General features: G+C 63.8%; 120 protein-coding genes and 2 pseudogenes (2 of these 122 cut by a window edge). 55 read left to right on the top strand and 67 right to left on the bottom strand.

Annotated elements, in window-relative coordinates; genetic code table 11:
- Positions 1-337, bottom strand: partial view of a Nif3-like dinuclear metal center hexameric protein gene (locus G471_RS0105445; protein ID WP_028994449.1) — the 5' end (the start) only. The gene continues 410 nt to the left of window position 1, outside the view; 337 of the gene's 747 nt are visible here — the first part of the coding sequence; it begins with the start codon at positions 335-337; its stop codon lies beyond the left edge, outside the window.
- A gap of 14 nt (positions 338-351) precedes the next feature.
- On the opposite strand from G471_RS0105445, the gene G471_RS0105440 reads away from it, so the two are divergent.
- Positions 352-1,500 (top strand): Do family serine endopeptidase, encoded by a 1,149-nt coding sequence (locus G471_RS0105440; protein ID WP_028994448.1) that lies wholly within the window; start codon positions 352-354, stop codon positions 1,498-1,500.
- Between the two features lie 5 nt (positions 1,501-1,505).
- Positions 1,506-2,306: a class II glutamine amidotransferase gene (locus tag G471_RS0105435; RefSeq protein WP_028994447.1), complete on the top strand. Its 801-nt coding sequence runs from the start codon at positions 1,506-1,508 to the stop codon at positions 2,304-2,306.
- On the opposite strand, the gene tatC is transcribed toward G471_RS0105435, so the two are convergent.
- The 10 genes from tatC to hisB are packed head-to-tail and all read right to left on the bottom strand — an operon-like array spanning position 2,303 to position 7,667.
- On the bottom strand, positions 2,303-3,160 hold the full coding sequence (gene tatC / locus G471_RS0105430; protein WP_028994446.1) for a twin-arginine translocase subunit TatC: 858 nt from the start codon (positions 3,158-3,160) through the stop codon (positions 2,303-2,305). The genes G471_RS0105435 and tatC overlap by 4 nt on opposite strands.
- Entirely contained in the window at positions 3,157-3,558 is a 402-nt protein-coding gene (gene tatB / locus G471_RS16770; RefSeq protein ID WP_043420913.1) for a Sec-independent protein translocase protein TatB, read from the bottom strand. The genes tatC and tatB overlap by 4 nt, the downstream gene beginning before the upstream one ends.
- 43 nt (positions 3,559-3,601) lie before the next feature.
- Positions 3,602-3,832 carry a Sec-independent protein translocase subunit TatA gene (tatA, locus tag G471_RS0105420; protein ID WP_028994445.1) on the bottom strand — a complete coding sequence of 77 codons (231 nt, stop codon included), beginning with the start codon at positions 3,830-3,832 and terminating at the stop codon, positions 3,602-3,604.
- Positions 3,833-3,844: 12 nt separating this feature from the next.
- A complete protein-coding gene (locus G471_RS0105415) occupies positions 3,845-4,195 on the bottom strand; it encodes a histidine triad nucleotide-binding protein (protein WP_028994444.1) in 351 nt (116 codons plus the stop codon).
- A complete protein-coding gene (locus tag G471_RS0105410; protein WP_028994443.1) occupies positions 4,192-4,521 on the bottom strand; it encodes a phosphoribosyl-ATP diphosphatase in 330 nt (109 codons plus the stop codon). Before G471_RS0105410 ends, G471_RS0105415 begins: the two co-directional genes overlap by 4 nt.
- The gene (hisI, locus tag G471_RS0105405) at positions 4,518-4,916 is read right to left on the bottom strand and encodes a phosphoribosyl-AMP cyclohydrolase (protein WP_028994442.1); all 399 of its coding nucleotides are present in this window, start codon (positions 4,914-4,916) and stop codon (positions 4,518-4,520) included. Before hisI ends, G471_RS0105410 begins: the two co-directional genes overlap by 4 nt.
- The gene (hisF, locus tag G471_RS0105400; protein WP_028994441.1) at positions 4,916-5,674 is read right to left on the bottom strand and encodes an imidazole glycerol phosphate synthase subunit HisF; all 759 of its coding nucleotides are present in this window, start codon (positions 5,672-5,674) and stop codon (positions 4,916-4,918) included. Before hisF ends, hisI begins: the two co-directional genes overlap by 1 nt.
- Positions 5,674-6,414 (bottom strand): 1-(5-phosphoribosyl)-5-[(5-phosphoribosylamino)methylideneamino]imidazole-4-carboxamide isomerase, encoded by a 741-nt coding sequence (gene hisA / locus G471_RS0105395; RefSeq protein ID WP_028994440.1) that lies wholly within the window; start codon positions 6,412-6,414, stop codon positions 5,674-5,676. The genes hisF and hisA overlap by 1 nt, the downstream gene beginning before the upstream one ends.
- A gap of 36 nt (positions 6,415-6,450) precedes the next feature.
- Entirely contained in the window at positions 6,451-7,083 is a 633-nt protein-coding gene (gene hisH, locus G471_RS0105390) for an imidazole glycerol phosphate synthase subunit HisH (RefSeq protein WP_281170381.1), read from the bottom strand.
- Positions 7,080-7,667 carry an imidazoleglycerol-phosphate dehydratase HisB gene (hisB, locus tag G471_RS0105385; RefSeq protein WP_028994438.1) on the bottom strand — a complete coding sequence of 196 codons (588 nt, stop codon included), beginning with the start codon at positions 7,665-7,667 and terminating at the stop codon, positions 7,080-7,082. The genes hisH and hisB overlap by 4 nt, the downstream gene beginning before the upstream one ends.
- A gap of 77 nt (positions 7,668-7,744) precedes the next feature.
- Between hisB and hisC the strand changes: the two genes are divergently transcribed.
- Positions 7,745-8,815: a histidinol-phosphate transaminase gene (gene hisC, locus G471_RS0105380; RefSeq protein WP_028994437.1), complete on the top strand. Its 1,071-nt coding sequence runs from the start codon at positions 7,745-7,747 to the stop codon at positions 8,813-8,815.
- 13 nt (positions 8,816-8,828) lie between these two features.
- On the opposite strand, the gene G471_RS0105375 is transcribed toward hisC, so the two are convergent.
- From G471_RS0105375 to G471_RS0105305, 15 genes and pseudogenes are all read right to left on the bottom strand, one after another.
- A complete protein-coding gene (locus G471_RS0105375) occupies positions 8,829-9,350 on the bottom strand; it encodes a chromate transporter (protein ID WP_028994436.1) in 522 nt (173 codons plus the stop codon).
- Positions 9,347-9,907, bottom strand: coding sequence for a chromate transporter (locus G471_RS0105370; protein ID WP_028994435.1), 561 nt, complete (start codon positions 9,905-9,907; stop codon positions 9,347-9,349). The genes G471_RS0105375 and G471_RS0105370 overlap by 4 nt, the downstream gene beginning before the upstream one ends.
- Before the next feature lie 6 nt (positions 9,908-9,913).
- Positions 9,914-11,218: a histidinol dehydrogenase gene (hisD, locus tag G471_RS0105365; RefSeq protein WP_028994434.1), complete on the bottom strand. Its 1,305-nt coding sequence runs from the start codon at positions 11,216-11,218 to the stop codon at positions 9,914-9,916.
- Positions 11,219-11,863 (bottom strand): ATP phosphoribosyltransferase, encoded by a 645-nt coding sequence (hisG, locus tag G471_RS0105360; protein ID WP_028994433.1) that lies wholly within the window; start codon positions 11,861-11,863, stop codon positions 11,219-11,221. It lies immediately after the preceding gene.
- Between the two features lie 133 nt (positions 11,864-11,996).
- On the bottom strand, positions 11,997-12,203 hold the full coding sequence (locus tag G471_RS0105355; protein WP_028994432.1) for a cold-shock protein: 207 nt from the start codon (positions 12,201-12,203) through the stop codon (positions 11,997-11,999).
- A gap of 199 nt (positions 12,204-12,402) precedes the next feature.
- Positions 12,403-13,656, bottom strand: a complete 1,254-nt coding sequence (murA, locus tag G471_RS0105350) for a UDP-N-acetylglucosamine 1-carboxyvinyltransferase (RefSeq protein WP_028994431.1) — start codon at positions 13,654-13,656, stop codon at positions 12,403-12,405.
- Positions 13,649-13,891, bottom strand: a complete 243-nt coding sequence (locus tag G471_RS0105345; RefSeq protein ID WP_028994430.1) for a BolA family protein — start codon at positions 13,889-13,891, stop codon at positions 13,649-13,651. Before G471_RS0105345 ends, murA begins: the two co-directional genes overlap by 8 nt.
- A gap of 6 nt (positions 13,892-13,897) precedes the next feature.
- Positions 13,898-14,650 (bottom strand): ABC transporter permease, encoded by a 753-nt coding sequence (locus tag G471_RS0105340; protein ID WP_028994429.1) that lies wholly within the window; start codon positions 14,648-14,650, stop codon positions 13,898-13,900.
- 29 nt (positions 14,651-14,679) lie between these two features.
- Positions 14,680-15,366: pseudogene (locus G471_RS16765) on the bottom strand (ABC transporter ATP-binding protein); the annotation flags it as partial.
- A gap of 9 nt (positions 15,367-15,375) precedes the next feature.
- Positions 15,376-15,615, bottom strand: coding sequence for an STAS domain-containing protein (locus tag G471_RS0105330; RefSeq protein ID WP_043420910.1), 240 nt, complete (start codon positions 15,613-15,615; stop codon positions 15,376-15,378).
- 41 nt (positions 15,616-15,656) lie between these two features.
- The gene (locus G471_RS0105325) at positions 15,657-16,283 is read right to left on the bottom strand and encodes an MlaC/ttg2D family ABC transporter substrate-binding protein (RefSeq protein ID WP_211226388.1); all 627 of its coding nucleotides are present in this window, start codon (positions 16,281-16,283) and stop codon (positions 15,657-15,659) included.
- Positions 16,284-16,299: 16 nt separating this feature from the next.
- Positions 16,300-17,019, bottom strand: coding sequence for an MlaA family lipoprotein (locus G471_RS0105320; protein ID WP_028994426.1), 720 nt, complete (start codon positions 17,017-17,019; stop codon positions 16,300-16,302).
- Positions 17,016-17,486, bottom strand: a complete 471-nt coding sequence (mlaD, locus tag G471_RS0105315; protein ID WP_028994425.1) for an outer membrane lipid asymmetry maintenance protein MlaD — start codon at positions 17,484-17,486, stop codon at positions 17,016-17,018. The genes G471_RS0105320 and mlaD overlap by 4 nt, the downstream gene beginning before the upstream one ends.
- A complete protein-coding gene (gene mlaE / locus G471_RS0105310) occupies positions 17,486-18,277 on the bottom strand; it encodes a lipid asymmetry maintenance ABC transporter permease subunit MlaE (RefSeq protein ID WP_028994424.1) in 792 nt (263 codons plus the stop codon). Before mlaE ends, mlaD begins: the two co-directional genes overlap by 1 nt.
- Entirely contained in the window at positions 18,261-19,082 is an 822-nt protein-coding gene (locus tag G471_RS0105305) for an ABC transporter ATP-binding protein (RefSeq protein ID WP_028994423.1), read from the bottom strand. Before G471_RS0105305 ends, mlaE begins: the two co-directional genes overlap by 17 nt.
- Positions 19,083-19,225: 143 nt before the next feature.
- Between G471_RS0105305 and G471_RS0105300 the strand changes: the two genes are divergently transcribed.
- The 15 genes from G471_RS0105300 to G471_RS0105230 all read left to right on the top strand — a co-directional run bounded on the left by G471_RS0105300 (position 19,226) and on the right by G471_RS0105230 (position 32,227).
- Positions 19,226-20,782: a type II secretion system protein GspD gene (locus tag G471_RS0105300; protein WP_043420907.1), complete on the top strand. Its 1,557-nt coding sequence runs from the start codon at positions 19,226-19,228 to the stop codon at positions 20,780-20,782.
- 2 nt (positions 20,783-20,784) lie between these two features.
- Positions 20,785-21,216 carry a hypothetical protein gene (locus tag G471_RS0105295; RefSeq protein ID WP_028994421.1) on the top strand — a complete coding sequence of 144 codons (432 nt, stop codon included), beginning with the start codon at positions 20,785-20,787 and terminating at the stop codon, positions 21,214-21,216.
- Entirely contained in the window at positions 21,213-22,868 is a 1,656-nt protein-coding gene (locus tag G471_RS0105290; protein WP_028994420.1) for a GspE/PulE family protein, read from the top strand. Before G471_RS0105295 ends, G471_RS0105290 begins: the two co-directional genes overlap by 4 nt.
- Positions 22,869-22,870: 2 nt before the next feature.
- Complete coding sequence (locus G471_RS0105285; protein WP_028994419.1) at positions 22,871-24,052, top strand: type II secretion system F family protein; 1,182 nt, start codon at positions 22,871-22,873, stop codon at positions 24,050-24,052.
- Positions 24,049-25,386 (top strand): hypothetical protein, encoded by a 1,338-nt coding sequence (locus G471_RS0105280; RefSeq protein WP_028994418.1) that lies wholly within the window; start codon positions 24,049-24,051, stop codon positions 25,384-25,386. The genes G471_RS0105285 and G471_RS0105280 overlap by 4 nt, the downstream gene beginning before the upstream one ends.
- Positions 25,383-25,853 (top strand): hypothetical protein, encoded by a 471-nt coding sequence (locus G471_RS0105275; RefSeq protein ID WP_028994417.1) that lies wholly within the window; start codon positions 25,383-25,385, stop codon positions 25,851-25,853. The genes G471_RS0105280 and G471_RS0105275 overlap by 4 nt, the downstream gene beginning before the upstream one ends.
- On the top strand, positions 25,850-26,155 hold the full coding sequence (locus tag G471_RS0105270) for a hypothetical protein (protein WP_028994416.1): 306 nt from the start codon (positions 25,850-25,852) through the stop codon (positions 26,153-26,155). The genes G471_RS0105275 and G471_RS0105270 overlap by 4 nt, the downstream gene beginning before the upstream one ends.
- Before the next feature lie 74 nt (positions 26,156-26,229).
- On the top strand, positions 26,230-27,294 hold the full coding sequence (locus tag G471_RS19455) for a hypothetical protein (RefSeq protein WP_028994415.1): 1,065 nt from the start codon (positions 26,230-26,232) through the stop codon (positions 27,292-27,294).
- On the top strand, positions 27,275-27,955 hold the full coding sequence (locus tag G471_RS0105260) for a type II secretion system protein (protein WP_028994414.1): 681 nt from the start codon (positions 27,275-27,277) through the stop codon (positions 27,953-27,955). The genes G471_RS19455 and G471_RS0105260 overlap by 20 nt, the downstream gene beginning before the upstream one ends.
- Before the next feature lie 26 nt (positions 27,956-27,981).
- Positions 27,982-28,590 carry a type II secretion system protein gene (locus G471_RS0105255; RefSeq protein WP_028994413.1) on the top strand — a complete coding sequence of 203 codons (609 nt, stop codon included), beginning with the start codon at positions 27,982-27,984 and terminating at the stop codon, positions 28,588-28,590.
- 87 nt (positions 28,591-28,677) lie between these two features.
- Positions 28,678-29,673 (top strand): KpsF/GutQ family sugar-phosphate isomerase, encoded by a 996-nt coding sequence (locus G471_RS0105250; protein ID WP_028994412.1) that lies wholly within the window; start codon positions 28,678-28,680, stop codon positions 29,671-29,673.
- A gap of 10 nt (positions 29,674-29,683) precedes the next feature.
- A complete protein-coding gene (gene lptC / locus G471_RS0105245) occupies positions 29,684-30,265 on the top strand; it encodes an LPS export ABC transporter periplasmic protein LptC (RefSeq protein WP_028994411.1) in 582 nt (193 codons plus the stop codon).
- Positions 30,262-30,855, top strand: a complete 594-nt coding sequence (gene lptA / locus G471_RS0105240) for a lipopolysaccharide transport periplasmic protein LptA (protein WP_028994410.1) — start codon at positions 30,262-30,264, stop codon at positions 30,853-30,855. The genes lptC and lptA overlap by 4 nt, the downstream gene beginning before the upstream one ends.
- A 172-nt stretch (positions 30,856-31,027) precedes the next feature.
- On the top strand, positions 31,028-31,582 hold the full coding sequence (locus G471_RS0105235) for a phasin family protein (protein WP_028994409.1): 555 nt from the start codon (positions 31,028-31,030) through the stop codon (positions 31,580-31,582).
- 78 nt (positions 31,583-31,660) lie between these two features.
- The gene (locus tag G471_RS0105230; protein WP_028994408.1) at positions 31,661-32,227 is read left to right on the top strand and encodes a phasin family protein; all 567 of its coding nucleotides are present in this window, start codon (positions 31,661-31,663) and stop codon (positions 32,225-32,227) included.
- A gap of 77 nt (positions 32,228-32,304) precedes the next feature.
- Here G471_RS0105230 and G471_RS0105225 read toward each other — a convergent pair whose 3' ends face one another.
- Together G471_RS0105225 and G471_RS0105220 are read right to left on the bottom strand one after the other, a co-directional pair.
- Positions 32,305-33,069: a competence/damage-inducible protein A gene (locus tag G471_RS0105225; RefSeq protein WP_028994407.1), complete on the bottom strand. Its 765-nt coding sequence runs from the start codon at positions 33,067-33,069 to the stop codon at positions 32,305-32,307.
- A complete protein-coding gene (locus G471_RS0105220) occupies positions 33,066-33,800 on the bottom strand; it encodes an EI24 domain-containing protein (protein ID WP_028994406.1) in 735 nt (244 codons plus the stop codon). Before G471_RS0105220 ends, G471_RS0105225 begins: the two co-directional genes overlap by 4 nt.
- Before the next feature lie 95 nt (positions 33,801-33,895).
- Between G471_RS0105220 and G471_RS0105215 the strand changes: the two genes are divergently transcribed.
- Positions 33,896-34,663 carry a hypothetical protein gene (locus G471_RS0105215; RefSeq protein WP_028994405.1) on the top strand — a complete coding sequence of 256 codons (768 nt, stop codon included), beginning with the start codon at positions 33,896-33,898 and terminating at the stop codon, positions 34,661-34,663.
- Between the two features lie 15 nt (positions 34,664-34,678).
- Here G471_RS0105215 and hrpA read toward each other — a convergent pair whose 3' ends face one another.
- Positions 34,679-38,623 (bottom strand): ATP-dependent RNA helicase HrpA, encoded by a 3,945-nt coding sequence (hrpA, locus tag G471_RS0105210; protein WP_081700110.1) that lies wholly within the window; start codon positions 38,621-38,623, stop codon positions 34,679-34,681.
- 209 nt (positions 38,624-38,832) lie between these two features.
- Between hrpA and G471_RS0105205 the strand changes: the two genes are divergently transcribed.
- The 3 genes from G471_RS0105205 to G471_RS0105195 all read left to right on the top strand — a co-directional run bounded on the left by G471_RS0105205 (position 38,833) and on the right by G471_RS0105195 (position 42,593).
- The gene (locus tag G471_RS0105205; RefSeq protein WP_169720481.1) at positions 38,833-40,425 is read left to right on the top strand and encodes a methyl-accepting chemotaxis protein; all 1,593 of its coding nucleotides are present in this window, start codon (positions 38,833-38,835) and stop codon (positions 40,423-40,425) included.
- A 203-nt stretch (positions 40,426-40,628) separates the two neighbouring features.
- The gene (locus G471_RS0105200; RefSeq protein ID WP_028994402.1) at positions 40,629-40,889 is read left to right on the top strand and encodes a hypothetical protein; all 261 of its coding nucleotides are present in this window, start codon (positions 40,629-40,631) and stop codon (positions 40,887-40,889) included.
- Between the two features lie 69 nt (positions 40,890-40,958).
- Positions 40,959-42,593: a nitroreductase family protein gene (locus G471_RS0105195; protein WP_028994401.1), complete on the top strand. Its 1,635-nt coding sequence runs from the start codon at positions 40,959-40,961 to the stop codon at positions 42,591-42,593.
- Positions 42,594-42,603: 10 nt separating this feature from the next.
- On the opposite strand, the gene crcB is transcribed toward G471_RS0105195, so the two are convergent.
- Entirely contained in the window at positions 42,604-42,993 is a 390-nt protein-coding gene (crcB, locus tag G471_RS0105190; RefSeq protein ID WP_028994400.1) for a fluoride efflux transporter CrcB, read from the bottom strand.
- 170 nt (positions 42,994-43,163) lie between these two features.
- Here crcB and G471_RS0105185 point away from each other — a divergent pair, with 170 nt between their 5' ends.
- From G471_RS0105185 to G471_RS0105150, 8 genes are all read left to right on the top strand, one after another.
- Positions 43,164-44,735 (top strand): inorganic phosphate transporter, encoded by a 1,572-nt coding sequence (locus G471_RS0105185; RefSeq protein WP_028994399.1) that lies wholly within the window; start codon positions 43,164-43,166, stop codon positions 44,733-44,735.
- A gap of 66 nt (positions 44,736-44,801) precedes the next feature.
- Positions 44,802-46,598: a glutamine--tRNA ligase/YqeY domain fusion protein gene (locus G471_RS0105180; RefSeq protein ID WP_028994398.1), complete on the top strand. Its 1,797-nt coding sequence runs from the start codon at positions 44,802-44,804 to the stop codon at positions 46,596-46,598.
- A gap of 1 nt (position 46,599) precedes the next feature.
- Positions 46,600-46,791 (top strand): hypothetical protein, encoded by a 192-nt coding sequence (locus G471_RS0105175; RefSeq protein WP_028994397.1) that lies wholly within the window; start codon positions 46,600-46,602, stop codon positions 46,789-46,791.
- Complete coding sequence (locus tag G471_RS0105170) at positions 46,788-47,273, top strand: nucleotidyl transferase AbiEii/AbiGii toxin family protein (protein WP_028994396.1); 486 nt, start codon at positions 46,788-46,790, stop codon at positions 47,271-47,273. The genes G471_RS0105175 and G471_RS0105170 overlap by 4 nt, the downstream gene beginning before the upstream one ends.
- Entirely contained in the window at positions 47,266-47,463 is a 198-nt protein-coding gene (locus G471_RS0105165; RefSeq protein ID WP_028994395.1) for a hypothetical protein, read from the top strand. The genes G471_RS0105170 and G471_RS0105165 overlap by 8 nt, the downstream gene beginning before the upstream one ends.
- Positions 47,463-48,632 (top strand): Eco57I restriction-modification methylase domain-containing protein, encoded by a 1,170-nt coding sequence (locus G471_RS0105160; RefSeq protein ID WP_028994394.1) that lies wholly within the window; start codon positions 47,463-47,465, stop codon positions 48,630-48,632. The genes G471_RS0105165 and G471_RS0105160 overlap by 1 nt, the downstream gene beginning before the upstream one ends.
- The gene (pyrF, locus tag G471_RS0105155) at positions 48,629-49,441 is read left to right on the top strand and encodes an orotidine-5'-phosphate decarboxylase (RefSeq protein ID WP_028994393.1); all 813 of its coding nucleotides are present in this window, start codon (positions 48,629-48,631) and stop codon (positions 49,439-49,441) included. Before G471_RS0105160 ends, pyrF begins: the two co-directional genes overlap by 4 nt.
- Entirely contained in the window at positions 49,441-49,974 is a 534-nt protein-coding gene (locus tag G471_RS0105150; RefSeq protein WP_028994392.1) for a protein disulfide oxidoreductase, read from the top strand. Before pyrF ends, G471_RS0105150 begins: the two co-directional genes overlap by 1 nt.
- A 3-nt stretch (positions 49,975-49,977) precedes the next feature.
- Here the strand turns inward: G471_RS0105150 and G471_RS19590 are convergent, their stop codons facing one another.
- The 6 genes from G471_RS19590 to G471_RS0105120 form a co-directional block, all read right to left on the bottom strand.
- Entirely contained in the window at positions 49,978-51,294 is a 1,317-nt protein-coding gene (locus tag G471_RS19590; protein WP_081700108.1) for an ATP-binding cassette domain-containing protein, read from the bottom strand.
- A 12-nt stretch (positions 51,295-51,306) separates the two neighbouring features.
- Entirely contained in the window at positions 51,307-52,068 is a 762-nt protein-coding gene (locus G471_RS0105140) for an ABC transporter ATP-binding protein (protein WP_028994390.1), read from the bottom strand.
- The gene (locus G471_RS0105135) at positions 52,065-53,003 is read right to left on the bottom strand and encodes a branched-chain amino acid ABC transporter permease (protein WP_028994389.1); all 939 of its coding nucleotides are present in this window, start codon (positions 53,001-53,003) and stop codon (positions 52,065-52,067) included. Before G471_RS0105135 ends, G471_RS0105140 begins: the two co-directional genes overlap by 4 nt.
- 2 nt (positions 53,004-53,005) lie before the next feature.
- Positions 53,006-53,881, bottom strand: coding sequence for a branched-chain amino acid ABC transporter permease (locus G471_RS0105130; RefSeq protein ID WP_028994388.1), 876 nt, complete (start codon positions 53,879-53,881; stop codon positions 53,006-53,008).
- A gap of 79 nt (positions 53,882-53,960) precedes the next feature.
- Positions 53,961-55,010 carry a 2Fe-2S iron-sulfur cluster-binding protein gene (locus G471_RS0105125; protein ID WP_028994387.1) on the bottom strand — a complete coding sequence of 350 codons (1,050 nt, stop codon included), beginning with the start codon at positions 55,008-55,010 and terminating at the stop codon, positions 53,961-53,963.
- 99 nt (positions 55,011-55,109) lie between these two features.
- On the bottom strand, positions 55,110-56,138 hold the full coding sequence (locus tag G471_RS0105120; RefSeq protein WP_028994386.1) for a hypothetical protein: 1,029 nt from the start codon (positions 56,136-56,138) through the stop codon (positions 55,110-55,112).
- A 354-nt stretch (positions 56,139-56,492) separates the two neighbouring features.
- Between G471_RS0105120 and paaN the strand changes: the two genes are divergently transcribed.
- The 9 genes from paaN to G471_RS0105075 all read left to right on the top strand — a co-directional run bounded on the left by paaN (position 56,493) and on the right by G471_RS0105075 (position 66,360).
- Positions 56,493-58,160: a phenylacetic acid degradation protein PaaN gene (paaN, locus tag G471_RS0105115; RefSeq protein ID WP_028994385.1), complete on the top strand. Its 1,668-nt coding sequence runs from the start codon at positions 56,493-56,495 to the stop codon at positions 58,158-58,160.
- A 9-nt stretch (positions 58,161-58,169) separates the two neighbouring features.
- Entirely contained in the window at positions 58,170-58,964 is a 795-nt protein-coding gene (paaG, locus tag G471_RS0105110; protein ID WP_028994384.1) for a 2-(1,2-epoxy-1,2-dihydrophenyl)acetyl-CoA isomerase PaaG, read from the top strand.
- Positions 58,965-58,966: 2 nt separating this feature from the next.
- Positions 58,967-60,490 carry a 3-hydroxyacyl-CoA dehydrogenase PaaH gene (gene paaH, locus G471_RS0105105; RefSeq protein WP_051295295.1) on the top strand — a complete coding sequence of 508 codons (1,524 nt, stop codon included), beginning with the start codon at positions 58,967-58,969 and terminating at the stop codon, positions 60,488-60,490.
- Entirely contained in the window at positions 60,483-60,953 is a 471-nt protein-coding gene (gene paaI / locus G471_RS0105100; protein WP_028994382.1) for a hydroxyphenylacetyl-CoA thioesterase PaaI, read from the top strand. Before paaH ends, paaI begins: the two co-directional genes overlap by 8 nt.
- 26 nt (positions 60,954-60,979) lie before the next feature.
- Positions 60,980-62,305: a phenylacetate--CoA ligase PaaK gene (gene paaK / locus G471_RS0105095; RefSeq protein ID WP_028994381.1), complete on the top strand. Its 1,326-nt coding sequence runs from the start codon at positions 60,980-60,982 to the stop codon at positions 62,303-62,305.
- A gap of 10 nt (positions 62,306-62,315) precedes the next feature.
- On the top strand, positions 62,316-63,521 hold the full coding sequence (gene pcaF / locus G471_RS0105090; protein WP_028994380.1) for a 3-oxoadipyl-CoA thiolase: 1,206 nt from the start codon (positions 62,316-62,318) through the stop codon (positions 63,519-63,521).
- A gap of 42 nt (positions 63,522-63,563) precedes the next feature.
- Positions 63,564-64,709: an ABC transporter substrate-binding protein gene (locus G471_RS0105085; protein WP_028994379.1), complete on the top strand. Its 1,146-nt coding sequence runs from the start codon at positions 63,564-63,566 to the stop codon at positions 64,707-64,709.
- Positions 64,710-64,791: 82 nt separating this feature from the next.
- The gene (locus tag G471_RS0105080; protein WP_028994378.1) at positions 64,792-65,565 is read left to right on the top strand and encodes an enoyl-CoA hydratase; all 774 of its coding nucleotides are present in this window, start codon (positions 64,792-64,794) and stop codon (positions 65,563-65,565) included.
- Between the two features lie 12 nt (positions 65,566-65,577).
- Positions 65,578-66,360: an enoyl-CoA hydratase/isomerase family protein gene (locus tag G471_RS0105075; protein ID WP_028994377.1), complete on the top strand. Its 783-nt coding sequence runs from the start codon at positions 65,578-65,580 to the stop codon at positions 66,358-66,360.
- A gap of 5 nt (positions 66,361-66,365) precedes the next feature.
- On the opposite strand, the gene G471_RS0105070 is transcribed toward G471_RS0105075, so the two are convergent.
- On the bottom strand, positions 66,366-67,166 hold the full coding sequence (locus G471_RS0105070; protein WP_028994376.1) for an IclR family transcriptional regulator: 801 nt from the start codon (positions 67,164-67,166) through the stop codon (positions 66,366-66,368).
- Between the two features lie 68 nt (positions 67,167-67,234).
- Here G471_RS0105070 and paaY point away from each other — a divergent pair, with 68 nt between their 5' ends.
- Positions 67,235-67,855, top strand: coding sequence for a phenylacetic acid degradation protein PaaY (gene paaY, locus G471_RS0105065; RefSeq protein ID WP_028994375.1), 621 nt, complete (start codon positions 67,235-67,237; stop codon positions 67,853-67,855).
- On the opposite strand, the gene paaX is transcribed toward paaY, so the two are convergent.
- Positions 67,844-68,791, bottom strand: a complete 948-nt coding sequence (gene paaX, locus G471_RS16760) for a phenylacetic acid degradation operon negative regulatory protein PaaX (RefSeq protein ID WP_081700107.1) — start codon at positions 68,789-68,791, stop codon at positions 67,844-67,846. The two genes, paaY and paaX, sit on opposite strands and share 12 nt — an antisense overlap.
- A 214-nt stretch (positions 68,792-69,005) precedes the next feature.
- On the opposite strand from paaX, the gene G471_RS0105055 reads away from it, so the two are divergent.
- Positions 69,006-69,791, top strand: coding sequence for a peptidoglycan DD-metalloendopeptidase family protein (locus G471_RS0105055; RefSeq protein ID WP_051295337.1), 786 nt, complete (start codon positions 69,006-69,008; stop codon positions 69,789-69,791).
- Positions 69,792-69,800: 9 nt separating this feature from the next.
- Here G471_RS0105055 and G471_RS0105050 read toward each other — a convergent pair whose 3' ends face one another.
- Complete coding sequence (locus tag G471_RS0105050) at positions 69,801-70,487, bottom strand: DUF3334 family protein (RefSeq protein ID WP_028994373.1); 687 nt, start codon at positions 70,485-70,487, stop codon at positions 69,801-69,803.
- A 95-nt stretch (positions 70,488-70,582) separates the two neighbouring features.
- Here G471_RS0105050 and G471_RS0105045 point away from each other — a divergent pair, with 95 nt between their 5' ends.
- Positions 70,583-70,873, top strand: coding sequence for a hypothetical protein (locus G471_RS0105045; RefSeq protein WP_028994372.1), 291 nt, complete (start codon positions 70,583-70,585; stop codon positions 70,871-70,873).
- On the opposite strand, the gene G471_RS0105040 is transcribed toward G471_RS0105045, so the two are convergent.
- On the bottom strand, positions 70,864-71,217 hold the full coding sequence (locus G471_RS0105040; protein ID WP_028994371.1) for a RidA family protein: 354 nt from the start codon (positions 71,215-71,217) through the stop codon (positions 70,864-70,866). The two genes, G471_RS0105045 and G471_RS0105040, sit on opposite strands and share 10 nt — an antisense overlap.
- Before the next feature lie 343 nt (positions 71,218-71,560).
- Between G471_RS0105040 and G471_RS0105035 the strand changes: the two genes are divergently transcribed.
- From G471_RS0105035 to G471_RS0105010, 6 genes are all read left to right on the top strand, one after another.
- Positions 71,561-72,148 (top strand): hypothetical protein, encoded by a 588-nt coding sequence (locus G471_RS0105035; protein WP_028994370.1) that lies wholly within the window; start codon positions 71,561-71,563, stop codon positions 72,146-72,148.
- An 8-nt stretch (positions 72,149-72,156) separates the two neighbouring features.
- A complete protein-coding gene (locus G471_RS0105030) occupies positions 72,157-73,293 on the top strand; it encodes an efflux RND transporter periplasmic adaptor subunit (RefSeq protein WP_028994369.1) in 1,137 nt (378 codons plus the stop codon).
- Entirely contained in the window at positions 73,294-73,986 is a 693-nt protein-coding gene (locus G471_RS0105025; RefSeq protein WP_028994368.1) for an ABC transporter ATP-binding protein, read from the top strand. It begins immediately after the preceding gene.
- Positions 73,973-75,181 carry an ABC transporter permease gene (locus G471_RS0105020; RefSeq protein ID WP_028994367.1) on the top strand — a complete coding sequence of 403 codons (1,209 nt, stop codon included), beginning with the start codon at positions 73,973-73,975 and terminating at the stop codon, positions 75,179-75,181. Before G471_RS0105025 ends, G471_RS0105020 begins: the two co-directional genes overlap by 14 nt.
- Before the next feature lie 2 nt (positions 75,182-75,183).
- Positions 75,184-76,383 (top strand): ABC transporter permease, encoded by a 1,200-nt coding sequence (locus tag G471_RS0105015; protein ID WP_028994366.1) that lies wholly within the window; start codon positions 75,184-75,186, stop codon positions 76,381-76,383.
- A gap of 74 nt (positions 76,384-76,457) precedes the next feature.
- Positions 76,458-76,895, top strand: coding sequence for a MaoC family dehydratase (locus G471_RS0105010; RefSeq protein WP_028994365.1), 438 nt, complete (start codon positions 76,458-76,460; stop codon positions 76,893-76,895).
- A gap of 78 nt (positions 76,896-76,973) precedes the next feature.
- Here the strand turns inward: G471_RS0105010 and G471_RS19440 are convergent, their stop codons facing one another.
- Together G471_RS19440 and G471_RS0105000 are read right to left on the bottom strand one after the other, a co-directional pair.
- Entirely contained in the window at positions 76,974-78,086 is a 1,113-nt protein-coding gene (locus G471_RS19440) for a pseudouridine synthase (RefSeq protein WP_081700105.1), read from the bottom strand.
- Positions 78,083-78,427, bottom strand: coding sequence for an FKBP-type peptidyl-prolyl cis-trans isomerase (locus G471_RS0105000; protein ID WP_028994363.1), 345 nt, complete (start codon positions 78,425-78,427; stop codon positions 78,083-78,085). The genes G471_RS19440 and G471_RS0105000 overlap by 4 nt, the downstream gene beginning before the upstream one ends.
- A gap of 128 nt (positions 78,428-78,555) precedes the next feature.
- Between G471_RS0105000 and rplU the strand changes: the two genes are divergently transcribed.
- The 4 genes from rplU to proB all read left to right on the top strand — a co-directional run bounded on the left by rplU (position 78,556) and on the right by proB (position 81,409).
- Positions 78,556-78,867, top strand: a complete 312-nt coding sequence (rplU, locus tag G471_RS0104995; protein WP_011289195.1) for a 50S ribosomal protein L21 — start codon at positions 78,556-78,558, stop codon at positions 78,865-78,867.
- 21 nt (positions 78,868-78,888) lie between these two features.
- Positions 78,889-79,152: a 50S ribosomal protein L27 gene (gene rpmA / locus G471_RS0104990; protein ID WP_028994362.1), complete on the top strand. Its 264-nt coding sequence runs from the start codon at positions 78,889-78,891 to the stop codon at positions 79,150-79,152.
- 68 nt (positions 79,153-79,220) lie between these two features.
- Positions 79,221-80,294, top strand: coding sequence for an Obg family GTPase CgtA (gene cgtA, locus G471_RS0104985; RefSeq protein ID WP_028994361.1), 1,074 nt, complete (start codon positions 79,221-79,223; stop codon positions 80,292-80,294).
- On the top strand, positions 80,291-81,409 hold the full coding sequence (gene proB / locus G471_RS0104980) for a glutamate 5-kinase (RefSeq protein WP_028994360.1): 1,119 nt from the start codon (positions 80,291-80,293) through the stop codon (positions 81,407-81,409). Before cgtA ends, proB begins: the two co-directional genes overlap by 4 nt.
- Positions 81,410-81,556: 147 nt before the next feature.
- Here the strand turns inward: proB and G471_RS0104975 are convergent, their stop codons facing one another.
- From G471_RS0104975 to rpe, 8 genes are all read right to left on the bottom strand, one after another.
- Positions 81,557-82,657 (bottom strand): porin, encoded by a 1,101-nt coding sequence (locus tag G471_RS0104975; RefSeq protein WP_028994359.1) that lies wholly within the window; start codon positions 82,655-82,657, stop codon positions 81,557-81,559.
- Positions 82,658-82,892: 235 nt separating this feature from the next.
- The gene (locus G471_RS0104970) at positions 82,893-83,222 is read right to left on the bottom strand and encodes a nucleotidyltransferase domain-containing protein (RefSeq protein WP_028994358.1); all 330 of its coding nucleotides are present in this window, start codon (positions 83,220-83,222) and stop codon (positions 82,893-82,895) included.
- Complete coding sequence (locus tag G471_RS16755) at positions 83,222-83,644, bottom strand: nucleotidyltransferase substrate binding protein (protein WP_043420899.1); 423 nt, start codon at positions 83,642-83,644, stop codon at positions 83,222-83,224. Before G471_RS16755 ends, G471_RS0104970 begins: the two co-directional genes overlap by 1 nt.
- 30 nt (positions 83,645-83,674) lie before the next feature.
- The gene (trpC, locus tag G471_RS0104960) at positions 83,675-84,463 is read right to left on the bottom strand and encodes an indole-3-glycerol phosphate synthase TrpC (protein WP_028994357.1); all 789 of its coding nucleotides are present in this window, start codon (positions 84,461-84,463) and stop codon (positions 83,675-83,677) included.
- The gene (gene trpD / locus G471_RS0104955) at positions 84,460-85,488 is read right to left on the bottom strand and encodes an anthranilate phosphoribosyltransferase (protein ID WP_028994356.1); all 1,029 of its coding nucleotides are present in this window, start codon (positions 85,486-85,488) and stop codon (positions 84,460-84,462) included. The genes trpC and trpD overlap by 4 nt, the downstream gene beginning before the upstream one ends.
- Positions 85,485-86,057 carry an aminodeoxychorismate/anthranilate synthase component II gene (locus G471_RS0104950; protein ID WP_028994355.1) on the bottom strand — a complete coding sequence of 191 codons (573 nt, stop codon included), beginning with the start codon at positions 86,055-86,057 and terminating at the stop codon, positions 85,485-85,487. Before G471_RS0104950 ends, trpD begins: the two co-directional genes overlap by 4 nt.
- A gap of 10 nt (positions 86,058-86,067) precedes the next feature.
- Positions 86,068-87,543, bottom strand: coding sequence for an anthranilate synthase component I (trpE, locus tag G471_RS0104945; RefSeq protein ID WP_028994354.1), 1,476 nt, complete (start codon positions 87,541-87,543; stop codon positions 86,068-86,070).
- Positions 87,544-87,771: 228 nt separating this feature from the next.
- On the bottom strand, positions 87,772-88,473 hold the full coding sequence (gene rpe, locus G471_RS0104935; protein WP_028994353.1) for a ribulose-phosphate 3-epimerase: 702 nt from the start codon (positions 88,471-88,473) through the stop codon (positions 87,772-87,774).
- 35 nt (positions 88,474-88,508) lie between these two features.
- Between rpe and apaG the strand changes: the two genes are divergently transcribed.
- Positions 88,509-88,892 carry a Co2+/Mg2+ efflux protein ApaG gene (gene apaG, locus G471_RS0104930; RefSeq protein WP_028994352.1) on the top strand — a complete coding sequence of 128 codons (384 nt, stop codon included), beginning with the start codon at positions 88,509-88,511 and terminating at the stop codon, positions 88,890-88,892.
- On the top strand, positions 88,893-89,486 hold the full coding sequence (locus G471_RS18620; RefSeq protein ID WP_081700104.1) for a class I SAM-dependent methyltransferase: 594 nt from the start codon (positions 88,893-88,895) through the stop codon (positions 89,484-89,486).
- Between the two features lie 21 nt (positions 89,487-89,507).
- Here G471_RS18620 and ydiK read toward each other — a convergent pair.
- The 4 genes and pseudogenes from ydiK to G471_RS0104905 form a co-directional block, all read right to left on the bottom strand.
- Positions 89,508-90,542: pseudogene (ydiK, locus tag G471_RS16750) on the bottom strand (AI-2E family transporter YdiK); the annotation flags it as partial.
- A gap of 3 nt (positions 90,543-90,545) precedes the next feature.
- A complete protein-coding gene (gene argJ / locus G471_RS0104915; RefSeq protein WP_028994350.1) occupies positions 90,546-91,772 on the bottom strand; it encodes a bifunctional glutamate N-acetyltransferase/amino-acid acetyltransferase ArgJ in 1,227 nt (408 codons plus the stop codon).
- 65 nt (positions 91,773-91,837) lie between these two features.
- A complete protein-coding gene (secA, locus tag G471_RS0104910) occupies positions 91,838-94,543 on the bottom strand; it encodes a preprotein translocase subunit SecA (RefSeq protein WP_028994349.1) in 2,706 nt (901 codons plus the stop codon).
- Positions 94,544-94,649: 106 nt separating this feature from the next.
- Entirely contained in the window at positions 94,650-95,573 is a 924-nt protein-coding gene (locus G471_RS0104905; protein ID WP_028994348.1) for a M23 family metallopeptidase, read from the bottom strand.
- On the opposite strand from G471_RS0104905, the gene G471_RS19015 reads away from it, so the two are divergent.
- Complete coding sequence (locus G471_RS19015; protein ID WP_342663994.1) at positions 95,521-96,018, top strand: DciA family protein; 498 nt, start codon at positions 95,521-95,523, stop codon at positions 96,016-96,018. The two genes, G471_RS0104905 and G471_RS19015, sit on opposite strands and share 53 nt — an antisense overlap.
- On the opposite strand, the gene G471_RS0104895 is transcribed toward G471_RS19015, so the two are convergent.
- The 13 genes from G471_RS0104895 to G471_RS0104835 form a co-directional block, all read right to left on the bottom strand.
- Complete coding sequence (locus G471_RS0104895; protein WP_028994346.1) at positions 96,005-96,193, bottom strand: hypothetical protein; 189 nt, start codon at positions 96,191-96,193, stop codon at positions 96,005-96,007. The genes G471_RS19015 and G471_RS0104895 overlap by 14 nt on opposite strands.
- A gap of 7 nt (positions 96,194-96,200) precedes the next feature.
- On the bottom strand, positions 96,201-97,115 hold the full coding sequence (lpxC, locus tag G471_RS0104890) for a UDP-3-O-acyl-N-acetylglucosamine deacetylase (RefSeq protein WP_028994345.1): 915 nt from the start codon (positions 97,113-97,115) through the stop codon (positions 96,201-96,203).
- Positions 97,116-97,206: 91 nt separating this feature from the next.
- Positions 97,207-98,388 carry a cell division protein FtsZ gene (gene ftsZ, locus G471_RS0104885; RefSeq protein WP_028994344.1) on the bottom strand — a complete coding sequence of 394 codons (1,182 nt, stop codon included), beginning with the start codon at positions 98,386-98,388 and terminating at the stop codon, positions 97,207-97,209.
- Positions 98,389-98,423: 35 nt separating this feature from the next.
- The gene (gene ftsA / locus G471_RS0104880; RefSeq protein WP_028994343.1) at positions 98,424-99,653 is read right to left on the bottom strand and encodes a cell division protein FtsA; all 1,230 of its coding nucleotides are present in this window, start codon (positions 99,651-99,653) and stop codon (positions 98,424-98,426) included.
- 4 nt (positions 99,654-99,657) lie between these two features.
- On the bottom strand, positions 99,658-100,398 hold the full coding sequence (locus tag G471_RS0104875) for a cell division protein FtsQ/DivIB (RefSeq protein ID WP_028994342.1): 741 nt from the start codon (positions 100,396-100,398) through the stop codon (positions 99,658-99,660).
- 8 nt (positions 100,399-100,406) lie between these two features.
- Complete coding sequence (locus G471_RS0104870; RefSeq protein WP_028994341.1) at positions 100,407-101,312, bottom strand: D-alanine--D-alanine ligase; 906 nt, start codon at positions 101,310-101,312, stop codon at positions 100,407-100,409.
- Positions 101,309-102,700, bottom strand: a complete 1,392-nt coding sequence (gene murC / locus G471_RS0104865; protein ID WP_028994340.1) for a UDP-N-acetylmuramate--L-alanine ligase — start codon at positions 102,698-102,700, stop codon at positions 101,309-101,311. The genes G471_RS0104870 and murC overlap by 4 nt, the downstream gene beginning before the upstream one ends.
- Entirely contained in the window at positions 102,697-103,755 is a 1,059-nt protein-coding gene (gene murG, locus G471_RS0104860) for an undecaprenyldiphospho-muramoylpentapeptide beta-N-acetylglucosaminyltransferase (protein ID WP_028994339.1), read from the bottom strand. The genes murC and murG overlap by 4 nt, the downstream gene beginning before the upstream one ends.
- Before the next feature lie 121 nt (positions 103,756-103,876).
- Positions 103,877-105,040, bottom strand: a complete 1,164-nt coding sequence (gene ftsW, locus G471_RS0104855) for a putative lipid II flippase FtsW (RefSeq protein WP_028994338.1) — start codon at positions 105,038-105,040, stop codon at positions 103,877-103,879.
- Positions 105,037-106,389 (bottom strand): UDP-N-acetylmuramoyl-L-alanine--D-glutamate ligase, encoded by a 1,353-nt coding sequence (gene murD / locus G471_RS0104850; RefSeq protein ID WP_028994337.1) that lies wholly within the window; start codon positions 106,387-106,389, stop codon positions 105,037-105,039. The genes ftsW and murD overlap by 4 nt, the downstream gene beginning before the upstream one ends.
- Positions 106,390-107,493 carry a phospho-N-acetylmuramoyl-pentapeptide-transferase gene (mraY, locus tag G471_RS0104845; protein WP_028994336.1) on the bottom strand — a complete coding sequence of 368 codons (1,104 nt, stop codon included), beginning with the start codon at positions 107,491-107,493 and terminating at the stop codon, positions 106,390-106,392. It abuts the gene before it with no gap.
- Positions 107,493-108,860, bottom strand: a complete 1,368-nt coding sequence (locus tag G471_RS0104840; RefSeq protein WP_028994335.1) for a UDP-N-acetylmuramoyl-tripeptide--D-alanyl-D-alanine ligase — start codon at positions 108,858-108,860, stop codon at positions 107,493-107,495. Before G471_RS0104840 ends, mraY begins: the two co-directional genes overlap by 1 nt.
- Positions 108,857-110,177, bottom strand: partial view of a UDP-N-acetylmuramoyl-L-alanyl-D-glutamate--2,6-diaminopimelate ligase gene (locus tag G471_RS0104835; RefSeq protein WP_043420895.1) — the 3' portion only. The gene runs 155 nt beyond the window's last position; 1,321 of the gene's 1,476 nt are visible here — the last part of the coding sequence; its start codon lies beyond the right edge, outside the window; the stop codon is at positions 108,857-108,859. Before G471_RS0104835 ends, G471_RS0104840 begins: the two co-directional genes overlap by 4 nt.

Genomic DNA, 110,177 nt, shown 5'->3' with positions numbered 1-110,177 from the left:
CCAGTTGTGCGTTGTTGCCCAGTTCCGGGTGTGCGTCGAGCGGCAGATGGTAGGCCAGCAGGCTGATTCCGTTGCCGAGCAGGGTCGCCAGGCGCTTGCGGCGCATGCCGGTAATGCGCCCGTCCTCGCCCTTCCAGAAATAGCCGTGATGGACCAGAACGGCCTGGGCGCCGCGTTCGACCGCCAGATCGAGCAGTTTCTGGCTGGCCGTGACCCCGGCAACGATATGCGTCACCCCGCCACAACCTTCCACTTGCAGACCGTTTGGGCAATAATCCCGGTACTTCGGCGCTTGCAGCAATTCATCGAGATACAGCGTCAATTCATCAAGTTTCATCGTCACGGACTCACATGCACAGGTTGTGGCTGATTTTTGCACAAACGGTCACCGTTGCGCTGGCCGTCGTCTTTACGGTTTCGACACTGAAGCCGGAATGGCTGCCGCGCGGCCAGCGCATCATTGCGCTGCAGGAAGCCGCACCGGTGGCCGGCGGCGAACCGCATGCACTGTCTTCCTATCGTGATGCCGCGCGCACCTCGCTACCTGCAGTGGTACATATCTACACCACGCAGCAGGTCCGCCAGCAACGTCATCCGCTGTTCGACGACCCGATCTTCCGCCACTTCTTCGGCGAACGCCCCGAGGGCCAGAGCCGGCGCAACTCCGGGCTTGGCTCGGGCGTCATTGTCAGCCAGAACGGCTACATCCTGACCAATTTCCACGTCATCGAAGGCGCCGACGACATCCAGGTTGCCCTCAACGACGGCAAGACCTACAAGGCACGGATCGTCGGCACCGACCCGGAATCCGACCTCGCCGTCCTGCGCATCGACGCCAGCGGCCTGCCGGCGATCACCTTCGGCCAGATGGACAACCTGCGCGTCGGCGATGTCGTGCTCGCCATCGGCAATCCCTTCGGCGTTGGCCAGACGGTGACCATGGGCATCGTCTCGGCGCTGGGCCGCTCGCACCTGGGCATCAACACCTTCGAGAATTTCATCCAGACCGACGCCGCCATCAACCCCGGCAACTCCGGCGGCGCCCTGGTCGACGCCCAGGGCAACCTGGTCGGCATCAACACCGCGATCTACTCGCGGACCGGCGGCAACCACGGCATCGGTTTCGCCATTCCGGTCTCGAGTGCGCGCAGCATCATGGAACAGATCATCGAAAGCGGCTCGGTGACGCGCGGCTGGATCGGTGTCGAAGCCCAGGAAATCACCGAGGAACTGGCCGAATCCTTCGGCCTGCCGGATACCGATGGCGCCCTGATCGCCGGCGTCGTGCGCGCCAGCCCGGCCGACCGCGCCGGTGTCCGCCCGGGCGACGTGCTGCTCTCGGTCAATGGCAAGGCCGTCACCGACCCGCAGGTCATGCTTGATCTGATCGCCGAACTCAAGCCCGACGAAAAAGCCGCCTTCCGCCTGCGCCGCGACCGCAGCATCCTCGAACTCCAGGTCAGGATCGGCAAGCGTCCGCCACTGCGCGCCGAGGAATAAGCCCCATGTGTCAGTTGCTTGGCATGAATTGCAACGTGCCTACGGATATCTGTTTTTCCTTTTCCGGCTTCCAGGCACGCGGCGGCGCCACTGACGTGCATTCGGATGGCTGGGGCATCGCTTTCTTCGAGGGCCGCGGCACGCGCGTCTTCCTTGATCCACAGCCCTCGGCCAGTTCGCCGGTGGCAGAACTGGTCAGCCGCTATCCGATCCGTTCGATGAATGTCATCGCGCACATCCGCAAGGCCACCCAGGGAACCGTAGCGCTGGAAAACACCCACCCCTTCATGCGCGAATTGTGGGGCCGCTACTGGATTTTCGCGCATAACGGCAACCTGCTCGATTTCCAGCCGACACTCGACGGCAGCTTCATGCCGGTCGGCAACACCGACAGCGAGCGCGCTTTCTGCTGGCTACTGCAGGAATTCCGCCGCCGTTTCGGTGAGGTCATGCCATCGGTCGACGCCTTGTTCGCGGCGCTGCACGAGCTCACCTCGGCGATTGCCGGGCATGGTGAATTCAATTTCCTGCTGTCCAACGGCGACTGCCTGTTCGCCCATGCCTCAACGCGACTCAGCTACATCGTTCGCCAGGCGCCGTTCGCCGAAGCGCATCTGAAGGATCAGGATCTGACCGTTGATTTCCGCGAAGTCACCGGCGCCCGGGATCGGGTGGCGGTGATCGCCACCCTGCCGCTGACCGACAACGAACAGTGGACAACAATGCCAGCCGGCACCCTGTGGCGCTTCATCGACGGCGCGCCGGCGGGCCAACAGGCAACCCGCCCGGGACCGCCACGCAATTAGGACTTGCCGTCGAGTTTGCGGAAGTCGGCTTCGGCCTTGTCCAACTCGGCGTCGAGGTCAAGGTCGCTGGCAGCGGACTGTTCTGCACTAGCGGCGGCGGCAGCCGCATCGGCATCGGCACGGGTCGTGGTTTTCGACACCAACGTCGCCGCCAGGATGCCGAGTTCGTAAAGCAGGCACATCGGAACCGCCAGCGCCAATTGCGAAACGACGTCGGGCGGCGTGACCACGGCAGCCACGACAAAGGCGCCGACGATGAAATAGGAGCGCCATTCGCGTAGCTTCTCGACCTTGACCACACCCAACTTGACCAGCACGACGAGCGCCACCGGCACCTCGAAGGACAGGCCAAAGGCCATGAACATGGTCATCACGAAGGACAGGTAGGCTTCGATATCCGGCGCCGGTGTGATGCTCTTGGGCGCAAAACTGGCAATGAAGTGGAAGACCTGGCCGAAGACGAAGAAGTAACAGAAGGCCATGCCCAGCACGAACAGCACCGTGCTCGAGATGATCAGCGGAATGCCCAGGCGGCGCTCGTGGGCGTATAAACCGGGCGCGACGAAGCCCCAGGCCTGGAACAGCACATAGGGCAAGGCAAGCACGAAGGCGACCATGGCGGTGACCTTGAGCGGCACCATGAACGGCGTGACGACGCCGATGGCGACCATCTTGGTCCCCTCGGGCAAGGCGCTGGTCAGCGGCGCCGCCAACAGGTCATAGATCGCCCCCGGGCCGGGATAAAGCGCCAGCCCGCCCATCACCACGGCGATGGCAATCAGGCTGCGCAAAACCCGGTCGCGCAACTCGACCAGATGCGAGACGAAGGTTTCCTGCTGCTCGGTCTCGCTCATGCCTTGCTGCCATCCTTTTCCGGTACAGCCGGCTTCGCATCGGTGCTCACCGGGCTGGCCACTGCTGCGACATCCTGTTCGATCTTGCGGGCACTTGCTTCGAGATCGGCGATTGCGTCCTGGACCGGCGAAGCGAAGGTCGTGCGCGCGGAATCATATTCCTTGCGCACCGTATCTTCGAGCGAGCGGGCCGACTCGGCCACTTGCGCCTGCAGCTTTTTCAGCTCGTCGAGCTGCATTTCGCGGTTGATGTCGGACTTGACGTCATTGACGTAACGCTGCGCGCGGCCAAGCAGATGGCCGAGCGTACGCGCCACCTTGGGCAGGCGCTCGGGACCGATGACCAGCAGCGCAACGACGCCGATCACCATCAATTCGGTAAAACCGATATCGAACATGGAATTTGATCATGAACGGGCAGGCAACAGCCTGCCCGGATTATCAGGACTTGGTCTTTTCCTGGACCTCGACGTCGATGGTCTGGCCACCGACCTGCTGGGTCGGCTGGGCGCCATCGGCCGGCTTGTCGGCATTGGCTTCCTTCATGCCGTCCTTGAAGCCCTTGACCGCACCACCGAGATCCTGACCGACGTTACGCAGTTTCTTGGTGCCAAACACGAGCAGGACGATGACCAGAACGATCAGCCAGTGCCAGATGGAAAAAGTACCCATGATGATGTCTCCTTAAATTCGCTTGAGCATGGGGCCGACCGGGTCAGGTCCGCCCACGATGTGCATGTGCAGATGGGGCACTTCCTGCTGCCCGATCTCGCCAGTATTGATGATGACACGGAAGCCGCCGGGGCTACCCTCGGCAAGCGCGATTTCGTTGGCCTTGACCAGCATGCGGCCGAGGACTTCGGCATCCGCCGGCGCAACGGTGGCCAACGACGTAATATGCTTCTTCGGGATGACGAGAATATGAACCGGCCGCTGCGGATGAATGTCGCGGAAGGCCAGGATCAGTTCATCCTCGTAAACCTTCTGCGCGGGAATCTGCCCGGCGACGATCCGGCAGAACAGGCAGTCGCTCACTTGCCGGCGCTCCGCGAGGCCTTCTCGTCGATGCCGGAAATCCCTTCGCGACGGCGCATTTCCTGCGACACATCTTCGATCGACAGTCCGTAGAAGGCGAGCAGAACCAGGATGTGATAAACGACGTCGGTCGACTCGCGGACGATGTTCAGGCGCTTGCCATCCTTGCCGGCCATGATCAGCTCGGCGCATTCCTCGCCAATCTTCTTGAGGATGGAATCCGGACCATCGGCAAACAGCTTGGCGGTGTAGGACTTTTCCGGATCGGCATGGCGGCGCGAAGCCAGGGTTTCGGACAAGCGATGCAGGATGTCGTGCGTGCTCATTGGTAGATGTCCTTCGGATCTTTCAAAACCGGATCGACGGGAACCCAGCGTTCCCCTTGCAACTCATTGAAAAAACAACTCGCGCGGCCAGTATGGCAGGCGATGCCGCCGACCTGTTCGACCGTCAGCAGAAGCACGTCGCCGTCGCAATCGGTGCGGATGGCGCTGACTTTCTGCCAGAAACCCGACTCCTCACCCTTACGCCACAGACGTGCCCGCGAACGCGACCAGTATACCGCGTTGCCGCTGCGCACCGTTTCCTGCAAGGACTCGCGATTCATATAGGCGAACATCACGATACGCCCGGCGGCATCCTGGGCAATCGCCGGGATCATGCCGTCGGCGTCCCATTTGAGTGCGTCGAGCCAGTCGAGGGCGTGATCGAGATCGGCCATTACAGTCGCACTTCGATCCCGCGCGCGGCCATGTATTCCTTGGCCTGGCGTACCGTGTATTCGCCGAAATGGAAGATGGAAGCGGCCAGCACCGCATCGGCGCGACCTTCGGAAACGCCGTCGGCCAGATGCTGCAGGTTGCCGACCCCACCCGAGGCAATCACCGGAATCCCGACCGCGTCGGATACGCCGCGCGTCAGCGGCAGATCGAAACCGTTCTTGGTGCCGTCGCGGTCCATGCTGGTCAGCAGGATTTCACCGGCGCCCAGCGCCTCGACCTTCTTCGCCCATTCGATGGCGTCGAGTCCGGTATCGTTGCGGCCGCCGTGCGTGAATACATGCCACTTGCCCGGCGCGACCTGCTTGGCGTCGATGGCAACGACGATGCACTGCGAACCGACCTTGCTCGATGCGTCGAAGACCAGGTCCGGATTCTGCACCGCGGCAGTATTCATCGACACCTTGTCGGCGCCGGCGTTGAGCAGGCGACGCACGTCTTCGACCTTGCGCACGCCACCACCGACGGTCAGCGGAATGAAGACCTGCTCGGCGCAGGCTTCGACGATGTGCAGGATGATGTCGCGCTGATCGGAGGAGGCCGTGATGTCGAGGAAGGTGACTTCGTCGGCGCCCTGCTCGTTGTAGCGGCGAGCGATCTCGATCGGATCGCCGGCATCGCGCAGGCCAACGAAATTGGTGCCCTTGACGACCCGGCCAGCGGTGACGTCGAGACAGGGGATGATGCGTTTGGCGAGCATCAGGCGCCCAGCTCGTCGGCGAGTTCCTGCGCCGCCTTGAAATCCAGCGAACCGTCGTACACGGCGCGACCGGCGATGGTGCCGACCACGCCTTCGCCTTCGACCGCGCACAGGGCGCGGATGTCGTCGAGGTTGGACAGGCCGCCGGAAGCAATCACCGGAATGGTCAGCGCCTGAGCCAGACGCACGGTGGCTTCGATGTTCAGGCCGGAGAGCATGCCGTCACGACCGATATCGGTGTAGATGATCGACTCGACGCCGTAGTCCTCGTATTTCTTGCCGAGATCGACAACGTCGTGACCGGTCAGTTTCGACCAGCCGTCGGTCGCCACCTTGCCGTCCTTGGCGTCGAGGCCGACGATGATGTGGCCGGGAAAGGCAACGCAGGCATCGTGCAGGAAGCCCGGATTCTTCACCGCGGCGGTGCCGATGATGACGTAGGACAGGCCGCCGTCGAGACAGGCTTCGATGGTGTCGAGATCACGGATGCCGCCACCGAGCTGGACCGGAATGTCGTCACCGACCTCGGCCAGGATGGCCTTGATCGCTGCGGCATTCTTCGGTTTGCCGGCAAAGGCACCGTTGAGGTCGACCAGATGCAGACGGCGCGCGCCTTGATCCAGCCAGTGCCGGGCCTGTTCGGCCGGGCTGTCTGAGAAAATGGTGGCCTCTTCCATCAGGCCCTGCTTGAGGCGGACACATTGTCCGTCCTTCAGGTCAATTGCGGGAATGATCAGCATGGGGGAATCAACGGGAAAATTTACGACAGACGCGAATCAGGGGCGCCACTCGACAAAATTCTTCAGGAGTTGCAGGCCGTCGCGAGCGCTTTTCTCGGGATGGAACTGGACCGCAAAGATATTATCCCGGCCCACTGCACAGGTAAAGGGCAGGCCGTATACGGTCGTGCCGGTGGTCAATCCAGGAGTGATGGTCTGCACGCAGTAGCTATGCACGAAATAGAAGCGCGAACCGTCGGCAATCCCCGACCACAGGGCGTGCGGCGCCTGCCGGACTTCGTTCCAGCCCATGTGCGGGACCTTCAGGCGAGCGCCGCTGGCGTCGACCATCTGCGCCTCGGGGAAGCGCCGGACGACACCGGGAAAAACGCCGAGACCAGCAACATCGCCCTCTTCGCTGCGTTCGAACAACATCTGTTCGCCGACGCAGATACCGAGAAAGGGTTTGTTCTTTGCCGCCGCCAGCACGGCTTCCCGCAGATTGCGGGCATCGAGTTCGCGCATGCAGTCGGGCATCGCCCCCTGACCGGGAAAGACCACCCGCTCGGCAGCCGCAACGACGGCCGGGTCGGCGGTGACGACCACGGCCTCGCTATCGGCGACATGCTCCAGCGCCTTCGACACCGAGCGCAGATTGCCCATGCCGTAATCGATGACGGCGATGGTCACAGCGTTCCCTTCGTCGACGGCATGCAACCGGCCATACGCGGATCAGGCGTCACCGCCATACGCAGCGCCCGGCCAAAGGCCTTGAAGATGGTCTCGGCCTGGTGATGGGCATTCTTGCCGCGCAGGTTGTCGATGTGCAGCGTCATCCCGGCATGGTTGACCAGGCCGTGGAAGAATTCAGAGACCAGGTCGACATCGAACTGGCCGATCATTGCCCGGGTGAATTCGCAATTGAGTTCCAGCCCCGGCCGCCCCGACAGGTCGATGACCACGCGCGACAGCGCTTCGTCCAGCGGCACGTAGCTGTGGCCGTAACGGGTCAGCCCCTTCTTGTCACCCCAGGCCTTGGCCAGCGCCTGACCGAAGGTGATGCCGATATCCTCGACCGTGTGATGGGCGTCGATGTGCAGATCGCCCTTGGCGTCGACATCGAGGTCGATCAAGCCGTGCCGGGCAATCTGGTCGAGCATGTGATCGAGGAAGGGAACGCCGGTGGCGAACCGGCCCTGGCCGGTACCATCAAGATTCACCTTGATGGTGATCTGGGTCTCCAGGGTATTGCGGGTAACTTCGGCTTGTCGCATGGACTTGGCGGAAAAACGTTGAAACGGAGGGGCATGATACCATTTCGTCTTACTTTTACGCCTACCGTGAAAACCCGATGAGCCGCTTCTGGAGCCAGGTCGTCCGCGACCTAACCCCCTACGTGCCGGGCGAACAGCCCAAGATCGCCAATCTGATCAAGCTGAACACCAACGAGCACCCCTGCCCGCCCTCACCCCGGGTGGTCGCCGCCATAAAGGCCGAGCTCGGCGACGACGGTGCCCGCCTGCGCCTTTACCCGGACCCCAACGCCGACCTGCTGAAGAACGCCATCGCCCGGCATCACGGCGTGAAGCCCGGCGAAGTCTTCGTCGGCAACGGTTCCGACGAGGTCCTGGCGCACATCTTCATGGCACTGCTCAAGCACGACGCGCCGATTCTCTTCCCGGACATCACCTACAGCTTCTACCCGGTCTATTGCGGCCTCTACGGCGTCGCTCACCGCACCGTGCCGCTGGCCGCCGATTTCTCCATCGACCCGGCCGACTACTGCGGCGTCGCCAACGGCGGCATCCTGATTGCCAACCCGAACGCCCCGACCGGTCGCCTGCTGCCGCTTGCTGCCATCGAGCGCATCGTCCGCGCCAACCCGGATTCGGTCGTGGTCGTTGATGAGGCCTACGTCGACTTCGGCGGCACCAGCGCCATTCCGCTGACCCAGCAGTACGACAACCTGCTGGTCGTGCACACCTTGTCCAAATCGCGCTCGCTGGCCGGTTTGCGGGTCGGCTTCGCGGTCGGTCACCCGGATCTGATCGAGGCGCTGGAGCGGGTCAAGAACAGCTTCAATTCCTACCCGCTGGACCGCCTGGCGATCGTCGGTGCCGTTGCCGCGATCGAGGACGAAGACTACTTCCGCCAATGCTGCGCCACGGTGATCGCCACCCGCGAGGCGCTGACCGCCGATCTTGCCGGACAAGGTTTCGAGGTGCTGCCGTCGGCCGCCAATTTCATCTTCGCCCGCCATCCCGGTCGCGACGCCGCCGAACTGGCCAAGGCGCTGCGCGAACGCAACATCATCGTCCGCCACTTCAAGCTGCCGCGCATCGACCAGTACCTGCGCATCACCATCGGCAGCGATGCCGACTGTCAGGCACTGAGCGTGGCGCTGCGCGAAATCCTCGGCTGAGTCGGCGACGGCCTCAAACGAGGCCGAGCAAACCGAGCAAGGCGCCGACGCCGATGAACCACAGCGGATGCAGTCTGGTCTTCAGGTTGGCCAGCACCGTGGCCACCAGCAGCAACCACGCGGCCAGCCCCAGATTGGCCGCCTGACTGATCAGGGTCGCCCCGGAAAACACCAGGCCAACCGCCAGCGGCGCCACGCCGATGCTGATCGCCCGCTGCCAGCGTTTGCCGGCAAAGCTTTCCCAGCGGTCGATCAGCAGGTAGATGAGCACGCTCATCGGCAGGCACATCGCCAGCGTTGCAGCCAACGCGCCGCCCAGGCCGCCGACGTGCCAGCCGATCAGGGTCACCACCAGCACGTTCGGGCCCGGCGCGGCCTGGGCGATGGCGTACAAATGAGTGAAGGTTGTGTCGTCCAGCCACTGGTGATTTTCGACGACGACGCGATGCATCTCCGGCAACAGCGCGGTCGCGCCACCAAAGGCGACGAAGGACAGGATCGCGAATTCGCGGAACAGGTCGACGATCAGGCTCATCGCCGCCCCAACCGCCAGTAGGCCAGACCGCCGGAGAGCAGCAGGCCGGCCAGCATCACCCACAGCATCGGCCAGCGCAGCCAGGCAATCCCGAAGACAACCAACGCGGCAAAAGGCAGGAAAGCCGCCTTGTCACGAATCGCCATGCCCATGCGCCAAGCCATGGCGAACAACAGACCGGCGCCGACCGCAGCCACGCCGCGCAGCATCGACTGGGCGACCGGCAGACTGCCGTAAGCATCGTAGAGCATGGCCAGCAGCAGGACGATGGCAATCGGCCCGGCCAGCAGGCCGACCGGGGCGACAATGGCCCCCGCCAAGCCGCGGTAACGCTTGCCGACCAGCACCGCCAGATTGACCACATTCGGCCCCGGCAGGAACTGGCAGAGCCCGAGCTGGGCGTTGAATTCCTCAGCGCTCATCCAGCCGCGCTGGTCGACCAGCATGCGCCGGGCAAAGGGCAGCACGCCCCCAAAACCGGACAGGCCGACCGACGAAAAGCCCAAAAAAAGCGCCCGGAGATCCGGGCGCACTTGATTCGGCTGATGCTGGTTCATGAAAGCTCAGTCTTCCAGCCGGAATTCCGCCGATTTCGCATGTGCCGGCAGGCCCTCGCCGTGCGCCAGCGTAGACGCGACCCGGCCCAGCGTCTGCGCGCCGGCCTTCGACACCTTGATCAGGCTGGTCCGCTTCTGGAAATCGTAGACCCCGAGCGGCGACGAGAAACGCGCCGAGCCTGAGGTCGGCAGCACGTGGTTCGGCCCGGCACAGTAATCGCCGAGCGATTCCGAGGTGTAGTGGCCGATGAAGATGGCGCCGGCGTGGTGAATCTTTTCCACCCACGGGTCGGGATTGTCGAGGGCCAGTTCAAGGTGCTCGGGCGCGACGCGGTTGGCGATGGCGATTGCCTCGTCCATGTCGCGAACCTGGATGAAGGCGCCGCGATTGGTCAACGAGGTGCGGATTGTCTCCTGGCGCGGCATCGTCGGCAGCAGCTTGTCGATGCTGACCTGGACGCGTTCGATGAAAGCGGCGTCCGGACAGATCAGGATCGATTGCGCCAGTTCGTCGTGCTCGGCCTGCGAGAACAGGTCCATCGCCACCCAGTCGGGATTGCCCGAGCCGTCCGAAACGACCAGGATTTCCGACGGACCGGCGACCATGTCGATGCCGACGATGCCGAACACGCGGCGCTTGGCCGTGGCCACGTAGGCGTTACCGGGTCCGACGATCTTGTCCACCTGCGGCACGCTCTCGGTACCGTAAGCCAGCGCGCCGACCGCCTGTGCGCCGCCGATGGTGAACACCCGGTCGACGCCGGCCAGGCAGGCCGCCGCCAGCACCAGTTGGTTGCGCTCGCCGCCCGGCGTCGGCACGACCATGATCAGTTCCTTGACGCCGGCGACCTTGGCCGGAATCGCGTTCATCAGCACCGACGACGGATAGGCCGCCTTGCCGCCCGGCACGTAGAGGCCGACGCGGTCGAGCGGGGTGATCATCTGGCCGAGCAGCGTGCCATCGGCTTCGGTATAGGACCAGCCGTCGAGCTTCTGCTTCTCGTGGTAGGCACGCACACGCTGGGCGGCGACTTCGAGGGCAGCACGACGGTCGGCCGGCAAGCCGGCGAGTGCCTTTTCGAGTTCGTCGCGCGACAGTTCGAGATCGGCCATCGTTGCGACTGTCAGGCGGTCGAAACGGTTGCTGTAGTCGACCACGGCAGCATCGCCACGCGTCTTGACGTCGGCGAGGATGCCGGCGACGGTGCGCTCGATGCCCTCATCCGCCGCCGCCTCGAAGGCGAGCAGTTCCTTCAGCCTGGCCGCGAAATCGGCGGCTACCGTGGACAGGCGCTTGATCGCGACAGTCATTTACTTCTCCACCGCCTGGGCAAAGGCGTCGATGATCGGTTGCAGGGTCTCGCGCTTGACCTTGAGTGCCGCCTGATTGACGACCAGGCGCGAGGAAATGTCCATGATGTGCTCGCAGGCGACCAGCTTGTTGGCCTTGAGCGTGCCGCCGGTCGACACCAGGTCGACGATGGCGTCGGCCAGGCCGGCCAGCGGCGCCAGTTCCATCGAACCGTAGAGCTTGATCAGGTCGACGTGCACGCCCTTGGCGGCAAAATGTTCGCGCGCCGTCTTGATGTACTTGGACGCCACCTTCAGGCGGTTGCCCTGGCGCACGGCGTTCTGGTAGTCGAAACCTTCGGGGATGGCGACCATCATCCGGCACTTGGCGATCTTCAGGTCGAGCGGTGCGTACAGGCCTTCGCCGCCGTGCTCGATCAGCACATCCTTGCCGGCCACGCCGATGTCGGCCGCGCCGTACTGGACATAGGTCGGTACGTCGGTGGCGCGGACGATGACGACGCGCACGTCCGGCTGATTGGTCTCGATGATCAGCTTGCGCGAGGTTTCCGGATTCTCGGCCGGCACGATGCCGGCTGCGGCCAGCAGCGGAAGGGTTTCGTCGAAGATGCGACCCTTGGACAGGGCAATGGTGATACCGGTCACGGGGAGTGTCTCGTGGGTAAAGCGGTGATTTTACCGCAAAGCGGCATGGCCGCCGAAATCGCCGCCAATGGCGGCGACCCAAAAGCAAAAAGCCCGGCAAGCCGGGCTTTTCGATACAGGCGTATCCGGTAGCTTATTCAGCCGGGCGGATGTTGGCAGCCTGCTTGCCCTTCGGGCCATTGACGACGTCGAAGGTCACCTTCTGGTTTTCGGCCAGGGTCTTGAAACCGTTGCCTTGAATTGCAGAGAAGTGAGCGAAGAGGTCTTCACCACCTTCGGACGGGGAGATGAAACCAAAACCCTTGGAGTCGTTGAACCACTTGACGGTACCAGTTGCCATGATAGCTTCCTTGGAAAATATTAAAAAAATCGAGAATCAAGACCGAGGAGCTGACAAACCGAAATCGGTGCAGGAACAACACACTGCCTGGAAATCCCGTGCCGGCGAGTATGGGGCAGAGACGGAATAAAGCAAAGCATTTTTCAAACTTTTTTGCACCCCGGGCCAAAAAAGCCCGGGTTTCATGCCAAAAACAACATCAGCGGACCCGTTCGACGCTGGCGCCGAGGGCAGCCAGTTTCTGCTCGATGCGCTCGTAACCACGATCCAGATGGTAGATGCGATCGATCAGGGTCTCGCCGCTGGCCACCAGGCCGGCAATGATCAGCGACGCCGAAGCGCGTAGGTCGGTGGCCATGACTGTCGCACCCTCAAGGCGATCGACCCCGCGAACGATCGCGTTATTGCCTTCGATCTGGATGTTGGCGCCGAGGCGCATCAACTCGCTGACGTGCATGAAGCGGTTTTCGAAAATCGTCTCGCGGATCGTCGCCACCCCGTCGGCGACACAGTTCATGGCCATGAACTGGGCCTGCATGTCGGTCGGGAACGCCGGGTAAGGCGCCGTGCGCAGGCTGACCGATTTCAGCTTGGCCGGTGCCGTCAGGCGGATCGCGTCGCGTTCGACGACGATTTCGCAACCGGCGTCCATCAGCTTGTCGACGACCGAATCGAGGTAGGCAGCCGAGGTCCGGGTCAGGCGGATATCGCCGCCGGTGACGGCAGCCGCGCACAGATAGGTGCCGGTCTCGATGCGGTCGGGCATGATCGAATGGCGGGCGCCGTGCAGTTTTTCGACGCCCTGGATGCGGATGATGTCGGTGCCGGCGCCGGAAATCCGGGCGCCCATCGCCACCAGGCAGTTGGCCAGGTCAACGACTTCGGGTTCGCGGGCGGCGTTCTCGATGATCGTTTCGCCGTCGGCCAGGCAGGCCGCCATCATCAGGTTTTCGGTACCGGTGACGGTGACCATGTCGGTACAGATGCGCGCGCCCTTGAGGCGGCTGGCACGGGCATGGACATAGCCCTGCTCGACGGTGACTTCGGCACCCATCGCCTGCAGCCCCTTGATGTGCTGATCGACCGGCCGGGCACCGATGGCGCAACCGCCGGGCAGCGACACGCGTGCTTCGCCACAACGGGCAAGCAGCGGACCGAGCACCAGGATGGAGGCGCGCATGGTCTTGACCATCTCGTAGGAGGCCACCGGGTTGTTCAGACCGCTGCCGTCGAGCGTCAGCCCGTCGTCACCCTCATGGCGCACGCCGATACCCATGTCGCCCAGCAGGCGCAGCATGGTCGAGATATCGTTGAGTTGCGGCACATTGCCCAGTTCGAGCGGATCGGCCGAGAGCAGCGAGGCACAGAGAATCGGCAGCGCCGCGTTCTTGGCCCCGGACATGGCGACTTCGCCCTTGAGGACGCTACCGCCCCGGATCAACAGTTTATCCACGCTGGGCACTCCATTCTTCGGGGGTCAGGGTCTTGAAAGACAGGGCGTGCAGTTCGCCGGTCGCCAGTTTTTCCTTGAGCGTCTGATAGACGCGCTGCTGGCGCTGGACGCGATTCTTGCCGGCAAATTCGGCACTGACGACGAGGGCCTCGAAATGCTGGCCGTCGCCATCGAGTTCGAGATGATCGCAGGCCATGCCGGCGAGGATGAGTTGCTTGATCTGGTCGGGATGCATGCGGATTCAGGTTCTCAGTTTCCAGCCCCGCTTGAGCAGGGCCAGTGTCAACAGGCTGGTCAGGGCAAAACAGCTGGCGACCACGGCCAGACTGTGCACCGGCGACACGTCCGAAACGCCGAAAAAGCCGTAACGGAAGCCGTCGATCATGTAAAAGACAGGATTGTAATGGGACAGTCGTTGCCAGAATGTCGGCAAAGTGTAAATCGAGTAGAAGACGCCGGAGAGCATAGTCAGCGGCATGATCAAAAAGTTCTGAAAAGCGGCCAGTTGATCGAACTTCTCGACCCAGATACCGGCAATCATCCCCAGCGCGCCAAACAGGGCGCCGCTGAGCACGGCGAACAGCAGCACCCAGCCCGGCGCCACCACCTGCAGATCGACGAACCACACTGTAACCAGCAATACGCCGACGCCGACCATGATCCCGCGCAGCATGGCGGCCAATACGTAAGCGATGAAGAAGCTGCTGTACGGCAAGGGTGGCAGCAAGACGAAGACAATGGAACCGGTGATCTTGGCCTGGATCAGGCTGGACGAGGAATTGGCGAAGGCATTCTGCAGCACCTGCATCATCACCAGCCCGGGAATCAGGAAACTGGTGTAGCCGATGCCATGCACCCGCACATGATCCTCCAGCACATGACCGAAGATCATCAGGTAGAGCATGGCCGTCAGCACCGGCGCCGCCACGGTCTGGAAGGCGACCTTCCAGAACCGCAACACTTCCTTGTAGAACAGGGTCCAGAAACCGATCATCGCTGCATCGTCCGCAGAAAAACCTCTTCCAGCGACGCCCCCGGGTGCGCCGCCATCAGGTTGACGGTACTGTCGAGCGCCAGCAACTGCCCCTGCTTCATCAGCGCGATGCGGTTGCACAGGGCTTCCGCCTCTTCGAGGTAATGCGTGGTCAGGATGATGGTGTGACCCTCGCCGTTGAGCCGACGAACAAACTGCCACAGCCCCTGGCGCAACTCGACATCGACACCGGCCGTCGGCTCGTCGAGGACGATCACCGGCGGCTTGTGCACCAGCGCCTGGGCGACCAGCACCCGGCGCTTCATACCGCCAGAAAGCCGGCGCATGTTGGCATCGGCCTTACTGGTCAGGTCAAGGTGATGGAGGATTTCGTCGATCCAGTCGTCGTTGCGACGGATGCCGAAGTAACCGGACTGAATGCGCAGGGTCTCGCGCACACTGAAGAAGGGATCGAAGACCAGCTCCTGCGGCACTACGCCGAGCAGACGGCGGGCCTGGCGAAAATCGCGGACGACATCGTGACCGAGCACCCGGATACAGCCCGAATCCAGACGCGCCAGTCCAGCCAGGGCAGAAATCAAGGTCGTTTTGCCGGCACCGTTCGGCCCGAGCAGGCCGAAGAACTCGCCTTGCTGGATGTCCAGGGAAAGGCCGTCCAGCGCCCTCAGTGAGCCAAAGGTCTTGACGACATCGACGATGGAAACGGCGGGGATCATGAACGGCCGTCAGGCCAGGGGCAGAAGGTCGGAAACACCGTAGAGTTCAGCCAGCGAAGCCACCCCGACCGGCACGCCGGCAAAGCGGATCACCGCACCGGTCAACGCAGCATGGCGCAACCAGCCAAGCATGACTGCCACCGCCGAGGAATCGGCGTCGCCAACCCCGGACAGATCGATGACCTGCTCACCGGGAACGATCAAGTCACGACCACGCTCAAGCAGCTCCCGAGCCTGATCGGTGGTCATTGCACAGCCGACACAGAGCCGGCCGTTTATGCTTTCAATCATCAACGAGCAGCCCGGTTGTTGGCAGTAACTTCCAGCGACTTGTTCTTGGCCGCCAGGCTGGCGATCAAACCGTCAATACCGCCGTCGCGGACTTCACGGGCAAACTGCTCACGATAATTGGTCACCAGACTGATGCCGGCGACGACAACATCAAACACCTTCCACTGACCATCCGCCAGTTCCAGCCAGTAATCGATCTGCACCGGTTGGGCACCGGGCTGGACAACTTCCGAGCGGACCAGCACTTCCGTCTCGCCATCGCGCATGCGGAAAGGGCGGAAAACGATGCGCTGATTGCTGTAACTGGTCAGTGCATTGGCGTAGGTACGCACCAGCAGCATCTTGAATTCAGCCTGCAACCGGGTCTTCTGGGCAGTACTCGCGCTACGCCAGTCACGACCAACCGCCAGCGCCGTCATGCGCTGGAAATTGAAATGCGGCAGAACCTTGGCATCAACCAGAGCGGCAATCTTTTGAATGTCGCCGTTACGGACATCCTTGTCCTGACGCACGATTTCCAGGACCTCTTCCGATACCCGCTTGATCAATACGTCCGGGGCATCACCCGCGACAGCAGAGAAGGAAAGCAGCGCGGCAATCAGGGTAACAAACAGTTTTTTCATCATTGTCTGGCTATCAGCTTCAGTCATCCATCCTTGGCGGGCGACCGTCGTAAATCAAATTGCGGCGACGCTGCAGATAGGCATCGCGAACATAGGAATATTTGTCGAGAGCAGCCTCTTCCACCAGTCGATCAGCAGGCAACAGGCCCGCCCGGATATCGACAAAGCGTACCACCGTCGCGCTCAGGCGCTCGTTGCTCGAGCGAATGGAGCGCACCGGATCAGCATAGGTATCGACCGCCCAACCAGCGAAGTCACGTGAAGTGCGCGGCCCGATCACCGGCAGGAACAGGTAGGGGCCATCGCTGACGCCCCACACCGCGAGTGTCTGCCCGAAGTCTTCGTTGTAACGCTCCAGACCCATTTCACTGGCCACATCGAACAGGCCGAGAATGCCCACCGTCGAATTGATCAACAAGCGCGCCAAAGTGATGCCCGCGTCACCGCCCTTGCCCTGAAGCGCACTGTTTGCACCAACCCAGACTTCACCGACATTGCCAAACACGTTCCCGACACTGGCCTTGACCGGCAGCGGCACAGCAGCATCATAGGCCTGAGCGACCGGACGCGCGGCATACTGATCGAGGACCTCGTTGACCGAGTACATGGTCCGATTGAAACCCTCGAACGGATCACGCTGCTTGTCCTGTGCGCCGACTTGCGCCGCGACGAGCAGCGCACCGCCCAGAACCAGCAGGCGCTTCAGCCGTCGAATCGAATCCCCTGCCTGTAACGTCATTTACTTTCCTGCCCCTCAGCTGCCTTGTTGAAGAGAAACTGACCAAGCAGTTTCTCAAGGACAACGGCCGACTGTGTCATTCTCACCATGTCGCCCGCCTGCAACATCTTGTCATCGCCACCAACATCCAGCCCGATGTATTGCTCACCCAGCAAGCCGGCCGTATAGATCGAAGCAAAGGTATCCCGCGGAAAACGGTAACGCCCGTCTATATTCATGGTGACAACAGCCTGGTAGCTCTCCGGGTCGAAACCGATATCCGCAATCCGTCCGACGAGCACGCCAGCGCTTCTCACCGGCCCGCGCACTTTCAGGCCGCCGATGTTATCAAACCTGGCTTGCAGCACATAGGTATCGGACAGGTGCGCCGAGGAAAGATTCCCCACTTTCAGCGCCAAAAACAACACCGCGGCCAGGCCGAGTGCAACGAAGAAGCCGACCCACAGGTCGAGAACGGTACGGTTCATCAATTACCCCGGAACATGAACGAAGTGAGAATGAAATCCAGCGCCAGTATGGTCATCGCCGACGTTACCACGGTGCGCGTAATGGCTCGCGACACGCCTTCGGCCGTCGGCGCGGAGTCGTAACCTTCGAATACGGCAATCAGCGAAACGGCAAAACCGAAGACCACACTCTTGATGACGCCGTTCATGATGTCATAGCGAAAATCAACACTTGACTGCATCTGCGACCAGAATGCGCCGTCATCGACACCGATAAAGACGACACCGATCAGCCAGCCGCCAAACACCCCCATGGCAGAGAACATCGCTGCCAGCAGCGGCATCGAGATGACCCCCCCCCAGAAGCGTGGCGCCACCACCCGGGCGATTGGATTGACCGCCATCATGTCCATCGCCTTCAATTGTTCCGTCGTCTTCATCAGACCGATCTCGGCAGTGATCGACGAACCCGCCCGGGAAGCGAACAGCAGGCCAGCCACCACCGGCCCGAGCTCACGCACCAGCGAAAGCGAAACCAGGACACCCAAAGCTTCGGTCGAACCGAAACGCTGCAGCGTCTCGTAACCTTGCAAGCCAAGAACCAGACCAACAAACAGACCCGAAACGATGATGATCAGTAGCGACAGTACACCACTGAAGTAAATTTCGCGCAGAGTCAGCGACAGCCGACGCAATGCCGTTCCCGAATGCAACAGAATCGCAAAAAAGAAGCGCGTGGCAAAACCCAGTCGCCAGACACGATCAACAACCGAACTGCCGAGACGGCGCACCAACTCAAGCGGCCCTGGCATGCGCCCCTCCCGGCAAGAAATCCTGGAGCACGGTGGGCGCCGGATAATCGAAATGCACCGGACCATCAGGCTCAGCATGGACAAACTGGTACACAAAAGGATCAGAGGAAGCACGAATTTCGTCGGGTGCCCCCTGCGCGACCACCTTGCCGCCATTCAGGAAATAGATGTAGTCGACGATCAGCAACGATTCCTGAATGTCGTGGGTAACCATGATCGAAGTTGCCCCCAAGGCGTCGTTCAACGAACGGATCAGTCGCCCGATCACCCCCAGCGCGATCGGATCGAGACCGGTAAACGGCTCGTCGTACATGATCAACGTGGGATCAAGCGCAACCGCCCGGGCCAGGGCAACACGCCGTGCCATGCCACCTGACAGCGAGGCCGGCATCAGGGCATGGGCGCCACGCAAACCAACGGCCTCAAGCTTCATCAAGACCAGGTCGCGAATCATTTCTTCGGACAGATCGGTGTGCTCGCGCAAAGGAAAAGCCACGTTATCGAAAACCGACAGGTCGGTAAACAAGGCACCGAACTGGAAGAGCATACCCATCCGGCGGCGCAGCCGATACAACTCGGCCTCCGACATCTTGCAGACTTGGTGATTCTCCAGACGAACACTGCCGCCGGTTGGCTTCAGCTGCCCCCCGATACAACGCAGCAAGGTGGTCTTGCCACATCCTGACCCCCCCATGATGGCGACCACCTTGCCGCGCGGAATCTTCATATCGATCCCCTGCAGCACCGGCCGCCCGTCATAGTGAAAGTGTAGGTCTCGAATATCGACCAGTGAGTCGTCTGCCAACGTCAGTTTCCTTTTAAAGCCAGGCCGCATTCTATCAGAACTGCCTATTCTCACTTCATCGGAGACAGGGGGAACACCAGAAAGAATGACAATAGAATATTTTGCATATAGCATATCCGCTTGTTCCAAATATTCGCATCTCCATGTACCAAGCCATGATGATCCTGCCACTCATGCTGATCGCCGTAGCCTGCAGCACGGCCACGCCGACGAGCACGCGCCAAGGACATCTTCGCCTGACTCATCCGGCCGGCCCGATTCCGGAAATTGTCGACCATCCGGCACCGACTATCGAACCTGCAGTCGATGCCGTTTACAGCGTCACAGTCAGCGACGTCCCGGTGCGCGACCTGCTGTTTGCCCTGGCCCGCGACGCTGACATCGACATCGATATCGCCCCGGAAATTGCCGGCAAGATCACGCTCAAGGCCAGCCGGCAGCCGCTACCCGTCCTGCTTGATCGTATCTCGCGACAGGTTCCGCTACGGTTCGACTTCACCGCAGGCGGGCTCCTGATCCTTCCGGACACGCCCTACTTCGCTCACTACCCGGTGGATTACGTAAATTTGGGACGCACCGTCAGCAGCACGGTCGCCAACAAGATGCAGATAGGTGACGCCGGCGAGGGAGGCAGCGGCGGCAGCCTGTCCAACACCCGCATCGAAAATGTCGGCGCACATCGATTCTGGGATGGCCTGGAAAAGAACCTCGACCGCTTGATGAAAACAAGCGCTGCACAGATAAACAAGACTGCGCCGCCACGCCTGATCGTCGATGCAGAAGCCGGGCTCATCACGGCTTACGCAACCCAGGCGGAGCACCGCCAGATCCGCCGCTTTGTCGACCGGGTGATCAAGGCTGCCCGCCGCCAGGTCATGATCGAGGCGACCATCGTCGAAGTGACGCTGAGCGACGGCTATCAGCAAGGCATAGACTGGAGCGGGCTGGTCCGTGGCGGCGTATTTTCGCTGGCCGGCAATGCGCTCAAAGGCAGCGTCAACCTGAGCTACAACCGGGACGACAACCCGCGCGCGCTGATCAGCCTGCTCGAGCGCTTCGGCACCAGCCGGGTACTTTCCAGCCCGCGCCTGTCGGTGCTCAACAACCAGGCTGCCTTGTTGCGCGTCGTCGAAAACTACGTTTACTTCCAGGTCAAGGCCGACACAACCACCACCGCCAATGTCGGCACGACCACCACTTATACGACCACGCCGCAAACCGTCTCGGTCGGCCTGGTCATGGGTGTGACGCCGCAGATCGCCAGCGACGACTCGATCCTGCTCAACATTCGCCCGAGCATCACCAGCATCGACCGCGAAGTCCCGGACCCGAATCCTGACCTGCGCCGCAACGGCATCGAGAATCTCGTACCGATGATCCGCACCCGGGAAATCGAGTCGGTCATGCGCATCGCCAACGGACAAACCGCAGTACTGGGCGGCCTGATGGAAGATAGAGCCGATTACCAGAGCCAGCGCGTGCCTATCCTCAGCGACATTCCGCTGGCCGGCGAAGCCTTCAATAACCGCAACAACCGGACACGCAAAACCGAACTGGTCATTTTCCTGCGCCCGGTAGTGATCCGCGACCCCGGACTGCGCGGCGATTACGCAGCACTGGCCGACCGTCTCCCGGGAGATGATTTCTTCGCCCCGCCGGCACATGCCCGACCTTTCAAGCCACTGTCCATCACGGAGTAAGCATGCAGCGCGCTATCCCACTCTGCCTTTGTCTGGCGCTATCGAGCACCACCGCTGTTGCTGATGGTGCCGCCCCTTTCATTCACTCCGCCCTCAGCCTTGCGGTAGCCGACGACGATCAGGAAAGCCAGCTACGCGAGTTGATAGCGACGCACCCCGGGAACGCCGAACTGCAATTCCGTCTCGGCAGCCTGCTCAGCCGTGAACAGCGCTGGGCCGAAGCCCGCCAGGCCTACGCCAGCGCCAACGCCCTGGCACCAGAACAAGCCGACACCCTGTACAACCTGGCCGTCTGCCTCGACCACCTGGAGCAGACCGTTGCCGCCAGCCATTACTACCAGGGCGCGCTTGAACTGGCGGCGGAACAAGCCCACAACTTCCGGCAGGCAGCGGCACACCAGCGCCTGACGCAACTGCGGGCGGCGCTGCCATGAACAACAAGCTGCTGGGCCAACACCTGCTCGAAGCCGGCCTGATCGACGAGGATCAGTTGCGTATCGCCCTGGTCGAACAACAGAAGAACCGCCAGCCACTCGGCATCTTGGTACACGCCCTGGGTTTTGCCGACGAGCCCGGGGTCAGCGACGTCCTTTCCCGGCAACTCGGCCTGGAACGCTTCGACCCGTCGCGCCACGACATCGCCCCCGAAGCCATCCGGCTCCTGCCGGCCGAAACCGCCCGCCGCCATCGCATCCTGCCGATCGCCATCAATCCCGGACGCCGTCGCTGGCGCCTGGCCATGTCATCACCCCGCGACCACCAGGCGCTGGCCAGCCTGCACGCGCACACCCCCGCCGGCATGGACACCGAAATCCTGCTGGCCGCCCCCGGCGAAATCGAGCAAGCCATCGACCTGCATTACGGCTGCGCGCTGGCCATCGACGGCATTCTCGACGAGTTCGAAGGCAAAGGTCCGCTGAATTCGCTCTCGGGCGATTCGCCGGCCGTCCGCCTGGTTGATGCGCTGCTCGCCGACGCTGTCAGGCGCCAAGCCTCCGACTTGCACTTCGAGCCGGAAGCGGCCAGCCTGCGCATCCGCTACCGGATCGACGGCCTGCTGGAAACCATCCGCATCCTGCACCGTTCGACCTGGGCACCACTGGCGAGCCGGATCAAGGTCATTTCCGGCATGAACATCGCGGAAAATCGGCTACCGCAGGATGGTCATCTCGGCCGACGCATCGGTGGCCGCGACATCGATTTCCGGGTTGCCAGCCAACCCGGCATCCACGGCGAAAGCATCGTGCTGCGCGTACTCGACCGACAAAAGGGCATCGTCCCGCTGGAGTCGCTGGGCATCGGCAACGCGCACCAAGCCTTGCTCGAACGCATGCTGTCTCGCCCCGAAGGGCTTTTCCTGGTCACCGGGCCGACCGGCAGCGGCAAGACGACCACCCTCTACTCGCTGCTCAACCGGCTCAGGAACGACAGCGTCAACATCATGACCCTGGAAGACCCGGTCGAATACCCGTTACCGCTGTTGCGCCAGACCTCGCTCTCCGACAAGGTCAAGATGGATTTCGCCGACGGCGTCCGCTCGATGCTCCGTCAGGACCCCGACACCATGCTCATCGGCGAGATCCGCGATGGCGAAACTGCGGCAATGACCCTGCGCGCCGCGCTGACCGGCCACCAGGTGTTCGCCACCCTGCACGCCGGCAGCACCATCGCCGCCCTGTCACGACTGGCCGAGCTCGGCATCAGCCCGCGCATGCTGCACGGCAACCTGACCGGCATCGTCGCCCAACGCCTGGTACGCCGCCTGTGTCCGAACTGCCGCGGCGAGCGTCCGGCCACGCCAGCGGAATCGGCACTACTGGGCACAACAACGCTGCCATCGGCTGGCGCCTGCCCAGCCTGTCGCCAGCGCGGCTATCGCGGTCGCCTGGTGTTGATGGAAATCCTGCGCATCGACAAGGCACTCGACCTCCTGCTCGCCGATGCAGCTTCGCCCCCCGAACTGTTTGCCCAGGCCAGGAAGCGCGGTTTCACCACCCTGGCCGACAACGCGCTGGAAGCCGTACGCCGGGGCGATACCACGCTCGAAGAAGTCAGCCGGGCCGTCGATCTGAGCGATTGGTTGTAAACATGCACTTTCGCTACCTGGCACTCGACCGCCAACAGCAACGTGTTTCCGGCGAACGGGAAGCCTGCTCGCGGACGCACCTGGAAGCGGAATTGCTGCAGCTCGGCCTGGAATTGATCAACGCCAAACCTCGACGTCTGCGCCGGCCGGCCCGAATGTCACGCGCCGAGCTGGCCGACTTCTGCCTGCAGGTCGAACAACTCCTCGCCGCCGGCATCCCCCTGACCGAGGCGCTCCACGATCTTGGCGCCAGCGCCGAGGGCACGCGCCTGCCGGCCTTGTGTCGGCGCCTGGGCGAGCGACTCGTCGCCGGCCAGTCATTGTCGCAAGCCCTGGCGGAAGAAAAGCTGCCCCCCGACTGCGTCGGCATCATCCACGCCGGTGAATACAGCGGCCGGCTGGCAGACAGCCTGCGCCGCCTGGGCAACAGTCTGCAGCAGAGCGAAGCGCAAGCCAGGACCACGAAAAAGCTCCTGCTGCAACCGCTGCTCGCCGGTCTGATGGTCCTCGCTGCCGGCTTGTTCCTGATGTTCTACCTGGTGCCGCAGATTCGCAATTTCCTGACCGACAGCAGCCAGTCGCTGCCGCTGGCCAGTACCCTGCTATTCGCGACGGCCGATTTTCTGCAGCACCACTGGCCCTGGCTGGGACTGCCACCGGTCGTGCTGCTTGTCTCGGCCAGCGGCCTGCGACGGCATCCGGCGCTGGCGCCGGAGATCGATCGCCTGAGCCTGCTCATCCCGCTCATCGGCCAGATCCGGCGCCGACTCCTGACCGCGCGACTGGCCGAACTGCTCGCCCTGCTCTACAGCAGCGGCATTCCGCTACTGGAAGCACTCAGGAGCATTCCGGCAGCCATCGACAACCGTTTCGCCGGCAACATCGTTGGCCAGATCGCCGATGACGTCGAACAGGGAAGCGCCCTGGCCGAAGCCTTCTCACGCCACGACTTTTTCCCCCCGCTACTGATCCGCATCCTGCACGCCGGCGAACGCAGTGGCACGCTGGAGCAGGCACTTGAGCACATCGTCAGGCGCTGCGAACGCGAAGCCGGCGACGCCATGGCCACCCTGCAAAGTCTGACCGGCCCGGCGCTGACACTGCTGATCGGCCTGCTGCTGGGCTGGATCATGCTGGCAACCATCCAGCCGCTCTATGGAATGATCGACGGAGGAATCCCATGACGCAGGCCATTCGCCTTTACCTCGACGAAAACGGCATGTCCGCCTGGGAAAGGCGTAACGGGCAGACGGAGAGAATTGCCGACTTCCCGGAAAACCCGGACGGCTTAGACGCTTTCAGTCATTTCCTGACGATGGCCGACAAAAGGAATTTCCTGCTGCTGATCAACCGGCACGAGGAGCGTTATCTCGGTGAGGCCATGCCCTCACTACCGCAACGCGAGCGCCGCCAACTCGCAGAAACCCGAAGTCGCCGCGCTTTCCCCGACACCCCGTGGCGATGTGTCGGCTTGAACAAGGGCCGACGAGAGGAAAACACGCGAATCTCGCTCATGGCCGTGAGCAACAGTAGTGCCTTCGACGGCTGGACACAACGACTGCGCAGCGTCGCCTTGAGCGGCGTCTACACCTTGCCCCAGTTACTGACGCCATTGCTCGGCAAAGTACCCGACGCCCCCGCCCAACTCGTCGTTCTGAGCAAACACTGCCACGCCTGCCGGCTCACGCTGCTCGAACACGGCCTGCCTTGTGCCGTGCAATGGACGACAAACGATGACGATACCGCCATCGACGACGCCTGGCGGCGACTGCTCATGCAAGGCGGCGCCGCAGAGATTCCGCCCACGCTGTGCCTCATCGGACCACCCGATTGGCACCCGCCGCTACCGGCCAGCGCCACAATCAGGCATCTACCGACGAACGAGGATGCGGCACAACTCATTCTCGCGCTCGCCGACAAACATTGGCCCGACTGGCAGTTTGCACCGCCCTCGGCCAGAGCAATCGCACGCCAACGGCAGTACGGGCGCTGGTGCTGGTATCTGGGCATGCTGGCACTGGGTGCCGGCCTGAGCATGTCAGTTGAACGTTGGATCGAATTCAATACCTTGCACCGGCAGGCTAGCACGGCACAACAGCATCTCGCACACGCCCAACAGGCTGTCGCCACCGCGATGGCCGAGCTTGACCGCGACGGAATGACGCCGGCCCAACGGCAACAATTTATCCAGGAACACCGGCAACTGCTTCAGCAACGCAGCGCTTTCGCCGACGACTTGGTTGCGCTGAGCCGAGCGCTAGACCAACGTCCCGAGATTCAACTCGACAGCATCGACTGGCGTATCCCCACCGAACAGGCGCTGACCAATGCTCACCCCCAACTGCAACTGGAAGGCAGCATCCAGGCCGCCGACGAGAAACAGGCCGGAGAACTCCTACAGAGTTTGCGCCAGCCTGGCCATCAAGCAGCCCGACTTGTCACCCGTCCGCAAGCGATCAGCCCCGGCGAATTCCGCTTTTCGCTACAACTGCTCAGGACGCCGCTGGGAGCAACATGAGATTCGACCTTCCGCGCCCCCTGCGTACCCCACTGCTTTTTTGCACACTCTGCTGGCTGTTCAGCGCTGGCCTGGCGCTCTGGTCGTGGCAGCGGGCGGCGCAAGCAGCCAGCCAACTTGACGGACTGCGCAAGGAAATATCTGCAAGTGAGCGCCAGCTCAGCGAGCTAAGACAGGCGTTGCAGAGTGCCGAGCAGGCGCAGCGATTGCTGGCCGACATTCAGATGCTTGAGGTAACCCAGCCGAGCCAGCCGGCAGCGCCTCACGCCACGGCGGAGGCTCGCTGGCGTGAGTATCCGGCACCGCTGGAAAGCACCTTCGTACACGAGGAAGCTCTGCTCTCCAGAATCGCCGATTGGCAGGCGCGTTCGCCAATTCAGCACCAATTGCGCGGTTGCCGCTTGACCCGCGCTGAAGACGGCATGTTCGCCAGTTGCCAGCTGGTCGCGCTGGAAATGCAGCAATGAACACCGCCAAGCACTCCTTTCTGCCCCTGCTGGTCGGTTCGCTGACCAGCTTCACCTGCCCGGCGGAAACGCTGGGCAGGCTTTTTTTCACCCCGGAACAACGACGCCTGCTCGAAGACTCCCGACAGGCGCCGGAACGTAACGACGGCTTCCTGAAATCCCCGAACGGACGCGAAATTCAATGGATCGATGGCAAGGCACAAGACGCTACGCGCTCCACCACGCCCATCGGCGACAGCCGACAAACCCCGTTGCTGCCGAGCGGCAGCGTGTTGCGCCACCCAGCACCGGAGAAACGATGAAAACGACAAGCAGGCATCAAAGCGGCGCAGTACTGTATGCCCTACTGCTCAGCCTGCTCGGATTTGCGGGATACATGGCCTACGCCCAAGGCTCGGCCAACCAAGCACGTCTGGAAAGCACGCGCGCCCAACAGGCGGCAATGGCACTGGCACGTGAAGCCTTGATCGCCCGCGCCGCCAACGATACCAATCGCCCCGGCAGCCTGCCCTGCCCGGCGCAATGGAAACCCACCACCCCCGGCGACGGCAGAGCCGATTTGCTGGCCGGCCAGCACTGCCCCAGCCTGATCGGTCGCCTGCCGTGGAGCACCCTGGACATTCCTCAACCGGTCGACGACAACCAGAATACGCTCTGGTACGTCATCGCACCGGGGCTGCGCGACCATCAGAGTGCCCACCCGATCAACAGCGATAGCGCGACCGGACTTTCCCTGAACGGCAAGGGCGATATCGCCGCCTTGATCATTCGCCCCGGCGCACCATTGCCTGGACAGAAAAGGCCATCGAACAACCCGGCGGATTACCTCGAAGCCAGCCTGAGCCAGAACAACCCACGGGATTTCAAGACGGCGCCGGAGAGTAACGACAGCATCCTCAGCATCACCCGCGGCAGCCTGATGGCAGCGGTCGAACTGCGCATCGCGCACAAACTGCGCGACTGCCTGAGCGCATACGCCCGGCAAACCGGCCGCTACCCCTGGCCCGCCCCACTCTCGTCAAACTTCGGCGAAGGACGCAGCGGCAGTCGGTTCGGCCGGGTGCCACTGAGCCAGCCAGCCAACGATGGCGAAGGAGAGCACCAGCCCATGGCCTGGACATCAGCGAGCTGCAACTTTCTCGCCGAGCCGAATAGCTGGTGGTATGAGGGCAAATGGTCGGACAGCGTCTTCTACCAGTTTGGCGACGCCTTGGAACCCGAACAGGCCAGCCTGCAGATTCCCGGCCAGCCGGCTCGTCCGCTGCTGGTCATTGCTGCCGGCGCCAGAATCAACGGCCAGCAACGTCCCGGCAAGGATGTCGCCGACTACCTCGAAGGCAGGAATGCCGCTCCTTCGCGCAACGGCGATGCGGAAATGCCGGACAACACCTTCGACGCCCGGCAACGGCGCCCCGACCACAATGACCAGATCGCCCACTGAGCGCGGCTTCTCGCTGATCGAGCTGAGCATCGCCCTGATCATCATTGGCCTGCTCGCCGGCAGCCTGCTCGGCCAGACCACGGGACAACGTCGCCTGCACACCGAACAACGCGCCCGCGCCCAACTCGAACTGAGCCTGGAAGCCCTGTATGGATTCGCAATCACCCATGGCCGCCTGCCCTGCGCCGCCGATCCGTTGCTTGCCAGCTCCGCCGACAAGGCCGGCGAAGAAGACTGCGTACGCGGAAAAAGCGGGGTACTGCCCTGGCGCACGCTCGGGCTGCCAGAGACCGACCCGTGGGGGCAGCGCCTGACTTACTACCCACATGATGCTTTCACTGCAGAGCCCGCAAACGATGCCCGAGCTGGGTTCAGCTTCGAAAGCATGGGAACGCTAGCGGTCCGCCCTGCTGCCAACAACAGTCAGACGGTCGCCAATGGACTGCCGGCGGTCATTGTCAGCCATGGCCGTAATGGCCTGGGCGGCTACCGCGGCAATGGCCAACTCACTCCAGCCAGCTCCCCCGACGAAGCGGAAAACGCCAACACTGACCGCATCTTCGTCAACCGTCCTCCGGACGCCCAATACGACGATCTGGTCGCCTGGATCGTACCTACCGTACTCAACACCCGGATGCTCACCGCCGGGCGCCTGCCCTGATTTTTCACCCACCAAAGGAGCGCATCATGCAACACAGGCAACAAGGTTTCACCCTGATCGAAATCGCCATCGTGCTGGTCATCATCGGCGTCCTGCTGGGCGGCATCCTGAAAGGCCAGGAAATGCTGACCCAGAGCAAGATCCGCGCAATCGAGAAGGAACTCGACGGCGTCGCCATCGCCATTCTGGGCTACCGGGATCGCTACAAAGCACTGCCGGGAGATGACTCGCAGGCAAATGCACGCTGGACCGATGCTACTTCTGGCAACGGAACAGGCACCATCGAAGGAGAGTTCAACACATCGGACGGCACCAAGGCCAGCCTACGTGCCTGGCAACATTTGCGTTTCGCCGGACTGATCAGCGGTGATGCCGAGGGCGGCAAACAACCAACCAATGCCGCCGGCGGCATCACCGGAATAGCCAGCAACACGGCGGGTAACCTTATTGTCTGCACGACCAATCTGCCAGCAAAAATCGCCAACGCCATTGACACCAACCAGGACGACGGCTTGCCGGAAAAGGGCAGTATCCAGGCCTACGAGCAAACGGCCCACAACACACCACAAACCGACCTAGCCACCGCCTACAAGGACGATGGCAGTACGCAATACACCATCTGTCGCAAGGTCTGAGCCGTCGACACCCTGGCCCGTCCGGGGTCCCCCGCAGGCAGATTGGCGAAGTCGGGTATACTTCCCGGCCAAGACCATCTGCCTGCCATGAATACAACGATATCTCCCCCCTTCTCGCCTGAACGCGCCTTGAATCTCGGTCGCCAGACACTGGCCATCGAAGCAGCGGCTGTTGACGCGCTGAGAAGCAGGCTGGACGGAGAATTTGCCGAGGCCGTTCAGTTGATCCTGAACTGCAGCGGACGCTTGATCGTCAGTGGTATGGGCAAGTCCGGACACATCGCGCGCAAAATCGCCGCGACCATGGCCAGCACCGGCACCCCCGCCTATTTTGTCCATCCGGCCGAGGCCAGCCATGGCGATCTGGGCATGATCACCCGCCAGGACATCCTGCTTGCGCTGTCCAATTCGGGCGAATCCGAGGAACTGCTGCGCATCGTTCCGACAATCAAGCGCCAGGGAGCCCGCTTGATCGCCATGACCGGCGCCCCCGGCTCGACACTGGCCCGAGAAGCCGACGTTCATCTCGATGCCGGCGTTGCCCAAGAGGCCTGCCCGCACAATCTGGCGCCGACCGCCAGCACCACTGCCGCACTGGCGCTCGGCGATGCCCTCGCCGTTGCCCTGCTTGATGCCCGGGGATTCGGGCCAGAGGACTTTGCCCGTTCGCACCCCGGCGGCTCGCTCGGTCGCCGTCTGCTGACGCATGTCCGCGACGTCATGCGCCCGGCCGACCTGGTTCCGGTCGTCACGCCTGACACCCCGCTTGGCGACGCCATCGTCACCATGTCCCGCGGCGGACTCGGTCTGGTTGCGATTACCGACACCACAGGTCGTGCCATCGGCATCTTTACGGACGGCGATTTGCGACGCGCCTTTGAACGGCGACTCGATCTTCATCACGGCGCAATCTCAGAATTCATGAACCAGGCGCCACATTTCATCGCACCAGATCAACTGGCTGTTGAAGCGGTGGAAATGATGGAGCGACTTCGCATCAATGGCTTGCTGGTCGCGCTCGACAACGGCCCCTTGCTTGGCGCGCTGAACATGCATGATCTGTTCTCGGCCAGGGTCATCTGAGGGCCGCCCCATGAAGAACTGGTCAGGCCAAATCTTCCCGATCACCTTGCTGGCCTTGATCGCCGGCTTGAGTTTCTGGCTCCAGGCCAGCCAGGCCCCCATCGAAGCCGCTGGCTCAGGCAGTGACGACAAGACGCCGGACGCCTACGCAGAAAACTTTCAGATACGTCGACACGACGATAATGGGCAACTGAAATACCGCCTGAGCGCCCCCCATTTACAACACTTCCCTCACGATGACAGCTCCGAAATCCGCAATCCTGAATTGATTGCGTACCGCAAGGACATGCCCCCAGTCATCGTTACCGCAGGCCAGGCCAAGGTGACTGCTCAAGGGGAGAAAATCCTGCTGAGCGAGTCGGTCCGCATTGTTCGCGCAGGAAGCGCCGACCAACCAGCACTCATCGCCGAGACCAGCCGGCTTGATGTCAATCCGGAAGCCGGGCTAGCCGATACCGAGCAAGCAGTACACATCACCCAGGGTGCCTTCTGGATATCCGGTGTCGGCGCCCATATCGACAACAACGCGTCGACCTTCGAACTGAAATCGCAAGTTCGCGGCCAGTACCTTGCCCCCCGAGCCCAACCATGATCCTGCGCCTAGCCACGCTCGCCCTCGCCCTGGCAGTCAGCCAGCCAGCCGTTGCCGAAAAAGCCGACCGCGACAAGCCGATGCTGCTCGAAGCCAACCGCATCTCCATCGACGACACAAAGAAGCAGCAGATTCTCGAAGGTGATGTGATCATTACCAAGGGCACACTGGTTCTCAAGGCCGAACGCATCATCATCAGCGAAGACCAGCAAGGTTTCCAGAAAGGCACCGCCTTTGCCGCTCCCGGCAGCAAGGCCACTTTCCGCCAGAAGCGGGAAGGCCGGGACGACTATGTTGAAGGCGAGGCCGAGCGCATCGAGTACAACAGCAATACCGAGATCGCCGAACTCTTTCACCGGGCAAAAGTCCGCAGCGGTGAAGATGAAGTTCGTGGCGACTACATCTGGTACGACGCGGTCAGCGAAAAATTCCTCGCCAGTGCGGCAGAAGCACGCGACCCAAAGAGTATCACGCCGCGCGTCCGGGCCGTCATCCAGCCGCGCAACAAGGGCAGCGAGCCCGCCCGCCCGGCAAGCCGCGGCGAATCACTTGAACTACGCGGCGCGGACACCCTGACGCCAACCGAATGATGTAATTAGTTGATTAAAAACAATTTCGCAGAATGCTGCAGTGCACAAGATAATTGTTGACAAGTCGACAAGCTGATCTATAATCAGGGACATGGTGCGGTGCAGCATCGGATAATCTAAGGCACCGCGACGGAATTCTTTTTCTGTACGACCTTTCCTTCAGGAGATATCCATGTTCAAGACCCCCGAGCAATTTGCTGCCGCCAACAAAGCCACCGTCGATTCCCTGCTGTCGCTGGCCAATACCGCGCTGGCTTCCGCCGAGCGCATCGCCGCCCTGAACCTGAACACCGCCCGCTCGCTGATGGAAGACTCCGTCTCCGGCGCCAAGGCCCTGATGGGTGCCAAGGACGTTCAGGAAGCCCTGTCGATCCAGGCTTCGCTGGCCCAGCCGAACGTCGAGAAGGCCGTTGCCTACTCGCGTAGCGTCTACGAAATCTCTGCCCAGACCCAGGAAGAACTGTCGAAGATGGTCGAAGCCCAGTTCGGCGACTTCCAGAAGACCGTTGCCGGTCTGCTCGACCAGGCTGCCAAGTCGGCTCCGGCCGGTTCCGACGTTGCCGTTGCCGCCGTCAAGAGCGCCATCGCTGCTGCCAACTCCGCTTTCGACAACATGAACAAGGCCGCCAAGCAGGTTGCCGAGATCGCCGAAGCCAACGTTGCCGCTGCGACCAACGCCACCGTCAAGGCCGTCGGCGCCACCGCTGCCGCGTCCAAGAAGAAGTAATTCGCTGTATTCCGGCCTCCGCCTTCGGGCGGAGGCTTTGTTTCATCCGTACCACCAAAAACCACACTGGAGATGATGATGAGCAACCCGAATATCGAACAACTGACTGCCGCCCAGAAAGCCAACGCTGAAGTCATGACGGCGCTGATGCGTACTGCCTTCAACGGCCTGGAGCGCCTGACTGCGCTGAACATGGCTGCCTCCCGCGAGTTCTTCAACGCCACGGTCGCCAACACCCAGCAACTGCTGGCTGCCAAGGACGCCAACGCCGTCGCCAAGCTGAACAGCGAACTGGCTCAGCCGAACGTCGAAAAGCTGATGGAATACTCGCGCAGCGTGTATGACCTGGTGTCCGAGATGCAGAAGGAAGTGACCACGGTCATGGAAAGCCAGTACAGCAGCTTCCAGAAGAACGCTGCCAGCGCCGTCGAAAAGGCCAAGGCCTCGGCCCCGGTCGGTGGTGACGTCTTCGCCGCCACCATGCAATCCATGCTCGGCGCCTCGACCAAGGCCTTCGACCAGATGACCTCGATGGCCAAGCAACTCTCGGACATCGCCGAAGCCAACATGCAGGTTGCCACCAAGGCGGCCGCACCGGCCAAGAGCAGCGCCACCGCTGCTGCCCGCAAGTCTGCCGCCAAGTAAGTCACAGCCTTCATCGGCAAGCAAAAGAGCCCGCGATTCAGATCGCGGGCTCTTTCACGTCCAGGCCAAGCGTTGGTTCAGGGACGCCAGACCCAGGCAATGCCGCGTCTTTCGATCTCGACGCGGATTTCCTCCATCGCCTGATCAACCAGAGCCGGCGCCCCTTCGACGCCCAGTTCAAGATGCTTGCGCTCCTGACCAACCAACGAAGGCAGGGAAAACAGGCGTAACGCCGGATAGCCGGCGACGATCCTCTCCATCAGGTCGAGCAGCGCGCTCTCGTAGGCGTTCGGCCCAGTCAACAGAAAAGCCTTCTCGACCTTGTCGCCGACCGGCTTGAATTCATCCCGGTAGAAGGTATCGAGCGCCCAGGCTATCATGGGATGCGCCATCTGCGGAAAACCAGGAACAAAGTAATGGTCGTTGGCCATGAAGCCGGGGATGCGATTGAAGGGATTGGGCACGATGTTGACGCCGCGCGGAAAGGTCACCAGCAGCTTGCGCTTGTCGGTGATTTCCTCGTTGGCAAAACGGACCTTGAGCTCCTCGAAACCTTGCGGATGCAGTTCGAGCTCGACGCCGAGCGCCGCCGCCACCGCCTGCCGGGTGTGGTCGTCGGGTGTGTTGCCGATGCCACCACAGGAGAAGACGACATCACCGGCAGCCATCGTGCGCTTGAACGTCTCGGTAAGGCGTTGCCGGTAATCGCCGAGGTACTCGACCCAAGACAATTGCAGGCCGCGTGCGCCGAGCATCTCGGCAATTTTCGCAAAATGCTTGTCCTGGCGTTTGCCGGACAGAATTTCATCGCCGATGATGACAGCGCCAAAAGTACGACTCATGAACGTTCTCCCTGAATGCTGACGATGGCGCCGCCACGTTGGCGACGCAGGGCTTCCAGCCCGAAGTGGACGAATGATAGCGCGGCCAGCGTGGGCACCAGCAGGCCAATGATCGGCACATGCGCGAGCAGCGCCATGACCAGGCCGAGCATGAACAAAGGCCAGCGGTATTGCGCCCGCAGACTGGCCCACTCGGCGTCGGTCGCATGCATCGCCAGGGCGTCGTAAGCGAAGGTACGGCGATTGAGCCAGGCCATCAGCAGCAGCGGAACAAGCAGCGACATCCCGGGAATCAGCCACAACGGAATTGTCACCAGCCAGGCAATGATGAACAGCATTGCTGCACCCAGGCTGTTGACCGTGGCCGCGACAAAGCTGTCGCGGCCCATCGCAGCCAGGTCGCGATATTCGCCTTCGGCCAGATGCTTGAGCAGCAAGGGCATGATGAAGACGGCGGCGATCAACATTGCACACAGGTAGGCCAAGGCAAATAGCGCCATCCAGCCACCGAGCCAGGCCAGCAACTGAGCCAGCCAGACCAGCCCCCAGGCCACCAGCAGCGTCATCGGCGGCAGTTCGAGCAACTGTGCGATCAGCCAGCCGAGCGCCGAGAAGCCGAGCACCACCGCCAGCAACAAGGCGGCCAGCGCCGGCAGCAACAAGTACAACCAGACCCGACCGACGCGCAGGTCAGCCAGCGAGCGGCCCAGGGCCAGAACCACGATATCCATCACAGCACCTTCCGGAAAGCGGACGCAACCGGCATTTTAAAGTTTTTGCCGGCATCGCCGTAAAACAGCAATCGCCTCGAGCAATCCAGCCCCCGATGAATCTGCCGCCAGTCAGTACCAGCAACACAAGCGCTCAGGCCTCGCCCAGTGCCCGCGAAGTCTGGGAAAAGCGCCAGGAAAAGCAATCGCAGAACATGCAGGAAGGCCTGCAGCGCCTGCGCGCCATGCCCAGTCCGAAGGAAGCCGCAAAGGCGCGTGCCGAAGCCCGGGTCGAACAACTGAAGGAGCGCATCAAGCAGCTGCGGGCAATGCTGATCGGCCTGTCGCCGGAGCAGGCCAAGGCCATACTTCGCCAGATCGGGGCGATTGCCAAGGAGCTTGCCGGCATGGCCAAGGCAGCCGGCGGCGACAGCGGCGGAAGTGCTAGCGCCGTGTCGGTCCAGGTCCAGCAGGGCAGTACCGCCAGTTCGGCTGCCTCGGCCGGGACTACGGCAAGCACCGCCGCAGCCAGCGGTGAAGCTGCCGCCACCGATGGCAAGACAGGCACGGACAGCGCGCAGGCCGATTCGGCGACCGCGCCTGCGGAAAAAAACACCGGCAACGCCAAGTCGCTACGTGACAAGCTTCAGGAAGCGGCCAAGCAACTCAAAGCCCTGCTCGAACTGGTCAAGGCCAAGATGCGCGAAGCCCACCAGCAGGAACAGGACGAAGTCAGACAGGTAGAAAGCGCACTGCGCCAGGTGGACAGTGCCCTCGACGGCGGCGGCAATCTCTACAGCGGACTCAGCGCCGCCGCCGGGATCACCCCGACGCTGACGATGGCAAGCGTTGCAAGCGTCGGCAACATCAGCGTCCAGGCCTGACTCAGCACAGCCGACTCAGCGCCCAATTCCTTCCCACTGTTTCTGCAGTCGCTTCACCGACACCGGTACCGGCGTACGCAACTCCTGCGCGTAGAGGCCGACGCGCAACTCTTCCAGCAGCCAGCGGAACTGCTCGACCTGCGGATCGACCGCGCCCATCTTCGCCAGCTGGATCGCGCGGCGTTCGTAATTGGTCCACAACGGCGCGTACTCGGCCATCAACTGGGCGTCACGCGCCGGATTGGCCTTGAGCTTGTCGAGCCGCACACCGATCGCCTTGAAATAGCGCGGGTAATGCTGCAGACGCTCGAACGGCGTATCGACGACGAAGGTCTTGCCGATCAGCCGCTTCAGTTGCGCTTCGATGTCGGCGACGACCGCCGCCTGCGCCTTGAACGCCGGCAACTTCTTGACCACTGCCTGCCATTCGGTCAGCACGGTGCCAACCAGGCGGCAGACTTCCTGCATGATCAGCCCAAGCCGCGCCTTGGCCTCGGCACAACGCGCCTTGAAGGCCTCCGGCGTGGTCGGCAGCGGTTCGGTCAGGCAGGCGCGCTCGAAGGTCAGGTCGACGATCTGCCGCTTCAGGTCGTCGCTGCTGCCCAGCGCCATGAACTGCATCGCCATCTGGGTCAGGCCGGGGACGTTCTTGTCGAAGTACTTCACCTGCTCCTTGAACTGCAGCATGAACAGGCGCGACAGGCCCTTGCGGTGTGCGTCGGCGGCTTCCTCGGCGGAATCGAAGACCTTCAGGCTGACCGTTTCGCCGTCGTCGATCAGCGCCGGGTAGCCGATCACCGTCTGTTTCCCGACCGGCACTTCCATCAGCTCCGGCAGTTCGCCGAAGGTCCAGTCGGTCAGTTGGGTGTATTCGGACGGCGTTTCGTGCAGGTCGGCGAATTCCTCCTTGGCTTCCTTGCCCCATTCGCCGCGCAACGCGACCAGGCTGCGGTTCATGTCGAGCTGCCGGCCGTGTTCGTCGATCAGCTTGTAGTTCATCGAGAAGTGCGGCAGCAGCGCGTCGGGGCGGAAGGCGTCGGGCGTCACCGCCCAGCCGCGCGCGTTGAGCCCGCGCGCTTCGAGAATGAATTCGATCAGCGGGTTGATGATGCCCTGGTTGAGCTTGCGGTCGTTGCCTTCGACAGCGGCGAGGAATTCCTCGACGAATTCCGGCACCGGCACCAGCTTGGCGCGGATTTTCTGCGGCAGCGTCTTGATCAACTGCACCAGCTTTTCCTTGATCAGCCCCGGCACCAGCCATTCCATGCGCGCCGCCGGAATCTGGTTGAGTTGCGCCAGCGGCAGCGTCAGCGTCACGCCGTCCCTCGGCGAGCCCGGCTCGAAGTGATAAGTGAGCGCGTACTCCATACCGCCGGCCTTGAGCTTGTGGGGGAAGGCCTCGGTGGTGACGCCGGCCGCCGAGTGGCGCATCAGGTCGTCCTTGGCCAGGAAGAGCAGCTTGGCGTTTTCCTGCTCGGCGGTCTTGCGCCAGTGGTCGAAGGTGGCGCCGTTGTGGATGTCTTCCGGAATGAGATGATCGTAGAAGGCGAAGATCAGTTCGTCGTCGACCAGCACGTCCTGGCGGCGCTGCTTGTGCTCGATCTTCTCGATCTCGCGAATCTGCTTCTGGTTGTGCTGGAAGAAGGGCCATCTTTTCGCGAAGGACTCGTCAATCTCCTCGGCAACCAGCCCCTGGCGAATGAAGATGTCGCGCGCCTCGGCCGGCGCCAGCGGGCCGTAATGGATGCGCCGCTTCGGGTTGATGACGATCCCGTAGAGCGTCGTCCGTTCCCAGCCGGCCACCTGCATGGCCTTCTTTTCCCAGTGCGGGTCGAAGTACTGGCGCTTGATCAAGTGAGCGCCCACTTTCTCGATCCAGGCATCCTCGATGCGCGCCACGCAACGCCCGAACAAGCGGGTCGTCTCGGTGATCTCAGCGGCCATGATCCACTTGCCGGCCTTCTTCTGCAGCGGCGACGAGGGATGAATCAGGAAACGGATGCCGCGCGCGCCAAGGTAGTAACCGGATTCGTCCGACTTGCAGCCGATGTTGCCGAGCAGGCCGGAGAGCAGCGCCATGTGGATGGCGTCGTAAGTGCCGGGGATGTCGTTTTCCTTCCAGCCGAGTTCGGCGACCATCGCGTGCAACTGGCCGTGCACCTCGCGCCATTCGCGCAGGCGCAGGTAGGAGAGGAAATGCGCGTGGCAGGTATCGACCAGCGACTTGTTCGATTTCTTGTGCTCGACGGCGTTCTGGAACCACTGCCAGAGTTTGACCCAACTCAGGAACTCCGACTTCTCGTCGGCGAACAGCTTGTGCTTTTCGTCCGCCGCCTGCTGCCGCTCCTGCGGCCGCTCGCGCGGATCCTGCGTGGACAGCCCGGCGGCGATGACCAGCACTTCGCTCAGACAACCGAGATCGCGCGCGGCGACCAGCATGCGGCCGATGCGCGGATCGAGCGGCAGTTTCGCCAACGCTTCGCCGACCTTGGTCAGCTTGTTATCGTCGTCGAGCGCGCCGAGTTCCTGCAACAGCGCGTAACCATCGCTGATCGCCTTGGCCGGCGGCGGCTCGATGAAGGGGAAGCTCTCGACATCGGTCAGGCGCAGCGACTTCATGCGCAGGATGACGCCGGCCAACGAGGAACGCAGGATTTCCGGGTCGGTGAACGGCGGCCGGGCGTTGAAATCGGCCTCGTCATACAAACGGATGCACACGCCGGCGGCGACGCGGCCGCAGCGGCCGGCGCGCTGGCGGGCCGCCGCCTGCGAAATCTTCTCGACCTGCAACTGCTCGACCTTGTTGCGGTAGGAATAGCGCTTGACCCGCGCCAGGCCGGTGTCGATGACGTAGCGGATGCCCGGCACGGTCAGCGAGGTTTCGGCGACGTTGGTGGCCAGCACGATGCGCCGCTGGCCACCCGAGGGCTTGAAGATGCGGTCCTGCTCGGAAGCGGAAAGTCGCGAGAACAGCGGCAGGATTTCCGGCGCGTGCGCGGTGCTCAAGCCCGGACGAGCCAGGGCATGCTTGCGCAAGGCCTCTGCCGCCTCGCGGATTTCGCGCTCACCAGGCAGGAAGACGAGGATGTCGCCGGAACCCAGGCGGGCCAGTTCGTCGGCGGCATCGACAATGGCATCGTAGAGATCGCGCTCGTCGTCCTTCTTGTCGATGTCCTCGACCGGACGATGACGCACCTCGACCGGGTACAGGCGGCCGGATACCTCGATCACCGGCGCGCCGTTGAAATGCTGCGAGAAGCGCTCGGCATCAATGGTCGCCGAGGTGATGATCAGCTTCAGGTCCGGCCGGCGCGGCAGCAACTGCTTCAGGTAGCCGAGCAGGAAGTCGATGTTCAGGCTGCGCTCGTGCGCCTCGTCGATGATGATCGCCTCGTAGGCGTTCAGGTACGGGTCGCTTTGTGATTCGGCGAGCAGGATGCCGTCGGTCATCAGCTTGACCCAGCTCTCCGGCGTCGATTTATCGTGGAAGCGGATTTTCACGCCGACGCCAGCGCCAACCTGGGTCTTCAGTTCCTGCGCCAGGCGCGTCGCCACCGAACGGGCAGCCAGCCGGCGCGGCTGCGTGTGACCGATCAGGCCGCGGGCGCCGATGCCAAGGTCGAGGCAGATCTTCGGCAACTGCGTCGTCTTGCCCGAGCCGGTTTCGCCACAGACGATGACTACCTGATGCTTGGCGATCAAGCGAGCAATCTCGTCGCGCCGTTCGTTGACTGGCAGATCAGGCTGGAATTCGGGCTTCGGCAGCTTGCCGCGCCGTTCGGCGACGGCGGCCTGCGAGGCGGCGAGCAGTTTTTCCAGGTCGGCCTGCAGTTTTTGCCGCTTGTCGCCGGCCGAGCGTGGCAGTTCGCGCTGCAAGGCCCGCAGGCGGCGTGCATCGGCGCTCAGGGTGGTCAGGGAGACGTCGTCGCGCGAGGCGGGCTTGCGGGTGTGAGCAGACATGGGGACGGATTATATTCGTCTGGCGGTGGTGACTTGCCGAAACGAGTCAAGCCTGTAGCCAGACACATTGGCATTTAAGTAACACGCGTCTCGACAACGCTGCCACTATGTCATATTCTTGCCTTCAAAAAATGCAAAACTACCGAAATTGGCAACCATTTGGAGACATAACCGTGAGTATATTCAGCTTTTCCAGCATGAAGGGGCGCTTGACCCTGTCCGTCTTGGTCGCCCTGCTTGGCCTGATCCTGCTCGGCACCTTCCAAATCCTGCACCTACGCGCACAATTGCTCGAGGACCGCAAAGCCACGCTGAACGCTGCCGTCGACATCGCGACAAGCACGATCAAGGCATTCCACGAACAGGAGACCAAGGGGGAGCTCAGCCGCGAACAGGCGCAAAAGCACGCTACCGATGCGCTGCGTGGCATGCGCTACCTCGGGCCAGAATATTTCTACGTCTACGACAGCAAGGGGATGGGCGTGATGCACCCGATCCGTCCCGAGTACGTTGGCAAAAGCCACTGGGATCGCCAGGACAAGCAGGGCAACTACACGGTCCGGGATCTGGTCAAAACCGCACTCGACAAGACCGGGTTCACGGAAACACAAACTGCCAAGCCCGGAAGCGAAGCACTGGTTCCAAAATTGCAGCGAGTGGAGCATTTCGCCCCATGGGACTGGGTCGTGGGTACCGGCTTGTACATTGACGACCTTGATGCATTGTTTTACCAACAGTTGCGCAACGCCGGCATCGTCATTGGCCTGATTCTGTTGCTCGTCGGCGGCATCACCTGGTGGGTTGCTCGCTCGCTGCTTGCTCAGATCGGCGGCGAGCCGGCGCTGGCAGTGGCAACGATGAGCAAAGTTGCCGCCGGCGACCTGACCGTCACGATTGACCGAACAATCCCAGGCAGCCTGCTTGGCGAACTCAACCAATTGGTCGAGGCTTTACGCCGGATGATGGCCAATATTTCCCAGAATGCCTCCCAGGTCGCAGCAGCTGCCCAGGAAATTTCCGACACATCCGCCCGCGTTGCCGACGCCGCTTCGGCCCAGACCGACGCAACGCAGACAATGGCAGCTGCCATGGAAGAACTCACCGTTTCGATCACTCACGTTTCCAGCAACGCTGGCGAAACAGAAGAACACGCCAGCAGCGCTGCCGAGCTCGCCGATCAGGGCGAACGCAGCGTCGAAACAGTCGCCGCCAATATCGCGACCATGGCCGGGACCGTCGGCGAAGCCGCCGAAAAGGTACGCACACTCTCAGCCAATGCACAGGAGGTCGCGCGTATCGCCTCGGTGATCAAGGATATTGCTGGACAAACCAATCTGCTCGCCCTGAACGCTGCCATTGAAGCTGCCCGAGCAGGCGAACAGGGACGCGGCTTTGCCGTCGTTGCCGACGAAGTACGGGTACTTGCCGAGCGCACCGAAAAAGCAACGCTGGAAATTTCCGGTGTCGTAGACCGGATCCAGAGAGAAACGCTGAATGCAGCCCGGGTGATGGATACCGCCTTGCCAGAAGCGGAACAGGCACGCACGACCGCTGGCGAGACGACTGAACTACTGCATCGTATTGCCGAAGGCTCACGTGCCGCCCAAAGCCTGGTCCGCGATGTTGCAGCCTCCACCCGAGAACAAAGCGAAGCGAGCACTTCGCTGGCTCAGCAGGTCGAACGCATCGCCAACCAAGTCGAAGACACGGGAGAGAGCATGCGCACAACAGCACAAGCTGCCCAATCGTTACTTGATACTGCCCGCAACCTGAGCGCTGAAACGGCACGCTTCAAAGTCTGAGGCCCGCAAGGTTATGGTTTTCCCTTCGTTACCAAGTGCTTCCACAACAAGGCGGAAAACAATGTCCGGGTGATCCTGCAGGCGGTACCGACGCTGACGCTGGCGGAACGGCTTCCCCGGCTGGCACGCCGATTGCACGCACCGGTAAATGTCCCTGCCGGCGTCGAATTTGCGACACACCGCCCACCCCACTGGAGCCAGCCATGCCCGCCACCACCCTCGATTGCAAGGGCCTCACCGTCGCCAACGGCGACTGTGTCCGCATTCTCTCCATCACCCCCGACCCGGATCTCGATGAGGACGAGCTTGATCTGTTCATGAACATGATCGGATCAAGCTGCGAGGTCGAGCGGATCGACGCCGATGGCGCCGCTTGGGTCGTCGTCTGGTGGAGTTGCAGCGATGGCAGCGTGACAACCCAGGTCGGCCTCTACCCGCACCAGATGGAAAAGGTCACCCGCTAGGCCGGCACGCGATGGCAAACGGGCCCGCGCCTTCGCCAAGGGCAATCTAACAAGGAAAGAAGCTGCGTCGTGTCGGATACCCCACAAAACCCCTTGCGTGCCTATCACGCGCGGACCAAACATCGTTACGATGCTTACGCTGAAGGTCCTGGCCAGCTGGACTGGGATGCCCAGCCGGCGCCCTTCCGCCATTACCCCGGGGCGCCACGGCTTGAACTGCCGCTGACAGCCGAACGTTTTGATCGCCCTTACGGCCAGTTGCCGGAAAAACCGAAAAACCCGGTTGCTGCCGACCTCGTCAGCCTGGGGGCACTTCTCGAACTGTCTCTGGCCATTTCCGCCTGGAAAAGCTGGGGGCCGAACCGCTGGGCACTGCGCTGCAATCCCTCGTCGGGCAACCTGCATCCGGTCGAAGCCTGGGTACTGACCGGCGGACTGCCCGGCGTGGCAGACGGCGTGCATCACTACGACCCCGAGCAGCATGCGCTGGAAGGCCGGGCCTTGACCGCGCCGAGCGGCGAAGGCCCCTGGCTGGCGGTCGCACTGAGCAGCGCCATGTGGCGCGAGGCGTGGAAATACGGTGAGCGCGCTTTCCGCTATTGCCAACTCGATGTCGGTCATGCCGTCGGCGCCCTCGCCTACGCCGCGGCGCTGCTCGGCTGGGAGGCGCGTCCACGGGCAATCACCGGCGACGACCTCGGGCACTTGCTCGGCCTGGATCGCCCCGACGATTTCCCCCCTTCGCGCTACAGCTTCACCGAGACCGAGGAGGCGGAAATCCTGCTGACCCTCCACGGGCCCGGCCTGAACACCGTACCACCGGTCGCGCACTTGCGTCGCCATCTGACCGGCGTCATCTGGCAAGGGAGTCCAAGCCGGATTGACCCATCACCTGGCTACCGCTGGCCAGTCATCGACCAGGCGGCCGCTTTCAGCCGTTTCTTGCGGTCGAGCGCAGAAAAACCGCACTTTTCGCCGCTACCGCCACTCGCCCCACACCCGACATCTGCGAGCACGGCGCAACTGATCCGGCAAAGACGCAGCGGCCAGCGCTTCAACCCGAACAGCAGTCTGCCCAGCGCCAGTTTCTACCGGATGCTCGACGCCCTGCTACCGCGCCCGCAAGCACCGTTCACCGCGCAGGAAGCCTGTCCACGCATCCACCTGCTGCTGTTTGTGCTGCGCGTCGACGATTTGTCGCCCGGTCTCTACCTGCTGCCGCGCACCCCCGCTGCCGCCAGCGAGCTGCCTGCAGCCATGCGCCCCCATTTTCCCGAACTGCGCCGGGTCGAGCACGCCCCGCCGCAGCTCGGCCTGATCCAGCTCGCCGAATATGGCCTGCAAGCCTTGCAGCGCCTCGCCCGCAGCCTCTCCTGCCACCAGGACATCGCCTCGAACAGCGCGTTCTCGCTCGGCATGCTGGGTGAATTCGACGAGGCGACCCGTGACGGTTACGGCTACCGTGAATTGCTACGCGAAGCCGGTCTGGTCGGTCAGAGCCTTTACCTCGAAGCCGAAGCAGCCGGTGTACGCGGCACCGGCATTGGCTGCTTCTTCGACGACCCGGTTCACGAAGCCTGCGGCCTCGCCGGCACGCGCTGGCAAAGCGTTTATCACTTCACTGTCGGCACGCCGATCACTGACTCACGCATCGAAACCGCGCCGCCCTACCCACAACGCCGGCAGGAACCGAAACTTCGCTGAGGAACGCGGCTTACGACCAGATCCGCGTCGCCCCAACCGTCATCAGCCCCAGCCAGGTCGCAGTCAGCGAGCCGGCCAGGTGGATCGAGGCCAGGCCCAGGGCCAGCATCGGCTGATTCGACAGCAGCCGCTCGACCACTTCGGCAGAAAAGGTCGAGAAGGTCGTCATGCCCCCGAGGAAGCCGGTGATGATGAACAGCTTCAGGGCCAGCGGCAAACCGGAATTGAGATGAAAGACACCGACGGCGATACCAACCAGGTAACCGCCGGCCACGTTGGCCGCCAGCGTTCCCAGTGGCAGGGACAGGAATAGCGGATTGAGCGCCAGGCCAAGACCCCAGCGCACCCAGGCACCCAGCGCGGCACCCGCACCCACGGCGGCAAATCCGATTGCATTCATGGATGCATTCTAGCGCGACGGAAGGCCGGGCGACAGCCGGCGCCGTAATAACAAAAACGAAACAAAGCTGTCACAATAGCGCCTTTTTGCAACACCGAGCATCGTCGCGCCCAGAAAACGATGCCATTGAACGCTTGGTCGCGCCCGCAGCAAGGGCCAGGGAGAAATGCATGGAACTGAAGGACTTCAACGATATCGAGAAAGCCACCAAGCGTGGCCGGCGTGAGTTTTCCCGTCTTGGCATCGGCCTGCTCTTCGTCGTCTGCATCATGATCTACACCGCCCTCGGCGTCGGCGTCACCGGCACCCAGGGCATCATGCTGGTGGTGGCCGCGATGATCGGCGGCTACATGGCAATGAACATCGGCGCCAACGACGTCGCCAACAACGTCGGTCCGGCGGTCGGCTCGCGTGCCATCACGATGACCGGCGCCATCATCATTGCCGCCATCTTCGAAGTCATGGGCGCACTGATCGCCGGTGGTGACGTGGTATCGACCATCCGTGGTGGAATCATCAATCCGGCCGCAATCTCCGACAGCAACCGCTTCATCTGGATGATGACCGCCGCCCTGCTGGCCGGTGCACTGTGGCTGAACTTCGCCACGGCCGTCGGCGCCCCGGTGTCGACCACCCATTCCATTGTCGGCGCCGTCCTCGGCGCCGGTGTTGCCGCTGGCGGCATGGAAGCCGCCAACTGGGGCACGATGGGCAGCATTGCTGCCAGCTGGGTCATTTCGCCGGTGCTCGGCGGTGCCGTCGCGGCAGCCTTCCTGTTCTGGATCAAGCGTTCGATCACCTACAAACCGGACATGGTCGAAGCGGCAAAGAAAACCGTGCCTGTCCTCATCGGCCTGATGGCATTTGCCTTCAGCACCTACCTGATCCTCAAGGGCCTGAACAAGATCTGGAAAGTCGACTTCTGGACCGCCTGCGCCATCGGCGCCGGCATCGGGCTGCTGACCTGGTTCCTGATGGGCATCTCGGTCAAGGGTCGGGCCGCCAGCCTGAGCAATTGCAAGGCCAGTATCAACTCGTTGTTCACCATGCCCCTGATTTTCGCTGCCGCCTTGCTCAGCTTCGCCCACGGCGCCAACGACGTTGCCAACGCCATCGGCCCGCTGGCTGCGATTGCCGACACCGTCGCCCACGGAGAGGTTCATGGCAAGGCCGGCATTCCGCTGTGGATCATGCTGGTCGGTGCCATCGGCCTGGCCGTCGGTCTGGCACTGTACGGCCCCAAGCTGATCCGTACCGTCGGCAGCGAGATCACCGAACTCGACCAGATGCGCGCTTTCTGCATCGCCATGGCCGCCGCCCTGACGGTCATCATCGCGTCGCAGCTCGGCCTGCCGGTCAGCTCGACGCATATCGCGCTGGGCGGCGTCTTCGGGGTCGGTTTCCTGCGCGAATTCATCAAGAGCAATTACTCGCAGATGATCGACGAGATCAAGGAACATCACCTCGGCACCGACAAGGAAGTCGTCGAAACCTTCCTCAACCGTTTCGCCAAGGCCAGCATCAAGGACAAGCAGGAAATGCTCGACCAGCTGAAGGCCCGCACGGCCCAGGCTGACCTGTCGAAGTACGAGCGCAAGCAGATGCGCAAGGTCTATCGCCACGAACTGGTCAAGCGCTCTGCAGCATTCAAGATCGCCGCCGCCTGGATCATCACCGTGCCGGCATCGGCACTGATGGCAGCGATGATCTACTTCATGATTTTCGGCATCGTACACGCCTGATCCGGGGCCGGCGGCTGGTAAAATCGGGGCTTTGTGGCTCAACACATCGCCCCCGAACAGCACCTCATGTCAAAAGAAACCTCTGCGCCAGTCGCCGCCGCCAATTTCATCAAGAACATCGTCGAGGCCGACCTCGCTGCCGGCAAGCACGCCCAGCGCCGTTGGGCCGGCGGCCCCGGTCTCGCCGCTGACCATGCAGCGGCACCGCTCGACGCGGCGAAGATCCGCACCCGTTTCCCGCCCGAACCGAACGGCTACCTGCATTTCGGCCACGCCAAGTCGATCCTGCTCAACTTCGGCCTCGCCCGCGAATTCGGCGGCCGCTGCCACATGCGCTTCGACGACACCAACCCGGAGAAGGAAGAGCAGGAATACGTCGATTCCATCCTCGACGCCGTCAAATGGCTGGGCTGCTCGTGGGCCGACGACGCCGAGGACAACCTCTACTACGCGTCGAACTACTTCGACTGGATGGTCCAGTTCGCCGAATACCTGATCTCCGCCGGCCACGCCTATGTCGACAGCCAGTCGGCCGAGGAAATGCGCGCCAACCGCGGCACGCTGACCCAGGCCGGCAAGGATTCACCGTTCCGCAACCGTTCAGTCGCCGAGAGCATGGACCTGTTCAAGCGCATGCAGGCCGGCGAGTTTGCCGACGGCACCCACATCCTGCGCGCCAGGATCGACATGGCCTCGGCCAACATCAACCTGCGCGACCCGGCCATCTACCGCATCCGCCACGCCACCCACCACAACACCGGTGACAAGTGGTGCGTGTATCCGATGTACACCTTCGCCCACCCGATCGAGGATGCGCTCGAGTGCATCACCCACTCGATCTGCACGCTCGAGTTCGAGGACCAGCGCCCGTTCTACGACTGGCTGCTCGAACGGCTGGCCGAAGGCGGCCTGCTGCAACGGCCGCTGCCGCAACAGATCGAATTTTCGCGCCTGAATCTGACCTATGTCGTCCTGTCCAAGCGCAAACTGATCCAGCTGGTCGAGGAAAAACACGTCGACGGCTGGGACGACCCGCGTATGCCAACGCTGGTCGGCGCCCGCCGCCGCGGCTATTCGCCCGAGGGCTTCCGCCTCTTCGCCGAACGCATCGGCGTCTCCAAGCACGACTCGCTGATCGACTACGTCGTCTTCGAGGACGCCATGCGCGAAGTCATGAACGAGGCCGACGAACGCCGCGTTGCCGTACTCGATCCGCTCAAGCTGATCATCGACAACTATCCCGAGGGCCAGTTCGAGGACTGCCACGCGCCCAACCATCCGCTCAAGCCGGAACTCGGCCAGCGCACCATGCCTTTCGGCCGCGAATTGTGGATCGAGGGCGAGGACTTCCAGGAAGTCCCGGAAAAGGGCTTCCGCCGCCTTTTCCCGGGCAACAAGGCGCGTCTCAAGTACGGCTACATCGTCGAATGCACCGGCTGCGACAAGGACGAGAACGGCAAGGTGATCGCCGTGCATTGCACCTACCTGCCGGAAACCAAGTCGGGCACCCCCGGTGCCGACAGCATCAAGGTCAAGGGCAACCTGCACTGGATTTCGGCGGCACATGCCTGCCCGGCCGAAATCCGCCTCTACGACCGCCTGTTCTCGGTGCCCGCACCGGGCAGCCGACGCGAAGGCGACGCCCCCGACCTCGAACGCAACTTCCTCGACGATCTCAATCCGGATTCGCGCAAGATCATCACCGCCATGCTCGAACCCTCGCTCAAGAACGTCCAGCCCGAACAGCGCTTCCAGTTCGAACGCCACGGCTACTTCGTCGCCGACCGCATCGACTCGCAACCGGGCGCGCCGGTCTTCAACCGCGCCGTGACGCTCAAGGACTCGTGGGGCAAGGGTAGCTGAGATGGCGGGAAGCTGGGGTTGTCCGCACGAGGTCGCTGACCGCTGCACGAAGATCAACAATCTGCCGTGCAACCCCGGCATGAAGGGCTGCGAACTCGCCGGCCGTTACCGCTTCGTCGACGAGAGCAAGAACGAGCGCTACTGGGAAAAGAAGGCGCGCGAACAGGCCGGCGCCGAAAGCTCAAAACAATGATCTACCTTGACCTTTTCCGTGCGCTGGAGAAACACCAGGTTCGTTATCTGCTGGTTGGTGGTTTGGCAATGAACCTGCACGGCGTCCCGCGGATGACGATGGATGTCGATCTCGTGCTGGCAATGGACGAAGACAACCTGGATCGTTTCATCGCCTGTGCCGGCGAACTCAATCTCACGCCCAGCGCCCCCGTACCGCTCAACGACCTGAAAAAACCTGAGCAACGCAGACTCTGGCACGAACACAAGCGGATGATCGCCTTCGGCCTGCAAAACCCCCTGGCCCGCATTCCAACCATGGTCGACGTCCTGATCGCTCCTTGCATCGATATTGGCCTGGCGATGCAACGTGCGGTCGTTCGCGATCTGGACGGCACGCCAGTGACCCTGGCCAGCATCGACGACATGATCGCGCTAAAAAAGGGAACAGGGCGAGCGCAGGACGAAAGTGACATCGAGCACTTGGAGCGTACGCGTGGCTGAACGGCAGGACTCCCCCCAAGGCGGTTACCGTTACTTCGTCAGCGATGAGCAACTCGCCGCCTTCGCCCGGCTGACGCCCCTGCAGCGCCTGGAATGGGTCGAGGCCGCACGGGAATTTACCTGGCTCGGCCAGACCACAGAAACCCGCGCACGACACGAACGCCTCCGTCAGGGAAAGCCCATCGCCTGATGCCGCTCGACGTCGAACGCCTCGGCCAGGTCTTCACCCCGCCCAGCGTGGTGGAGTTCATGCTCGGCCTGTGCCGCAACCGTGGGCGAGTGCTCGAACCGTCGGCCGGCGACGGTGCGTTCTACCATGCGCTGCAGGCGCGCGGCGCCGAGCTCACCGGGGTCGAGATCGACCGCCGCGTGGCCCCGGCCGGTGCCCGCGTCATGGATTTCTTCGCGCTGCCGGAAAGCGAGCGCTTCGCCACCATCGTCGGCAATCCGCCCTATGTCCGCTACCAGGACATCGCCGCACGTACCCGCAAGAAACTGAAATCGCCGCTGTTCGACAAGCGCAGCAACCTGTTCCTGTTCTTCATCGAGAAGTGCATCCGCCACCTCGAGCCGGGCGGCGAACTGGTCTTCATCGTGCCGCGCGAATTCATCAAGCTGACCTCGGCCCGAAAGCTCAACGCCTGGCTGTTCGCCCAGGGCAGCATCACGCATTTCTTCGAGACCGGCGATGTCCGCGTCTTCGCCGGGGCGACGCCGAACTGCTGCATTTTCCGCTTCGAGAAGGGCCGTTTCGACCGGCGCATGGACGACGGCCGGACCTTCACCGAAGTGGACGGCCAGTTGATGTTCCTGCGCGAAAACCACGGCGTGCGCCTGTCCGACCTGTTCGACGTGCGCGTCGGCGGCGTTTCCGGTGCCGACCCGGTATTCCGGCACGCCGAGGGAAACCTCGATTTCGTCTGCTCGAAGACCGCCGACACCGGCGAGACGCGGCGCATGATCTACGGCATCGAACACCCCGCCCTGCTGCCGCACAAGCAACGCCTGCTCGCCCGCCGCGTGCGCAAGTTCGACGATAGCAACTGGTGGCACTGGGGCCGCCATTTCCCGATCAACGACGATCCGCGCATCTACGTCAACGGCCGCACACGCAAGCCGACGCCGTTCTTCCTGCACGACTGCCCGAATTTCGACGGCTCGGTGCTGGCACTGTTCCCGAAAAACCGCCGGATGCGTCGCCGCGACCTGATCGAGTGCACGATGATGCTCAACCACGAAGTCGACTGGCAGCAACTCGGCTTCGTCTGCGACGGCCGCTTCCTGTTCACCCAGCGCAGCCTGCAGACCTGCCTGCTGCCAGACAAGTTTTCCCGCTATCTGCCAAAGGACGAAACATGACCTTTACCGAACAACTCGCCGCCGCCTGGCAAAAGAACGACTCGCAGCTCTGCGTCGGCCTCGATCCCGATCCGGCCAAGTTCCCGGCACACCTGAAGGGTCGCGATGACGCCATCTTCGAATTCTGCAAGACCATCGTCGACGCCACGGCCGACCTCGTCTGTTCGTTCAAGCCGCAGATCGCCTACTTCGCCGCCCGCCGCGCCGAAGACCAGCTGGAAGCGCTGATCGCCCACATCCACGAGCGGCATCCCGGCATCCCGGTGATCCTCGACGCCAAGCGCGGCGACATCGGTTCGACCGCCGAGCAGTACGCAGTCGAGGCCTTCGAGCGTTTCAAGGCCGATGCCGTCACGGTCAATCCCTACATGGGCCGCGATTCGGTCGAGCCCTACCTGGCCTTCCCGGACAAGGGCGTGATCCTGCTCTGCCGGACCTCGAACGCCGGCGGTTCCGACCTGCAGTTCCTCGATGTCGGCGGCGAAAAGCTGTACGAACGCGTCGCCCGCCTGGCCGCCGAACAATGGAACACGACCGGCCAGATCGGCCTGGTGGTAGGCGCCACCTTCCCCGCCGAAATCGCCCGCGTGCGCGCAATCGTCGGCGAGATGCCGCTGCTGGTGCCCGGCATCGGTGCCCAGGGCGGCGACATCGAGGCCACCGTCAAGGCCGGCCGCACTGCGGCGGGTACCGGCCTGATGATCAATTCCTCGCGCGCCATCCTCTACGCCGGTAAAGGTGAGGATTACGCCAGCGCCGCGCGTCTTGCCGCGCGCGAAACGCGCGACGCGATCAACGCCCACCGCTGATGCCGGAAAACGCCGGGAAAAAACCGCGCTGGCGCCGCTGGGCGCTGGAAATCGCCCTCTTCGTCGCCGCCTTCCTCGCCTTCCAGGCCTGGCAGTTGCGCGACACGGCGCGCGGCCCGGCACCGCAGTTCGCCGGCGTGCACACCGATGGCCAGGCTTTCGACCTCGCCGCCTGGCGTGCTGCGCATCCCGGCCAGCCGCTGCTGATCTATTTCTGGGCCGAATGGTGCCCGATCTGCAAGACCACCGCCGGCAGCGTCGAAAACATCGCCGCTGATCGTCCGGTGATCACCGTCGCCACACAGAGCGGCGACGCTGCGGCAGTCGCGCGTTTCATGGCGGCCAACGGCTACCGCTTCCCGGCCCTGCCCGACCCCGCCGGGGCGATCATGAAAAGCTACCGCCTGCCCGGCACGCCTGGCTTCGTCGTACTGGCGCCGGACGGCCAGATCCGCTTCGTCTCGGTCGGCTACACAAGCGAGATCGGCCTGCGCCTGCGCCTGCGGTGGGCCGGCCTCGGCGCCACCACCTGAACGCTACATGCCGAGGTAAGCGGCGCGCACCTGTTCGTTGGCGATCAGTGCCTGGCCGCTGTCGGTCAGCGTCACCGCGCCGGTTTCCAGCACATAGCCGCGGTCGGCGATGGCCAGCGCGGCAAAGGCGTTCTGCTCGACGAGCAGGATGGTCATGCCCTGTGCCTTCAGCGACTTGACGACGTTGAACACCTCCTCGACCAGCAGCGGCGCCAGGCCCATCGACGGTTCGTCGAGCAGCAGCATCTTCGGCCGCCCCATCAACGCCCGGCCGATGGCCAGCATCTGCTGCTGGCCGCCGGACAGCGTACCGGCCGGCAGGTGGCGCTTTTCCTTGAGGATCGGGAACATCGCGAAGACCTTTTCCAGTTCCGCCTCGACCCCGGCCTTCGGCTGGGTGTAGGCGCCCAGGCGCAGGTTGTCCTCGATCGACAGCGGACCGAACACCTGCCGCCCTTCCGGGCTCTGGCAAATGCCGCGGCGCACGCGCTGGTCGGCACGTAGGCCGCTGATGTCCTCGCCGTCGAAGAAGATGCGCCCGCCGCTCATCGGCTGCACGCCCGACAGGGTGCGCAGGAAGGTCGTCTTGCCGGCGCCGTTGGCGCCGACCAGAGCGACCAGCTCGCCCTTGCGCACTTCGAGGTCGATGCCCTTCAAGGCCTTGATCCGGCCGTAGCAGCTTTCCAGGGCGCTGACGTGGAGCAGGATGTCGCCGGCCGCGTAGTGGCCGCCGGGTTCCAGCTCGCCGCCGCTGTGCGCGCCGAGGCCCACCGATTCCGGCGCCAGGCTGGCGATGCGGTGGTAGAGCTGGCGGTACTCGACCCGCGCCTGCTCGCCGAACAGCGGATCGTCGTTATCGGCAAAAGCCCGGTCGATGCTCTCCCAGTCCTCGGCGGTCAGCACCTCGCGGGCCAGCGGCATGGCGTCCTTTTCCTCGGTCCGGATGTGCGCCTTCAGGCTCTGCGTGTAGATGCGCAAGGCGCCGATGAACTCGGCGTTGCCCAGCGTCCCGGCTGCCGTCGCCGCCAGTTGCGCGCGCAACGAACGCAGCACTTCGGGACCGTTACGATGTTCGGCCTGCAGGCGGTCGAGGACGGCTGCCGCTTCCGGGCTGCGCAAACGCATGGCCGGGAACAGGTGATCGTCTTCCTTGGCGTGATGACAGGCATCCATGAACTGCTCGATGTAGTCGAAAACCGAGCTGAAGAAAGCCGGATCGACCGGCTCGCCGGCTTCCATTTCCAGCGCCACGGCGTCGAGCGTGATCGCGATGCGCCAGAGATTCTGGTGTTCTTCGGTAATGATGGTCAGTGTTTTCATGTCTCGTCCCTGTCAGGCGTGGGTGCCGAGGTAGGCGGCGATCACATCGGGATTGGCGCGCACTTCCTGGCCGGTCCCTTCGGCCAGACGACGGCCGTAATCGAGCACCAGGATGCGGTCGGAGAGGTTCATCACCATCTTCATGTCGTGTTCGACGAGAACGACGGTGATGCCCGAATCGGCAACCTTGCGCACCAGATGGTCGACTTCCTGGGTTTCCTTGGGGTTGAGGCCGGCGGCCGGCTCGTCGAGGAAGATCAGACGCGGCTTCATCGCCAGCGCACGGGCGATTTCCAGGCGCTTGAGCGCGCCGTAGGACATGGCGTCGGCGCGCGCGCCGACATATTCGCCGAGACCGACGAATTCCATCAATCCGGCAGCCTCTTCACGCAGCGCCTCGTCGCGCCGCTTGAGCGCGGGCAGGCGCAGCATCGCCTTGAACAGGTTGCGATCCAGCCGCAGATGGGCGCCGACCATGACGTTCTCGATGGCGCTCATGTTCATGCAGATCTGCAGGTTCTGGAAGGTCCGCGCCATACCCCGCCGTGCCAGCTCATCCGGCGATTTGCCCTGGATGATTTCGCCGTCGAGACGGATTTCCCCGCTGGTCGGCGTATACACGCCGGTGATCAGGTTGAACAGCGTCGTCTTGCCGGCACCGTTGGGGCCGATCACCGAATAGACGATGCCGGAATCGATGCTGAAGCTGACATTCTGGACGGCCTTGACGCCGCCGAAATGAATCGACAGATCCTTGACTTCGAGCAGGCTCATTTGTCGTCCCCCTTGCTGAAGCGTGCCGCCAGCGTCGGCACCAGGCCGCGCGGCATGAAGATCATGCACAGCATCAGGATGGCGCCGAAGGCGACCGTTTCCCAGCCCTCGAAGGTCGCCAGCGCCTGCGGCAGCGCCGTCAGCAGCACGGCGCCGACGATCGAGCCGTAGACCGAGGCCATGCCGCCGATGACGACCATGGTGACCAGTTCGATGGAATGGAAGAAGTCGGCGAAGTTGGGGCTGATGAAACCGATGTAATGCGCCGAGATGCTGCCCATGATGCTGGCCGAGAAGGCCGACAGGACAAAGATCGACACCTTGTAGCGGGCGACGTTGACGCCGACCACCTGCGATGCCACCTCGGAACCGTGGAGCGCCCGCAGCGCCCGCCCGAAGGGCGAGTCGATCAGGTTCAGCGAGCCCCACACGGTCAGCACCAGCAGCGCTGCCACCACCCAGTACCACTGGCGGTCGGAGCCGATCTCGAAACCGAACAAGGCCATCGGCATCACCGGCATGCCGTCGGGACCGCCGGTCCACTGGGCTTCATTGCGCAACGCGATGTTGATGATGATGCCCAGGCCGAGCGTCGCCATCGCCAGGTAATGCCCCTTCAGTTTGAAGATCGGCTTGGCCACCAGCGCCGCCAGCAGGGCCGAGGCCAGGGCCCCGGTGAGCATGGCGGTCACCGGGTGCCAGCCGAAATGCATCGGCAGCACCGCCGAGGCATAGGCACCGATGCCCAGGAAACCGGCGTGACCGAGGCTGATCTGGCCGGCAAAGCCGATCAGCAGGTTGAGCCCGATGACGATGATGGCGTTGATCGCCATGCGCACCGCGAGGTCGAGGTAGAAATTGTTGGGCACGACGAAGGGCAGCACCAGCAAGATCACGATCAGGCCGTAGAGGCCGTAGTAAATGCGCTTGTTCATGCTTACACCCGATCCGTCGATTTACCGCCGAACAGGCCGCGCGGCATGAAGAAGAGAATCAGCAGGATGAGCACGAAGGGAATCGCGTCCTTGTACGCCGACGAGATGTAACCGGCGCCCATCGCTTCGAGGATGCCGACCAACAGACCGCCGACCACCGCGCCCAGACCGTTGCCCAGACCGCCGACGACAGCGGCGACGAAGCCCTTGAGACCGAGCATGATGCCGACATCGTAGGAAGTCATGGTGATCGGCGTGATCAGGATGCCGCCAAGCGCACCGAGCGCAGCCGACATGGCGAAGCTCATGAACAGCACCCAGCTGGTGTTGATGCCGACCAGTTCGGCGGCCAGCCGGTTGACCGAGGTCGCCAGCATGGCCTTGCCCTGCAAGGTGCGGTTGAAGAAGTACCAGAGCGCGACCACGACCAGGGCAGTGATGCCGAGCACCCACAGGCTCTGCGGCAGCAAGGTGGCGCCGAGGACGTGGATCGGTTCGTCACCCGAGAAAGCCGGCAGGCTGAAGGTGTTCTTGCCCAGCCAGACTTGGATCAGACCGCGGATGACCAGCGAGGCACCGATGGTGATGATGATCAGGGTCACTGTCTCGGCGCCCTTGACCGGTTCGATCGCCAGTTTCTCGACCAGCACGCCGACGATTGCCGGCACCAGGATGGCCAGCAGCAACACCGCCGGCAGCGGCAGGCCCATCTGGGCAAACAGCACGGCCAGCATGCCGCCGAGCATGATGAATTCGCCCTGGGCGAAGTTGATCACGTGGCTGGCGTTGTAGATCAGCGTGAAGCCGAGCGCCGCCAGCGCATAAGTGGCACCGACGGTGATGCCGGAAAACAGGAATTGCAGGAACTCAGCCAGCATGGTGGCTCCCTGCCCGTTGACGGGTCGTTGTCATATTGTCTCCTCCGTGTGTTTATCGCGCATTGTCCCGTTCGGGCGACTAGCTTGGCAACAGGTGATCGCTGTCGGGAACCTCGGGCTGTTGCTGCGAGAAGAAGCCTTCGGTGTGGATCAGCTCGGGTTTGGCGCCCAATTGCTTGACGACCTGAACACAGGCGTCGACGAACTCCGGACTGCCGGCGGCGAAAATGGTGTGCCTGGACAGATCGGTAAACATCTTCGGCAGGACCGCGTCTACCCGCCCGTTCAGATAGCCCTCGCGCTGCTCGCGGGTGAGCGTGACCTTGTAATCGAAATTGCGGTGCTTGGTCCGCCACCAGGCCATCAGGCCCTCGGCATAGACGTCTTCGCGGCTGCGCGCCGAAAACAGCATCGTCACCGGTCGCCGGAAACCGCGGCGCAGGGCGGCCTCGGCCAGTGCCAGCACGGGTGCCAGACCGGTGCCGGCAGCCAGGCAGAGAACCGGCGTATCGACTGAAGGATCGCCGATGAAGGTGCCGTAGGCGCCGGAAACCTTGACGCTCTCGCCGATACCCAGTTGCTCATGCACCCAGTTGCTGGTGACGCCGCCTTCCTGGCGGGCAATCTGCAGCACCAATTCGCCATCCGGGCGCGGCGCGTTGGAAATCGAATAGGCCCGCGCCGGCACATCGGCCCGCGGATTGCCCAGGGTGACGTACTGGCCGGGCCAGTAACGGATCGGCTGGCCGACCGGGCGCAGCCTCAGTTCAACCACACGGGCAGCAATCGAGCGCTTGTCGACGACGACGAAGAGCGCATCCTCACGCGGCGGGAAAAGTTTCGGTTTGGCATCCTCGGTGCCCCACTCGATGGTGATTTCCTCGGAAATCGGCTTGGCCATGCACATCAGGCCGTAGCCCTGTTTGCGCTCGTCCTGGGAGAGCGCCATGTCGAGGACCATGCCCTGGTCGAACTGACCCTGCGTGACCTTGACCTTGCATTCGCCGCAGGCACCGGCGCGGCAGTTGTTGGGCAGCGCGTAGCCGGCCTTCTCCAGCGCCATCAGAACGGTATCGCCATAATTGCATTCGACCGATTTACCGGACGGCTGCATGATGATACGAGCCATTTGTCTTCCCCTTGTTATCCTGTGTTCTCTGTTGTGGCAAAGCCGGCGCCCCGTCAGGGGCACCGGCTGTCGATCAGACTGACGGGCGGATGAGGCGCATCAGAAGACCGGGATGATGTCGTCCAGGTCGACGTCGCTGACTTCCTGGCCGGTGATGCCGACTTCCGGGATCGCCGGGAACGGGATGTTGTAACGGTCAAGAACGCCCTTGAGGTTGATCATCGCGTTGCGCCAGTTTTCCTTCTTCGCCTCGTAGCTGGGGATGCCGAAGCCGGCACCGCGGGCCACTTCCTCGGCCTCGCGCTGGTTGTCGATGAAGTCGGCCGGCAGGTCCCAGAACTCCATCGGCGGCTCGAACAGCACGGCCGACAGGAACAGGTAACCGGCGCGGATCTGCTTGGTGACGACGGCCTTGGTTTCTTCCTTGAGGCCCGGGTAATCGCGCTCCATGACCGCCATGCAGATGGCCATGTGACGACCTTCGTCGCGGCCAATGTTCTTGAAGCCTTCCTTGAAGACGGCCTCGCGGGAGTTGTCGTACATCTGCTTGAAGATGGTGGCGGCAGCGATCTCGCCCATCAGGAAGGACGAGAACAGCACGGCCAGGTCGTACTTGGGCACCGCCTGCTTGTAGCCGTTCCAGTAGCGGGCACCGTTGAAGTACAGCCACTGCACGTTCTTCTGCAGACGCTTGCCGAGTTCGGTCTTCGGCTGGTAAGTGATCGGATCGGGATGACCGAGCAGCTTGGTGATGGCCAGGCCGCACATGATCTCGTGGTTCTGCTCGTCGCGGGTAACCGAGAAGAAGCACTTGCGCACCGGATCTTCCTCATGCACTTCATAGGTCTTGATCAGCGCTTCGGCGAAGACCGGCGGGGCGGAGGCGTCGAACACCGACAACAGGCTCCACCAGTAAGCGATCGATTCACGCTCTTCCCAGGTATAGCTTTCCAGGTCCAGCGTGTCCCACGGCAACTTCTCGGGATCCCAGTCCTCGCGCCGCGCCGCTTCCCACACTTCCTGCAACTTCTTGGTCTTGCTGTTCCAGGACAGCGGATAGACGTTGGGTTGCTGGATTTCCGGCGGGAATTCCATCTTGTCCGAAAAACGCTCCTTGTTGGCAGCCATAGCTCCTCCTTCAATCGAAATATCGTGGTCGTTTTGGGCACCGCACCGGTTTGGCGAGGCGACGGAGAAATAATGATACACACTGACAAGCCATGTCAACGATTTTTGTATCGAAATATGAAAAATTACACACGAAACAACTTACGCAATCCAGAACACGAAGAAACAACAATCGCAATTTTAATCACAACATGTTGTTTTTTATTGATTAACCATATCACAAGTAATCGATTTTGCTAAACATAACCAAAAAATCATCGCAAAAAAACGATACCTTTATTTGACTTTATTAAAACAACTTCGTATCGTTGCAACAAAGAAGCACGACAGAAACCGTCACCCAGGAGACACCCCATGCCCCAGCAACTATTGAACAAGCACCGCGCCACGCTCGACGGCGCCCTGGAAGCCATCCGCACCCGCGGCTACTGGTCCGCCTATAACGAAATGCCAAGCCCCAAGACGTATGGTGAAACCGCCGCCGACGATGGCAAGGCGGCGTTTGCCGCCCACCTCGGCCAGGCCTTCGAGCTCGACCAGCCGGGCAGCACGGGCTGGCATGGCGGCGAACGCTCGCCTTACGGCATAGCACTGAACGTCAGCTACCCGGTGTGCGATCCGGAAGTGCTGATCGCCGCCGGCCGGAAGGCCATGGACGGCTGGCAGAAGGCCGGCGTGGACGGGCGCACCGGCGTCTGCCTGGAAATCCTCGATCGCCTGAACAAGCAGAGCTTCGAAATTGCCCACGCGGTGATGATGACCACCGGCCAGGGCTGGATGATGGCCTTCCAGGCCGGCGCCCCGCACGCCCAGGACCGCGGCCTGGAAGCCGTCGCCTATGCCTGGCGCGAACAGAGCTTCGTGCCGACCGAAACGGTCTGGGACAAGCCGCAGGGCAAAAACCCGCCGCTGGTCATGAAGAAACACTTCGAGATCGTCGGCCAGGGCGTCGGCGTCGTCGTCGGCTGCGGCACATTCCCCACCTGGAATACCTATCCTGGCCTGTTCGCGGCGCTTGCCACCGGCAACGCGATGATCGTCAAGCCGCACAGCAACGCCATCCTGCCGGCGGCAATCACCGTGCGCACGATCCGCGCCGTGCTCGCCGAAAACGGCATCGATCCCAACTTGGTCACCCTGTGCGTCGCCAACGAACGCAGCGCGACGCAGAAGCTGGTCACGCATCCGGCCGTGAAATCGGTCGACTTCACCGGCGGCAACGCCTTCGGCCAGTGGCTGGTCGACAACGCCCGCCAGGCCCGCGTCTATGCCGAACTGGCCGGCGTCAACAACATCGTCATCGACTCCACCAACGCCTACAAGGCGATGCTGCGCAACCTCGCGTTCACGCTCTCGCTCTATTCCGGCCAGATGTGCACCACCTCGCAGGCGATCTTCGTCCCGGCCGCCGGCATCGATACCGAAGACGGCCACAAGTCCTACGACGAAGTGTGCGCCGACCTGGCCAAGGCCGTCTCCGGTTTCCTGAGCAAACCGGAAGTCGCCCTCGCCGTGCTCGGCGCCGTGCAGTCGGCCGACACCTTGCAGCGCATCAAGGACGCCGACAGCGGCGCCCTCGGCCGCGTCGTGCTCGCCTCCAGCAAGCTGGACAACCCGGAATTCCCGGCCGCCGAAGTGCGCACCCCGGTCCTGCTCGCCTGCGACGCCGCCGACGAAGCCGCCTACATGGAAGAACGCTTCGGGCCGATCAGCTTCATCGTCAAGGTCGCCGACACGCCGGCCGCCATCGCCCTGTCCGAACGCATCGTGTCGACGCATGGCGCGCTGACCGCCGGCATCTACTCGACCCGCCCGGAAATCATCGACGCGATGACCGCCGCCACGATGCGCGCCAAGGTCGCCCTGTCGATCAACCTGACCGGCGGCGTCTTCGTGAACCAGTCGGCAGCCTATTCCGACTACCACGGCACCGGCGGCAACCCGGCAGCGAACGCGTCCTACGCCGACGCCGCCTTCGTCGCCAACCGGTTTGTCGTCGTCCAGCGTCGTTACCATATCTGAGGGGGCCGCATGGAATTCGCCACCATCCGTTTTGAAGTCAGCAACGGCATCGCCCGCCTGACCCTGAACCGCCCCGACAAGCTGAACAGCTTCACCGGCGAGATGCACGCCGAACTGCGCGTCGCCCTCGACCGCGTCCAGGCCGACCGCAGCATCCGCGTGCTGGTGCTCAGCGGCGCCGGCCGCGCCTTCAGCGCCGGCCAGGACCTGGCCGACCCCGACATGCAGGCCATAGCCGGCCACCAGCCGGACATCGGCAACATCGTCGAGAAGAACTACAAGCCGCTGGTGCTGCGCCTGCAGAACCTGCGCGTGCCGACCCTGGCCGCGGTCAACGGTATCGCCGCCGGCGCCGGCGCCTCGGTGGCGCTGGCCTGCGATCTGGTCGTCGCCACACAGTCGGCCTCCTTCCTGCAGGCCTTCTCGAAGATCGGCCTGATTCCCGACACCGGCGGCACCTGGTTCCTGCCGCAACGCGTCGGCATGGCGCGCGCCATGGGCCTGGCCCTGCTCGCCGACAAGCTGCCGGCAGCGAAGGCTGCCGAATGGGGGCTGATCTGGGAATGCGTCGCCGACGACGCCTTCGCCGCCCGCATCGACGCGCTCGCCGCCCAGCTCGCCAGCCTGCCGACCAAGGCGCTGGTGCGCACCCGCCAGGCGATGCACGCCGCCCCCGGCCACACGCTGGAGCAGCAGCTCTCCTATGAGGGCGGCTTCATGCGCGAACTCGGCTGGAGCGCCGACTACGCTGAAGGCGTCGCTGCCTTCATGGAAAAACGCGCACCGAAGTTCACCGGGGACTGACGATGGCCGCCCTTCATCAAACCGCGGTCGTCGCCGTGGTCGGCGCCGGCGCCATGGGCGCCGGCATCGCCCAGGTCGCGGCGCAAGCCGGCCACCCGGTGCGCCTGCTCGACAACCGGCCGGGCGCCGCAGCCGCCGCCATCGAAAATATCCGCGGCCAGTTCGCCAAGCTGGCCGACAAGGGCAAGCTCAGCGCCGCCGACGCTGCCGCCGCCGGTGCTCGCCTGCAACCAGCAGACAGCCTGGCCGACCTGGCCGGCTGCGCGCTGGTGGTCGAAGCCATTGTCGAGAACCTGGAAGCCAAGCAGAAGCTGTACGCCGACCTCGAAGCCATCGTCGGCGACGACTGCCTGTTCGGCACCAACACCTCGTCGATCTCGGTCACCGCCATCGGCAGCGCGCTCAAGCGCCCGCAGCGGCTGGCCGGGCTGCACTTCTTCAATCCGGCGCCGCTGATGGCGCTTGTCGAGATCGTCTCCGGCCTGGCCACCGACGGCGCCGTCGCCGACACGCTGTACGCCACCGCCGCTGCCTGGGGCAAGACGCCGGTGCATGCCAAATCGACCCCCGGCTTCATCGTCAACCGCGTCGCCCGCCCCTATTACGCCGAGGCGTTGCGCCTGCTGCAGGAAGGCGCCGCCGACCCGGCGACGCTCGACGCCGTGCTGCGCGAAGCCGGCGGTTTCCGCATGGGCCCGTTCGAGTTGATGGACCTGATCGGCCACGACGTCAATTTCGCCGTCACCAACTCGGTCTGGCGCGCCTTCTACCACGACCCGCGCTTCCTGCCCTCGCTGATCCAGCAGGAACTGGTCGACGCCGGCTTCTACGGCCGCAAGAGCGGGCGCGGTTTCTTCGATTATTCCGCCGACGCCACCCGCCCGGCGCCACAGACCGAAGCGCCGCGCACGCCGGCCGGCAAGATCGTCGTCTGCGGTGAATCGCCGCTCGCCGAAGCCCTCGTCGAGCGCCTGCAACACGGCAAGCTGTCGTTCAGCCGGGCACCGTCCAGCGACGGTCGCGTCGCCGAAATCGGCCGCGCCGCGCTTTTCCAGACCGACGGCCGCTCGGCCACCGAGCGTGCCGCCAGCGACGGCGTCGCCAACTGCGTGCTGGTCGACCTGGCGCTCGATTACGAAACCGCCGGCCGCCTCGCCGTCGCCGTCGCCGCGCAGTGCGAACCGGCCGCCGCCGAAGCCGCCGTCGGTCTGCTGCAGGCCGCCGGCTACGCCGTCTCGCGGCTGGCCGACGTGCCCGGCCTGGCGGTCATGCGCACTGTCGCCATGCTCGCCAACGAGGCCGCCGACGCGGTCAACCAGGGTGTCTGCGCCGCCACCGCCGCCGACGCGGCGATGCGCCTGGGCGTCAATTACCCGCGCGGCCCGCTGGCCTGGGCCGACCAGGTCGGCGTCGCCACCATCCGCAACGTACTCGCCAACCTTGGCGCCAGCTACGGCGAAGACCGCTACCGCGTCTCGCCGCTGATCCGTCGCGCCGTCTTTGCCGGAAAGAATCTCCATGACTGAACCCCAACTCGGCGCCAGCGAAGCGCAAGCACTCGCCGAAGCCACCGCCCAGGCCATGTACGCCCGCGACCGGGCGGCGCAGGCCTTCGGCATCAAGATCCTCAGCGTCGCCCCCGGCCAGTCCCTGCTCACCATGCGCGTGCGCTCGGACATGGTCAACGGCCACCACATCTGCCACGGCGGCATGATCTTCACGCTGGCCGACACCGCCTTCGCCTACGCCTGCAACAGCTACAACCGCAATACCGTGGCCTCGGCCTGCCACATCGATTTTCTCGCCCCCGCCCGCGAGGACGAGATTCTCCAGGCCGAGGCGACGGAACGCTCGGCAGCCGGCCGCACCGGCGTCTACGACATCACCGTGCGCAACCAGCACGGCACCACCATCGCCCTGTTCCGGGGCAAGAGTTACCGCATTGCCGGCGAAGTCATCGCCGGGCTGCAACAGGCCGACCGAGCCTGACGCCAATCAACACGGAGGAGACAAACATGACTGCCAGAAAACCCCAACCGGGCGAACTCGAAGCCATCGAAACGGCCAGCCGCGACGAAATTTCGGCGCTCCAGCTTGAACGCCTGAAGTGGTCGGTGCGCCACACCTACGACAACGTCGCCCCGTACCGCGCCAAGTGCGAGGCCAAGGGCGTCCATCCGGACGACCTGAAGTGCCTGGCCGACCTGGCCAAGTTCCCGTTCATGACCAAGCTCGACCTGCGCGACAACTATCCCTTCGGCCTGTTCGCCGTGCCGCGCGACAAGGTCGCCCGCCTGCACGCCTCGTCGGGCACGACCGGCAAGCCCATCGTCGTCGGCTACACCCAGCAGGACATCGACAACTGGGCCAACCTGGTCGCCCGTTCGATCCGCGCCGCCGGCGGCCGCGCCGGCGACATGGTCCATGTCGCCTACGGCTACGGGATGTTCACCGGCGGCCTCGGCGCTCACTACGGCGCCGAGCGCCTCGGCTGCACTGCCGTGCCGATGTCCGGCGGGCAGACCGAGAAGCAGGTCCAGCAGATCATGGATTTCAGGCCGGACATCATCATGGTCACGCCCTCCTACTCGCTGGTCATCGCCGAGGAATTCGAGCGCCTGGGCATCAAGCCGGATGAGATTTCGCTCAAGGTCGGCATCTTTGGCGCCGAGCCCTGGGGCGAAGGCATGCGTGCCGAAATCGAGAAGAAGCTCGGCCTTGACGCCATCGACATCTACGGCCTGACCGAAGTCATGGGCCCGGGCGTCGCCTGCGAATGCATCGAGACCAAGGACGGTCCGGTAATCTGGGAAGACCACTTCTACCCCGAGATCATCGACCCGGAAACCGGCGAAGTCCTGCCCGACGGTTCGGAAGGCGAACTGGTGTTCACCTCGCTGACCAAACAGGCCTTCCCGGTCATCCGCTACCGCACCCGCGACCTGACCCGCCTGCTGCCGCCGACCGCCCGCTCCTTCCGCCGCATCGGCAAGATCACCGGCCGTTCCGACGACATGCTGATCATCCGTGGCGTCAACGTCTTCCCCACCCAGATCGAGGAACAGATCCTGCGCGATGCCCGCCTAGCCGGCAATTACCAGGTCGTGGTCACCCGCGACGGCCACATGGACAACCTCGAAGTGCGTTGCGAAGTCCAGCGCGAGCTGTCCGGAAAACTCGGCCCGGCCGACATCCAGCAGATCGGCAAGGAACTGCAGCACCGCATCAAGACCAACATCGGCGTATCGACCAAGATCACCGTCATGGAATTCGACGCCATCCCGCGCACCCAGGTCGGCAAGGCCAAGCGCGTGCTCGACGAACGCCCGAAGCAGAACTGAGGAAAGCACCATGACCCAAGCCTTCATCTGCGACGCCATCCGCACTCCCATCGGCCGCTACGGCGGCGCCCTCAGCAGCGTGCGCGCCGACGACCTCGGCGCCATCCCGCTCAAGGCGCTGATGGAACGCAACCCACAGGTCGACTGGCGCACGGTCGACGACATCATCTACGGCTGCGCCAACCAGGCCGGCGAAGACAATCGCAACGTCGCGCGCATGTCCGGCCTGTTGGCCGGTCTGCCGGTCGAAGTGCCGGGGACCACGGTCAACCGCCTGTGCGGTTCCGGCATGGACGCGGTCGGCCTCGCCGCGCGCTCGATCAAGGCCGGCGAAGCCGCCCTGATGATCGCCGGCGGCGTCGAGAGCATGTCGCGCGCGCCCTTCGTCATGGGCAAGGCGGAATCGGCCTTCTCGCGCAACGCGGCGATCTTCGACACGACCATCGGCTGGCGCTTCGTCAATCCGGCAATGAAGAAGCTGTACGAGACGCACTCGATGCCGCAGACCGCCGACAACGTGGCGGAAGACTTCAAGATCAGCCGCGCCGACCAGGACGCCTTCGCCATCCGCTCGCAGCAGCGCTGGGGCGCCGCCCACGCCGCCGGCCGTTTTGCCGACGAGCTGGTGCCGGTGGTGATCCCGCAGAAGAAGGGCGACGCCAAAGTGGTCGATACCGACGAGCACCCGCGCCCCGAAACCACGCTCGAACAACTGGCCAAACTGAAGGGCGTAAACGGCCCCGACCTGACCGTCACCGCCGGCAATGCCTCCGGCGTCAATGACGGTGCCTGCGCGCTGCTGCTTGCTTCCGAAGCCACCGCCGGCCGTTACGGCCTGACGCCGCTGGCCCGCGTCGTCGGCATGGCGACCGCCGGCCTGGCGCCGCGGATCATGGGTTTCGGCCCGGCCCCGGCGGTGCGCAAGGTGCTCGCGCAAACCGGGCTGAGCCTGGCGCAAATGGATGTGATCGAACTCAACGAAGCCTTCGCCGCCCAGGCGCTGGCCGTGCTGCGCGACCTCGGCCTGGCCGACGACGCGGCACACGTTAACCCCAATGGCGGCGCGATCGCGCTCGGCCATCCGCTCGGCATGAGCGGTGCCAGACTGGTGACGACAGCGGCCTACGAGCTGAAAAGGCGCAAGGGCCGCTTCGCACTGTGTACCATGTGCATCGGAGTCGGACAGGGCATTGCCCTGATCATCGAACGTGTCTGATTCTGCTGTACTCGACAACAACCTCAAGGAGGAGACAAATCCATGAATGCAAGCTTGAAGAAAATCGTCGCCGGCGCCGCCCTGGCCTTCGGTGCCCTCGGTGCCTTCGCCGCTGAACCGATCAAGATCGGTTCGGTGCTGTCGGTCACCGGCCCGGCCGCCTTTCTCGGCGATCCGGAACTGAAGACGCTGCAACTCTACGTCGCCGACATCAACAAGAAGGGCGGCGTCCTCGGTCGCCAGCTGCAACTCGTGCATTACGACGACGGTAGCGACGCCGGCAAGGCCAACGGCTTCACCAAGCGCCTGATCGACGACGACAAGGTCGACATCCTGGTCGGCGGCACCACCACCGGCGCCACCATGTCGGCCGTCCCGCTGGTCGAACGTGCCGGCATCCCCTTCATCTCGCTGGCCGGTGCCGTGGTCATCATCGAGCCGGTCAAGAAGTGGGTGTTCAAGACGCCGCATACCGACCGCATGGCCGCCGAAAAGGTTTTCGAGGACATGAAGAAGCGCGGCATCAGCAAGGTTGCCCTGTTCTCCGAAACCTCCGGCTTCGGCGCTTCCGGCAAGAAGGAAACGGAAGCCGTCGCCGCCAAGTACGGGATCACCCTGGTCGCCAATGAAACCTACGGCCCCAAGGATACCGACATGAGCCCGCAGCTGACCAAGATCCGCAACACCGCCGGCGTCCAGGCCGTGTTCGTGTTCGGTCTCGGCCAGGGCCCGGCCATCGTCACCAAGAACTACAAGCAACTGGGCATCAACCTGCCGCTTTACCAGTCGCACGGCGTCGCATCCGACGAGTTCCTGACGCTGGCCGGACCGGCTGCCGAAGGCGTCCGCCTGCCGTCGCCGGCGCAGTTGATCCCGGAACAGCTGCCGGCCAACGATCCGCAGAAGGCTGTGGTCACGGCTTATGCTGAAGCCTACAAAGCGGCCTACAAGACCGACGTGTCGACCTTCGGTGGCTATGCCTACGACGGCCTGATGCTGGCGGTCGACGCGATCAAGCGCGCTGGCGGCACCGACAAGGCCAAGGTCCGCGACGCCCTCGAAGCGACCAAGGGCTTCGTCGGCACCAGCGGCACCTTCAACATGTCGCCGACCGACCACATGGGCCTCGACCTGTCGGCCTTCCGCATGCTTGAAGTCAAGAACGGCAACTGGACCATCGTCCAGTAAGCCGGAACCGACGCACGCTTAAAAGACAACTGCACTTCGGGCCGCCCGGGGTAGGGCGGCCTTTTTTTTGGAGATTTTTGCCATGAGCACCACGGTTCTCAGTGAAATCCACGGCAAGGTGGGCCTGATCCGCATCAACCGGCCGGAGGCGATGAACGCGCTGAACAACGAGGTGGTCGACGGCATCGCCGCCGCCATCGACGCCTTCGAAGCCGACGAGAACATCGGCTGCATCATCCTCACCGGCAACGAGAAGGCCTTCGCCGCCGGCGCCGACATCGGCTTCATGAAGGACTTCGACTACATGCACGCCTATAAAACGGACTTCATCACCCGCAACTGGGAGCGCATCAAGACGACCCGGAAACCGGTGATCGCCGCCGTTTCGGGCTTTGCCCTCGGCGGCGGCTGCGAGATGGCGATGATGTGCGACATGATCTTCGCCGCCGATACGGCCAAGTTTGGCCAGCCGGAAATCCGCCTCGGCACCATGCCCGGCGCCGGCGGCACCCAGCGCCTGCCGCGCGCCGTCGGCAAGGCCAAGGCGATGGACCTGTGCCTGACCGCGCGCATGATGGACGCCGCCGAAGCCGAGAAAGCCGGCCTGGTCGCCCGGGTGATTCCCGCCGATCAGTTGCTCGACGAGACGCTGAAGGCCGCCACGACCATCGCCGGCTATTCGCTGCCGGTGATCATGATGATCAAGGAGTCGGTCAACCGCGCTTTCGAGTCCTCGCTCAACGAGGGCCTCTTGTTCGAGCGCCGCGTCTTCCACTCGGCCTTCGCGCTCGAAGACCAGAAGGAAGGCATGGCCGCCTTCGTCGACAAACGCAAGCCGGCGTTCAAGAACCGCTGACGGAGAACGAGCATGTACGACACCCTGGAAATCGAACGCAAAGGGCCGGTGGCGACGATCTGGATGAACCGTCCGGCCGTCTTCAACGCCTTCGACGAAACGCTGATCGGCGAACTGGCCGCCGCCTGCCGCGAGCTGGAGGCCGATGCTGGCGTGCGCATCGTCGTCCTCGGCGGGCGCGGCCGGCATTTCTCGGCCGGCGCCGACCTCAACTGGATGAAACGGGCGGCGCAATTCGGCGCCGAGCAGAACCTCGCCGATGCCCGCAATTTCGCCGCCATGCTGCATACCCTGGCCAGCCTGCGCAAGCCGACCGTCGCCCGCGTCCAGGGCGCCGCGCTGGGCGGCGGCACCGGCCTGACCGCCGCCTGCGACATGGCGATTGCCGCCAGCGACGCCAGTTTCTCGACCTCGGAAGTGAAGTTCGGGATCATCCCGGCAGTGATCAGCCCCTACGTGCTGCGCGCCATCGGCCCGCGCCACGCGCTGCGCTATTTCCAGAGCGGCGAAAAGATCGGCGCCGAACGCGCACTGGCGATTGGTCTGGTCGGCGAGGTGGTCGCCCCCGAGGCGCTCGACGCCGCCATCGACCAACTGACTTCCGCACTGCTGCAGGGCGGGCCATTGGCCCAGAACGCCGCCAAGGACCTGATCGCTGCCGTTGCCGGGCGCCCCATCGACGCCGCCCTGGGCGAGGAAACGGCGGGCCGCATCGCCCGCCAGCGAGCGACCGACGAGGCCCGCGACGGCATCGCCGCCTTCCTCGACAAGCGGCCGCCGGCCTGGCTCGCCTGAGCCCGCTATTGCGGCGGCTTTGGCTCGCCGGTGGCGCCCAGGCGCAGCGACAGGGCCTCGGCGTGCCGGCGCAGATGGCTGACTTCGAGACCGTCGGCGCTGGTGTCGAGCATGCCCTGAACGCCGACGGCGAGCAGGGCCATGGTGATTTCGTTGCGGAAGTTGAACACCGGCACCGCCGCTGCCGTCACCCCCGGCACCTTGTGGAAGCCGTCGGTGGTGGCAAAGCCCCTGGCCCTGACGTCGGCCAGCAGGGCTTCAACACCGGCCTTGCTCTTCAGTTCCGGCGGCAGGTCCGGCGCCTTCATCTCGGCAGCGAGCAACGGCGCGACGACCTTGCGCGGCATCCACGCGGCGAACACCCGGCCGGTGGCCGACGACAGCAGTTCGAGCACGGTGCCGGTGATGACATTGACCGTGATCGGCCGGCGCGGCCTTTCCCAGCGCACCACCACCGGACCGCGGTCGCCCCAGACGGCGAGTGCGGTGGTCTGGTTGATCTCGTCGCGCAGTTCGGCGATGGCATTGAGCCCGAGGCGTACGCGGTCGAGGCGGTCGAGGGCGACCAGGCCGACGTTGAGCGCAAACGGCCCGAGGTCGTAACGCGAACTCATCGGGTCCTGTTCGACCAGGCCGGCACGGATCAGGCTGACCAGGTAGCGGTGCGCTTTCGACGCCGGCATCCCGGCCGCCGCCGCAATGTCCTTGAGCATCATCGAGCGCTGCCCGTCGACCATGGCCCGCAGGATGCTCATGCCGACCTCCATCGACTGCACGCCGTGCTTGCCGTCAGTATCCTCGCTCATCGCCAAAAATTCCTCATTACAAAACAGGTTCTATAATAATGCACTTCGACAGCCAAGCGACAAGCCCCATGAACTCCCTGCGCGTCTATGCCATCGACGGCATCACCCCGGTGGTTGACCCGACCGCCTACGTCCATCCCAGCGCCGTCCTGATCGGCGACGTGATCGTCGGCCCGGGCTGTTACGTCGGCCCCTGCGCCAGCCTGCGCGGCGATTTCGGCCGGCTGATCCTGGAGCGCGGCGCCAACCTGCAGGACACCTGCGTCATGCACGGCTTCCCCGGCACCGATACCGTGGTCGAGGAAGACGGGCACATCGGCCACGGCGCCGTGCTGCACGGTTGCCGCATCGGGCGCAACGCGCTGGTCGGCATGAACGCGGTGATCATGGACAACGCCGTGATCGGCGCCAACAGCATCGTCGCCGCCTCCAGCTTCATCAAGGCCGGCCAGGAAATTCCCGACGGCGTGCTGGTCGCCGGCCTGCCCGGCCGCGTCGTCCGCCCGCTGAGCGACGAGGAAATCGCCTGGAAGGGCGAAGGCACGAAAACCTATCAGGAGTTGACCCGGCGTTGCCTGGCCACGATGGTCGAAACGGCACCGCTGACGGAAGTCGAAGCCGACCGTCGGCGTATCGAGATCGCCGGCGTGATCCCGCTGGTCGACCTGAAGAAGGAATCAGCGGCTTAAGGGATCGTCCTGGCTGAAGCGGTTGGCCAGGGTCGCGTCCTCGACCGGTGTGCTGCCGTCGGCCACGCACAGCATGGTGTCGAGATGGCGCGACGAGGCCGTCTCCAGCCGCCGGTAAATCTCCTTGCACAGCAGGCGCGCCTGCTGGCCGGGCCACTGCGCGGGCAACAGGACTTCGGGCAGTTCCGGGTCGCGCAGCAGCATGCGCCGGTAATCGTGGATCAGCAGGATGCGCAGCAGGAAGGCATCCTGATCGCTCAGGGCTAGGCGCTGATCGCGCTGCAGTTCGTCGAGCACCGGCTGGTAGCGGCTGACGAAATGCCCGTAGGCTTCGGCCAGCGCCGGCAGGTTCCAGGCGCGGCTGACCAGGTCGGCGTCACTGGCCGACATGGCCGAACGCGAATCGGCGGCAAAAAGCGGCAGCAGGGCAGACAAGGCCGAAGACAGGCCTTCGGCAACCAGGGCATCGAGCACCACCGACAGGTCGGCGCCCGGGTGCACGAAGCATTCGCCGCCGAGCATGCCGAACCCCTGCCAGGCGAGCGCGCTGCGCACCTGCTCGCGGGTCTTCTGGGGCAGTTCGCCAACCAGGAGGATCAGGCGCCAGCGATGGTCCCACAAGGGCGCCCGCGACGCGTAAATGTGCCGGGCGGCTTCTTCGAAACGTCGCCGACCGGCAGCGGTCAGGGCATAATCGGCGCGACGGCCGATGGTTTCGGTACACAGCCATTCTTCCTTGACCAGGCGGAAGACCGAGGTCCGGATCAGGCGCTCGTTGAGGTCCAGCGGTTCCAGCAGGCGGATCAGGCTGCCCAGCCAGATCTTGCCGCCACGGGGCAGAATGGCGTCGCCAAAGACGGTAATGATCAGCGAACCGGCCTGTACCCGGCGTTTCTGCCGAAATGCGCTGAGACGCTGCTGTATTTCACTATTCACGGAATCACGACCCCGGACACTTACCGATCAGGAAAAATCGAATTAAATCATTTACCAGCATAATTTAAAAGACTTTTTCATGAAAACCGCAGAAACAACCCAAAGCAACGCGACACAGATTTCAAATGTTTTTATTTTTATATGTAACATTTTCAGAAATCCAGCAAACCCCAGCTCGCGCGCCCGCCTGATCGCCGCCTTGCTGCTCGGCGGCATGCTGTCGTTCGCCCCCGCCTACGCTGCACTGCCACGGCATCTGGCGGTTCCGGGCGGTGTTGCCGTGATCGATCTGGGGCCCGACAGCCGCCCCCGCCCGCAGGCCTTCCACGACACCAGCCCGCTCGCCGTTGTCGCTCACGCCGGACGCTGGCACGCCCTGCTTGGCATTCCCCTCGATGCCCTGCCGGTACCGCTGGAAGTCACTGTCGCCGAAGCAGCGTCGTCGAGGACGATCAGCGTTCCGGTCGGCACGAAGAACTATCCGGAACAGCGCCTGACCATCAAGGAAACACGCAAGGTCGAACCTTCGCCGGAAGACCTCGCACGCATCGAACGCGAGCAGGCGCACACCGCCGAACTGAAACGCCGCTTCAGCGCCGGCAACCCCGACACCGGTTTCTCACGACCCGCCGACGGCCGCCTGTCGTCGCGTTTCGGCCTGCGCCGCTTTTTCAACGGCCTGCCGCGCAACCCGCACAACGGGCTCGATTTCGCCGCCCCCAGCGGCGCGCAGGTCAGCGCCCCGGCTGCCGGCACGGTGATCGACACTGGCGATTATTTCTTCAACGGTAACAGCGTCTTCCTTGATCACGGCCAGGGCCTGATCAGCATCTACATGCACCTGTCGCGCATCGATGTGCAGGTGGGTCAACGCCTTGCCCGCGGCGAACGCCTGGGGGCCGTCGGCGCCACCGGCCGCTCGACCGGCCCGCACCTGCACTGGACGGTCATCCTCAACGATACGCCGGTCGATCCGGAACTGTTTCTTGCCCGCCCCTGAGGGGCGCACTTACATGCCGAGGGAGTTGAGCAGATCGTCGTGGTCGTTGGCCGGCGCCTGCACGGGGGCCGGTTTGGCCTTGGCGGAAGCCGCCTGGGCGATCAGTTCGTCGGGGTCGGCGACTTCCTGGGCATCGAAGTCGAACAGCTTGATGAACTCGGTGCGGTCGATCGCCAGTTCGAGATAGAAGATGTTGTTGCGGCTGGTATAGAAGGTGACCCGACGCGCTTCCGGCTTGTCCAGGTTGGTATCGACGCTGAGCATGACCTGCTTGTTGAGCACCAGCATCTTCGGCTGATTCTGGGTGATGTGCGTCTGCAATTCACGCCCGACCTTGCCGGTGAAATTGCCGACAATCTGGTTCATCAGTTCGCCCATCACGTTGCTGACTTCATCGGCGGTGTGCGAACTGGCCAGCTCCTCCTTCGCCATGCCCATGCTCAGCAAATAGGTCTCGTACAACTCCATCGCTGCCGAGGCGGAAAAATTGATCACGACCAGACCGGAAAAACCGCCGTCGAACAACACGAAACAACCGATATCCGGTTTCAGGCAGGTCTTGGTGATGCGCTGGACCATGCCGGAATAACGGATCTGGCTCTGGGTGGCGACATTGAGGACATCGGTCACCGAGTTGCACAGGCTCATCAGGATGTCTTCGGTGCCAAAGACGACAGGTTTGTCTTGTTCGATCATGATTCGGCAAAGTCTCGGTGAATTAACAATATCCGCATATATAGCACAGTCACGGACGACTTGCCGGCCTTCACCTTGATGCCGCATCATGCGCCGTGCGCGAAATCATCCTGGAACTGCATCGCGAGGCCCCTGCCAAGCCCGCCGAAGGCCAGCCCTGCAATGGCTGCGGGGTTTGCTGCGCACTCGAAACCTGCCCACTCGGCCGCTTGCGCTTCCTGCAGCGGCGCGGCCCGTGCCCGGCGCTGACCTGGTCGGCGGATGCGCAGCGCTATCACTGCGGACTGCTGCTGGCCCCCGGCGCCGACAGCTTGCTCGGCCGACTCTGCGCCCGCTGGATATCGGCCGGCAGCGGCTGCGACTGCAGCGCCGAAGTTCAGCCCTGAGCGATGGCGGCGGTCAGCGCAATTTCGACACGGTATTCCGGTTTCGCCAGTCTGGCCTGGACGCAGGCGCGGGACGGCGCACAACCTTCAGGCACCCAGGCATCCCAGACGGCGTTCATGGCATCGTAGTCGGCCATGTCGGCCAGATAGATCGTCGCCATCAGCAAATGGCGCTTGTCGCTGCCAAGTTGCGCCAGCAAACGCTCGACGCTGGCCAGCATGTCGGCGGTCTGCTCGGCGACGCCGGCATCGGCCAGCGCAGAAACTTCGACGAGGTAGACGGTGCCGTTGTGCACCACGGCATCGGAATAGCGGCGCGTCGTGCCGTAACGTTGAATCGACATTTCCCGTTCCTGAAAACGTGAAGCCCATGCGGTTGAGGCATGGGCTTCGTTTGCTGCAACCCCGACACACCCGGTCGGGGCAATCGGCATTACGCCGTATGGGGAGTACTACACGGTAATCTCAAGAAATGCTTCCTTTGACAACTGCCATAGAATCTCCTGCAACGCAGCATTGACTGCCACTGCATGTCGGGCTTGCTGCACACTCGACACAGCTTCAGCTTACCACTCTGAAAATAAAAAACCAGCCTGTTTTTTTCTCCAGCAAATTCCCTTGCGCCATGTTTGGTCAATCCCGTGCAATCGGCGAGAATGGCAGGATTCGCACCACGCCAACGGGATCATGGACAACCTGATCAAGGACACTGCAACGCTGGAGCTTTTCTGCTGGCTCGACGCAGGCGCCGACCTGCCCGGCTGGGACATCCTCAAGGGCAGCCCCTTCGGCGCCACACTGGCCGCGCCGCAGGGTGGTGCACCGAGCGCCGGCGACCAATTGCTGTCGGTGCAGAATTATTTCGCCGAGTACCACCTCGAATATTTCCGGCAACGGCGCTACAACCATTTCCCCAGCCGCCTGCATGCCCTGCTGCAGTTCGCCACCCGTACCGACGCGATGACCTTCCGCCACAAGCATCCGGATCGCGTCTTCGGCAAGAACCTCTCCTGCTCGCGGACCAAGGGCGCCTACATCTGCTCCTTTCACGATGCCAGCTGGCTCGATTATTTACGCCTGCCGCACAGCCTGTCGCTCGAAGCCCTCGACGAAGTCGCCGAGCACTACTGGTCGGGCCGCACCGTCGAGGAAGTCGGCCTGACCTTCATGAACGAACCCTGGCAGGAGCCGCCGGTGATCGAGGCGCTATACCAGGGCAGCCTCGAACCGGTGTGGGGCCACGAACAATCCGGCTGGCTGCCCGGCTTCAGATAGGAAATCCCATGCGTCGCCTCGTCACCATTCTGATCATCGTCGTCATCCTGGCCGCTGCGGCTTTCTGGCTAACTCGCCCCAAGCCGATCGCCGTCACCGTCGCCAGCGTCGGCACCGGCACCGTCGAGGCCACACTAGCCAATACCCGCGCCGGCACAGTCGAGGCGTGCCAGCGCACCAAACTGTCGACCATCGTCGGCGGGCGCATCGAATACCTCGGCGTCAAGGAAGGCGACAAGGTCGAGAAGGGCCAATTGCTGCTCAAGCTGTGGAACGACGACCAGCAAGCCAGTTCGACGCTGGCCGCCGCCCAGGTGACGCTGGCGGCGAAGCGCGCCGAGGAAGTGTGCATTGCTGCGGTCAACGCCGAAAAAGAGGCAAAAAGGCAAGCCGAACTGCGCGCCCGCGGCTTCGTCTCGCCCAGCCGCGAGGAAAGCGCCCGCACCGACGCCGAGGTCCGCCGGGCTGCCTGCGCCACAGCGCGCGCCGACATCGCCCAGGCCGAAGCGCGGCTCAAATCGACCCGCGTCGACCAGGGCCGGGTGGCCTTGTACGCGCCCTTTGCCGGCACGGTAGCCAAGATCGTCGGCGAACTGGGCGAATACTCGACACCGTCACCGCCGGGCGTGCCGACACCGCCGGCAATCGACCTGTTCGACGCCTCCTGCCTCTACGTCAAGGCGCCGATGGACGAAGTCGATGCACCCAAGATCGCGGTCGGACAACCCGTGCGCATTACCCTCGATGCGCTGCCCGGCAAGGTGCTGACCGGGACCGTCCGCCGTGTTGCCCCCTACGTCTCGGCCGTGGAAAAGCAGGCGCGCACCGTCGATATCGAAGTCGATTTCGCCAAGCCGGACGAAGCCGCCGGCCTGCTGGTCGGCTACAGCGCCGATGTCGAGATCATCCTGGCGACCCGGGAAAACGTCCTGCGCATTCCGACTGCGGCCATCCTCGAAGGCGGCAAGGTGCTGCTGCTGGAAGACGGCAAGCTGGTCGAACGCAGCATCAAGGCCGGGCTCGCCAACTGGGAACACACCGAGATCAGCGAAGGCCTGCAGGCCGGCGAACGCATCGTCACCTCGCTCGAACGCACGGGCGTCGTCGCCGGCGCCAAGGCGACGGAAGAACAAGCGGCACGCTGAATGGCGCTGATCGAACTGTCCGGGATCGAACGCCGGTTCCAGCTCGGCGACACCACGGTACGAGCGCTGGCCGGCCTCGACCTGAGCATCTCGGCCGGCGAATACGTCGCCGTGATGGGTCCGTCCGGCTCGGGCAAATCGACGCTGCTCAACCTGCTCGGCCTGCTCGACCGCCCCAATGCCGGCAGCTACCGGCTGGAAGGGCGCGACGTGACGACCCTGAGCGCCGACGAACAGGCGCAGGTGCGCAGTACGCGCATCGGCTTCGTCTTCCAGAGTTTTCATCTGGTGCCACGCCTGACCGCCGCCGAAAACATCGCCCTGCCGATGATGCTGGCCGGCATCGCACGCAGCGAGCGCGACCGCCGGGTCACCGAGGCACTGAAGAACTTCGGCCTGGACCAGCGCGCCGACCACAAACCCGACCAACTCTCCGGCGGCCAGCGTCAGCGCGTCGCCATCGCCCGGGCGACGATCATGCAGCCGGCGCTGATCCTCGCCGACGAACCGACCGGCAACCTCGACCGGCACACCGGCGAGGAAGTGGTCAATCTGCTCGAAGCCCTGAACGCCAGCGGCGTCACCCTGGTCGTCGTGACCCACGACCCGCAGATGGGCGAACGCGCCCGCCGCCAGCTGGTCATGGAAGACGGGCGCCTCAAGCACGACAGCGCCGCGCATGCGCCTGCCTGACATCCTGCGTTTCGCCCGCGACGCCGCCACCGGCTACCCGGTGCGCACGGCGCTGTCGGTGCTGGCGATGGCCATCGGCGTCGCCGCCGTGGTGCTGCTGACGGCACTCGGCGACGGTGCCCGACGTTACGTCGTCGGCCAGTTCTCGTCGCTCGGCAGCAACCTCGTCATCGTCCTACCCGGGCGCACCGGCACCGGCGGCTTCAACCCGGCGACGGCGATCACCAATACGCCACGCGACCTGACCATTGACGACGCCGGTGCCCTCCGCCGCGCGCCGGCCGTGCACCGCGTCGCCCCGCTCGCCGTCGGCACCTCGGAAATCAACTTCGGCGGCCGGCTGCGCGAAGTCATGGTCGCCGGCACCACGCGCGACTATTTCGCCATCCGCGATTTCGACCTCGCCCAGGGTGACGCGCTGCCCGAGGAAGACTGGAACCGCGGCTCGGCGGTCGCGGTGATCGGCGCCACCATCCGCGCCGAACTGTTCGGCAGCGCGCCGGCGGTCGGCCAGTTGGTGCGCATCGGCGACCGGCGCGTGCGCATCGTCGGCGTCCTCAAGTCGACCGGCCAGGGGCTGGGCATGAATACCGACGAACTGGTCATCGTCCCGGTCGCCTTCGCCCAGGCAATGTTCAACAGCAACACGCTGTTCCGCGTACTGGTCGAGGCGCGCAGCCGCGACGCCATTCCGCAGGCGCGCGACCAGACACTGACGATCCTGACCCAGCGCCATCGCGGCGAGGAAGATGTCACGGTGATCACCCAGGATGCCGTCCTGGCCACCTTCGACAAGCTGCTCGGCGCGCTGACGCTGGCCGTCGCCGGCATTGCCGCGATCAGCCTGGCGGTGGCCGGCATTCTGGTGATGAACGTGATGCTCGTCGCGGTGACACAGCGCACCGGCGAAATCGGCCTGCTCAAGGCGCTCGGCGCGCCGGCGCGAACCATCCGCCTGGCTTTCCTGACTGAAGCGGCGATGCTGTCGGCGGTCGGCGCCCTCCTTGGTTATTTGCTCGGCCAGCTAGGCGCCTTTGCCCTGCGTCAGATCTTCCCGATCTTTCCCGCCTACCCGCCCGACTGGGCGGTGATCGCCGGCCTGTCCACCGCCATCGGCACCGGCCTGCTGTTCGGCTTCCTGCCAGCCCGCCGCGCCGCCCGGCTCGATCCGGTGCAGGCGCTGATGAAGCACTGAGCATGGATCTCCGCGACGCCATCCGCCTTGCCGCCCGCGCCGTCACTGCGCAGCGGCTGCGCAGCTTCCTGACGCTGCTCGGCATCGCCGTCGGCATTGCCTCGGTGATCCTGCTCACCTCGATCGGCGAGGGCATCCACCGCTATGTGCTGGGCGAATTCAGCCAGTTCGGCACCAACGTCGTGACCATCGCGCCGGGCAAGACGAAAACCGGCGGCGCCCCCTCCGGCCTGCCGTCGAGCGCCCGCCCGCTGACGCTGGAGGATGCGCAGTCGCTGGCCCGCCTGCCGCATGTCGTCGCGGTGACGCCGAACATCAAGGGCAACGCCGAAATCCAGGGCAACGGACGCACCCGACGCACGCTGGTCTCCGGCGTCAGCGCCGATTCTGCCGCCGTTTTCCGCCTGGCTGCGCGCAGCGGCCAGTACCTGCCCGCCGACGATGCCGGCAATGCACGCGCCTTCGTCGTCCTCGGCGCCAAGCTGAAGGAAGAACTGTTCGGCGCCGACAATGCACTCGGCCAGCGCATTCGCATCGGCGGCCTGCAGTTCCGCGTGATCGGCATCATGGAAGCCAAGGGCCAGTTCCTCGGCATCGACCTCGACGACACTGCCTTCATCCCCGCTGCCCGCGCCCAGGAACTGTTCAATCGCGAGGGCGTGGACGAAATCAATGTCGCCGTCGCCGAGAATGCCCCGTCGGCAGCGGTCGCCAGCCAGATTCGCCGGCACCTGATCGAACGCCACGGCCGCGAGGATTTCACCATCGTCACCCAGGAAGAGATGCTGAAGACGCTGTCCAACATCCTCAACGTGCTGACCCTGGCCGTCGGCGCGCTCGGCGGCATTTCGCTGCTGGTCGGCGGCGTCGGCATCGTCACCATCATGACCATCGCCGTCACCGAGCGCACCGGCGAAATCGGCCTGCTGGTCGCCCTCGGCGCCCGCCGGCGCACCATCCTCGGGCTGTTTCTCGGCGAAGCCATCGCCCTCTCGGCGCTGGGCGGGGCGCTCGGCTTGCTACTCGGCATCGGGCTGGCGCAACTGATCCACCTGCTGGTACCGGCGCTGCCAGTACATACGCCGCTCAGTTTCGTGCTGCTCGCCGAGGGCATCGCCATCGCCATCGGCCTCGCCGCCGGCGTACTGCCCGCCCGGCGCGCGGCCAGACTCGATCCGGTCGAAGCCCTGCGCACCGAATGACAGCCATACGCTGACGTATGTTAGAGTTTATTTTTCTGCCGCAACCACTTCGATAAAGAATCAGGAGTCACAGCATGACCTATCACATCGACCAACTGCACCCCGGTATGTCCGCAAGCACTTCCAAGACCGTGACCGAAGCCGACATCATCCTGTTCGCCGGCATCTCGACCGACGTCAATCCGGCCCACCTCGACGAGGAATACTGCAAGGGCACGATGTTCGGCACCCGCATCGCCCATGGCATGCTGTCGGCCGGCTTCATCTCCGCCACCCTGGCCAACAAGCTGCCCGGGCCCGGCACCATCTACCTGTCGCAGACGCTGAAGTTCAAGGCCCCGGTCAAGCCGGGCGACACCGTCACCGCCACGGTCACCGTGCGGGAAGTCAACACCGCCAAGAACCGCGTCATCCTCGACACCGTGTGCACAGTTGCCGGCAAGACCGTGATCGAAGGCGAATGCCTGATGATGCCGCCGGTGCGTAGCGCCGCACCGACCGGCACCGTCTGAGCTGGCAGCCGACTCGTTCAAAAAAAACGCCGGCAATTTGCCGGCGTTTTCGTTGCTGTGCCTTATGTGCTGAAAAGCTTAAAACGCTTCGTCGGCACGCAGGAAACGCCACTGCCCCATGGGCAGGTCGCCGAGGCGGATGCGGCCGATGCGCACACGCTTCAGGCCGACCACCTTGAGACCGACCAGTTCGCACATGCGGCGGATCTGCCGCTTCTTGCCTTCCTTGAGGATGAAGTGCAGCTGGTCCTCGTTCAACTGTTTGACCCAGGCCGGCTTCAAGGCCTTGCCGTCAAGTTCCAGGCCATGGCGCAGCAGTTCCAGGCCGCCCTTGATCATCTCGCCGGAGACACGCACCAGATATTCCTTCTCGGCATCGCTGTCCTCGCCGATCAGACGCTTGGCGACACGACCGTCGCTGGTCAGCACCAGCAGGCCGGTCGAATCGACATCGAGCCGACCGGCCGGCGCCAGGCCGCGCAGCATCCACGGCTTGAACTCGGGACCGCCCGATTGCGGCACCTGGTTTTCTGCGGTGATCAGCGTCACCGCCGGAATGCAGCCCGGCTCAGGCTGACCGGAAACGTAACCGATCGGCTTGTGCAGCAGGATGGTGACCGCTTTGGCCTGATCCTTCTTGGCCTCGGTCGAGACTTCGATGCGCGCATCCGGATCAATCCGCGAACCGAGTTCGCTGACCTGCTCGCCATTGACGAACACCCAGCCGCGTTCGATCCACAGATCGGCCTCGCGCCGCGAGCACATGCCACGTTCGGACATCACCTTGGACAGCCGCGTCCCTTCGGGTGGCGGGCCGGAGCGAACGACCGGCGCCGCCTTTTTCGCCGGCCGGGCCGCCGGACGCTCAAGTGGCGCCGCAGCTGTCATCGGCTTGCGTACCGGCGAGCCGCCGCGCAAGGGCGTGCGCTTGCCGGGCGCTTCCGAACGCAGACCGGCTTTCACGCCCAGCGTGCCGGCCGGCTTGGTTTTCACCTCGGCGGTGACCTCCAGGTCGGCCGCAGCCTCATCCGCTGGCCGCTTGTCGGCCACCGGGCGTTCCGGCGCTTTGGCCGGCCGTGCTCGCGCCGGGGCGGATTTTTCCGCGACAGGCGGTTCCGCTTTCTCGGCGGCAGGCACGGCCGAACCGGCCGGCTGGCGCCACTTGGCCCAGGGATCGTCAGCCTGGGTCATTGCAGATCGAGGAGTTCGACCTCGAAGACCAGCGTTGCATTCGGCGGGATGACGCCGCCAGCGCCACGGGCGCCGTAACCGAGGTGAGCCGGAATGGTCAGCTTGCGGGTGCCGCCGATCTTCATGCCCTGGACGCCTTCGTCCCAGCCCTTGATGACATGGCCCTGGCCGAGCGGAAACTGGAAGGGATCGTTGCGATCCTTGCTCGAATCGAACTTGCTGCCGTCGGTCAGCCAGCCGGTGTAGTGCACGGTGACGAAAGCGCCGGCGGCGGCGACAGCGCCGCTGCCTTCAACGGTGTCTTCGTAGATCAGGCCGGAGGCCGTGGTGATTTCAGCCATGAGATGCTCCTTTGCGAAAGGCCGAAATTCTAGCACAAGCCCTTGAAAGGCTTTGACTTTCATAAACTTCTACGTATAATGCGCGGTTCTTTGTAGCACCCTTTAGATTTATTTTCGGAGTCCAACCCATGTATGCGGTCATAAAAACCGGCGGCAAGCAGTATCGCGTTTCCGCTGGCCAAAAACTCAAAGTAGAACAGATACCGGCAGACGTTGGCGCAGAAGTTACCCTTGACCAGATCCTCATGGTAGGCGAAGGCGAGTCGGTAAAGATCGGCGCCCCCTTCCTTGCTGGCGCCACCGTCAAGTGCACCGTGGTTTCCCACGGCCGCCACGACAAGGTCAAGATCTTCAAGATGCGCCGTCGCAAGCACTACCAGAAGCGTCAGGGCCATCGTCAGAACTATACCGAACTGCGCATCGACACGATCGCTGCCTGAGTTCAGAGAAGGAGCTAGCAAATGGCACACAAAAAAGCAGGCGGCAGTTCGCGTAACGGCCGCGACTCACAGGCACAACGACTCGGCGTCAAGCGCTACGGCGGTCAATTCGTTCTCGCCGGCAACATCATCGTTCGCCAGCGCGGTACCGAATTCCACCCGGGCGAAAACGTCGGCATGGGCAAGGACCACACCCTGTTCGCGCTGAAGGATGGCACCATCCAGTTCGCCATCAAGGGCGAAAAGAAGCGCCGCACGGTCACCATCGTTCCGGCTGCCGAATAATTCGGACCGGCGGAACCCAGAAGCCCTATCCGCCGGATAGGGCTTTTTAATTTTCAGAGGCGGAAAGCATGAAGTTCATTGACGAAGCAAAGATCTACGTTAAAGCCGGCGACGGCGGCAACGGCATCGCCACCTTCCGCCGCGAAAAATACATCCCGATGGGTGGCCCCAACGGCGGCGACGGCGGTCGTGGCGGCAGCGTGTACGTGATTGCCGACCGCAACATCAACACCCTGGTCGATTACCGCTACACCCGCAAGTTCCTCGGCCAGCGCGGCGAGAACGGCGGCAGCGCCGACTGCTACGGCAAGGGCGGCGATGACATCTTCCTGCGCATGCCGGTCGGCACCGTGGTCACCGACCTCAACACCGGCGAAATCCTCGCCGACCTCGACGTGCACGACAAGAAGGTCCTGCTCGCCAAGGGCGGCAAGGGCGGCCTCGGCAACACCCATTTCAAGTCGTCGACCAACCGCGCGCCGCGCCAATGCACCAAGGGCGACCCCGGCGAGGAATTCGAGGTCAGCCTGGAACTGCGCGTGCTCGCCGACGTCGGCCTGCTCGGCCTGCCCAACGCCGGCAAGAGCACGCTGATCCGGGCCGTCTCGTCGGCCCGGCCGAAGGTCGCCGACTACCCGTTCACCACGCTGCACCCCAACCTCGGCGTGGTCCGCGTCGGCGCCGAGAAGAGCTTCGTCATGGCCGACGTGCCCGGACTCATCGAAGGCGCCGCCGACGGTGCCGGCCTCGGCATCCGCTTCCTCAAGCACCTGCAGCGCACGCGCATCCTGCTGCACCTGGTCGACATTGCACCGATCGATCCCGATGCCGACCCGGTCAAGGACGCCAAGGCCATCGTCGGCGAACTGGTCAAGCACGACCCGGCGCTGGCCGACAAGCCGCGCTGGCTGGTCCTCAACAAGCTCGACCTGATTCCCGAGGAAGACCGCGAAAAGGCGGTCAAGGATTTCCTCAAGGCCTACAAGAAGGCCACCAAGTACGACGGCCCGGTGTTCCCGATCACTGCCATCACCGGCGACGGCACCAAGCCGCTGATCTACGCGATCCAGGAAGCCCTCGAACAGATGGCCCGCCCGGAAATCGCCGACGACGACGAAGACACGCCCGCCGAGGAACAATGAGCCGCAGCCGCCTCGCTTCCGCCAAACGCCTGGTCGTCAAGGTTGGCTCGGCGCTCGTCACCAGTAACGGCAACGGCCTCGACCTCGCCGCCATCGACAGTTGGGCGCGCCAGATCGCCGCGCTGCGCGAACAAGGACGCGAGGTCATCCTCGTCTCCTCCGGCGCCGTCGCCTGCGGTGTCCAGCGCCTGGGCTGGGGCCGCCGGCCGAAGACCGTGCATGAAAAACAGGCCGCTGCCGCCGTCGGCCAGGCCGGTCTGGTCGAAGTTTACGAAGCCGCGTTCAGCAAGCACGGCCTGCACACCGCGCAGATCCTGCTCACCCACGACGACCTCGCCGACCGCAAGCGCTACCTGAACGCCCGTGCCACGCTGAACACCCTGCTCGGCCTGGGCGTCATCCCGATCATCAACGAAAACGACACGGTGATCACCGACGAAATCAAGTTCGGCGACAACGATACGCTGGGCGCCCTGGTCGCCAACCTGCTCGAAGCCGACGCCCTGATCATCCTCACCGACCAGAAGGGCCTGTACACGGCCGACCCGCGCAAGGATCCGGCGGCGACGCTGATTCAGGAGGCCAGCGCCGGCGACCCCACGCTCGAAGCCATGGCCGGTGGCGCCGGTAGCCGCGTCGGCACCGGCGGCATGATCACCAAGGTCATCGCCGCCAAGCGCGCGGCGCGCAGCGGCGCCGACACCGTGATCGCCAGCGGCCACGAAAACGATCCCATCTTGCGCCTGGCTGCCGGTGAAGCACTGGGCACCCTGCTCGTCGCCCAGACGCCGCCCCTGGCCGCACGCAAGCAATGGCTGGCCGACCACCTGCAACTAGCCGGCCGCCTCGTACTCGACGACGGCGCCGTCAAGGCCCTGAAATCCGGAAAAAGCCTGCTGCCGGTCGGCGTCTCGGCCGTTGAGGGCGATTTCGAGCGCGGCGCAGCGGTTGCCTGCATCGCCCCCGACGGCCACGAAATCGCCCGCGGCCTGGCCAATTACGGCAGCGGCGAAGCCCGCCTGATCGCCCGCAAGGCGACCCACGAAATCGAAGGCATCCTCGGCTACATCGACGAGCCGGAAATGATCCATCGCGACAATCTGATCCTGGTTTGAAATCGGGCTGACAACAAAAAACCACGCCAACATGAGCGTGGTTTTTTTATTGTCCCGTTTCCAGGGCCGAAGCTTTCATGAACCCCAATAGAAAACGGCCACTCCGAAGAGTGACCGTTTCAGTTTTCTAAAACCAGCTAGGCTAGATTAGAAGGAGTGACGCAGACCAACCATGAAGCCGGTGTAGTCACGACCAGCAGCGGCCGGAGCAGCAGCAGCAACCGGGTTGTTGTAGAAGCGATAATCAGCACCAGCGTTGTTCGACAGCTTGCTGTAACGGGCGTGAGCGGTGGTGCGCTTGCTCAGGCTGTAGGTACCGACCAGGGTCCAGATGTTGGCGCTGGAATCAGCAACCGTACCGGTTTGGGTCTTGATCTTGTTGGACTTGGCCCACTCCAGACCAACGGCAGCTTGGCCGAAGGACTGCAGAACACCCAGCGAGTAGGCAGCGCGCTTGAAGTAAGCACCAGCCACGTCGGTTTCAGCCTTGGTGTTGTCGTACAGGGCGGTAACCTTGGTGTTGGTCGGGAAGCTGTAGGTAGCAGCCAGACGCCAGACAGCGGCATCAGCTTCAACGTTACCAGCGGTACCAACCGGGGAACCGTTCTGGACCTTGTGGTAGCCAGCGCCGACGTACAGCGGGCCGTCTTCGTACTGACCGGCAACTTGCCACTGACGGGCTTCGCCTTGACCAGCACCGTTCGGGTTCACTTCGCCGTTGACGTAAGCAACGGTAGCGTTGAAACCACCGAACTTCGGCGAAACATAGGCCAGGGCATTTTGAGCACGCTCATCAGCACCGGTCTTGGTGGTGCCGATAGCGCCGGTGATCGAGCCGACGGTACCGAAACCAGCGGCGCCCGGAAGGATTTCAACCTTGGAGCCCATGGCACGCAGCGGGTGCGTCAGGTTACCGGCAACGAAGGTACCGAAACCGCCGGTCAGGCCGATGTAGGTGTCACGACCACCACCCCAACCGCCGTTGGTGTCGGTGTTGATACCAGCTTCGAACTGGAACAGAGCCTTCAGGCCGTTGCCCAGGTCTTCCGTGCCACGGAAGCCGATGTTGGAAGAGTTGTTGTCAAGACGGCCAACATTCTTTTGACCTTGAGCACCAGCGGCGCTGTCATTGGACTTGACCCAGGCCTGGCCCAGATCGACCGTACCGTAAACGGTAACGTTGGACTGCGCGAAGGCAGCGGAAGAAGCCAGAGCGGCAACGGCCAGAGCAATAATCTTCTTTTGCATCAGAAAATCTCCTTAGTGGTTAGTTTTTAGCCGACTCCAAGGAGCCGGCTAAGCTTTACCTCTCGGATCGAGAAGTTGAGAAGCATTGTGCAAGCCCGACTGCCAAGGGGCAAGGCTTAATCCCGGACCTTTCCTGATCAAGCTGACATCTGTTGCATCAATGCAACAAGATCATGCAAAAAGTCTGAAAAACCGAAAAACCGGGGTCAGACCGCGGTTTTACGCAGTTTCGGTTTTACGCGGTTTTCTGACCGAACAAGGTAATACCCACGCGCGCCACATGCGCCAGCAGCTCGGGGTTATCAACCTCGTGTGCCATCACGACATCGATCTTCCAGGGCAGGAGCAGATCATCGAGTCGGGTTTCCAGGCCAAGTCGCCGCCCCGGATTCAGCGTTGGCGCTTCGATGAAGAGATCGATATCCGAACCTGGGCGTTGATTTCCCTTGGCTCGCGAACCGAAGAGTTGCACACGCTCCACTTCCGGATACATAGCCAGCACGCCCACGATGGCTGCCAGCGCATATCCGGGCAACCCGGCGGCGGGCGCTTCGCGGGATTTCATCAGGTCGGCACCCGTTGCTGCATGCTTGTTTGCAGCGCCAGCAACAAGGGGTGATAGCTCGCGATAATCGCATCGGCAATGGTGTTGGCAACCTGCTGGTTGTAGGTATGCGACGACTGATTACGGCTTCGTATCATCGCCATCCAGGCTTCGCCATCGTCGATCAAGCCAGCGGCAAATGCTTCCCGGGTGGCATCGCGCGAACCGGTGATGCCGGAAGTGCCTTGCCAGTAGAAATAGTCCTTGAGAAGATTCCAGGCCAGTTCATGAGTGAACTCGAACGCCTGAATCAACCCCTGCTGCTCCAGGGAAGATAGCGTGCGCTGCCCTGCCAGCTCAACTGCCTCTGAGAGACGGCAGAGCGCCAGCGTGTAGTTGGAAAGACGCTGCACCCAGCGAACATCTGCATCCGATCCAGTCATGACTTCCTCCCAAAACCAATCCGGATGTTATCAGGCAAACAATCTGGCCAGCTCTTCCCCCGGCTCGTCCGCGCGCATGAAAGCCTCGCCCACCAGGAAGGCGTTGACCGCGTGTTCGCGCATCAGGGCGACGTCTTCCGGCTTCAGGATGCCGCTTTCGGTGACCACGATGCGCTCCTGCGGAATCCTTGCCAGCAGGCCGAGGGTGGTGTCGAGGGTGACGTCGAAGGTGCGCAGGTTGCGGTTGTTGATGCCGAGCAGCGGCGTCTGCAACTGCAACGCGGCATCGAGTTCCTCGCCGTTATGGACTTCGACCAGCACCGCCATGCCGTAGTCCATGGCCTGGCGCTCCAGTGCCTGCATTTCCGCCAGACTGAGCGCGGCGGCGATGAGCAGGATGGCGTCGGCGCCCATGGCGCGGGCTTCGGCGACCTGGTAGGCATCGACGATGAAGTCCTTGCGCAGTACCGGCAGGTTGCAGGCGGCGCGGGCGGCCTGAAGGTATTCTGGCGCGCCCTGGAAATACTGGCGGTCGGTCAGCACCGACAGGCAGGCGGCGCCGTGAGCGGCGTAGCTGCGGGCGATGTCGGCCGGGCGGAAGTCGGCACGAATGATCCCCTTGGACGGACTGGCCTTCTTGATTTCGGCGATCACTGCGGGCTGAGCGGCGGCGATTTTGGCGCGGATGGCGCCGACGAAGTCGCGCGGGGCGGCTTGTTGCGCGGCTTCGGCATCAAGTGCGGCGAGCGGCTTGAGCGCCAGACCGGCAGCGATTTCCTCGTGCTTGGTGGCGATGATCTTGTTCAGGATGTCGCTCATGCGGCCCCCAGGCGTTGCGTGGATTCGACGAACTGCGCCAGCTTGGCCCGGGCGGCGCCGCTGGCGATGGCTTCGCGCGCCTTGGCGATGCCGTCGGCGATGCTGTCGGCGACGTTGGCGACGTAGAGCGCAGCGCCGGCATTCAGGCAGACGATTTCGCGGGCAGCACCCGGCTGATTGTCCAGGGCGGCAAGCATCATCGCCTTCGACTCGTCGGCGCTGCCGACGCGCAGGTTCCTGAGCGACATCATCTGCAGACCGAAGTCTTCCGGGTGCACTTCGTATTCGCGAACTTCGCCATCTTTCAGCTCACCGATCAGCGTCGTCGCGCCGAGCGAGATTTCGTCGAGGTTGTCCTTGCCGTGCACGACCAGCACGCGCTCGGCGCCGAGGCGCTGCATGACGCGCACCTGGATGCCGACCAGGTCCGGGTGGAAGACACCCATCAGCGTATTCGGCGCGGCCGCCGGGTTGGTCAGCGGACCGAGGATGTTGAAGATGGTGCGCACGCCCATTTCGCGGCGCACCGGCGCGACGTGCTTCATCGCGCTGTGGTGGTTGGGCGCGAACATGAAGCCGATGCCGCACTGTTCGATGCACTCGGCGACCTTTTCCGGCGACAGGTTGATGTTGGCACCGAGCGCTTCGAGCACGTCGGCGCTGCCCGAGCGCGACGAGACGCTGCGCCCGCCATGCTTGGCGACCTTGGCGCCGGCGGCGGCGGCAACGAAGATCGAGGTGGTGGAAATATTGAAGCTGTGGGCGGCGTCGCCGCCGGTGCCGACGATATCGACGAAGTGCTTGTCGTAGGGCACCTTGACCGGCGTCGCCAGCTCGCGCATGACGCTGGCGGCGGCGGCGATCTCGCCGATGGTTTCCTTCTTGACGCGCAGTCCGGTGACGATGGCGGCGATCATCACCGGCGAGACTTCGCCGCTCATGATCTGGCGCATCAGCGAAACCATTTCGTCGTGGAAGATTTCGCGATGCTCGATGACGCGCTGGAGGGCGGCTTGCGGGGTCATGGCTGGTGCTCCTCGAGGAAGTTGTTGAGCAGGTCGTGACCGCGTTCGGTCAGAATCGATTCCGGGTGGAACTGGACACCTTCGACGGCCAGCGTCTTGTGGCGCACGCCCATGATCTCGCCGTCCTCGGTCCACGCGGTGATGTCGAGACAATCGGGCAGGCTGGCGCGCTCGATGGCCAGCGAATGGTAACGGGTGCAGGTCAGCGGATTGGGCAGGTTGCGGAAGACGCCCTCGTTCTTGTGGTGCACCGGCGACACCTTGCCGTGCATCAATGTCTTGGCGTGCACGATGCGCCCGCCGAAGGCTTCGCCAATCGACTGGTGGCCGAGGCAGACGCCGAGCAGCGGAATCTTGCCGGCGAACTCCTTGATCGCCGCCAGCGACACCCCGGCCTGCGCCGGCGCGCAAGGGCCGGGCGAAATGACCAGGTAGTCGGGCTTGAGACGGGCGATCTCGGCCAGCGTGATGGCGTCGTTGCGGAAGACTTTCACCTCTTGCCCGAGTTCGCCGAAATACTGGACCAGGTTGTAGGTGAAGCTGTCGTAGTTGTCGATCATCAATAACATGGTGCGCCCCTCAATCCATCCGCGTGTTCAGGCCCTGCTCGGCCAGTTCGGCGGCGCGCAGCACGGCACGCGCCTTGTTCCGGGTTTCTTCCCATTCGGAATGCGGATCGGAGTCGGCGACGATGCCGGCGCCGGCCTGGACGTGCAGCTTGCCATCCTTGACCACGGCGGTGCGGATGGCGATGGCCAGGTCCATGTCGCCGTTGAAGCCGAGGTAGCCGACCGAACCGGCGTAGACACCGCGCTTGACCGGTTCCAGTTCGTCGATGATCTCCATCGCCCGCACCTTGGGCGCGCCGGAGACGGTACCGGCCGGGAAAGTTGCCTTCAGTACGTCGACCGCATCGAGGCCCTTCTCCAGCCGACCTTCGACGTTGGAGACAATATGCATCACGTGCGAATAGCGTTCGATGACCATGCGCTCGGTCAACTTGACGCTGCCGATCCTGGCGACGCGACCGCAGTCGTTGCGGCCGAGGTCAAGCAACTGGGTGTGCTCGGCCAGTTCCTTGGCGTCCGACAGCAGGTCTTCGGCCAGCGCAGCATCTTCTTCCGGCGAGGCGCCACGCTTGCGGGTGCCGGCAATCGGACGCACGGTGACGCGGTCGCCTTCCAGCCGCACCAGGATTTCCGGCGAGGCGCCGACGACGTGGTAGTCCTCGAAGTCGAAATAGAACATGTAGGGCGACGGGTTGAGGCTGCGCAGTGTCCGGTACAGCGCCAGCGGGCTGGCGTGGAAGGGTTTGGTCATGCGCTGCGACAGCACCACCTGCATGATGTCGCCGTCGGTGATGTAGTCCTTGGCCTTCTTCACCGCCTGCTTGAACGCCGCCTCGCCAAATACCGACACCGCCGGCTCCGAATGCGCCGGCTTTTCGGCGGGAATGGTCACCGGCTGGCGCAGCCTGGCCAGCAATTCCTTGAGCCGGGCGCGCGCCTTCTGGTAGGCGCCGGGGAAACCGGGTTCGGCATAGACGATCAGCGTCAGCTTGCCGGACAGGTTGTCGACGACGGCGATTTCCTCGGACAGCAACAGCTGGATGTCGGGCGTGCCGATTTCATCCGGGCGCTGGGTCTTGGTCAGCTTGGTCTCGATGTAGCGGATCGTGTCGTAGCCGAAGCAGCCGACCAGTCCGCCGAGGAAGCGCGGCAGGCCGGTCGCCTCGGGCGCCCGGAAGCGCTTCATGTAGCTGTCGATGAAGTCGAGCGGGTTGGCGTCGTGTTCGCGCTCGGCGATGCGGTTGCCGGTCAGCACCAGCACCTCGTGGCCCTGGACGACGATGCGCGTCGACGCGGCCAGGCCGATGATGGAATAGCGGCCGAAGCGTTCGCCGCCCTGCACCGATTCGAGCAGGTAAGTGAACGGCCCGTTGGCGAGCTTCAGGTAGATCGACAGCGGCGTGTCGAGATCGGCAAACGTTTCCAGCGTGACGGGAATACGGTTGTAGCCTTGCGCGGCGAGCGCGTTGAATTCGGTTTCGGTCATGGAATACCTCGGGTACGACAAGGATGACGGGGTGCTGCAACTGGGTGCGCCGACAGACTCGGCGCCAGACGGGCGAGAGTTTATGGACGCCAGGGGCGCCAACGAAGCTCGATGATCCAGTTGCGGGAGGCAGTCATTTGTCGTGAGGTGTAGAGAAGGCCCGGCCGAAGGCGACGGGTGGAGCGCAGTCTAGCGCATGCGCTTTGCCGCTGTCCACCCGGTAGCGCCTCAGACTTTGGCCAGTTCGCTGCGCAGGGCGCCGATGATCGAGTCGTAACGGTGCGCATCGCTGTCCTTGCCGGCGCCATAGACGGCCGAACCGGCGACGAAGGCATCGACCCCGGAACGGGCGATTTCGGCGATGTTGCCGGTATTGACCCCACCGTCGATCTCGAGGCGGATGCGCCGGCCGCTGTCGCGTTCGTAGGCATCGAGCTTGGCCCGGGCTGCACGCGCCTTGGCCAGCGTGCCGGGGATGAACTTCTGACCGCCGAAGCCGGGGTTGACGCTCATCAGCAGGACGACGTCCAGCTTGTCCATGACGTAGTCCATGTAATCGAGCGGCGTCGCCGGGTTGAAGACCAGGCCAGCCTGGCAGCCGGCATCACGAATCAGCGACAGCGTGCGGTCGATGTGCTCGGAGGCTTCCGGGTGGAAGGTGATGATGTTGGCGCCGGCCTTGGCGAAATCGGGAACGATGCGATCGACCGGCTTGACCATCAGGTGCACGTCGATCGGCGCATCGGTGCACGGGCGGATCGCTTCGCAGACCAGTGGTCCGATGGTCAGGTTGGGAACATAATGGTTGTCCATCACGTCGAAGTGAATCCAGTCGGCGCCGGAGGCGATGACGTTGGCCACTTCCTCGCCCAGTTTGGCGAAATTGGCGGACAGAATGCTCGGCGCGATGACAAAATCCCTGGCTGACATGATGGTTTTCCGAAAACAAGAGGCGAAATTATCCCATGACCGACCCCGACAAGTACCAGATTGAAATCATCCCGACCCCGCAATTCATCCCGGAACAATCCGACCCGGAAGAAAACCGCTACGTCTTCGCTTACACGATATCGATCCGCAACACCGGCAGCGTGCCGGCGCAACTGGTGTCGCGGCACTGGATCATCACCGACGCCAACAACCAGGTTCAGGAAGTCCGTGGCCTGGGTGTCATCGGCAAACAACCGCTACTGCAACCGGGCGAGCGTTTCGAGTACACCAGCGGCTCGTCGTTGACCACGCCGGTCGGGACGATGCGCGGCACCTACCAGATGGTCGCCGAGGACGGCACGCACTTCAATGCAGAAATCCCGGAATTTGTTCTAGCCATCCCGCGTGCCCTGCACTGAATGGGACTGCAGCACAGTTACCGGCTGATTGCGCCGTTCTACGACCTGGCCATCGAACGGACGACACGCTCGCCGCGCCAGCGCAGCCTGGCCGCGCTGCCTGCGACACCGGGCCGGATTCTGCTGGCGGGCGTCGGCACCGGCCTCGATCTGCCGCACCTGCCGACACAGCACCGCTACGTCGGCGTCGACCTGACCGGCGCCATGCTCAGACGCAGCCTGCCGCGCGCCCGGCACCTGGATTTCAAGGCGGTACAGGGCGACATGCATTGTCTGCCATTTGCCGATGCCAGTTTCGATGCCGTGATCGCCCACCTGATCTTGGCGGTCGTGCCGCAGCCGGCGCTATGCCTGGCGGAAATTTCACGAGTTCTGAAACCCGGCGGCGAGGCCCTGATCCTCGACAAGTTCCTGCGCCGGCAGCAGAAAGCGCCGTTACGGCGCCTGCTCAACCCCCTGGCGCGGCGTATCGCCACCCGGCTCGACGTGGTTTTCGAGGACCTGCTCGACGGCGAGTCCGGCCTCGCCCTGCGCGAGGACAGCCCGGCCCTCGCCGGCGGCTGGTTCCGACGGATCCGCCTGGTCCGGCGCTGAATCGTCGCCGAGGGCATCGGCGATCCAGGCCTGGAGCAAGGTCCAGGTAATCGCCAGGACGACCGGGCCGACGAAGATGCCGATCAGGCCGAAGCCAAGCATGCCGCCGATGACACCGGCGAAAATCAGCAGCAACGGCAGGTCGGCGCCGCGACGGATGAGCATCGGGCGCAGGAAGTTGTCGAGGCTGCCGACGATCACGCTCCATACGACGAGGAAGATCGCCCAGCCGGTATCACCCGTCCAGAACAGCCAGCCGGCGGCCGGCAACAGGATCAGCACCGGCCCGATCTGGGCGATGCACAGCATCAGCATCAGGGCCGACAGCAAGGCGGCGAACGGCACGCCGGCCACCGCCAGACCCAATCCGCCGAGCACCGTCTGCACCAGCGCGGTCACGCCGACGCCGAGCGCCACCCCACGGATCGCCTGAGCGGCCAGGATCACCGAGTTCTCGCCGCGCACACCGGCCAGGCGACGGCCAAAACGGCGCACCAGCCGGGCGGCCGGCTCGCCACCGGAATACATGATGGCGGCAATGGTGACGATCAGCAGAAACTGCACCAGCATGCCGCCCAGACCACCGACCTGAGCGAGCGCCCACTTGCCGGTGTCGGCAGCATAGGGCGTGACCTGGGCGATCAGACCATCGGTGCCGCCAGCAGCCAATTGCGCCCACAGCGCCGCCAAGGTGCCGCCGATCAGCGGCAGTTCGGCCAGCCAGTTCGGCAGCGGCGGCAGGCCGTTGGCGATCAGGTAATCGGCCGCTGCGCTCAAGGCATCGACATTGCCGGCGATGGTGTCGATCGCCAGCCACAGCGGCAAGACCAGCAACAACAGCATGGCCAGCGTCATCAGGGCGATGGCCGGCAGGCGCCGGCCGCCGAGACGCGCTTCAAGCGCCAAAAAGGCCGGCCAGGTGGCAACGACGATCATCGCCGCCCACACGCCGGCGGCCAGGAAAGGCCGCAGCACCCACAGCGACAGTCCGGCCAGCCCGACGACAAAGAAGATTGCCAGGGTGTTGCGGGTCAGGTCGCGGTGGATGTCGCGCATGGCTTACGAGCGGTAGTCGGCGTTGATCTTGACGTAGTCGTACGAGAAATCGCAGGTGTAAACCTTGGCCGCCGCGTTGCCGCGACCGAGCGCGACGCGCACGGTGATCTCGGCCTGCGCCATCACCCGGGCGCCATCGGCTTCCTGGTAGGCAGCGGCGCGGCCGCCGTTCTCGGCAACCAGCACCTCGTCGAGCCAGACCTTGACGCCATCGACGTCGAGATCGGCAATGCCGGCGTAACCGACGGCGGCGAGGATGCGGCCGAGGTTGGGGTCGGAGGCGAAGAAGGCGGTCTTGACCAGCGGCGAATGACCGATGGCGTAGCCGACCTGGCGGCATTCCTCGATCGACTTGCCCCCCTCGACGGCAACAGTGATGAACTTGGTCGCGCCTTCGCCGTCGCGGACGATGGCCTGCGCCAGTTCGACCGACACGGCAATGATCGCGGCCTTGACCTCAGCCCAGCCGGCGTCGCTTGCCGCGGCGAAGCTGGCGCCCGACTGGCCGGTGGCGATCATCACGTAGGAGTCGTTGGTCGAGGTATCGCCATCGACGGTAATGCAGTTGAACGAGGCGTCGGCAGCTTCCTTGACCAGCTGGTCGAGCAGCGGCTGGGCGATGCCGGCGTCGGTGGCGAGGAAGCCGAGCATGGTCGCCATGTTCGGCTTGATCATGCCGGCGCCCTTGGAAATGCCGGAAATCGTGACTTTCTTGCCGTTGACCTCAACCACGCGCGAAGCCGCCTTGGCCACCGTGTCGGTGGTCATGATGCCGTGCGCGGCGGCATGCCAGTTGTCGCCCTTGAGATCGGCGAAGACGGCCGGCAGGCCAGCCTTGATGCGCTCGACCGGCAACGGTTCGAGAATAACGCCGGTGGAGAACGGCAGCACCTGCTCCGCCGCGACGCCGAGCAGTTCGCCGACCGCTTCGCAGGTCTGGCGGGCGGTCTGGCGACCGGGTTCGCCGGTGCCGGCGTTGGCGATGCCGGTGTTGATCACCAGGGCGCGGATTTCCTGACCGCTGGCCAGATGCTGGCGGCACAGCTGGACCGGTGCCGCGCAGAAGCGGTTCTGGGTGAACACCCCGGCCACCGTGCAGCCGGCGTCGAGGGCGACCAGCGTCAGGTCGCGGCGGTTCTTCTTGCGGATTTCAGCTTCGGCGACGCCGAGACGGACGCCGGCCACGGCGAACAGTTGATCGGCGGTCGGGGTAGCGTAGTTGACGGGCATGGTAAGAGCTCCAACAGCATCAAGGCACCGCTTAGGGTGCCTTGAATCGGGGGGTTATCGAATGATCAGGAAAGCTTGCCGTGACACTGTTTGTACTTCTTGCCGGAACCGCAGGGGCAGGGATCGTTGCGCCCGACCTTGGGGCCGTTGTGCTGCGGTTGCGCCGGTTTTTCCTCTTCGTCGGCCAGCGCCTCGTCGTAGCCGGCATGCTGGTACTTGACGTTGCTGACGTCGGCGTGCGGTGCGGTTTCCTCGACATCTTCGGGCGAACGGATCTGCACGGTGAAGACGATGCGGGTGACTTCGCGGCGCACGGCGTCGAGCATGGCCTCGAACAGTTCGAAGGCTTCGCGCTTGTATTCCTGCTTCGGGTTCTTCTGCGCGTAGCCGCGCAGGTGGATGCCCTGACGCAAGTGATCGAGCGCCGCCAGATGTTCCCGCCAGTGCATGTCCAGGCTCTGCAACATGACATTGCGTTCGAACTGGTGGAAGTTCTCGGCCCCGACCAGTTCGACCTTGGCCGCATAGGCTTCGTCAGCGCCGCGAATGATGCGCTCGAGGATTTCCTCGTCGGACAGGGTCGGCTCGTCCTTGAACCATTGCGCAACCGGCGCACCGATCTGCATGTCGGCAGCCAGCGCACGTTCCAGGCCTTCCATGTCCCATTGCTCTTCGACCGATTCCTCGGGCACGTAGAGCCGGAAGATTTCACGCAGCACGCTGTGGCGCATGGCGCCGACGGTCTCGGAAATGTCGTCGGTTTCCAGCAGTTCGTTGCGCTGCTGGTAGATGACCTTGCGCTGATCGTTGGCGACGTCGTCGTATTCGAGCAGTTGCTTGCGAATGTCGAAGTTGCGGGCTTCGACCTTGCGCTGCGCCGATTCCAGCGAACGGGTGACGAGTGGGTGCTCGATCGCCTCGCCTTCCGGCATCTTCAGCTTGTCCATGATGCTGCGCAGACGCTCGCCGGCGAAGATGCGCAACAGCGGATCGTCCAGGCACAGGTAGAAGCGCGACGAACCGGCATCGCCCTGACGACCGGCGCGACCGCGCAACTGGTTGTCGATGCGGCGCGATTCATGGCGTTCGGAACCGATGATGTGCAGACCGCCGGCAGCCAGCACCGCCTCATGCACCTGCTGCCACTCGGCCTTCATTTCGGCGAGCTTGGCGTCGCGGGCCTCCGCCGTCAGCGATTCGTCGTTGCGCACAGCGTCGAGCTGCTTTTCGACATTGCCACCGAGGACGATATCGGTACCGCGACCGGCCATGTTGGTGGCGATGGTGATCATGCCCGGACGACCGGCCTGGGCGACGATCTCGGCTTCGCGGGCGTGCTGCTTGGCGTTGAGCACCTGGTGCGACAGCTTTTCCTTGTCGAGCAGGGCCGACAGAAGCTCCGACGACTCGATCGAGGTCGTACCGACCAGCACCGGCTGGCCGCGCTTGGCGCAGTCGCGGATGTCGGCGACGATGGCCGCGTTCTTCTCGTCCATGGTCTTGTAGACCAGGTCGTTCATGTCCTTGCGCGCCATCGGCCGGTTGGTCGGAATGACCACCGTTTCCAGCGCGTAGATCTGCTGGAATTCGTAGGCTTCGGTATCAGCCGTGCCGGTCATGCCGGCGAGCTTGCCGTACATGCGGAAGTAGTTCTGGAAAGTGATCGAGGCCAGCGTCTGGTTCTCGGCCTGGATCTGCACGCCTTCCTTGGCTTCGACTGCCTGGTGCAGACCGTCCGACCAGCGGCGACCGGCCATCAGGCGACCGGTGAATTCGTCGACGATGATGACTTCGCCGTTCTGGACGACGTAGTGCTGATCCTTGTTGAACAGGGTCAGCGCGCGCAGTGCCGCATTCAGGTGGTGCATCAGCGTGATGTTGGCGGCGTCGTACAGGCTGCTGCCCTCGGCCAGCATGCCGGCCTGGGCCAGCAGAACTTCGGCGCGCTCGTAACCGGATTCGTTGAGGTGCACCTGGTGCGCCTTCTCGTCCACCCAGTAGTCGCCCTCGCCCTTTTCTTCCATCGCCCGCGTCAGTTGCGGGACGATGTCCTTCATGCGCAGATAGAGGTCGGTGTGGTCGTCGGCCTGGCCGGAAATGATCAGCGGCGTCCGCGCCTCGTCGATCAGGATCGAGTCCACTTCGTCGACGATGGCGTAATTCAGGCCGCGCTGGACACGTTGTCCGGCGGCATAGACCATGTTGTCACGCAGGTAGTCGAAGCCGAATTCGTTGTTGGTGCCGTAGGTGATGTCGGCAGCGTAAGCCGCCTGCTTGGCCTCGTGATCCATCTGCGACAGGTTGATGCCGACCGAGAGCCCGAGGAAACGGTGCAGCCGGCCCATCCATTCCGCGTCGCGGCTGGCCAGGTAATCGTTGACCGTGATGACATGCACACCCTTGCCGGAAATCGCGTTCAGGTAGGACGGCAGCGTGGCAACCAGGGTCTTGCCTTCGCCGGTGCGCATTTCGGCGATCTTGCCGTAGTGCAGGACCATGCCGCCAATCAACTGGACATCGAAATGGCGCATGCCAAGTGCCCGCTTGCTCGCCTCGCGAACCACGGCAAAGGCTTCGGGCAGCAGGTCGTCAAGGGTCTCGCCATCGGCATGGCGCTTTCTGAATTCGTCGGTCTTGGCCTTGAGCTGGGTGTCATCCAGCGCCGCCATCTGCGGCTCGAGCGCATTGATGCGCTTGACGGTCAGGGAATACTGCTTGATCAGCCGATCGTTGCGGCTGCCGAAAATCTTTTTGAGTAGGCCGGATATCATCGCGATGGAATAGGTTTATTGCACAGACGTGAGCAATGGAGCCGGGATTCTAGCATGCCCGACCGAGGTGTCGGGGGCGCTTGCCGGCCATGGCCGGCAAGCCGGGTCAGCGACGTTGCAAGCGGGCGAAGTCCTCGCCCCGCTTGAGGAAGGTGGCCGGATTCTGCGGCACACCGAGCATACGCACTTCGAAATGCAGATGCGGCCCGGTCGACCGACCGGTGGTCCCGACTGCACCAATCTTTTCCCCGCGCCGCACGATCTGCGACTCGACAACATCCATGGCCGACAGGTGAGCGTAGCGGGAAATCAGACCGTCGCCATGATCGACGTCGATCATGTTGCCGAATTCCTGGTGATATGAAGCCGTCAGCACCACGCCGTCGGCAGCAGCCACCACCGGCGTTCCCGTCGGCGCCGAGAAGTCCAGCCCGTCATGACGCGAGCGCAGACCCGAAAACGGATCGTTGCGATAGCCGAAACTCGATCCGAAGACCGCATTCCTGACCGGCAAGGTGGTCGGCATCAGGCGCTCTTCAACGCGCTTTTCCAGCAACTTGAATTCCATGAAGGCAAGATCGTCGGCCTGGCGATCAACCGCCGTGGCCAGGCGCTCGATTTCCTGCTGCAACTCAGTCGCCGACAACGGCGCCGGCAGGAAAGGCCCACCCTGACCGGGCTTCTCGGCGGCTTCGGCAGCCGGCTTGGACTTGATGCCAGCCAGATCGGAAACGCGATCGCCCAGGGTATCGAGTTGCAGCAGACGCCCCTGCAATTCCCCCAGGCGGGTTGCCATCAGATTGAGGTTGTTGGTGATGTAATCGCGGGTCTGGCGGGTTTCCTGCTGCTGCACGGAAAGCAGGATGTTCTCGACAATCGGCAAACGGAAATGCAGGGAAATGAACGAGAAGAACGCCGACGACAGGAACACCAGGACAAAGAAAACTGCGAGCGCCCCGAGCACGTGCCGGGGCATAATGGTGATCGTACGCGCCGACTTGAGATGGCGTGAAACAACGATAATCTGCACGGATCCTCCTATGTACAAAGCGCCAGCGCATTACCTCGACGCCGATGCCGCAGTTGGCCGGGTCATGGCCCATGCCAGGCTGCTGATGAAGCTCTCCAGCCGATTCGACGAGCTTGCCCCCGGTGCGCTGCGCCATGCTGCGCATGTCGCCAACTACAAGTCGGGGAAAATCGTTATCCACGCCGAAAATGGCGCGGTCGCCGCAAAATTGCGCCAGATGAGCCGGCGACTTTGTGGCGAATTATCTATAGAAGGCGCCGAGTGTAACGACATCGAAGTAAAAGTTCAACCTCGACAATCCTCATATCGATCAACGACTTCCACGAGCAAGCCGATTTCCGGGCGCGCCGCGGACAGTTTACGGGCCGCTGCCGAAGCCATGCCGCCGGGCAAATTGCGCCAGGCAATCGACACATTGTTGCAGCGTTCGATCAGAGCGGAATGATCGCCAGGCGCTCGACGAACATCAGCGCGAAGACCAGCAGGGCGAAGACCAGGCCGTAGCGGAACAGGCGCCAACTGAACGAGAGATAGGCCCGGTTACCGGTGAATACATAGAGCAGGATGCCGGCGCCGACGGCGATGACCAGGATGACCGCGAGCAGGCGCAGCATCCACATGGCGGAATCAGGCGGCCTGGGCCAGCCAGCGGGTGACGCCCTGCGGGGCCAGGGCGGATTCGGCGAAGCTGACCAGCTCCCAGGCGTCCTGCTGTTGCAGCAAGGCGCGCGCCAGCTGATTGTTCAGCGCATGACCGCCCTTGTGCGACGAATACGCGGCGAGCAGCGGGTGGCCGAGCAGGTAGAGGTCGCCGACCGCGTCGAGAATCTTGTGCTTGACGAACTCGTCGCCGTAACGCAATCCGTCCTGGTTGAGGACGCGGAATTCGTCGAGGACGATCGCGTTCTCGAGACCACCACCCAGCGCCAGACCGTTCTCGCGCAGGTATTCGACTTCCTGCATGAAGCCGAAGGTGCGCGCCCGCGACACTTCACGGACGTAGGAGTGCTCGGCAAAATCAACCACCGCCTGCTGTGCCGACTTGTCGATGGCCGGGTGATTGAAGACGATGGAAAAGCTCAGGCGATAGCCGTCATAGGGCTCGAAACGCGCCCACTTGTCGCCGTCATTGACCTCGATCGGACGGGTGACGCGGATGAATTTCTTGGCGGCATTCTGTTCTTCGATGCCAGCCGACTGGATCAGGAACACGAAGGGCGCCGCCGAGCCATCAAGAATGGGCACTTCCGGGGCGTCGATGTCGATCCAGGCATTGTCGATGCCGAGGCCACAGAGCGCCGACATCAGGTGTTCGATGGTGCCGACCTTGACCCCGTCGCGCTCCAGGCAGGAACACATGCGGGTGTCGCCGATCAGGACCGCTTGCGCGGGAATATCGACAGGTTCGGGCAGGTCAACGCGACGGAAGACGATACCGGTATCCGGTGCGGCCGGCCGCAAGGTCAGATTGACCTTGACGCCGCCATGCAGACCGACGCCCGAGGCGTGGATCACAGTCTTCAGCGTACGTTGCTTGAGCATTATTGTTTTAAGTCTTTGAATGATTGGGGAAGGCGGCGCATTTTAACACAATGCGCCGCCGCCCTTTTTCAGAGAGAGTTTTTGTTACAGATCAATCGGCCTGCTTTCTCAGGAAAGCCGGGATGTCGTAACGATCAACACCGCTATTGGCCAGCGCTTCGACGGTGACGTTGCGCTTGCGCACCACGGCCGGAACGTCGGCAATCTGGTTGTAGTCGATGGCCGGACCGCTGTTGAAGGCGACGGCATCGTGGGTACCGGTGGCCACCGCTTCGACCATCGGCGTGTTGATGACTTCGAAGGTCTGACGCTTGGCGGCTGCCTGGCCGAGACCGGTGGCGACCACGGTGACGCGCAGCGCATCGCCCATCAGTTCGTCGTACACCGCGCCGAAGATGATGTGTGCGTCGTCGGCAGCGAAGGCCTTGACGGTGTTCATCACTTCGTTGACTTCCTTCATCTTCAGGTTGCCCTTGGCGGCGGTGATATTCACCAGCACGCCGCGCGCACCGGACAGATTCACGCCTTCGAGCAGCGGCGAAGCAACCGCCTGTTCAGCGGCGATGCGAGCGCGATCAACGCCGGCAGCAGCAGCCGAACCCATCATCGCGCGACCCATTTCACCCATGACCGTGCGCACGTCTTCGAAGTCGACGTTGACCAGGCCCGGGTAGGTAATGATTTCGGCAATACCGCCAACCGCGTTGCGGAGCACGTCATCGGCGGCCTTGAAGCAGTCGTCGACATCGGCGTCGTCGCCCATGACTTCCATCAGCTTGTCGTTGAGGATGACGATCAGCGAATCGACATGCTTGGAAAACTCGATGATGCCGGCTTCGGCCGACTTCATCCGCTTGCCGCCTTCGAAGCTGAACGGCTTGGTCACCACGCCGACGGTCAGGATGCCCATTTCACGGGCGATCTCGGCGACCACCGGCGCGGCGCCGGTACCCGTGCCGCCGCCCATGCCGGCGGTGATGAAGGCCATGTGCGAGCCTTCCAGCGCCGCGCGGATCTCGTCACGGTGCGCATCGGCGGCCATCTTGCCGGCCTCCGGCTTGGCTCCGGCACCGAGGCCGGTCTTGCCCAGCGACAGCTTGGACGACGCAGCATTGCGCGCCAGCGCCTGGGCGTCGGTATTGGCGGCGATGAATTCGACGCCGTTCACCCCTTCGCGGATCATGTGCTCGATGGCATTGCCGCCGGCACCGCCCACCCCGAACACCTTGATGATGGTGCCGAGCTCTTCTTCCTTCTCGATGATTTCAAACATGACGACCTCCTCTGAAAAAACTGTTCAATGACAAATCAAAAATTCTTGGAAAACCATTGCTTCATGCTGGAGAAGACATCCTTGATGCCCTGCTTCTCCTGAATCTTCTGCCCCCGCTTGCGCTGCGCCTGCGCTTCCAGCAGCAGGCCGTAGGCGGTCGAGAAGCGCGGGTTCTGGACGACGTCAGACAGGCTGCCGTCGTACTTGGGATTACCCAGACGCACCGGCATGTGGAAGATTTCCTCGCCCAGTTCGACCATGCCCGGCATGGCGCTGGCACCGCCGGTGAGGACGATGCCGGACGACAGGACCTCCTCGAAGCCGGCGCGGCGCAGTTCGTGCTGGATCAGCTCGAACAGTTCCTCGACCCGCGGCTGGATTACGTCGGCCAGCGCCCGCCGGCTCAACTTGCGGCTGGGCCGGTCATCGACGCCAGCGACATCGAGGTTTTCCGAAATCTCGGCCAGTTGCGCCAGGGCGCAACCGTACTTGCACTTGATGTCCTCGGCTTCACGCGTCGGCGTGCGCAGCGCCATGGCGATGTCGTTGGTGATCTGGTCGCCGGCAATCGGAATCACCGAGGTGTGGCGAATCGCGCCCTGCGTCCACACGGCGATGTCGGTGGTACCGCCACCGATGTCGATCAGGCAGACGCCGAGGTCCTTCTCGTCCTCGGACAGCGTCGCATAGCTCGAAGCCAGTGGCTGCAGCACCAGGTCATTGACCTCCAGGCCGCAGCGGCGCACGCACTTGACGATGTTCTGCGCGGCCGACACGGCGCCGGTGACGATGTGCGTCTTCACTTCCAGGCGCATGCCGCTCATGCCGATCGGCTCGCGGATACCGTCCTGGCCGTCGATGACGAATTCCTGGGTAAGGATGTGCAGGATTTCCTGCTCGGCCGGAATCGGCATCGCGCGCGCCGTCTCGATCACGCGCTCGACGTCGGCCTGGGTGACTTCCTTGTCCTTGATCGCCACCATGCCGTTCGAGTTGAAACTCTTGATGTGGCTGCCAGCAATCCCCGTGTACACATGGCTGACCTTGCAGTCGGCCATCAGCTCGACTTCCTGGATGACGCGGCTGATCGTGTGCACCGTTTCCTCGATGTTGACCACGACCCCCTTCTTCAGCCCGCGCGAATCCTGCGAACCCATGCCGATCACGCTCAGCCGTCCTTCGTGGTCGAGATCGGCGACCAGCGCGACGATCTTCGACGTTCCGATATCCAGGCCAACCACCAGATCCTTGTTGTCCCTGCTCATAGTCTTACTTTCCCTTCCCCTCGCCCGCGACCTTCATCGCGAAACCGTTCGGATACCTCAAATCCACGACCGTCGGCAGCACCGGCAAACCGGCCACCATCGACGGATACACCGCCACGAAACGCTCCAGGCGCGGCCCGACCGGCGACTTCGGATGCTCCCGCCCGATTTCCACCCGCATGCCGTTTTCCAGCTTCAACTGCCAGGCCAGACGCGGCGACAGCGACAACTGGACAGCCCGCTCGCCCACCCCGGCCAGCGCCTCGTTGAATGCGGCAAAGCGCTCCAGCACTTCCCGCCCCGTCCCCGGTGGGCCGGACAGCAAGGGCAAGGCGCGCATCTCGCTTTCCGGCAGCAGGGCGGCAAAAACCTCGCCATGGCTGTTCACCATTTCCGCGTAGCCCTCGCCCCAGCGCGCCACCGCCTTGTGCTCCTCGACCGCCACTTCGACCGTCGCCGGCCACACCCGGCGTACCTGTGCCCGCCGCACCCAGGGCAGCTGCTCCAGCGCCAGGCGCACCGACTCCAGATCGAGGCTGAAGAAATTGCCGCGCAGCGCCGACGGCAAAACCTGCTCGATCTCGCCGCGGCGCACATGCTCCAGCGGCGCCACGAACACCACCTGCTTGACCGGCAGCGACGGCACGCGCACCAGCCAGACCGCCCCGGCGGCCAGCAAGGCGGCGGCGGCGACCAGCATCAGCAGGTCGGCCAGCGCGGTCAGCAGTTGGGGTTTGTGCCACATTCATCGTCTCAGTCGTTGGCCGCCAGTTCGAGGACGCGACGCACCAGTGCCGGGTAGTCCATGCCGGCCGCCCGGGCGCCCATCGGCACCAGCGAGTGATCGGTCATGCCCGGCGCGGTGTTCACTTCCAGGAAGTAGTGATTGCCGTCCTCGTCCATCAGAAAATCGACGCGCCCCCAGCCGCGGCCGCCCAGCATGCGGAACGCTTCCAGCGCCTGGGCGCGGATCTGCATTTCCTTGGCTTCCGGCAGGCCACAGGGGCACAGGTATTGGGTGTCGTCGCGGTTGTACTTGGCTTCGTAGTCGTACCACTCGGTGGCCGGCTCGATCTTGATGATCGGCAGCACTTCGTCGCCGACGATGCCGACCGTGTATTCGCCGCCCATCACGCCCTTTTCGGCGATCACCAGCGGATCGTGGCGGGCCGCTTCTTCGTAGGCGGCCTTCAGCGCGCCCGGCGTCTTGACCTTGGTCACGCCGATCGACGAACCTTCGCGCGCCGGCTTGACGAACAGCGGCAGGCCGAGCTCTTCCTCGATGTCGGCGAAATCGGAGTCGGCTTTGAGCAGTGCGTATTCCGGAATCGGCAGACCGGCGGCCTGCCACATCAGCTTGGTGCGGAACTTGTCCATGGCCAGCGCCGAGGCGAGCACGCCGGAGCCGGTATAGGGAATGTGCATGACTTCGAGCGCGCCCTGGATCGTGCCGTCCTCACCGTGGCGGCCGTGCAGCGCGATGAAGGCGCGGTCATAGCCCTTCAGTGCATCAAGCGGCTGCTCGGCCGGATCGAAGGCGTGGGCGTCGATGCCCTGGCCCAGCAGGGCGGCCAGCACGCGCGAACCGCTGTTCAGGGAAACCTCGCGTTCGGCGGAAGTTCCGCCGAAGAGGACTGCGACCTTGCCGAAACCGCTCATTTGCCTTCCACCAGTTTGCCGGGCACCGCACCGATGGAACCGGCGCCCATGGTCAGTACCACGTCGCCATCGCGGGCGACATCCATGATCGTTTGCGGCATCGCCGCGATATCTTCAACAAACACCGGCTCGACCTTGCCGGCAACGCGCAGGGCGCGCGCCAGCGAACGGCCGTCGGCGGCGACGATGGGCGCTTCGCCGGCGGCGTAGATTTCAGCCAGGCACAAGGCATCGACCGTCGACAACACTTTGACGAAATCCTCGAAGCAGTCGCGGGTGCGCGTGTAGCGGTGCGGCTGGAAAGCCAGCAGCAGGCGGCGACCGGGGAAGGCGCCGCGAGCGGCGGCTAGCGTCGCCGCCATCTCGACCGGGTGGTGGCCGTAGTCGTCGACCAGCGTGAAGCTGCCACCGGCCGGCAAGGCGACCTCACCGTAACGCTGGAAGCGCCGGCCGACGCCCTTGAACTCGGCCAGCGCCTTGACGATGGCCGCATCGGCGACGCCGACTTCGGTAGCGACGGCAATCGCCGCCAGCGCATTGAGCACGTTGTGCATGCCCGGCGTGTTCAGCGTGATCTCGAGACGCGAGGTCGTGCCATTGACGCGGACGCAGGTGAAGCGCATCTGGCCGCCGTCGGCGACGACGTTCTCGGCGTAGAAATTGGATTCCGGGGTCAGCCCGTAGGTGACGATCTGCTTGGCCACCTGCGGCATGATCGCGCGCACGTTGGCGTCGTCGCCGCAGAGCACGGCGACGCCGTAGAACGGCAGGCGGTTGAGGAAATCGACGAAGGCGCCCTTGAGCCGCTCGAAATCGTGGCCGTAGGTCTCCATGTGATCGGCGTCGATGTTGGTGACCACCGAAATCACCGGCGACAGAAAGAGGAAGGAGGCGTCCGACTCATCGGCCTCGGCCACCAGGAAATCGCCGCTGCCCAGGCGGGCGTTGGCGCCGGCAGCATTCAGGCGGCCACCGATGACGAAGGTCGGATCGATACCGCCTTCGGCCAGGATGCTGGTGACCAGGCTGGTCGTCGTCGTCTTGCCGTGGGTGCCGGCGATGGCGATGCCGCGCTTCAGCCGCATCAGTTCGGCCAGCATCTGGGCGCGCGGGACGACCGGAATCTTTTTCTCACGGGCGGCAACGACTTCCGGATTGTCTTCCTTGACCGCCGTCGACACGACCACGGCATCGGCGCCGGCAATGTTCGCTTCGGCATGGCCGATGGTCACGCGCACGCCCTCGCCTTCGAGGCGGCGCGTCGTCGCGCTGGCGGCGATATCGGAGCCCGTCACCGTGTAGTCGAGGTGGGCGAGCACTTCGGCGATGCCGCTCATGCCCGAACCGCCGACGCCGACGAAGTGGATGTGTTTGACCTTGTGCTTCATTTCGCAATTTCCGTGCAGAGATTGACCACGTCCAGCGTGGCCTCCGGTTTGGCCAGGCTGCGGGCCTTTTCCGCCATTTCCTGAAGCTGACCGCGCGAGTAGTTGCGGATCAGGGCGATGGCTTCCGGCGTCAGTTCGCTTTGCGGCAGCAGGAAGGCGCCGCCGATATTGACCAGGAACCGGGCATTGCCGGTCTGGTGATCGTCAACCGCATGCGGGAAGGGCACCAGAATGCTGGCCACGCCGACTGCCGCCAGTTCCGCCACGGTCAGTGCCCCGGCCCGGCAGATGACCAGATCGGCCCATTCGTAGGCGCCGGCCATGTCCTCGATGAACGGCACGCAGTGCGCCTGCACCCCGGCCGCCGCGTAGGCCGCCTTGAGCGCGTCGATATGCTTCTCGCCGGCCTGGTGGACGATCTGTGGCAACTGGTCGGCCGCCAGCAGCGCCATGCCCTTGGGCACCGCTTCGTTGAGCGCCTGCGCGCCCAGACTGCCGCCGATGATCAGCACACGCAGCGCGCCCTCGCGCTCGGCAAAGCGCTCGGCTGGCGGTTTCACGGCGGAGATTTCCGGACGCACCGGATTGCCCAGCCAGATGCCCTTCTTCAGTACCTCCGGGAAACCGGTGGCGATGCGCTCGGCAACACCGGCGAGCACCTTGTTGGCCAGCCCGGCGACCGAGTTCTGTTCGTGCAGCACCAGCGGCACGCCCGCGAGCGCCGCCATCATGCCGCCCGGGAAGGTGATGTAGCCGCCCATGCCGAGCACCACATCCGGCCTGACCTGGCGGATCGCCTGCCAGCCCTGCCAGAAGCCGCGCAACAGGTTGACCGGCAGCAGCAGCTTGCGCAGCAGGCCCTTGCCGCGCAGGGCGGAGAACTTGACCCAGACCATCTCGAAACCATGCTGCGGCACCAGGCGGGCCTCCATGCCCTCCGGGTTGCCCAGCCAGACGACCCGCCAGCCGGCTTCGCGCATCTTGTGGGCAACGGCCAGCGCCGGGAAGATGTGGCCGCCGGTCCCGCCGGCCATGATCATGATGGTTTTGCTCATAGTTTTCCTCCCCGCATGAGTTGCCGGTTTTGTCTACGGCCGCGCTGCGCGCTTAACACCGGCTGCGCCGGGTTAGCCTGCGACGAAATCGCCAAGTGATGCGTATGAAGCTGGTGCGCCGTCATAGCTTGCCTCCGCGCATCAATTGGCGATTTTCCCAGTCCACCCGCAGGAGAATGGCCAGCGCCACGCAGTTGGCGAGGATGCCCGAGCCGCCGAAGCTCATCAGCGGCAGTGTGAGGCCCTTGGTCGGCAGCAAGCCGACGTTGACGCCCATGTTGATGAAGGACTGCACGCCCAGCCAGATGCCGATGCCCATGGCGACCAGGGCCGGGTACAGGCGGTCGAGTTGCACGCACTGACGACCGATGGCGAAGGCGCGCTGGACCAGCACAGCGAACAAGGCGATCACGGTCAGGACGCCGACGAAGCCCAGTTCCTCGCCGATCACGGCAAGCAGGAAGTCGGTATGCGCTTCCGGCAGGTAGAACAGTTTCTCGACACTGGCGCCGAGTCCAACGCCGAACAGTTCGCCGCGACCGAAGGCGATCAGCGAATGCGACAGCTGGTAGCCGCGACCGAAGGCATCGGCCCACGGGTCCATGAAGCCGAAGATGCGGTCGCGCCGGTAGGGCGAGACGATGATCATGATCGCGAAGGCGATCAGCAGGCCGACGATCAGCAGCGCGAACATGCGTGCCTTCAACCCGCCGAGGAAGAGGATGCCCATGGCGATCGAGATGATCACGACGAAGGCACCGAAATCCGGCTCCTTGAGCAGCAGGATGCCGACCAGCGCCATCGCGCCGAACATCGGCAGGAAAGCCTGCTTCAGGTCGTGCATGACGTTGATCTTGCGGATCGTGTAGTCGGCCGCGTAGAGCACGGCGAACAGTTTCATCAACTCGGACGGTTGCAGGTTGGCGAAGCCGAGCGGCAACCAGCGGCGGGCGCCATTGACGTCCTTGCCGATGCCGGGAATGAGCACGATCGCCAGCAGCACGACGCCGATCATGAACAGCACCGGCGCATATTTCTGCCACACCGTCAGCGGCAACTGGAAGGCGACCGCGCCGGCGACCAGGCCGATGCACAGGAAAATCGTGTGCCGGATCAGGTAATAGGCCGGCTGGTTGTTGGTGAAGCGGCCGGCCTCGGCAATCGCGATTGATGCCGAATAGACCATCACCAGCCCGCCGAGCAGGAGCAGCAGTGCCGACCACAGCAGGGCGTGGTCGATTTCGGCCAGTTGCTGGCGCGGCGAGTCGAGCGCGGACAGCATCATGGCTTCAGCCCTCCGACCGCATCGATGAAGGCTTGCGCGCGGTGCGCGTAGTTGCGGTACATGTCGAGGCTGGCGCAGGCCGGCGACAGCAGCACGCAATCGCCGGATTCGGCGCGGGCGGTCAGCCAGCGCACGGCGGCTTCCATGTCGCCGACGATGCAGGTCGGCACGCCGCAACCTTCGATGGCCATGCCGATCGCGGCGGCGTCGCGGCCGATCAGCGCGACCGCGCGGCCGTGCTCGGCCAGTGCCGCCTTGAGCGGCGAGAAATCCTGGCCTTTTCCGTCGCCGCCGAGGACGATGGCGACCTTGCGCCCCATGCCCTCGATCGCCGCCAGCGTGGCACCGACGTTGGTGCCCTTGGAATCGTCGACATACAGCACGCCGCCGATCTCGGCGACGGTTTCAACCCGGTGCGGCAGGCCGCGGAATGCCTTCAGCGGTTCGATCAGGCGCTGCGGCACGACACCGACAGCCTCGCACAAGGCCAGTGCGGCCATCGCGTTGGCAGCGTTGTGCAGACCGCTCAGTTGCAGGTCGGCGAGCGCGACCAGCGCCTCGCCGCCGCGCACGATACTGCCGTTGGCCAGTCCGAAATCGGTCCCGCGCGGCGCCGCATTGAGGCCGAAAGTGATCATCGTGCGACCGCAGCGACCGTTGGCCATCGACCAGTCGTCGTCGCGGTTGAGGATCATCGTGCCCTTGCCCTGGAAGACGCGCGACTTGGCCGCCGCGTACTCGGCCAGGCTGCCGTTGTAACGATCGAGATGATCTTCCGAGAGGTTGAGCACGGTTGCCGCGGCGGCATTCAGGTGATGCGTCGTTTCCAGCTGGAAGCTCGACAGTTCGACCACCCAGACCGCAGGCAGATTGCCGGCGTCCTGCGCATCCATCAGCGCGTCGAGCGCCGAAGGCGAGATGTTGCCGCAAGCGATGGCCGGCACACCGGCGCCATTGAGCAGGTGGGCGGTCAGCGCGGTGGTCGTGGTCTTGCCGTTGCTGCCGGTGATGGCGACGATCTGCGAGCCTGCCACCTGCTCGCGCACACCGGCGGCAAACAATTCGATTTCCGAGATCAGCGGCAGGCCGCAGCCGGCTATCGCCGGCGTCGCCTTGGCCACGCCCGGCGACAGGGCGACGACTTCGCAGCCGGCGAAGGTGGCAGCTGAGAAAGCGCCGGCGAGCAGCTCGGCGCCCGGGGCGACGGCCTGCAGCGCATCGACGTTGGGCGGGTTGTCGCGTGAGTCGGCGACCCGGACGCACGCGCCCTGGCGATGCAGCCATTTGGCCATCGCCAGTCCGGACTCACCGAGCCCGATCACCAGAACGCGTTTGCCCTTGAGTTCCATTTAGCGCAGCTTCAAGGTCGCCAGCCCGATCAGGACCAGCATGATGGTGATGATCCAGAAGCGGACGACAACCTGCGTCTCCTTCCAGCCCGTTTGTTCAAAGTGGTGGTGCAGCGGCGCCATGCGCAGTATTCGCCGGCCCTCGCCGAAACGTTTCTTGGTGTACTTGAACCACGACACCTGCAGCATCACCGACAGCGTCTCGACGACGAAGACGCCGCCCATGATCAGCAGCACGATTTCCTGGCGGACGATGACGGCGACGGTACCGAGCGCAGCGCCGAGCGCCAGCGCGCCGACGTCGCCCATGAAGACTTCGGCCGGGTAGGCGTTGAACCACAGGAAACCGAGGCCGGCGCCGGCAATCGCGCCGAGCAGGATGCATAGTTCGCCAGCGCCCGGCACATAGGGAATCAGCAGGTACTTGGCATACACCGCGTTGCCGGTCACGTAGGCAAAGATCGCCAGCGCGGCGGCGATCATCACTGTCGGCATGATCGCCAGACCGTCCAGCCCGTCGGTCAGGTTCACCGCGTTGCTGGTGCCGACGATGACGAAATAGGTCAGGGTGATGAAGCCGACGATACCGAGCGGATAGGCGATACTCTTGAAGAAGGGCACGATCAGTTCGGTCTGCGCCGTCGAGGTCGCCGAGAAGGCCAGGAACAGGGCCGCGCCGGCGCCGAGCACCGACTGCCAGAAAAACTTCCAGCGGCTGGCCAGACCGTTCGGATCACGGTAAACGACCTTCTTCCAGTCGTCGTACCAGCCGATGATGCCGAAGCCGAGCGTGACGACCAGTACGGTCCACACATACTTGTTGGACAGGTCGCCCCACAGCAGCGTGGTGATGCCGATGGCGATCAGGATCAGCACGCCGCCCATGGTCGGCGTCCCGGACTTGACCAGGTGCGTCTGCGGGCCGTCGGTGCGCACCGCCTGGCCGATCTTCTTGGCGGCCAGCCAGCGGATCACCCGCGGACCGGCAACGAAGGAAATGAGCAGCGCGGTCATCGTCGCCAGCACGGTACGCAGCGTGATGTAGTTGAAGACATTGAAAAAACGAATGTCCTGCGCGAGCCATTGAGCCAGTTCCAGAAGCATCAGCGGTCCTCCCCGGAAGCGACGGTCAGCGCATCGGCCACCCGTTCCATTTTCATGAAGCGCGAGCCCTTGACCAGCACGGTGGTGTCCGGACCCAGTTCCTTGTCGACCGCGCCGATCAGCTTGTCGACATTGCAGAAGTGACGGGCACCGTCGCCGAAGTTGCGCACCGCCTGCTGGCTGGCGTCGCCGAGCGCGAACAGACGGTCGATGCCCTGGCTCTTGGCGTAGCCGCCGATCTCGTCGTGGTACTGGCCGCTGGCCTCGCCGATTTCGCCCATGTCGCCGAGCACCAGCACCTTGCGGCCGATGGTCGCGGCGAGCACGTCGATACCGGCGCGCACCGAATCCGGATTGGCGTTGTAGGTGTCGTCGAGGATCTGCGCGCCGTTACGGCCCTGGCGCAATTGCAGCCGCCCCTTGACGCCAGCGAAGGCGGCCAGGCCTTCGGCCACCGCCGACAGCGGCAGGCCGGCGGCGAGACAGGCGGCAGCGGCAGCAAGCGCGTTGCAGGCATTGTGGCGACCGGGAATGGCCAGCGTGAATTTGACCTCACCTTCCGCCGCATTCAGCGTCACTGCGGTTTCCAGGCCGTGCTGGCGCACGCTGGCGCGGACGTCGGCCGGCTGGTCGATGCCGAAGCTGTGCACCGGCTGCTCACCGACCTGCTCGCGCCAGAAGCCGGCATAGGCGTCGTCAGCGTTGATCACCGCAACACCGTCGGCCGGCAGGCCGGCAAAGATCGTACCCTTCTCGCGGGCCACCTCGTCAAGGCCGCCCATGCCTTCGAGGTGGGCACGCTGGGCGTTGGTCACCAGCGCCACCGTCGGTGCGCCGATGCGCGTCAGGTACCCGATCTCGCCGGGATGGTTCATGCCCATCTCGATCACCGCGGCGCGATGCGTGGCGTCGAGACCGAGCAAGGTCAGCGGCAAGCCGATGTCGTTGTTGAAATTTCCGCGCGTGGCCAGCACCGCATCACCGAATGCCGCCTTGAGGACGGCGGCGATCATTTCCTTGGTCGTGGTCTTGCCGTTCGAACCGGTCACCGCGATCACCGGCAGCGAAAACTGACTGCGCCAGGCCGCCGCCAGGCGACCAAGCGCCAGCCGGGTGTCGTCGACAAGCACGGCCGATGCGCCGGCCGGAACACGAGCAGCATCGGCAACGAGCAGCGCGGCGGCGCCCGCAGTCACAGCTGTCTCCAGAAAATCGTGGGCGTCGAAACGCTCGCCACGCAAGGCGATGAACAGTTGACCGGGCGCCACCGCCCGGGTGTCGGTGGAAACGCCGGCGATCCGGCGATCGGCACCGAGCAGACGACCGCCGACGGCAGCGGCGACTTGCGAGAGTTGCCAGGCGATCATGCGGCCACCTCAGTTCCTTGGCGACGCAGGTTCAATGCCGCCTGCGCTTCGGCCATGTCGGAGAATGGCAGGCGCTGACCGCCGACCTCCTGATAGTCCTCATGCCCTTTACCGGCCAGCAGGATCACGTCGGCATCGGCAGCTTCGCCGATGGCGCGGCGGATCGCCTGCGCGCGGTCGGGCTCGACCTCGGCGTGTACCATGCCGCCCAGGATGGCTTCGATGATTTCTGCCGGCGATTCGCTGCGCGGGTTGTCGCTGGTAACCATGACGCGATCAGCACCGGCTTCGGCGACACCACCCATCTGCGGGCGCTTGCCCTTGTCGCGATCGCCACCACAACCGAAAACCACCGCCAGCTTGCCACCGCGCACGTCAGCCAGCGGCCGCAGCGCCCCCAGTGCATTGGCCAGGGCATCTGGCGTGTGCGCGTAATCGACGACCACCAGCGGCTCACCGACACCGCCCAGACGCTCCATGCGCCCCGGCGGCGGCGTCAGCTCGGACAGACGGCGACCGATCTCGGCCGGCATCACGCCGGCGTCGTGCAGCACGGCGGCGCAGGCGAGCAGGTTGGAGACGTTGTAGCGACCGACCAGCGCCGTATCGACCATGGCCCGGCCGTTCGGCAGCACGATCTCGAAACGCTGGCCGAAAGGCGTATCGACAATGTTCTCGGCCCGCACCAGCGCCGGAAAATCGCGACGCGGCGGCTGCGCCGAATAACCGATGGCGCGCATGGCCGTCGTTTCACGCATCAGATGCACGCCGAAATCGTCGTCCAGGTTGATCACTGCGGTACGCAGACGCGGCCACAAAAAGAGCTTTTCCTTGGCGGCGGCATAGGCTTCCATGCTGCCGTGGTAATCGAGGTGATCGCGGGTCAGGTTGGTAAACACCGCGACATCGACACGCAGACCGTTCATCCGCCCTTCCTCCATGCCGATCGAACTCGCTTCAAGCGCGCAGGCTGCGGCCTTGCGGGCGCGGAAATCGGCCAGGTAACGCATCAGCGTCGTCGCTTCCGGGGTGGTGAAACCGGTCGTCGTCAATTCCTCCGGGAAACCCGCACCCAGCGTGCCGATCACCGCGCAGGGACGCGGATAAACTCGACCAAGGCACTGGCTGACCGTGGTCTTGCCATTGGTGCCGGTAATCGCGATCAGCGACATGCCCTCGCTCGGGTGCGCGTAGATCGCGTGCGCCAGCGGACCGGCCAATGGCCGCAGGGCCTCGGCGGCAAAGTTGGGCACCGCCCACGCCGGATTCCAGACGAATTCGCCGCCCGGCTGCCAGACCACGGCCCGCGCCCCGCGC

Origin of the sequence: Azonexus hydrophilus DSM 23864, assembly GCF_000429605.1 — a bacterium.
Lineage (GTDB): Bacteria > Pseudomonadota > Gammaproteobacteria > Burkholderiales > Rhodocyclaceae > Azonexus > Azonexus hydrophilus.
The sequence above is the reverse complement of the archived record's forward strand: the minus strand, read 5'-3'. Positions and strand labels throughout refer to the sequence as shown.

Excerpts from the sequence above, each read along its gene's own strand:
- G471_RS0105440 (WP_028994448.1), top strand. The coding sequence starts at position 352 with ATGCACAGGTTGTGGCTGATTTTTGCACAAACGGTCACCGTTGCGCTG.
- G471_RS0105435 (WP_028994447.1), top strand. The coding sequence starts at position 1,506 with ATGTGTCAGTTGCTTGGCATGAATTGCAACGTGCCTACGGATATCTGT.
- tatC (WP_028994446.1), bottom strand. The coding sequence starts at position 3,160 with ATGAGCGAGACCGAGCAGCAGGAAACCTTCGTCTCGCATCTGGTCGAG.
- tatB (WP_043420913.1), bottom strand. The coding sequence starts at position 3,558 with ATGTTCGATATCGGTTTTACCGAATTGATGGTGATCGGCGTCGTTGCG.
- tatA (WP_028994445.1), bottom strand. The coding sequence starts at position 3,832 with ATGGGTACTTTTTCCATCTGGCACTGGCTGATCGTTCTGGTCATCGTC.
- G471_RS0105410 (WP_028994443.1), bottom strand. The coding sequence starts at position 4,521 with ATGAGCACGCACGACATCCTGCATCGCTTGTCCGAAACCCTGGCTTCG.
- hisI (WP_028994442.1), bottom strand. The coding sequence starts at position 4,916 with ATGGCCGATCTCGATCACGCCCTCGACTGGCTCGACGCACTCAAATGG.
- hisF (WP_028994441.1), bottom strand. The coding sequence starts at position 5,674 with ATGCTCGCCAAACGCATCATCCCCTGTCTCGACGTCACCGCTGGCCGG.
- hisA (WP_028994440.1), bottom strand. The coding sequence starts at position 6,414 with ATGCTGATCATTCCCGCAATTGACCTGAAGGACGGACAATGTGTCCGC.
- hisB (WP_028994438.1), bottom strand. The coding sequence starts at position 7,667 with ATGCGACAAGCCGAAGTTACCCGCAATACCCTGGAGACCCAGATCACC.
- hisC (WP_028994437.1), top strand. The coding sequence starts at position 7,745 with ATGAGCCGCTTCTGGAGCCAGGTCGTCCGCGACCTAACCCCCTACGTG.
- G471_RS0105375 (WP_028994436.1), bottom strand. The coding sequence starts at position 9,350 with ATGAGCCTGATCGTCGACCTGTTCCGCGAATTCGCGATCCTGTCCTTC.
- G471_RS0105370 (WP_028994435.1), bottom strand. The coding sequence starts at position 9,907 with ATGAACCAGCATCAGCCGAATCAAGTGCGCCCGGATCTCCGGGCGCTT.
- hisD (WP_028994434.1), bottom strand. The coding sequence starts at position 11,218 with ATGACTGTCGCGATCAAGCGCCTGTCCACGGTAGCCGCCGATTTCGCG.
- G471_RS0105355 (WP_028994432.1), bottom strand. The coding sequence starts at position 12,203 with ATGGCAACTGGTACCGTCAAGTGGTTCAACGACTCCAAGGGTTTTGGT.
- G471_RS0105345 (WP_028994430.1), bottom strand. The coding sequence starts at position 13,891 with ATGCATCCCGACCAGATCAAGCAACTCATCCTCGCCGGCATGGCCTGC.
- G471_RS0105340 (WP_028994429.1), bottom strand. The coding sequence starts at position 14,650 with ATGATCGGTTTCTGGACCCTGTTCTACAAGGAAGTGTTGCGGTTCTGG.
- G471_RS0105330 (WP_043420910.1), bottom strand. The coding sequence starts at position 15,615 with ATGACCACCGATCAGGCTCGGGAGCTGCTTGAGCGTGGTCGTGACTTG.
- G471_RS0105325 (WP_211226388.1), bottom strand. The coding sequence starts at position 16,283 with ATGATGAAAAAACTGTTTGTTACCCTGATTGCCGCGCTGCTTTCCTTC.
- G471_RS0105320 (WP_028994426.1), bottom strand. The coding sequence starts at position 17,019 with ATGACGTTACAGGCAGGGGATTCGATTCGACGGCTGAAGCGCCTGCTG.
- mlaD (WP_028994425.1), bottom strand. The coding sequence starts at position 17,486 with ATGAACCGTACCGTTCTCGACCTGTGGGTCGGCTTCTTCGTTGCACTC.
- mlaE (WP_028994424.1), bottom strand. The coding sequence starts at position 18,277 with ATGCCAGGGCCGCTTGAGTTGGTGCGCCGTCTCGGCAGTTCGGTTGTT.
- G471_RS0105300 (WP_043420907.1), top strand. The coding sequence starts at position 19,226 with ATGTACCAAGCCATGATGATCCTGCCACTCATGCTGATCGCCGTAGCC.
- G471_RS0105295 (WP_028994421.1), top strand. The coding sequence starts at position 20,785 with ATGCAGCGCGCTATCCCACTCTGCCTTTGTCTGGCGCTATCGAGCACC.
- G471_RS0105290 (WP_028994420.1), top strand. The coding sequence starts at position 21,213 with ATGAACAACAAGCTGCTGGGCCAACACCTGCTCGAAGCCGGCCTGATC.
- G471_RS0105285 (WP_028994419.1), top strand. The coding sequence starts at position 22,871 with ATGCACTTTCGCTACCTGGCACTCGACCGCCAACAGCAACGTGTTTCC.
- G471_RS0105280 (WP_028994418.1), top strand. The coding sequence starts at position 24,049 with ATGACGCAGGCCATTCGCCTTTACCTCGACGAAAACGGCATGTCCGCC.
- G471_RS0105275 (WP_028994417.1), top strand. The coding sequence starts at position 25,383 with ATGAGATTCGACCTTCCGCGCCCCCTGCGTACCCCACTGCTTTTTTGC.
- G471_RS0105270 (WP_028994416.1), top strand. The coding sequence starts at position 25,850 with ATGAACACCGCCAAGCACTCCTTTCTGCCCCTGCTGGTCGGTTCGCTG.
- G471_RS19455 (WP_028994415.1), top strand. The coding sequence starts at position 26,230 with ATGGCCTACGCCCAAGGCTCGGCCAACCAAGCACGTCTGGAAAGCACG.
- G471_RS0105260 (WP_028994414.1), top strand. The coding sequence starts at position 27,275 with ATGACCAGATCGCCCACTGAGCGCGGCTTCTCGCTGATCGAGCTGAGC.
- G471_RS0105255 (WP_028994413.1), top strand. The coding sequence starts at position 27,982 with ATGCAACACAGGCAACAAGGTTTCACCCTGATCGAAATCGCCATCGTG.
- G471_RS0105250 (WP_028994412.1), top strand. The coding sequence starts at position 28,678 with ATGAATACAACGATATCTCCCCCCTTCTCGCCTGAACGCGCCTTGAAT.
- lptC (WP_028994411.1), top strand. The coding sequence starts at position 29,684 with ATGAAGAACTGGTCAGGCCAAATCTTCCCGATCACCTTGCTGGCCTTG.
- lptA (WP_028994410.1), top strand. The coding sequence starts at position 30,262 with ATGATCCTGCGCCTAGCCACGCTCGCCCTCGCCCTGGCAGTCAGCCAG.
- G471_RS0105235 (WP_028994409.1), top strand. The coding sequence starts at position 31,028 with ATGTTCAAGACCCCCGAGCAATTTGCTGCCGCCAACAAAGCCACCGTC.
- G471_RS0105230 (WP_028994408.1), top strand. The coding sequence starts at position 31,661 with ATGAGCAACCCGAATATCGAACAACTGACTGCCGCCCAGAAAGCCAAC.
- G471_RS0105225 (WP_028994407.1), bottom strand. The coding sequence starts at position 33,069 with ATGAGTCGTACTTTTGGCGCTGTCATCATCGGCGATGAAATTCTGTCC.
- G471_RS0105220 (WP_028994406.1), bottom strand. The coding sequence starts at position 33,800 with ATGGATATCGTGGTTCTGGCCCTGGGCCGCTCGCTGGCTGACCTGCGC.
- G471_RS0105215 (WP_028994405.1), top strand. The coding sequence starts at position 33,896 with ATGAATCTGCCGCCAGTCAGTACCAGCAACACAAGCGCTCAGGCCTCG.
- hrpA (WP_081700110.1), bottom strand. The coding sequence starts at position 38,623 with ATGTCTGCTCACACCCGCAAGCCCGCCTCGCGCGACGACGTCTCCCTG.
- G471_RS0105200 (WP_028994402.1), top strand. The coding sequence starts at position 40,629 with ATGCCCGCCACCACCCTCGATTGCAAGGGCCTCACCGTCGCCAACGGC.
- crcB (WP_028994400.1), bottom strand. The coding sequence starts at position 42,993 with ATGAATGCAATCGGATTTGCCGCCGTGGGTGCGGGTGCCGCGCTGGGT.
- G471_RS0105185 (WP_028994399.1), top strand. The coding sequence starts at position 43,164 with ATGGAACTGAAGGACTTCAACGATATCGAGAAAGCCACCAAGCGTGGC.
- G471_RS0105180 (WP_028994398.1), top strand. The coding sequence starts at position 44,802 with ATGTCAAAAGAAACCTCTGCGCCAGTCGCCGCCGCCAATTTCATCAAG.
- G471_RS0105175 (WP_028994397.1), top strand. The coding sequence starts at position 46,600 with ATGGCGGGAAGCTGGGGTTGTCCGCACGAGGTCGCTGACCGCTGCACG.
- G471_RS0105170 (WP_028994396.1), top strand. The coding sequence starts at position 46,788 with ATGATCTACCTTGACCTTTTCCGTGCGCTGGAGAAACACCAGGTTCGT.
- G471_RS0105160 (WP_028994394.1), top strand. The coding sequence starts at position 47,463 with ATGCCGCTCGACGTCGAACGCCTCGGCCAGGTCTTCACCCCGCCCAGC.
- pyrF (WP_028994393.1), top strand. The coding sequence starts at position 48,629 with ATGACCTTTACCGAACAACTCGCCGCCGCCTGGCAAAAGAACGACTCG.
- G471_RS0105150 (WP_028994392.1), top strand. The coding sequence starts at position 49,441 with ATGCCGGAAAACGCCGGGAAAAAACCGCGCTGGCGCCGCTGGGCGCTG.
- G471_RS19590 (WP_081700108.1), bottom strand. The coding sequence starts at position 51,294 with ATGAAAACACTGACCATCATTACCGAAGAACACCAGAATCTCTGGCGC.
- G471_RS0105140 (WP_028994390.1), bottom strand. The coding sequence starts at position 52,068 with ATGAGCCTGCTCGAAGTCAAGGATCTGTCGATTCATTTCGGCGGCGTC.
- G471_RS0105135 (WP_028994389.1), bottom strand. The coding sequence starts at position 53,003 with ATGAACAAGCGCATTTACTACGGCCTCTACGGCCTGATCGTGATCTTG.
- G471_RS0105130 (WP_028994388.1), bottom strand. The coding sequence starts at position 53,881 with ATGCTGGCTGAGTTCCTGCAATTCCTGTTTTCCGGCATCACCGTCGGT.
- G471_RS0105125 (WP_028994387.1), bottom strand. The coding sequence starts at position 55,010 with ATGGCTCGTATCATCATGCAGCCGTCCGGTAAATCGGTCGAATGCAAT.
- G471_RS0105120 (WP_028994386.1), bottom strand. The coding sequence starts at position 56,138 with ATGGCTGCCAACAAGGAGCGTTTTTCGGACAAGATGGAATTCCCGCCG.
- paaN (WP_028994385.1), top strand. The coding sequence starts at position 56,493 with ATGCCCCAGCAACTATTGAACAAGCACCGCGCCACGCTCGACGGCGCC.
- paaG (WP_028994384.1), top strand. The coding sequence starts at position 58,170 with ATGGAATTCGCCACCATCCGTTTTGAAGTCAGCAACGGCATCGCCCGC.
- paaH (WP_051295295.1), top strand. The coding sequence starts at position 58,967 with ATGGCCGCCCTTCATCAAACCGCGGTCGTCGCCGTGGTCGGCGCCGGC.
- paaI (WP_028994382.1), top strand. The coding sequence starts at position 60,483 with ATGACTGAACCCCAACTCGGCGCCAGCGAAGCGCAAGCACTCGCCGAA.
- paaK (WP_028994381.1), top strand. The coding sequence starts at position 60,980 with ATGACTGCCAGAAAACCCCAACCGGGCGAACTCGAAGCCATCGAAACG.
- pcaF (WP_028994380.1), top strand. The coding sequence starts at position 62,316 with ATGACCCAAGCCTTCATCTGCGACGCCATCCGCACTCCCATCGGCCGC.
- G471_RS0105085 (WP_028994379.1), top strand. The coding sequence starts at position 63,564 with ATGAATGCAAGCTTGAAGAAAATCGTCGCCGGCGCCGCCCTGGCCTTC.
- G471_RS0105080 (WP_028994378.1), top strand. The coding sequence starts at position 64,792 with ATGAGCACCACGGTTCTCAGTGAAATCCACGGCAAGGTGGGCCTGATC.
- G471_RS0105075 (WP_028994377.1), top strand. The coding sequence starts at position 65,578 with ATGTACGACACCCTGGAAATCGAACGCAAAGGGCCGGTGGCGACGATC.
- G471_RS0105070 (WP_028994376.1), bottom strand. The coding sequence starts at position 67,166 with ATGAGCGAGGATACTGACGGCAAGCACGGCGTGCAGTCGATGGAGGTC.
- paaY (WP_028994375.1), top strand. The coding sequence starts at position 67,235 with ATGAACTCCCTGCGCGTCTATGCCATCGACGGCATCACCCCGGTGGTT.
- G471_RS0105055 (WP_051295337.1), top strand. The coding sequence starts at position 69,006 with ATGCTGTCGTTCGCCCCCGCCTACGCTGCACTGCCACGGCATCTGGCG.
- G471_RS0105050 (WP_028994373.1), bottom strand. The coding sequence starts at position 70,487 with ATGATCGAACAAGACAAACCTGTCGTCTTTGGCACCGAAGACATCCTG.
- G471_RS0105040 (WP_028994371.1), bottom strand. The coding sequence starts at position 71,217 with ATGTCGATTCAACGTTACGGCACGACGCGCCGCTATTCCGATGCCGTG.
- G471_RS0105035 (WP_028994370.1), top strand. The coding sequence starts at position 71,561 with ATGGACAACCTGATCAAGGACACTGCAACGCTGGAGCTTTTCTGCTGG.
- G471_RS0105030 (WP_028994369.1), top strand. The coding sequence starts at position 72,157 with ATGCGTCGCCTCGTCACCATTCTGATCATCGTCGTCATCCTGGCCGCT.
- G471_RS0105025 (WP_028994368.1), top strand. The coding sequence starts at position 73,294 with ATGGCGCTGATCGAACTGTCCGGGATCGAACGCCGGTTCCAGCTCGGC.
- G471_RS0105020 (WP_028994367.1), top strand. The coding sequence starts at position 73,973 with ATGCGCCTGCCTGACATCCTGCGTTTCGCCCGCGACGCCGCCACCGGC.
- G471_RS0105015 (WP_028994366.1), top strand. The coding sequence starts at position 75,184 with ATGGATCTCCGCGACGCCATCCGCCTTGCCGCCCGCGCCGTCACTGCG.
- G471_RS0105010 (WP_028994365.1), top strand. The coding sequence starts at position 76,458 with ATGACCTATCACATCGACCAACTGCACCCCGGTATGTCCGCAAGCACT.
- G471_RS19440 (WP_081700105.1), bottom strand. The coding sequence starts at position 78,086 with ATGACCCAGGCTGACGATCCCTGGGCCAAGTGGCGCCAGCCGGCCGGT.
- G471_RS0105000 (WP_028994363.1), bottom strand. The coding sequence starts at position 78,427 with ATGGCTGAAATCACCACGGCCTCCGGCCTGATCTACGAAGACACCGTT.
- rplU (WP_011289195.1), top strand. The coding sequence starts at position 78,556 with ATGTATGCGGTCATAAAAACCGGCGGCAAGCAGTATCGCGTTTCCGCT.
- rpmA (WP_028994362.1), top strand. The coding sequence starts at position 78,889 with ATGGCACACAAAAAAGCAGGCGGCAGTTCGCGTAACGGCCGCGACTCA.
- cgtA (WP_028994361.1), top strand. The coding sequence starts at position 79,221 with ATGAAGTTCATTGACGAAGCAAAGATCTACGTTAAAGCCGGCGACGGC.
- proB (WP_028994360.1), top strand. The coding sequence starts at position 80,291 with ATGAGCCGCAGCCGCCTCGCTTCCGCCAAACGCCTGGTCGTCAAGGTT.
- G471_RS0104975 (WP_028994359.1), bottom strand. The coding sequence starts at position 82,657 with ATGCAAAAGAAGATTATTGCTCTGGCCGTTGCCGCTCTGGCTTCTTCC.
- G471_RS0104970 (WP_028994358.1), bottom strand. The coding sequence starts at position 83,222 with ATGAAATCCCGCGAAGCGCCCGCCGCCGGGTTGCCCGGATATGCGCTG.
- G471_RS16755 (WP_043420899.1), bottom strand. The coding sequence starts at position 83,644 with ATGACTGGATCGGATGCAGATGTTCGCTGGGTGCAGCGTCTTTCCAAC.
- trpC (WP_028994357.1), bottom strand. The coding sequence starts at position 84,463 with ATGAGCGACATCCTGAACAAGATCATCGCCACCAAGCACGAGGAAATC.
- trpD (WP_028994356.1), bottom strand. The coding sequence starts at position 85,488 with ATGACCCCGCAAGCCGCCCTCCAGCGCGTCATCGAGCATCGCGAAATC.
- G471_RS0104950 (WP_028994355.1), bottom strand. The coding sequence starts at position 86,057 with ATGTTATTGATGATCGACAACTACGACAGCTTCACCTACAACCTGGTC.
- trpE (WP_028994354.1), bottom strand. The coding sequence starts at position 87,543 with ATGACCGAAACCGAATTCAACGCGCTCGCCGCGCAAGGCTACAACCGT.
- rpe (WP_028994353.1), bottom strand. The coding sequence starts at position 88,473 with ATGTCAGCCAGGGATTTTGTCATCGCGCCGAGCATTCTGTCCGCCAAT.
- apaG (WP_028994352.1), top strand. The coding sequence starts at position 88,509 with ATGACCGACCCCGACAAGTACCAGATTGAAATCATCCCGACCCCGCAA.
- G471_RS18620 (WP_081700104.1), top strand. The coding sequence starts at position 88,893 with ATGGGACTGCAGCACAGTTACCGGCTGATTGCGCCGTTCTACGACCTG.
- argJ (WP_028994350.1), bottom strand. The coding sequence starts at position 91,772 with ATGCCCGTCAACTACGCTACCCCGACCGCCGATCAACTGTTCGCCGTG.
- secA (WP_028994349.1), bottom strand. The coding sequence starts at position 94,543 with ATGATATCCGGCCTACTCAAAAAGATTTTCGGCAGCCGCAACGATCGG.
- G471_RS19015 (WP_342663994.1), top strand. The coding sequence starts at position 95,521 with ATGGTGATCGTACGCGCCGACTTGAGATGGCGTGAAACAACGATAATC.
- G471_RS0104895 (WP_028994346.1), bottom strand. The coding sequence starts at position 96,193 with ATGTGGATGCTGCGCCTGCTCGCGGTCATCCTGGTCATCGCCGTCGGC.
- lpxC (WP_028994345.1), bottom strand. The coding sequence starts at position 97,115 with ATGCTCAAGCAACGTACGCTGAAGACTGTGATCCACGCCTCGGGCGTC.
- ftsZ (WP_028994344.1), bottom strand. The coding sequence starts at position 98,388 with ATGTTTGAAATCATCGAGAAGGAAGAAGAGCTCGGCACCATCATCAAG.
- ftsA (WP_028994343.1), bottom strand. The coding sequence starts at position 99,653 with ATGAGCAGGGACAACAAGGATCTGGTGGTTGGCCTGGATATCGGAACG.
- G471_RS0104875 (WP_028994342.1), bottom strand. The coding sequence starts at position 100,398 with ATGTGGCACAAACCCCAACTGCTGACCGCGCTGGCCGACCTGCTGATG.
- G471_RS0104870 (WP_028994341.1), bottom strand. The coding sequence starts at position 101,312 with ATGAGCGGTTTCGGCAAGGTCGCAGTCCTCTTCGGCGGAACTTCCGCC.
- murC (WP_028994340.1), bottom strand. The coding sequence starts at position 102,700 with ATGAAGCACAAGGTCAAACACATCCACTTCGTCGGCGTCGGCGGTTCG.
- murG (WP_028994339.1), bottom strand. The coding sequence starts at position 103,755 with ATGAGCAAAACCATCATGATCATGGCCGGCGGGACCGGCGGCCACATC.
- ftsW (WP_028994338.1), bottom strand. The coding sequence starts at position 105,040 with ATGATGCTGTCCGCGCTCGACTCGCCGCGCCAGCAACTGGCCGAAATC.
- murD (WP_028994337.1), bottom strand. The coding sequence starts at position 106,389 with ATGGAACTCAAGGGCAAACGCGTTCTGGTGATCGGGCTCGGTGAGTCC.
- mraY (WP_028994336.1), bottom strand. The coding sequence starts at position 107,493 with ATGCTTCTGGAACTGGCTCAATGGCTCGCGCAGGACATTCGTTTTTTC.
- G471_RS0104840 (WP_028994335.1), bottom strand. The coding sequence starts at position 108,860 with ATGATCGCCTGGCAACTCTCGCAAGTCGCCGCTGCCGTCGGCGGTCGT.